Annotated in this window: 116 protein-coding genes and 1 riboswitch (2 of these 117 running past the window's edge); of the genes, 16 read left to right on the top strand and 100 right to left on the bottom strand. The window is 50.9% G+C overall.

Annotation, left to right across the window (positions count from 1 at the left end):
- Nucleotides 1-122, top strand: the 3' portion of a protein-coding gene (locus tag MHH82_RS18820; protein ID WP_036660913.1) for a PAS domain-containing sensor histidine kinase. 1,321 nt of this gene lie to the left of the window's left edge; only the last 122 of its 1,443 coding nucleotides appear in the window; the start codon falls outside the window, past its left edge; it ends in the stop codon at nucleotides 120-122.
- 24 nt (nucleotides 123-146) lie between these two features.
- The gene (locus tag MHH82_RS18825) at nucleotides 147-602 is read left to right on the top strand and encodes a hypothetical protein (RefSeq protein WP_036660914.1); all 456 of its coding nucleotides are present in this window, start codon (nucleotides 147-149) and stop codon (nucleotides 600-602) included.
- Nucleotides 603-629: 27 nt separating this feature from the next.
- Here MHH82_RS18825 and MHH82_RS18830 read toward each other — a convergent pair whose 3' ends face one another.
- From MHH82_RS18830 to MHH82_RS18850, 5 genes are all read right to left on the bottom strand, one after another.
- Complete coding sequence (locus MHH82_RS18830; protein WP_145038005.1) at nucleotides 630-1,262, bottom strand: YdcF family protein; 633 nt, start codon at nucleotides 1,260-1,262, stop codon at nucleotides 630-632.
- A 146-nt stretch (nucleotides 1,263-1,408) separates the two neighbouring features.
- Entirely contained in the window at nucleotides 1,409-3,955 is a 2,547-nt protein-coding gene (locus MHH82_RS18835) for a diguanylate cyclase domain-containing protein (protein WP_340967349.1), read from the bottom strand.
- A gap of 101 nt (nucleotides 3,956-4,056) precedes the next feature.
- Nucleotides 4,057-4,578, bottom strand: a complete 522-nt coding sequence (locus MHH82_RS18840; RefSeq protein ID WP_340967351.1) for a GNAT family N-acetyltransferase — start codon at nucleotides 4,576-4,578, stop codon at nucleotides 4,057-4,059.
- 174 nt (nucleotides 4,579-4,752) lie between these two features.
- Nucleotides 4,753-5,238 carry a DinB family protein gene (locus MHH82_RS18845; RefSeq protein WP_145037999.1) on the bottom strand — a complete coding sequence of 162 codons (486 nt, stop codon included), beginning with the start codon at nucleotides 5,236-5,238 and terminating at the stop codon, nucleotides 4,753-4,755.
- 128 nt (nucleotides 5,239-5,366) lie between these two features.
- Nucleotides 5,367-6,281, bottom strand: a complete 915-nt coding sequence (locus MHH82_RS18850; protein WP_340967354.1) for a LysR family transcriptional regulator — start codon at nucleotides 6,279-6,281, stop codon at nucleotides 5,367-5,369.
- Nucleotides 6,282-6,658: 377 nt separating this feature from the next.
- Here MHH82_RS18850 and MHH82_RS18855 point away from each other — a divergent pair, with 377 nt between their 5' ends.
- Complete coding sequence (locus MHH82_RS18855; protein WP_251496828.1) at nucleotides 6,659-7,879, top strand: peptidase; 1,221 nt, start codon at nucleotides 6,659-6,661, stop codon at nucleotides 7,877-7,879.
- 95 nt (nucleotides 7,880-7,974) lie between these two features.
- Here MHH82_RS18855 and MHH82_RS18860 read toward each other — a convergent pair whose 3' ends face one another.
- Nucleotides 7,975-8,694 carry a YebC/PmpR family DNA-binding transcriptional regulator gene (locus MHH82_RS18860; protein ID WP_009596040.1) on the bottom strand — a complete coding sequence of 240 codons (720 nt, stop codon included), beginning with the start codon at nucleotides 8,692-8,694 and terminating at the stop codon, nucleotides 7,975-7,977.
- A 337-nt stretch (nucleotides 8,695-9,031) separates the two neighbouring features.
- Between MHH82_RS18860 and MHH82_RS18865 the strand changes: the two genes are divergently transcribed.
- Nucleotides 9,032-10,240 carry an MFS transporter gene (locus tag MHH82_RS18865; RefSeq protein WP_083775418.1) on the top strand — a complete coding sequence of 403 codons (1,209 nt, stop codon included), beginning with the start codon at nucleotides 9,032-9,034 and terminating at the stop codon, nucleotides 10,238-10,240.
- A gap of 144 nt (nucleotides 10,241-10,384) precedes the next feature.
- Here the strand turns inward: MHH82_RS18865 and cysI are convergent, their stop codons facing one another.
- Both cysI and MHH82_RS18875 read right to left on the bottom strand, forming a co-directional pair.
- On the bottom strand, nucleotides 10,385-12,109 hold the full coding sequence (cysI, locus tag MHH82_RS18870; RefSeq protein ID WP_015735926.1) for an assimilatory sulfite reductase (NADPH) hemoprotein subunit: 1,725 nt from the start codon (nucleotides 12,107-12,109) through the stop codon (nucleotides 10,385-10,387).
- Nucleotides 12,110-12,145: 36 nt separating this feature from the next.
- Entirely contained in the window at nucleotides 12,146-13,984 is a 1,839-nt protein-coding gene (locus MHH82_RS18875) for an assimilatory sulfite reductase (NADPH) flavoprotein subunit (protein WP_251496831.1), read from the bottom strand.
- Between the two features lie 241 nt (nucleotides 13,985-14,225).
- Here MHH82_RS18875 and cdaS point away from each other — a divergent pair, with 241 nt between their 5' ends.
- Nucleotides 14,226-14,843, top strand: coding sequence for a sporulation-specific diadenylate cyclase CdaS (cdaS, locus tag MHH82_RS18880; protein WP_015735928.1), 618 nt, complete (start codon nucleotides 14,226-14,228; stop codon nucleotides 14,841-14,843).
- A gap of 158 nt (nucleotides 14,844-15,001) precedes the next feature.
- Here the strand turns inward: cdaS and bshB2 are convergent, their stop codons facing one another.
- The 9 genes from bshB2 to MHH82_RS18925 form a co-directional block, all read right to left on the bottom strand.
- Entirely contained in the window at nucleotides 15,002-15,658 is a 657-nt protein-coding gene (gene bshB2 / locus MHH82_RS18885) for a bacillithiol biosynthesis deacetylase BshB2 (protein WP_009596037.1), read from the bottom strand.
- Between the two features lie 22 nt (nucleotides 15,659-15,680).
- Entirely contained in the window at nucleotides 15,681-16,025 is a 345-nt protein-coding gene (locus tag MHH82_RS18890) for a YojF family protein (RefSeq protein WP_015735930.1), read from the bottom strand.
- Between the two features lie 103 nt (nucleotides 16,026-16,128).
- A complete protein-coding gene (locus MHH82_RS18895) occupies nucleotides 16,129-16,620 on the bottom strand; it encodes a DUF523 domain-containing protein (protein WP_036661055.1) in 492 nt (163 codons plus the stop codon).
- Between the two features lie 183 nt (nucleotides 16,621-16,803).
- Nucleotides 16,804-17,598, bottom strand: a complete 795-nt coding sequence (locus MHH82_RS18900) for a helix-turn-helix transcriptional regulator (protein ID WP_251496834.1) — start codon at nucleotides 17,596-17,598, stop codon at nucleotides 16,804-16,806.
- Between the two features lie 191 nt (nucleotides 17,599-17,789).
- Nucleotides 17,790-18,878, bottom strand: a complete 1,089-nt coding sequence (locus tag MHH82_RS18905; protein WP_251496837.1) for a Gfo/Idh/MocA family protein — start codon at nucleotides 18,876-18,878, stop codon at nucleotides 17,790-17,792.
- A gap of 14 nt (nucleotides 18,879-18,892) precedes the next feature.
- Entirely contained in the window at nucleotides 18,893-19,840 is a 948-nt protein-coding gene (locus MHH82_RS18910) for an AraC family transcriptional regulator (RefSeq protein WP_015735934.1), read from the bottom strand.
- 22 nt (nucleotides 19,841-19,862) lie between these two features.
- Nucleotides 19,863-20,864 (bottom strand): Gfo/Idh/MocA family protein, encoded by a 1,002-nt coding sequence (locus MHH82_RS18915; protein WP_015735935.1) that lies wholly within the window; start codon nucleotides 20,862-20,864, stop codon nucleotides 19,863-19,865.
- A 158-nt stretch (nucleotides 20,865-21,022) separates the two neighbouring features.
- Nucleotides 21,023-21,547 carry a YfiT family bacillithiol transferase gene (locus MHH82_RS18920; protein ID WP_251496839.1) on the bottom strand — a complete coding sequence of 175 codons (525 nt, stop codon included), beginning with the start codon at nucleotides 21,545-21,547 and terminating at the stop codon, nucleotides 21,023-21,025.
- Between the two features lie 169 nt (nucleotides 21,548-21,716).
- The gene (locus MHH82_RS18925) at nucleotides 21,717-22,697 is read right to left on the bottom strand and encodes an aldo/keto reductase (protein WP_340967365.1); all 981 of its coding nucleotides are present in this window, start codon (nucleotides 22,695-22,697) and stop codon (nucleotides 21,717-21,719) included.
- Nucleotides 22,698-22,807: 110 nt separating this feature from the next.
- Between MHH82_RS18925 and pdxR the strand changes: the two genes are divergently transcribed.
- Nucleotides 22,808-24,235 carry a MocR-like pyridoxine biosynthesis transcription factor PdxR gene (gene pdxR / locus MHH82_RS18930; RefSeq protein ID WP_145037983.1) on the top strand — a complete coding sequence of 476 codons (1,428 nt, stop codon included), beginning with the start codon at nucleotides 22,808-22,810 and terminating at the stop codon, nucleotides 24,233-24,235.
- Nucleotides 24,236-24,329: 94 nt separating this feature from the next.
- Here the strand turns inward: pdxR and MHH82_RS18935 are convergent, their stop codons facing one another.
- The 20 genes from MHH82_RS18935 to MHH82_RS19030 form a co-directional block, all read right to left on the bottom strand.
- Complete coding sequence (locus MHH82_RS18935; protein ID WP_340970040.1) at nucleotides 24,330-25,235, bottom strand: hypothetical protein; 906 nt, start codon at nucleotides 25,233-25,235, stop codon at nucleotides 24,330-24,332.
- On the bottom strand, nucleotides 25,235-25,600 hold the full coding sequence (locus MHH82_RS18940; protein ID WP_096774221.1) for a glyoxalase superfamily protein: 366 nt from the start codon (nucleotides 25,598-25,600) through the stop codon (nucleotides 25,235-25,237). The genes MHH82_RS18935 and MHH82_RS18940 overlap by 1 nt, the downstream gene beginning before the upstream one ends.
- A gap of 161 nt (nucleotides 25,601-25,761) precedes the next feature.
- Nucleotides 25,762-26,397, bottom strand: coding sequence for a DedA family protein (locus tag MHH82_RS18945; RefSeq protein ID WP_036661097.1), 636 nt, complete (start codon nucleotides 26,395-26,397; stop codon nucleotides 25,762-25,764).
- A gap of 17 nt (nucleotides 26,398-26,414) precedes the next feature.
- Entirely contained in the window at nucleotides 26,415-27,656 is a 1,242-nt protein-coding gene (locus MHH82_RS18950; protein WP_036661101.1) for an MGDG synthase family glycosyltransferase, read from the bottom strand.
- Between the two features lie 22 nt (nucleotides 27,657-27,678).
- A complete protein-coding gene (locus MHH82_RS18955) occupies nucleotides 27,679-28,215 on the bottom strand; it encodes a phosphatase PAP2 family protein (protein WP_015735943.1) in 537 nt (178 codons plus the stop codon).
- On the bottom strand, nucleotides 28,216-28,833 hold the full coding sequence (locus tag MHH82_RS18960; protein WP_036661104.1) for a YqaA family protein: 618 nt from the start codon (nucleotides 28,831-28,833) through the stop codon (nucleotides 28,216-28,218).
- Between the two features lie 331 nt (nucleotides 28,834-29,164).
- On the bottom strand, nucleotides 29,165-29,812 hold the full coding sequence (locus MHH82_RS18965; protein WP_015735945.1) for an HAD family hydrolase: 648 nt from the start codon (nucleotides 29,810-29,812) through the stop codon (nucleotides 29,165-29,167).
- A gap of 31 nt (nucleotides 29,813-29,843) precedes the next feature.
- Nucleotides 29,844-30,200, bottom strand: a complete 357-nt coding sequence (locus tag MHH82_RS18970) for a zinc ribbon domain-containing protein (RefSeq protein ID WP_261979313.1) — start codon at nucleotides 30,198-30,200, stop codon at nucleotides 29,844-29,846.
- 149 nt (nucleotides 30,201-30,349) lie between these two features.
- Nucleotides 30,350-31,048, bottom strand: a complete 699-nt coding sequence (locus MHH82_RS18975; RefSeq protein WP_340967376.1) for a YjjG family noncanonical pyrimidine nucleotidase — start codon at nucleotides 31,046-31,048, stop codon at nucleotides 30,350-30,352.
- Between the two features lie 64 nt (nucleotides 31,049-31,112).
- Nucleotides 31,113-31,382 carry a hypothetical protein gene (locus tag MHH82_RS18980; protein ID WP_090908551.1) on the bottom strand — a complete coding sequence of 90 codons (270 nt, stop codon included), beginning with the start codon at nucleotides 31,380-31,382 and terminating at the stop codon, nucleotides 31,113-31,115.
- Nucleotides 31,383-31,394: 12 nt separating this feature from the next.
- Entirely contained in the window at nucleotides 31,395-31,994 is a 600-nt protein-coding gene (locus MHH82_RS18985) for a GNAT family N-acetyltransferase (protein WP_145037975.1), read from the bottom strand.
- Nucleotides 31,995-31,998: 4 nt separating this feature from the next.
- Nucleotides 31,999-32,655, bottom strand: coding sequence for an HAD family hydrolase (locus tag MHH82_RS18990; RefSeq protein WP_340967381.1), 657 nt, complete (start codon nucleotides 32,653-32,655; stop codon nucleotides 31,999-32,001).
- Nucleotides 32,656-32,704: 49 nt separating this feature from the next.
- Nucleotides 32,705-33,184 (bottom strand): GNAT family N-acetyltransferase, encoded by a 480-nt coding sequence (locus MHH82_RS18995; protein WP_340967382.1) that lies wholly within the window; start codon nucleotides 33,182-33,184, stop codon nucleotides 32,705-32,707.
- Nucleotides 33,185-33,202: 18 nt separating this feature from the next.
- Nucleotides 33,203-33,901, bottom strand: coding sequence for a class I SAM-dependent DNA methyltransferase (locus MHH82_RS19000; protein ID WP_340967384.1), 699 nt, complete (start codon nucleotides 33,899-33,901; stop codon nucleotides 33,203-33,205).
- Between the two features lie 229 nt (nucleotides 33,902-34,130).
- Nucleotides 34,131-34,877, bottom strand: a complete 747-nt coding sequence (locus tag MHH82_RS19005) for a GNAT family N-acetyltransferase (protein WP_340967386.1) — start codon at nucleotides 34,875-34,877, stop codon at nucleotides 34,131-34,133.
- 74 nt (nucleotides 34,878-34,951) lie between these two features.
- A complete protein-coding gene (locus tag MHH82_RS19010; protein WP_340967388.1) occupies nucleotides 34,952-35,557 on the bottom strand; it encodes a GNAT family N-acetyltransferase in 606 nt (201 codons plus the stop codon).
- A 377-nt stretch (nucleotides 35,558-35,934) separates the two neighbouring features.
- Nucleotides 35,935-36,480, bottom strand: coding sequence for a GNAT family N-acetyltransferase (locus tag MHH82_RS19015; protein ID WP_036661139.1), 546 nt, complete (start codon nucleotides 36,478-36,480; stop codon nucleotides 35,935-35,937).
- A gap of 48 nt (nucleotides 36,481-36,528) precedes the next feature.
- Nucleotides 36,529-36,870 carry a DUF3139 domain-containing protein gene (locus MHH82_RS19020; protein ID WP_036661141.1) on the bottom strand — a complete coding sequence of 114 codons (342 nt, stop codon included), beginning with the start codon at nucleotides 36,868-36,870 and terminating at the stop codon, nucleotides 36,529-36,531.
- Nucleotides 36,867-37,541 carry a hypothetical protein gene (locus MHH82_RS19025; RefSeq protein WP_235201697.1) on the bottom strand — a complete coding sequence of 225 codons (675 nt, stop codon included), beginning with the start codon at nucleotides 37,539-37,541 and terminating at the stop codon, nucleotides 36,867-36,869. Before MHH82_RS19025 ends, MHH82_RS19020 begins: the two co-directional genes overlap by 4 nt.
- A 334-nt stretch (nucleotides 37,542-37,875) precedes the next feature.
- Nucleotides 37,876-38,277: a NusG domain II-containing protein gene (locus MHH82_RS19030; RefSeq protein ID WP_340967391.1), complete on the bottom strand. Its 402-nt coding sequence runs from the start codon at nucleotides 38,275-38,277 to the stop codon at nucleotides 37,876-37,878.
- Nucleotides 38,278-38,398: 121 nt separating this feature from the next.
- On the opposite strand from MHH82_RS19030, the gene MHH82_RS19035 reads away from it, so the two are divergent.
- On the top strand, nucleotides 38,399-38,806 hold the full coding sequence (locus MHH82_RS19035) for a helix-turn-helix domain-containing protein (RefSeq protein ID WP_036661147.1): 408 nt from the start codon (nucleotides 38,399-38,401) through the stop codon (nucleotides 38,804-38,806).
- Between the two features lie 40 nt (nucleotides 38,807-38,846).
- On the opposite strand, the gene MHH82_RS19040 is transcribed toward MHH82_RS19035, so the two are convergent.
- The 8 genes from MHH82_RS19040 to MHH82_RS19075 form a co-directional block, all read right to left on the bottom strand.
- Entirely contained in the window at nucleotides 38,847-39,317 is a 471-nt protein-coding gene (locus MHH82_RS19040; protein ID WP_036661151.1) for a hypothetical protein, read from the bottom strand.
- Nucleotides 39,318-39,331: 14 nt separating this feature from the next.
- On the bottom strand, nucleotides 39,332-39,871 hold the full coding sequence (locus MHH82_RS19045) for a thioredoxin fold domain-containing protein (RefSeq protein ID WP_251496861.1): 540 nt from the start codon (nucleotides 39,869-39,871) through the stop codon (nucleotides 39,332-39,334).
- Between the two features lie 11 nt (nucleotides 39,872-39,882).
- Nucleotides 39,883-40,410 (bottom strand): MauE/DoxX family redox-associated membrane protein, encoded by a 528-nt coding sequence (locus MHH82_RS19050; protein ID WP_340967396.1) that lies wholly within the window; start codon nucleotides 40,408-40,410, stop codon nucleotides 39,883-39,885.
- Nucleotides 40,411-40,437: 27 nt separating this feature from the next.
- Nucleotides 40,438-41,070 (bottom strand): hypothetical protein, encoded by a 633-nt coding sequence (locus MHH82_RS19055; protein ID WP_251498824.1) that lies wholly within the window; start codon nucleotides 41,068-41,070, stop codon nucleotides 40,438-40,440.
- A gap of 228 nt (nucleotides 41,071-41,298) precedes the next feature.
- Nucleotides 41,299-41,898 (bottom strand): GNAT family N-acetyltransferase, encoded by a 600-nt coding sequence (locus MHH82_RS19060; protein WP_340967398.1) that lies wholly within the window; start codon nucleotides 41,896-41,898, stop codon nucleotides 41,299-41,301.
- A 15-nt stretch (nucleotides 41,899-41,913) separates the two neighbouring features.
- A complete protein-coding gene (locus MHH82_RS19065) occupies nucleotides 41,914-42,594 on the bottom strand; it encodes a DUF6320 domain-containing protein (protein ID WP_340967400.1) in 681 nt (226 codons plus the stop codon).
- Nucleotides 42,591-43,862: an alcohol acetyltransferase gene (locus tag MHH82_RS19070; RefSeq protein ID WP_251496871.1), complete on the bottom strand. Its 1,272-nt coding sequence runs from the start codon at nucleotides 43,860-43,862 to the stop codon at nucleotides 42,591-42,593. Before MHH82_RS19070 ends, MHH82_RS19065 begins: the two co-directional genes overlap by 4 nt.
- A gap of 78 nt (nucleotides 43,863-43,940) precedes the next feature.
- On the bottom strand, nucleotides 43,941-44,585 hold the full coding sequence (locus MHH82_RS19075; protein WP_445661975.1) for a YkoP family protein: 645 nt from the start codon (nucleotides 44,583-44,585) through the stop codon (nucleotides 43,941-43,943).
- Between the two features lie 351 nt (nucleotides 44,586-44,936).
- Here MHH82_RS19075 and MHH82_RS19080 point away from each other — a divergent pair, with 351 nt between their 5' ends.
- Nucleotides 44,937-47,333 carry an Ig-like domain-containing protein gene (locus MHH82_RS19080; protein WP_340967405.1) on the top strand — a complete coding sequence of 799 codons (2,397 nt, stop codon included), beginning with the start codon at nucleotides 44,937-44,939 and terminating at the stop codon, nucleotides 47,331-47,333.
- A 415-nt stretch (nucleotides 47,334-47,748) separates the two neighbouring features.
- Here MHH82_RS19080 and MHH82_RS19085 read toward each other — a convergent pair whose 3' ends face one another.
- The 11 genes from MHH82_RS19085 to MHH82_RS19135 form a co-directional block, all read right to left on the bottom strand.
- Nucleotides 47,749-49,212 carry a chitinase gene (locus tag MHH82_RS19085; protein WP_340967407.1) on the bottom strand — a complete coding sequence of 488 codons (1,464 nt, stop codon included), beginning with the start codon at nucleotides 49,210-49,212 and terminating at the stop codon, nucleotides 47,749-47,751.
- 727 nt (nucleotides 49,213-49,939) lie between these two features.
- Complete coding sequence (locus MHH82_RS19090; protein ID WP_340967409.1) at nucleotides 49,940-50,425, bottom strand: hypothetical protein; 486 nt, start codon at nucleotides 50,423-50,425, stop codon at nucleotides 49,940-49,942.
- 4 nt (nucleotides 50,426-50,429) lie between these two features.
- Nucleotides 50,430-50,666: a hypothetical protein gene (locus MHH82_RS19095; protein WP_340967412.1), complete on the bottom strand. Its 237-nt coding sequence runs from the start codon at nucleotides 50,664-50,666 to the stop codon at nucleotides 50,430-50,432.
- Between the two features lie 249 nt (nucleotides 50,667-50,915).
- Nucleotides 50,916-51,488 carry an AAA family ATPase gene (locus tag MHH82_RS19100; protein ID WP_340967413.1) on the bottom strand — a complete coding sequence of 191 codons (573 nt, stop codon included), beginning with the start codon at nucleotides 51,486-51,488 and terminating at the stop codon, nucleotides 50,916-50,918.
- A gap of 36 nt (nucleotides 51,489-51,524) precedes the next feature.
- Nucleotides 51,525-52,397 carry a hypothetical protein gene (locus tag MHH82_RS19105; RefSeq protein WP_340967414.1) on the bottom strand — a complete coding sequence of 291 codons (873 nt, stop codon included), beginning with the start codon at nucleotides 52,395-52,397 and terminating at the stop codon, nucleotides 51,525-51,527.
- A gap of 66 nt (nucleotides 52,398-52,463) precedes the next feature.
- Nucleotides 52,464-53,060 (bottom strand): HAD-IA family hydrolase, encoded by a 597-nt coding sequence (locus MHH82_RS19110; protein ID WP_340967417.1) that lies wholly within the window; start codon nucleotides 53,058-53,060, stop codon nucleotides 52,464-52,466.
- Between the two features lie 162 nt (nucleotides 53,061-53,222).
- Nucleotides 53,223-53,987, bottom strand: coding sequence for an SDR family NAD(P)-dependent oxidoreductase (locus tag MHH82_RS19115; RefSeq protein WP_015735978.1), 765 nt, complete (start codon nucleotides 53,985-53,987; stop codon nucleotides 53,223-53,225).
- Between the two features lie 164 nt (nucleotides 53,988-54,151).
- Nucleotides 54,152-54,970 carry an SPL family radical SAM protein gene (locus MHH82_RS19120; protein WP_145037931.1) on the bottom strand — a complete coding sequence of 273 codons (819 nt, stop codon included), beginning with the start codon at nucleotides 54,968-54,970 and terminating at the stop codon, nucleotides 54,152-54,154.
- An 84-nt stretch (nucleotides 54,971-55,054) separates the two neighbouring features.
- Nucleotides 55,055-55,768 carry a 2OG-Fe(II) oxygenase gene (locus MHH82_RS19125; RefSeq protein ID WP_015735980.1) on the bottom strand — a complete coding sequence of 238 codons (714 nt, stop codon included), beginning with the start codon at nucleotides 55,766-55,768 and terminating at the stop codon, nucleotides 55,055-55,057.
- Entirely contained in the window at nucleotides 55,761-56,306 is a 546-nt protein-coding gene (locus MHH82_RS19130; protein WP_340967419.1) for a methylated-DNA--[protein]-cysteine S-methyltransferase, read from the bottom strand. The genes MHH82_RS19125 and MHH82_RS19130 overlap by 8 nt, the downstream gene beginning before the upstream one ends.
- Nucleotides 56,296-56,889 (bottom strand): bifunctional transcriptional activator/DNA repair enzyme AdaA, encoded by a 594-nt coding sequence (locus MHH82_RS19135; protein ID WP_340967421.1) that lies wholly within the window; start codon nucleotides 56,887-56,889, stop codon nucleotides 56,296-56,298. Before MHH82_RS19135 ends, MHH82_RS19130 begins: the two co-directional genes overlap by 11 nt.
- A gap of 147 nt (nucleotides 56,890-57,036) precedes the next feature.
- Between MHH82_RS19135 and MHH82_RS19140 the strand changes: the two genes are divergently transcribed.
- Complete coding sequence (locus MHH82_RS19140; RefSeq protein WP_340967423.1) at nucleotides 57,037-58,023, top strand: DNA-3-methyladenine glycosylase family protein; 987 nt, start codon at nucleotides 57,037-57,039, stop codon at nucleotides 58,021-58,023.
- Nucleotides 58,024-58,119: 96 nt separating this feature from the next.
- On the opposite strand, the gene MHH82_RS19145 is transcribed toward MHH82_RS19140, so the two are convergent.
- The 26 genes from MHH82_RS19145 to MHH82_RS19270 all read right to left on the bottom strand — a co-directional run bounded on the left by MHH82_RS19145 (nucleotide 58,120) and on the right by MHH82_RS19270 (nucleotide 87,683).
- Nucleotides 58,120-58,593, bottom strand: coding sequence for a hypothetical protein (locus tag MHH82_RS19145; protein WP_015735984.1), 474 nt, complete (start codon nucleotides 58,591-58,593; stop codon nucleotides 58,120-58,122).
- 229 nt (nucleotides 58,594-58,822) lie between these two features.
- Nucleotides 58,823-59,869, bottom strand: coding sequence for an ATP synthase beta subunit C-terminal domain-containing protein (locus tag MHH82_RS19150; protein WP_015735985.1), 1,047 nt, complete (start codon nucleotides 59,867-59,869; stop codon nucleotides 58,823-58,825).
- Complete coding sequence (locus MHH82_RS19155; protein WP_015735986.1) at nucleotides 59,857-60,645, bottom strand: alpha/beta fold hydrolase; 789 nt, start codon at nucleotides 60,643-60,645, stop codon at nucleotides 59,857-59,859. Before MHH82_RS19155 ends, MHH82_RS19150 begins: the two co-directional genes overlap by 13 nt.
- A 97-nt stretch (nucleotides 60,646-60,742) precedes the next feature.
- Nucleotides 60,743-61,699 carry an acetamidase/formamidase family protein gene (locus MHH82_RS19160; protein ID WP_041622220.1) on the bottom strand — a complete coding sequence of 319 codons (957 nt, stop codon included), beginning with the start codon at nucleotides 61,697-61,699 and terminating at the stop codon, nucleotides 60,743-60,745.
- A gap of 409 nt (nucleotides 61,700-62,108) precedes the next feature.
- Nucleotides 62,109-63,122: a LacI family DNA-binding transcriptional regulator gene (locus tag MHH82_RS19165; protein ID WP_015735988.1), complete on the bottom strand. Its 1,014-nt coding sequence runs from the start codon at nucleotides 63,120-63,122 to the stop codon at nucleotides 62,109-62,111.
- Between the two features lie 98 nt (nucleotides 63,123-63,220).
- Entirely contained in the window at nucleotides 63,221-64,303 is a 1,083-nt protein-coding gene (locus MHH82_RS19170; RefSeq protein WP_015735989.1) for a glycoside hydrolase family 172 protein, read from the bottom strand.
- 14 nt (nucleotides 64,304-64,317) lie between these two features.
- The gene (locus MHH82_RS19175; protein ID WP_340967429.1) at nucleotides 64,318-66,336 is read right to left on the bottom strand and encodes a hypothetical protein; all 2,019 of its coding nucleotides are present in this window, start codon (nucleotides 66,334-66,336) and stop codon (nucleotides 64,318-64,320) included.
- 159 nt (nucleotides 66,337-66,495) lie between these two features.
- A complete protein-coding gene (locus MHH82_RS19180) occupies nucleotides 66,496-68,721 on the bottom strand; it encodes a DUF6259 domain-containing protein (protein WP_340967431.1) in 2,226 nt (741 codons plus the stop codon).
- Nucleotides 68,722-68,750: 29 nt separating this feature from the next.
- Nucleotides 68,751-69,578: a carbohydrate ABC transporter permease gene (locus MHH82_RS19185; protein ID WP_015735992.1), complete on the bottom strand. Its 828-nt coding sequence runs from the start codon at nucleotides 69,576-69,578 to the stop codon at nucleotides 68,751-68,753.
- Between the two features lie 17 nt (nucleotides 69,579-69,595).
- A complete protein-coding gene (locus tag MHH82_RS19190) occupies nucleotides 69,596-70,483 on the bottom strand; it encodes a carbohydrate ABC transporter permease (RefSeq protein WP_015735993.1) in 888 nt (295 codons plus the stop codon).
- 84 nt (nucleotides 70,484-70,567) lie between these two features.
- Nucleotides 70,568-71,968 carry an ABC transporter substrate-binding protein gene (locus MHH82_RS19195; RefSeq protein ID WP_340967434.1) on the bottom strand — a complete coding sequence of 467 codons (1,401 nt, stop codon included), beginning with the start codon at nucleotides 71,966-71,968 and terminating at the stop codon, nucleotides 70,568-70,570.
- A 75-nt stretch (nucleotides 71,969-72,043) separates the two neighbouring features.
- A complete protein-coding gene (locus MHH82_RS19200) occupies nucleotides 72,044-73,159 on the bottom strand; it encodes a DUF4185 domain-containing protein (RefSeq protein ID WP_015735995.1) in 1,116 nt (371 codons plus the stop codon).
- Between the two features lie 54 nt (nucleotides 73,160-73,213).
- The gene (locus MHH82_RS19205) at nucleotides 73,214-74,323 is read right to left on the bottom strand and encodes a glycoside hydrolase family 172 protein (RefSeq protein ID WP_340967437.1); all 1,110 of its coding nucleotides are present in this window, start codon (nucleotides 74,321-74,323) and stop codon (nucleotides 73,214-73,216) included.
- 158 nt (nucleotides 74,324-74,481) lie between these two features.
- Nucleotides 74,482-76,182 (bottom strand): ribulokinase, encoded by a 1,701-nt coding sequence (locus MHH82_RS19210; protein WP_145037905.1) that lies wholly within the window; start codon nucleotides 76,180-76,182, stop codon nucleotides 74,482-74,484.
- Nucleotides 76,183-76,194: 12 nt separating this feature from the next.
- The gene (locus MHH82_RS19215; RefSeq protein WP_340967440.1) at nucleotides 76,195-77,991 is read right to left on the bottom strand and encodes an L-fucose isomerase; all 1,797 of its coding nucleotides are present in this window, start codon (nucleotides 77,989-77,991) and stop codon (nucleotides 76,195-76,197) included.
- A 41-nt stretch (nucleotides 77,992-78,032) separates the two neighbouring features.
- Nucleotides 78,033-79,040: a LacI family DNA-binding transcriptional regulator gene (locus MHH82_RS19220; RefSeq protein WP_251496935.1), complete on the bottom strand. Its 1,008-nt coding sequence runs from the start codon at nucleotides 79,038-79,040 to the stop codon at nucleotides 78,033-78,035.
- 232 nt (nucleotides 79,041-79,272) lie between these two features.
- The gene (locus MHH82_RS19225) at nucleotides 79,273-79,905 is read right to left on the bottom strand and encodes a ThuA domain-containing protein (protein ID WP_015736000.1); all 633 of its coding nucleotides are present in this window, start codon (nucleotides 79,903-79,905) and stop codon (nucleotides 79,273-79,275) included.
- A gap of 27 nt (nucleotides 79,906-79,932) precedes the next feature.
- Nucleotides 79,933-80,655, bottom strand: coding sequence for an SDR family NAD(P)-dependent oxidoreductase (locus tag MHH82_RS19230; protein WP_015736001.1), 723 nt, complete (start codon nucleotides 80,653-80,655; stop codon nucleotides 79,933-79,935).
- Nucleotides 80,656-80,816: 161 nt separating this feature from the next.
- Entirely contained in the window at nucleotides 80,817-81,683 is an 867-nt protein-coding gene (locus MHH82_RS19235) for an aminoglycoside phosphotransferase family protein (protein ID WP_340967445.1), read from the bottom strand.
- 76 nt (nucleotides 81,684-81,759) lie between these two features.
- Nucleotides 81,760-82,314: a hypothetical protein gene (locus tag MHH82_RS19240; protein ID WP_015736003.1), complete on the bottom strand. Its 555-nt coding sequence runs from the start codon at nucleotides 82,312-82,314 to the stop codon at nucleotides 81,760-81,762.
- Between the two features lie 174 nt (nucleotides 82,315-82,488).
- Nucleotides 82,489-82,908, bottom strand: coding sequence for a phosphoglycerate mutase family protein (locus MHH82_RS19245; RefSeq protein WP_340967449.1), 420 nt, complete (start codon nucleotides 82,906-82,908; stop codon nucleotides 82,489-82,491).
- A 245-nt stretch (nucleotides 82,909-83,153) separates the two neighbouring features.
- The gene (locus MHH82_RS19250; protein ID WP_015736005.1) at nucleotides 83,154-83,402 is read right to left on the bottom strand and encodes a hypothetical protein; all 249 of its coding nucleotides are present in this window, start codon (nucleotides 83,400-83,402) and stop codon (nucleotides 83,154-83,156) included.
- 178 nt (nucleotides 83,403-83,580) lie between these two features.
- Nucleotides 83,581-83,931, bottom strand: coding sequence for a VOC family protein (locus tag MHH82_RS19255; protein WP_015736006.1), 351 nt, complete (start codon nucleotides 83,929-83,931; stop codon nucleotides 83,581-83,583).
- 238 nt (nucleotides 83,932-84,169) lie between these two features.
- A complete protein-coding gene (locus MHH82_RS19260; protein WP_340967456.1) occupies nucleotides 84,170-84,577 on the bottom strand; it encodes a DUF6220 domain-containing protein in 408 nt (135 codons plus the stop codon).
- 14 nt (nucleotides 84,578-84,591) lie between these two features.
- Entirely contained in the window at nucleotides 84,592-85,314 is a 723-nt protein-coding gene (locus tag MHH82_RS19265; protein WP_036661190.1) for a VOC family protein, read from the bottom strand.
- Nucleotides 85,315-85,802: 488 nt separating this feature from the next.
- Nucleotides 85,803-87,683, bottom strand: coding sequence for a beta-L-arabinofuranosidase domain-containing protein (locus tag MHH82_RS19270; protein WP_340967459.1), 1,881 nt, complete (start codon nucleotides 87,681-87,683; stop codon nucleotides 85,803-85,805).
- Nucleotides 87,684-87,849: 166 nt separating this feature from the next.
- Between MHH82_RS19270 and MHH82_RS19275 the strand changes: the two genes are divergently transcribed.
- The gene (locus tag MHH82_RS19275; RefSeq protein WP_340967460.1) at nucleotides 87,850-88,740 is read left to right on the top strand and encodes a helix-turn-helix transcriptional regulator; all 891 of its coding nucleotides are present in this window, start codon (nucleotides 87,850-87,852) and stop codon (nucleotides 88,738-88,740) included.
- Between the two features lie 33 nt (nucleotides 88,741-88,773).
- On the opposite strand, the gene MHH82_RS19280 is transcribed toward MHH82_RS19275, so the two are convergent.
- From MHH82_RS19280 to MHH82_RS19290, 3 genes are all read right to left on the bottom strand, one after another.
- Nucleotides 88,774-89,568, bottom strand: coding sequence for an SDR family NAD(P)-dependent oxidoreductase (locus MHH82_RS19280; RefSeq protein WP_015736011.1), 795 nt, complete (start codon nucleotides 89,566-89,568; stop codon nucleotides 88,774-88,776).
- A gap of 118 nt (nucleotides 89,569-89,686) precedes the next feature.
- Nucleotides 89,687-90,532, bottom strand: a complete 846-nt coding sequence (locus tag MHH82_RS19285) for an aldo/keto reductase (RefSeq protein WP_145037891.1) — start codon at nucleotides 90,530-90,532, stop codon at nucleotides 89,687-89,689.
- Nucleotides 90,533-90,641: 109 nt separating this feature from the next.
- Nucleotides 90,642-91,859 (bottom strand): MFS transporter, encoded by a 1,218-nt coding sequence (locus MHH82_RS19290; protein WP_340967464.1) that lies wholly within the window; start codon nucleotides 91,857-91,859, stop codon nucleotides 90,642-90,644.
- A gap of 193 nt (nucleotides 91,860-92,052) precedes the next feature.
- Between MHH82_RS19290 and MHH82_RS19295 the strand changes: the two genes are divergently transcribed.
- Entirely contained in the window at nucleotides 92,053-92,463 is a 411-nt protein-coding gene (locus tag MHH82_RS19295; protein ID WP_015736014.1) for a winged helix-turn-helix transcriptional regulator, read from the top strand.
- 104 nt (nucleotides 92,464-92,567) lie between these two features.
- Here the strand turns inward: MHH82_RS19295 and MHH82_RS19300 are convergent, their stop codons facing one another.
- The 4 genes from MHH82_RS19300 to MHH82_RS19315 form a co-directional block, all read right to left on the bottom strand.
- On the bottom strand, nucleotides 92,568-93,566 hold the full coding sequence (locus tag MHH82_RS19300) for an ABC transporter substrate-binding protein (protein ID WP_340967466.1): 999 nt from the start codon (nucleotides 93,564-93,566) through the stop codon (nucleotides 92,568-92,570).
- A gap of 34 nt (nucleotides 93,567-93,600) precedes the next feature.
- Complete coding sequence (locus MHH82_RS19305; protein WP_340967467.1) at nucleotides 93,601-95,316, bottom strand: ABC transporter ATP-binding protein; 1,716 nt, start codon at nucleotides 95,314-95,316, stop codon at nucleotides 93,601-93,603.
- Between the two features lie 90 nt (nucleotides 95,317-95,406).
- Nucleotides 95,407-96,441, bottom strand: a complete 1,035-nt coding sequence (locus MHH82_RS19310) for a FecCD family ABC transporter permease (protein WP_340967469.1) — start codon at nucleotides 96,439-96,441, stop codon at nucleotides 95,407-95,409.
- Entirely contained in the window at nucleotides 96,442-97,497 is a 1,056-nt protein-coding gene (locus tag MHH82_RS19315) for a FecCD family ABC transporter permease (RefSeq protein WP_340970050.1), read from the bottom strand.
- A 228-nt stretch (nucleotides 97,498-97,725) separates the two neighbouring features.
- A riboswitch (Fluoride riboswitch) is annotated at nucleotides 97,726-97,786 on the top strand.
- Nucleotides 97,787-97,857: 71 nt separating this feature from the next.
- On the opposite strand from MHH82_RS19315, the gene MHH82_RS19320 reads away from it, so the two are divergent.
- On the top strand, nucleotides 97,858-99,183 hold the full coding sequence (locus tag MHH82_RS19320; protein ID WP_340967471.1) for a voltage-gated chloride channel family protein: 1,326 nt from the start codon (nucleotides 97,858-97,860) through the stop codon (nucleotides 99,181-99,183).
- Nucleotides 99,184-99,200: 17 nt separating this feature from the next.
- On the opposite strand, the gene MHH82_RS19325 is transcribed toward MHH82_RS19320, so the two are convergent.
- Genes MHH82_RS19325 through MHH82_RS19335 form a run of 3 tightly spaced genes read right to left on the bottom strand, consistent with a single transcriptional unit; the run spans nucleotide 99,201 to nucleotide 101,139 of the window.
- A complete protein-coding gene (locus MHH82_RS19325) occupies nucleotides 99,201-99,884 on the bottom strand; it encodes a hypothetical protein (protein ID WP_015736020.1) in 684 nt (227 codons plus the stop codon).
- A complete protein-coding gene (locus MHH82_RS19330; protein ID WP_340967475.1) occupies nucleotides 99,881-100,771 on the bottom strand; it encodes an ABC transporter ATP-binding protein in 891 nt (296 codons plus the stop codon). Before MHH82_RS19330 ends, MHH82_RS19325 begins: the two co-directional genes overlap by 4 nt.
- Complete coding sequence (locus MHH82_RS19335) at nucleotides 100,771-101,139, bottom strand: GntR family transcriptional regulator (protein ID WP_009591066.1); 369 nt, start codon at nucleotides 101,137-101,139, stop codon at nucleotides 100,771-100,773. Before MHH82_RS19335 ends, MHH82_RS19330 begins: the two co-directional genes overlap by 1 nt.
- Nucleotides 101,140-101,371: 232 nt before the next feature.
- Between MHH82_RS19335 and MHH82_RS19340 the strand changes: the two genes are divergently transcribed.
- The 3 genes from MHH82_RS19340 to MHH82_RS19350 all read left to right on the top strand — a co-directional run bounded on the left by MHH82_RS19340 (nucleotide 101,372) and on the right by MHH82_RS19350 (nucleotide 105,243).
- Nucleotides 101,372-102,505, top strand: coding sequence for a phosphodiester glycosidase family protein (locus tag MHH82_RS19340; protein ID WP_340967481.1), 1,134 nt, complete (start codon nucleotides 101,372-101,374; stop codon nucleotides 102,503-102,505).
- Nucleotides 102,506-102,683: 178 nt separating this feature from the next.
- The gene (locus MHH82_RS19345; protein ID WP_340967483.1) at nucleotides 102,684-104,822 is read left to right on the top strand and encodes a restriction endonuclease fold toxin; all 2,139 of its coding nucleotides are present in this window, start codon (nucleotides 102,684-102,686) and stop codon (nucleotides 104,820-104,822) included.
- 19 nt (nucleotides 104,823-104,841) lie between these two features.
- Complete coding sequence (locus MHH82_RS19350; RefSeq protein WP_009591043.1) at nucleotides 104,842-105,243, top strand: immunity 7 family protein; 402 nt, start codon at nucleotides 104,842-104,844, stop codon at nucleotides 105,241-105,243.
- Between the two features lie 168 nt (nucleotides 105,244-105,411).
- Here MHH82_RS19350 and MHH82_RS19355 read toward each other — a convergent pair whose 3' ends face one another.
- The 4 genes from MHH82_RS19355 to pxpB all read right to left on the bottom strand — a co-directional run bounded on the left by MHH82_RS19355 (nucleotide 105,412) and on the right by pxpB (nucleotide 108,607).
- A complete protein-coding gene (locus tag MHH82_RS19355) occupies nucleotides 105,412-106,050 on the bottom strand; it encodes a pyroglutamyl-peptidase I (protein WP_145037880.1) in 639 nt (212 codons plus the stop codon).
- 64 nt (nucleotides 106,051-106,114) lie between these two features.
- Nucleotides 106,115-106,876, bottom strand: a complete 762-nt coding sequence (locus MHH82_RS19360) for a LamB/YcsF family protein (RefSeq protein ID WP_340967488.1) — start codon at nucleotides 106,874-106,876, stop codon at nucleotides 106,115-106,117.
- A gap of 7 nt (nucleotides 106,877-106,883) precedes the next feature.
- Entirely contained in the window at nucleotides 106,884-107,891 is a 1,008-nt protein-coding gene (locus MHH82_RS19365; protein WP_145037876.1) for a 5-oxoprolinase subunit C family protein, read from the bottom strand.
- Nucleotides 107,888-108,607 (bottom strand): 5-oxoprolinase subunit PxpB, encoded by a 720-nt coding sequence (gene pxpB, locus MHH82_RS19370; RefSeq protein WP_145037874.1) that lies wholly within the window; start codon nucleotides 108,605-108,607, stop codon nucleotides 107,888-107,890. The genes MHH82_RS19365 and pxpB overlap by 4 nt, the downstream gene beginning before the upstream one ends.
- A 239-nt stretch (nucleotides 108,608-108,846) precedes the next feature.
- On the opposite strand from pxpB, the gene MHH82_RS19375 reads away from it, so the two are divergent.
- Nucleotides 108,847-109,023 (top strand): hypothetical protein, encoded by a 177-nt coding sequence (locus MHH82_RS19375; RefSeq protein WP_186326461.1) that lies wholly within the window; start codon nucleotides 108,847-108,849, stop codon nucleotides 109,021-109,023.
- 122 nt (nucleotides 109,024-109,145) lie between these two features.
- On the opposite strand, the gene MHH82_RS19380 is transcribed toward MHH82_RS19375, so the two are convergent.
- The 4 genes in view from MHH82_RS19380 to MHH82_RS19395 are tightly spaced (at most 18 nt apart) and all read right to left on the bottom strand, a layout consistent with a single transcriptional unit that may run on beyond the window.
- Nucleotides 109,146-110,357 (bottom strand): VWA domain-containing protein, encoded by a 1,212-nt coding sequence (locus MHH82_RS19380; RefSeq protein WP_251496979.1) that lies wholly within the window; start codon nucleotides 110,355-110,357, stop codon nucleotides 109,146-109,148.
- A 3-nt stretch (nucleotides 110,358-110,360) separates the two neighbouring features.
- Complete coding sequence (locus MHH82_RS19385; protein WP_251496982.1) at nucleotides 110,361-112,715, bottom strand: DUF5682 family protein; 2,355 nt, start codon at nucleotides 112,713-112,715, stop codon at nucleotides 110,361-110,363.
- A complete protein-coding gene (locus MHH82_RS19390) occupies nucleotides 112,712-113,815 on the bottom strand; it encodes an ATP-binding protein (protein WP_009591055.1) in 1,104 nt (367 codons plus the stop codon). The genes MHH82_RS19385 and MHH82_RS19390 overlap by 4 nt, the downstream gene beginning before the upstream one ends.
- Before the next feature lie 18 nt (nucleotides 113,816-113,833).
- Nucleotides 113,834-115,343, bottom strand: the 3' portion of a protein-coding gene (locus tag MHH82_RS19395) for a HEAT repeat domain-containing protein (protein ID WP_340967496.1). It continues 347 nt past the right edge of the window; 1,510 of the gene's 1,857 nt are visible here — the last part of the coding sequence; its start codon lies off the right edge, out of view — the gene reads right to left on this strand; it ends in the stop codon at nucleotides 113,834-113,836.

The raw sequence follows: 115,343 nt of genomic DNA on the forward strand, positions 1-115,343 counted from the left end.
CCGGCACGGGACTCGGTCTCATGATTACCAAGAATATTATTCATAATCACGGCGGTACGATGAACGTGGAGAGCACTCCTGATCATGGGACAACCTTTACGATCCATTTACCTGCATTATAATGCGTACAATCGGAGGACATAGGCATGGACATTCAAGATTCAAACTTACATAAACAATTTGCAATAAACTGCTTCAATCAGGTCTGGGATATCTTGGAGAAGAAGCAGCGGACGACGGAAGACGATGAGAACATGATTCACATGTGTCATGCTTCCTTTTGGCATTGGAGCCGGGTGGCGGATCATACAGAGCGCAACCTGTCTATCGGGTATTGGCAGCTCTCCCGAGTATACGCGGTAACGGGTCAGGGCGATCAAGCACTGCATTATGCCAAGCGCTGCATCACGATCGGGTCATCGGCTAACCTCGAACCCTTCTACATCGGTTACGGATACGAAGCGGAAGCCAGAGCCTATCTGGTTCTGAGGAACAAGGAGCATGCATTGGCATCCAAGCAAAAAGCGGCAAGTTATCTCGACAGGGTAACGGATAAGGAAAGCCATCAGATGCTTGCCAACGATCTCGGAAGTCTGGACTAACACGCAAACTGCGCATTATCGGATCTTTTATCGAAAGGGTTTAGTCAGATGATAACCGATATAATAAAAGACTTCTCTGCATAAAAAGGGGAGCTTGCTTCTTACGCTTTGGTAAGCGCTCCGTGACGCGGGTGAAGGATTGGCTTCGAGTCCCATATCTTCAGCCATCACCATCGCCCGCTTCATGTGCAGCGGATCGCTCACGATGAGATACGAGGACAGCCCTGCCGCATCGCCTATCTTGTCGGCATAATACAGGTTTTGCTCGGTGATCGCCGAAGTCGTCTCTACCAAGATGTCCCTCTCCGGAACGCCGTGTTCGATGGCATATTGTTTGGCAGCTTCCGATTCGGCCACTTCATCTCCCGATCCGCGTCCTCCTGTAAAAATGAGCTTATCTACGTATTGTTGATCATACAGCCATAACGCATGATCGATGCGCCCCTGAAACACAGGCGAAGGTTTCCCCTCCCATACTGCGGCACCCAGCACGATCGCTGCATCGGAGGGAATATTCACCGTTCGCCCTGCATATTTCCAAATCGTGTATCCCACATTAATCGAATAAACCAGCATGATGGCTATCAGTCCCAGCAAAACTCTCAACAAGACGCGCTTTCTTCTACTTCTTGCTTTCCGCGGCTGCATCAATCGGGTCATGCAACACCTCCAACTTCCACTCGTTCAACTCCAGCCTTCATTTTAGCATCATATGTACAGGGATATAATACAGCAAAGAAGCCTGCAGCTCCATAATGGAGCTGCAGGCTTTTGATTATCCAACTTCCTCTTGGTTCCAACGGACATCAATCCGTTTCATAACCATATAGCGTGACTCTGTTCTTCCCCTTGCTCTTGGCAATATGCATGGCTTTCTCCGTTTCGTCAGTCAAATGGGAAAGACTCAGCATGGAGGTAGGCGTTAGGCAAGCCGCTCCTACGCTTACCGTCATAAACCCGTCTTCCTCCGTGCGGTCTTTGGGGATGCTGAGCGCCAGGACGCCTTGACGTATCTTCTCAGCCAATTCATAGGTTCGGTCGGGATCGGTATCTTTGATCTTCAATATAAAGGTTCCGCCGCCGTAACGCGAAACGGCCGCTCCATAGTATTCACCTATGATTTTCAGTGCGTCGGCAATCCATTGCAAACATAAATCCCCGCCGTATAAACCATGAAGCGTGTTATACACCCGGAAATCATCGATATCGACCATCAACAAGGCCAGAGAAACCTGATTCTGAATGCATTCCTTCCAATCCGTCGCCAGTTCTTTTTCGAATGTTGCCGGATTGGGCAGTTCGGTCAACGGATCAGTTGTCACGTAGCTCTGAAGCTGGTTCAATACATCGGAATATACGCGATCGGGGCCTCCATCCGGTGTGCCCTCTCTCAAAATGACCATAATGGATGATTTGCGTCCCTGATGGATGGCTGCCAGCATATATTCAAGTTCGATTCCCTTTCCATCCAGCGTTTCGAACCAGCCGCTGCCGGAAACGAGCTGGGCTTGATTCTGATCCATCCGTTTGATTTGCTCTTTTAGACCCAGGCGGGAACTATCGCTAGCTAAGGTGTATATTTCAAGCTGGAGCAGTTCCTCGGGCCTCGTTGCGCCAAACAGCGTCTCGGCCCGCGAATTGCAATACACGATGGTTCCCGCCGTTGTCAGTGACAAGAAGGCTACGGGGGAGTGGCCCATAAGCTGCAAATACCGCTCCTCGTTCTCCCTGAATATGCGTGCATTCTGAATGGCCTGTTCTTTGGCTTGTCTTAATTGAACATCGGTTTGCTTGCGGACAATCGATTTCAATTGGGGGAGTACGCTTAATTCCTGAGACTTCCATGAGTATGAAGTGCCCTCCACCACCTGCCTCCATTTTTCGAACGATTTTCGAGGGGATAAGCGCATTCTATCCTCTTCTTGTATAACGGCTTTGGCCGGATCGCCAGCCCAATCCACGATTTCAACAACCTCCGGCCTGAACCACATGACATAGTTTTGTTGACCTGGCGACAGGGCGAGATACAATACGCCGGAAGCCACATCCTTGAATGCTTTGGCAGGCTCATACTCTGCGCTGAGTTTCGAGCTGTGGTACGTATAATCCTCTGCTTGGGCGGATAACCAGCCGGCTAGCTCCATGACTTGCTTCGAGGTCGGCGACGTGCCGTACAGCATTAAATTATCCTGGTAATAGACGGCGGCACCGGTAGCGCTCATTAAATCCAGCAGGCCCTGCTCTTCGGTCTCAAGCTGCTCAAGCACCTGATAGACATCGGTGTTGCCGATGAAAATTTCGGTAAAACGGGCGGATAAAATTCGAAGCCTGAGCTCGGTTTGGTAATCGTCGAGCTGCTGGCGTTGATACAGTTCGTTGGAGAAAAAGGATCCCAGAAAATTGCACAAGTTGCGGGTGCGGTGAGATACGTATTTTCGGCTGTAGTGATGGCAGGTGATTAATCCCCATAACTGGTTGTCATGGATAAGGGAGATCGTGGTTGTCGCGCCGACCCCCATATTATGAAGGTACTCAATATGAAGCGGCGACACGCTGCGAAGAACGGATAAACTGAGGTTCAGCGGCTTTCCGGTCAAAGGCTGCACGGTGGGGATAATCTCGACCGGCGTATAACCCACGTCAACAATCGTACGCAGCCAATTTCTCAAATACAGTTCACGGGCTTGCCGAGGAATATCCGATGCCGGATAATGATGGCCCAGGAAGGATTCCAGCCCTTGCTCTTTGGCTTCGGCAATCACTTTACCGTTCCATTGATCATCGAATTCATACAGCATCACACGGTCATAACCCAGAATGTCCTTCACGAGCTCGCAAGCCACTTGACTTGCTTCAACCCGATTCTCGGTTCTTTTCATCCGACTGAAAAACGTTTGTATCCATTCAAAATCATCCGTAAAGGGCACGGTATCTTCTGAAACCGGCTCCAGTTCCAGCAGAATCAGCCCTTCGCTTTCGTGAAGAATTCCGATAAACTCAATCGGCTCATTGGCAACCGAAATCGTAAGATTGATATATTGTAAGTCCGGTGTCGCTATTGCTTGAAGGTCTCGGCGAATCATAAGCTCAAATTGCGTTTTTCCGATAAACTCCTCAAGGCTCTGTCCCAAAAGGGACTCGGCGCTGATCCCGAGCAGCTGCTCCGTATTTCGGCTGCACTGCGCGATCCTGAAATCGTCGATAGGATTAATGGCAAGCAGTGCGCCATGGGGCTGAATGTATCCTGGAATGTGAATAGGTTCTTTTTCGCAATTGGTCAGGTCGATCGGTTCATCCGTTACATAATCGCCCTCCGTCAGTAACTTTCGATTAAGTGCATCCTGTTCAGTCATTGCTTATCAACTTCCCTTATTCACAGATTTAAAACCAAATGCCCAATGCATCTCATTGTTATAAAGAGATACATTGGGCACAGCATATTATAACAACAGGTCTATGAAATTGTACGCCATTCAGACTCTAGCATAGCATAGTAATACTCATCCCACCAAACTTCGCCTCGAGGGATACACTGCCTAAAGAAGCCTTCTCTCCTCATGCCAAGCTTCTCCATCACCTTATACGAAGGCGTGTTCTCTGGCTGGCATGTCGCGATGATCCGGTGTATTCCCAATGCTTCAAAGCCATACTGAAGCAAGGCTCCGGCGGCTTCCGTAGCATACCCCACACCGTGGTAGGCTGAATGAAAGACCCAGCCGATCTCGTAAGTATGTTCGCCAAAGCAGGGATGAAACACCATGTGTCCGATCACGCGTTGTTCCTTCTGCAGCGTCACGGCATAATGGTGCGCTTGCCCGCCCTTGTTCTGCTCCAGAAATTCCTTCACCGTCTCTTCCGTATGCACCGGCTCCGGCATGTAAAACATCACCAAGGGATCGGATGTATATTGAAGAACATCCTGCCAATCTCCTGGTTCAAATTCGCGAATCACTAATCTTTCGGTAACGATATGCATTTGCCCGACTCCTCTTCAAGTTATATTTCCGTGTCCTCTTTGCTCACACTTCAATACAGGGACAAATGCGATTCGCCGTTGATCCTTTTCTTTGTCTTTCCTGATAACGCCGGGTCACCTTCTTTCATGCTGCAGGCTGTTTATACTTTATTCGACTTTATGTATGAAACCCCTTCATAAATTGTCAAATTGCTGGATATTTTGTCTTGATATCGATTTGATTTTATCAAAATGCATGCCTTCATGATATAAGCAGAAGCTTAAGAATTCTTCTATCTTGGATAACTTTAAACCTTTGGATGTCGTGTAGGGAGACAAGACGGTATCTTGCAGATGTGTTGTGTACCTCTGTTCGATCCACTGGACTTGACCTTCAAGCCGTTCGATAAGTTCGCTCATGGAAGGCCATGAAGCGTTGATCTCCCTTGGTTTGGAGCCCGTCTGGAACAGCTCGGTATAATGCTCGGGGAGGTGCATGGTCTCGCCATTCACGCCGAACGTAAACCGTTCCAGCGTCAAATAGATATGTCCTGCATTCCACTTCACGTGGTTGTTCATTCCGCTCGGAATCCATTCCGCCATATCATCCGGGATATCCCTTACAAGATTCAAGGTTTGTGCACGTACAAATTCCAAATGTTCAAAAAGGTATGGTCGCATGTACCTCGCTCCTTCTCATCTGATCTAGCATCCGCTTAACCGAGTGTACCCTATATAATAAAAAAGGAATAATACCGATTACGCTTCGTTTCATAAAAAAAATGGATGAATCAGGCGCGAGCCGTTCATCATCCATGGATATCGTAGTGTCTTTCGCGGATATCCGCCTGGATATAGGAAATAAAAGAACGGATGTGTGCGGGTATCGCTTCTAGCTTTTTGGTACACACCCGTATGGGATGCGGGATCGTTACGCCTGTTACCTTTACCTTGCTAAGTTCGCCGGAAGCCAGCTCTGTCTTGATGGATAGAGCCGGGACCAGGGCAGCCCCGTAACCCGCTTTAACCGCCTCAATGGTTTCGTTCAACCCCTCGATCGTGATGGAGGAACGAAGTCCCCGGATGCCTGAGGCCTCAATCAGAGACATTAACTGTTTTCGTGTGTAACTCCCTTCCTCCCTCAGCACAAAAGGCTCCTCCATAAGCTCGAATCGAGTAACTTCTCTGCCGGCTAGGCGATGAATTGCGGGTACGGCAAAAATCAATTCGTCCTCCATAATCATAAAGGACTCAATGACCTCGTCTTCAATGGACCAACTGCCGCAAACGATCGAGATATGTACCGAATGATCCCGTAATCGCTGCAGCGCTGTGTTGGAATTCCCTTTCAGCAGCTCCACATCCATGCGCGGATTCTGTTGTTTATATCCAACCAGCCATCCGGGAAGCAAGGCGGTCTCCGGCAGCTCCGTCGCACATATCCGCAAACTTCCCTCCCGGCCAGATTTAATGGCTTGCATCATGTCTTCCATCTCGGCTTCCATCGAAAATAACCGCTGGGAGTGCGCGGCCAACGCTTCACCGGCTTCTGTCAATTGAATATTGCGCCCATTCGCCTCAATCAATTTCAAGCCGAGTTCCCGCTCCAGATTGCGGATTTGGGCGGTAACGGCCGGTTGGCTTAACATTAGATTGCCGGCCGATTTCGTAATGCTTCCCGTTTTGGACACATCATTAAATATGCGGAGTGCATGAAGATTCATAGATCCATCCCTCGATTCTTGAACGATTCACTGTGATAAAGAAGGTTTCCGATAAGGTTTGATCGGTTAACGACATCCCGACTGGTGTCAGCGAGTATTTCATTCTATCATGCGGATTACAATAACCATAGGCAAGCCGAAACTTTCGTTCGTCAGCTTGCACAAATCTGTCACGGGCTCCAAGTTCATACGTTTCATGCGACTGCCCCCGTCCTCTAGTTAAATAACGGAATCGTTCAGCATGTTTTTCCGCCCGTGCTGCAACATTTCTACAGATCTCCCGTCTATAGAGGTGCAGCAAGTACATTTTACCAATTCGCGCATGGCTTGGCTGTATCCTAGCCTTTAGGATAATCTACACTTGGAGGATACCTATCATGAACAAAATCTACAAAGTACTAACAACCGCTACAATTCTGGCGATGGCAGCACTGCCGGCAGCCGCTAATGCACAGGACGCCCCTCCTGCTTCAGTCCATTCGGGGCAAGGCAGCATCGTGAACCAGGCAAAGAAAAGCGTTCCTGGAACCATGGGTTACATAACGGAATACGTAAACGATGAAACGGGCAAATGGATTACGGTCACCGGCCGCGGTCTCGGTGCCACCGATCAACAAGAAATCAAGCTCTCCATTTCGAAGGACACTAAAATCATCGATGCCAAAGGAAACAAAGTCCAACTCCAAACGATTGTGGACAAGAACAAAGCAATTAAAGCCTTCTATGGCCCGAACATCACCAAGAGTCTGCCTGCTCAAGGCTCAGCGCTTACGATCATCGTTCAGGATAAAGACTTTGCGGGTATTGATGGAACCATCGCTGAGGTAACCAAGCAAGGCATTCTGGTGGAGGGTACCAATCTGTACAACGACAGTGAAGAGACTATCCTGCTTCATCTGGATCCAAAAGCGACAATCATCAATGCAGACGGCAGCACGCTCAATGCGGGTGGCCTGGAAGCCGGCATGAGCATTCGCGCTTTCTACGGACCTTATGTGGCGTTAAGCATGCCGCCTCAATCGTCAACCAACTACATTCGGGTTCAAGCCCAAGCAGAAGAGCCTGTACAAGAAGAAGCTGCCGGCACGAACGGAATCATTACGGACAAGGCAGATAACAAAATCACCGTCATGGGTCAGGCACTGGAGTCGGGCGGCGTCAATTACGTCATCCTTACCGTAGACGAAAATACGGAGATCGTCGATGCGAAGGGTAAACCGCTGACGGCTGAAGCTTTGAAAGCGGATCTCCGCATCGAGGCCTATTACAGCCAAGTGATGACCCTGATTTATCCTGCCCGGACTCACGCTGATAAGATCGTGGTTTCGGAAACGACCGCTCCCAAAATCGAAGGCACCGTTGCAGCATCCGACCGCACGACCAAAGACCAGCTGTATATCAATGTAGGCTCCGACCAATCAACGGAGAATGACGTCATTCTTAACGTTACCGAAGACACGCAAGTGATTGCGGGGCTCAGCACGGAATCGGAACTGAAACCGGGTACGAAGGTCGTAGCCTACCACTCGCCTATCATGACCAAGTCCATTCCAGCCATCACCTCGGCCGAAGTCATCATTGTTCAATCCGGCCAATAAGGGTTGATCCAAAATAATATGCTATGCAGCAAAAAACCATCGTACGCAGGACTCCTGAGTACGATGGTTTTTATTAGGATATCGATCCGTATCAACTATTCCTCAAACTCCACGTTGTGATAGACTTGCTGAACATCCTCAAGGTCTTCCAGTGCATCGATCAGCTTCTCGAACTGTGCCTGTCCTTCTTCCGGCAGGGACACAAAATTCTGTGCCAGCATCGTCAGCTCGGCAACGGTAAAGTCCGTTATGCCAGCAGCTTTGAATGCTTCCTGAACCGCATGGAACTGATCCGGTTCAGCGTAAACGATCACAGCTTCTTCCTCTTCCAAGATGTCGCGGACATCCAGGTCGGCTTCCAGCAGCAGATCCATGACTTCCTCTGCCGTCTTTCCTTCCACTCCGATGACGGCCGTTGGATCAAACATATAGGACACCGAACCGCTGACGCCCATATTGCCCCCGTTCTTGTTAAAGGCAGAGCGCACGGCAGGCGCCGTCCGATTGACGTTGTTTGTCAATGCATCGACGATGATCATCGATCCGTTCGGACCGAAGCCTTCATAACGAAGCTCTTCATAGTTCTCGTCCCCGCTGCCCTTGGCTTTATCCAGGGCGCGGTCAATGATCGCTTTCGGCACATTGTATGTTTTGGCACGCTCTAGTACAACCTTCAGCGCACGGTTGGATTCAGGATCCGGCTCGCCTTTTTTGGCGGCAACATAAATTTCCACACCGAATTTCGCGTATACGCGACTTGTATTAGCATCCTTGGATGCTTTCTTTTCCTTAATATTATTCCATTTACGGCCCATACGTTTCGACTCTCTTTCATCATTGAATCTGAAGCCGGTATTCAATAAATACCCCTGTCCATTATATCTCTATTAAGTCCCTTGAACAAGGTTAAGAGCGTAGATCCGGAAAATAGACACATACCCGTAATAATCATCAGGTTCGAAGGCACTTCAAGCGCATGAACCGATGCGGGAAGTGCCTTTTTGGCGATCGATTTATAGACAACACAAAATATATGTTGATTATTTATAGACAAAATATTATTATGTCTATGTATTAATCAACGAAATGCGCATTCGCTTTTTTTTACGATGTCCAGCCTCCACAATGCAGGTCACGAAAGGAGAATCATTCATGATGCTTAACAACCCGTATGTCCGAACCGTTGTGTTCTCACGCGTACTCTTGAACCTCGGCATTTGGGTCCGCAACTTCGCCATTCTGTTATACGTTACGGACATGACAGGCAATAATCCTGTGTATGTATCTCTCATATCCGTAGCCGAATTTGCCCCTATTTTCTTGTTTGCCTTCATCGGCGGTACTTTCGCTGACCGCTGGCGTCCTAAACGTACCATGGTCCGTTCGGATGTTTTGTCCGCGTTATCGGCATTTCTCGTGCTGATCGCCGTTCATAACGGGTCGTGGCAGGCATTGCTGGTACTCACGTTCTTCTCTGCCACCGTGTCACAATTTTCCCAGCCCTCGGCGATGAAGCTGTTCAAACAGCATGTGCCCGCTGAACAGCTGCAATCCGTAATGGCCATGTTTCAATCCATGGTTGCCTTCTTTACGGTCATCGGCCCGATCGCAGGCGCATTTGTATACCAGAAGTACGGCATTGAAATATCGCTGATCGCCACAGGCGCCCTATTTCTGGGTTCTGGCTTGATTCTGACTTTATTGCCTCGCGATATGCTGGAAGAGACACAATCCAAGCACCAGAATCTCCAGCAAGAACTTATCGAAGGCCTTCGTTATGTATGGAGTAATCAAACGCTCCGAACACTAGGTGCGACCTTCGCCGCCGCTGGCTTGGCATCGGGACTTATCCAGCCGCTCGCGATTTTTGTGACGATTGAGAACCTCGGGCAGGATAAATCATTCTTGCAATGGCTGTTAACCGTCAATGGGGCGGCGATGCTGGTCGGAGGGGGATTCGTCATGGCATTTGCCAAGAAAATAACCCCTCAAACCTTACTGGCTCTCGGACTGACCGTTAGTGCTATCGGAAACCTCGGTATCGGCTGGTCAACAAACATCATGTTTACGCTGCTGCTGCTGGTGCTTAACGGATTCTTCTACCCCGCCATCCACATTGGAATCAACACCCTGATCCTAAACAATGCGGAGGGGCCATATATTGGTCGGGTGGGCGGCGCGCTTACCCCGATCTTTATGGGCATGATGGTGCTGGGCATGTCGCTGGGAGGATTGCTCAAAGACCAGCTGTCCCTGTTCTTCGTCTATGCGGTCAGTGCACTCTTGCTCCTCACAGGATCGGCGTTGCTGATCCCATTATTTAAAAAGAAAACGAGCACGGCCGGCGTATTGGAGCAATGAGCAGCGAAAAAGAGCCGCCTCCCATTTCGAGAGGCGGCTCTTTGGTTTGAAATATGGGGCGAGACGGACAATGAGGTGCGATGAACGTAACAAACCGGAGTTCTTCTTTAAGAAGGGCTCCGGTTTGTTAATAACTTAGTAGAATTACGCGTGAAATTGTTGACCGTCCAATACTTCCTTCACGTAACCGGCGCGAATGACATAATCGCCCAAGCGCTCGCCGATCTCGCGTTCTTCTGCGTACTGCTTCATGATCTGGCGAAGGGAGTCCAGAATCTCAGCCTCCCCGATGTTCTCTTTATAAAGCTTGTTCAGCCGGTGTCCGGAGAATCCGCCGCCCAGGTACATATTGTATTTGCCCGGTGCCTTACCGATAAACGCGATTTCGGCCAGCATCGGTCTGGCACAGCCGTTCGGGCATCCTGTCATTCGAATGACGATGTCCTCTTCGCTCAGTCCGTTCTCTTCCAGGATCGGATCGATTTTATCCAATAGCGTCGGCAAATATCGCTCGGATTCGGCCATGGCCAATCCACAAGTCGGCAAGGCTACGCATGCCATGGAATTTCTGCGCAGCGCAGTATAATGATGGCCGTCCGTCAGCCCGTAACGCTTGATGAGTTCTTCAATCTTCTTCTTTTTGTGGCTGCTGATATTGGCAATGATCAGATTCTGATTGGCCGTCAATCGAAAATCGCCATTATGGATTTGGGCGATTTCGCGAAGACCCGTCATCAGCAGGTAATCGGCATCGTCTTTCACGCGCCCGTTCTGGATGAACAGCGTGAAATGCCATTTGCCGTTGCTGCCTTTTACCCAGCCGTAACGATCGCCGTTATGATCGAAATGGAACGGCTTTGCCTCCTCCAGCTTCCATCCCAGACGGCTGGTCAGCTCGTTAACGAACCAGTCGATTCCGCGGTCATCAATCGTATATTTGAAACGAGCATGCTTGCGCACTGCGCGGTCTCCGTAATCACGCTGAATCGTCACCGTTTTCTCGGCCAAGTCCACGATCTGCTCGGGTTTGCAGAATCCGATGACTTTCCCCACTTGAGGATAGGTGAGCGGATCACCGTGCGTCATTCCCATGCCGCCGCCTACCGAGACGTTAAAGCCTTTTAATTTGCCGTCCTCCACGATCGCTATGAAGCCGAGGTCCTGGGAATAAACATCGACATCGTTGGAAGGCGGCACGGCCATCCCAATCTTGAATTTCCGCGGCAGGTACACCGGGCCGTAGATCGGCTCCTGTTCCTCTCCATTCTGCGTGCTGTCCACGATCTTCTCGCCGTCAAGCCAAATCTCATGATACGCACGCGAACGCGGATCGAGATGACTGCTGAGCATGCGTGCCCATTCGTATACCTCCGAATGAATTTCGGATTGATCGGGGTTCGGATTGCACATGACATTACGGTTAACGTCACCGCAAGCGGCCAACGTGCTAAGCATGGCTTCATTGACTTCTTTAATGGTGCTCTTCATATTCCACTTCAATACACCGTGGAGCTGGAAGGATTGACGCGTTGTCAATCGAATCGTGCCGTTTGCATACTTCTGGGCTACGCGGTCCATCATCAGCCATTGCTCCGGCGTCACGACGCCGCCCGCGGCGCGTACGCGCAGCATGAACTGATAAGCGGGCTCCAGCTTTTGCTTGTGCCGTTCGTTTCGCAAGTCCCGGTCGTCCTGCATATAGCTGCCGTGGAATTTCATCAATCGGTTATCGTCTTCGGGAATCGATGCCGTAATGCGATCCTCCAATGTTTCTACAAGACTGCCCCGCAGATAATTGCTTCGACGCTTGATGTCCTCGACATCGCTATGCGGCGCACTATTCGGTGATACAAGGTTATTATCAGACATGTTCCTTTTCTCCTCTCGAAAACCACAGGGATGACCTCAATACACATCCCGCTGATAACGTTTCTGTTGCTGCATGAGCGTCAGATATTCCGCAGCTTCTTCCGGACTCATCCCGCCTTCTTGTTCAAGAATGGACCCCAGTGCGGAGTGCACGTCATGAGCCATCTTCTTCTCATCGCCGCATACATATACGCAAGCCCCTTCTTGGAGCCACTGGTACAGCTCCTTGCTGTTCTCCAGCATCCGGTGCTGCACGTACACTTTCTTGTCCGTATCCCGTGAGAAGGCAACATCCATGCGAGTCAACACCCCATCCTTCAACCAGCGCTGCCACTCGATCTGGTAGAGGAAGTCCGTCGTGAAATGCTGATCGCCGTAGAACAGCCACGATTTCCCTTCAGCTCCCGTCTCTTCCCGTTCCCCCAGGAAAGCCCGAAAAGGGGCCACGCCCGTGCCGGGTCCAATCATAATAATCGGGGTGTCCGGATTCTCGGGGAGTTTAAAGTTCGGGTTATGCTGAATGTATACCGGCAATGAATCACCAGCTTCCAGTCGTTCTGCCAATTGTACCGAGCACACCCCGTAGCGGTTACGGCCATGTGCTTCATAGCGGACCGTCCGAACGGTAACATGGACTTCATCCGGAAACGCTTTGGAGCTGCTTGCGATCGAGTACAGACGAGCCGGAATCTTGCGCAGAATGGATACAAAATCGCTTGCCGCCACTTGCTGCAGCCCATAATCCTGTACCAGATCCAGCAAATCCCGTTCCTCGATATAGGCACGAAGTTCCTGCTCATGTCCAGGCTCCAGCAGTTTCCGAAGCCCTTCGCTCCCCGACAGCTTAGCCGCCTGTTCAATCAGAGGTTTCGTGAGAACCGTGATTTCATAATGACGGAGCAAGGCATCCCGCAGCTTCCGCGCTTCGCCACTTTTGTTCACAACGACCGCTTCGTCTGCATTCCATCCCATGCCAGCGATGAGATCATCTACCAGCTGCGGATGATTTTCCGGATAGATGCCTAAACTGTCGCCAGGCTCATACTGCAGATTCGATCCTTCAAGCGATATTTCGATATGACGGGTTTCCCGGTCAGACCCTCTTCCGTTCAAATTCAAATTTTCGAGGATCTCGGCTTGAAACGGATTACTTCTCGAATATTCCGATTCCGTACTGTCGGTCAGGGCTACCGCGCTTACATGTTCAACAGCGGACGATCCCGCTCCGGCCTCATTCAACGATAGGAGGACCTGATTCATCCATTCCGCGGCCGATTCATCAAAATCCACGTCGCAGTCTACTCTTGGCGTCAGCCGCTTACCGCCCAGTTCCTCGAGGCGCTTGTCGAAATCTTTACCCGTTTGGCAGAAAAATTCATACGAGGTATCCCCCAGCGCCAGTACGGAATATTGAAGATTCTCCACCTGAGGCGCCCGCTTGCCATGCAGGAACTCATAGAATGGAATCGCGTTATCCGGCGGTTCGCCCTCTCCGTGCGTACTTACAATAATGAGGAGATTCTGTAATTTTTTCAGGTTGTTCGGCTTGAAATCGCTCATCGAGGACATGGTGACCTGCAATCCGACTTCTTCAAGCTTCTTCGATAACTTTTTCGATAATCCATGACCGTTGCCCGTCTGGGACCCATATAGGACGGTGACTTCTTTAGGAGCTGACACGACCGGTGCCGATACGGCCGCCGCCGCACTCGCTTGCGGTGAAGCAGCAACTGCCGCGGCGGCTGCCGTTCCCTGCAAAGCCGCGATAAAGCCGCTCAGCCACGTCCGCTGGGATTCCGTCAGTGTAGGCAGTAAGCGATTCAGCAATTCCACTTGTTCCTGATTAAAAGGACTGTTCGTTACTTGAAGTTCCAACAATATCCACCTCTCAAAAGCGCACATTATTAATTCCTACTATTGCGATACAATTAATTTTATTGCTCCTCTGAACCTATCACAGCTTAGGGGACCGGTCAATTACAATGTTCTTATAGCATTTATCAGTTTTCCTGATAAATCGGTTTTCCCGACGTTTACTGGATAAACGCAAGCCGAATTATGGAATATCGCCATCCCCGAATGGTAATGATACCAATGATAAGGAGGAAGACATCGGATGCACAATCAAGACTGCAATTTTACGCCGCTGAAACGCAAATTAAAGGAACAGCTCTCGGATATCACGGGCCATCTGCAGCAGGTTATCGTCAATTTGGATCAAGACGGCTCCTGCCTGCTAGGGGAGCTGGACTCGATACGAACCAAGTTCATGGAAGCCGAATCGATTTCATCAACGTATTATCTCAATTGTTTTCTCTTCCCCTTCACCAGCAAATATCAAGAAATCGCGAAATCTGTATACCATCTCAGCCAAAAAAATCTGGGTGCGTTGATTGTTATTCAACGCGAGGACGGCCTGGATTCCTTAATAACGCCCGGCATTCCCTTGTCGGCAGAAATCACGAGCCCCCTGCTTGAATCCATATTCGTTCCGGGCAGTCCGCTCCACGATGGAGCTGTGCTCGTGCGCAAAGATATGATTATTTCGGCTGCGAACGTGCTCCCGTTAACCGCCAAAACCTATGGGGATCGCAAGCTCGGAACCCGTCACCGTGCAGCCATAGGCCTGTCCGAGATCAGTGATGCCTTGGTCCTCGTTGTATCGGAAGAGACCGGAAGAACCTCCTTCTGCATGGAGGGCACAATGTATCCTTTATCCATCAGCAGCCCCTAGCGCATTGGCTGTTGATTCATTCTGCTTCCTAATATAGCAAATGAAGAGTAACCCTTCCTGACCGAAGCCGGCATATCTCATTAGACTAAACCTTGAAAAAAAGAGCCGCAGATGCTGAGTCTGCGGCTCTTTTTGTGGATCCAACCGATGGTGGAGCTTTATGCAAAGGTATAGGTCCAGAATCGCTCCGTTCCGAAGCGCTGCTCCACTTCCTTGGCCTTCATCTGTTTCTTGCCAAGCAGCTCGGCTGCTTGGAATTGAGAGCGATGAGCTTGAATGGAGTTCAGCTTCTGCACCATAAACATGGATACGTCTTGGTAGACATCCGGTTTACCCAGTTCCTGTTCACAGTTGTTGGAGAAAGCCAGACATTGGACCACGGGTCTTTCTTCGGCAGGCATCCGACCAATCGTTCGAATGACGGCAGCGCCTGTTGCATCATGATCGGGATGTACGCTGTATCCAGGGTAGAACGTGAACACCAGCGATGGCTTGATCTCCTGAAGCAGAGAAGCAATCACGCCGTCCAGTTTGTCCTGATCCTCGAACTCAATCGTTTTATCATGGAAACCAAGCAATCTCAGATCCTGTATGCCGATGGCTTTGCAGGATTCTTCCAGCTCCGCTTTGCGTATCGTTGGAAGCGTAATGCGATTCGCGAAGGGAGGAATGCCCATATTGCGGCCCATTTCCCCCAGCGTTAAACACGCGTAGGTTACATGTGCGCCTTCAATAATATATTTAGCCAGCGTTCCGGACAAACCAAAAGCCTCGTCATCCGGATGCGGCAATACGACCAGTATGTTTTGCTCCATCGATCCTCGTCTCCTCTCTCTATTAAAAAGGTTCCCGGCTCAGCTGCAAAGCGACAACCAGTTTCCCCTGACTGTCATGACCCGCCATGATGAGCCGTTCGGTGTCCGTCTGCTCGAAGTGGGTGAGTCCTTCCGTATATACCCAGCCTTGGCCCATCTTCAATCCGACCCGGTAAGGTCCGTTGCCGGATATGGAACCATGACTGTAACGAATGGTTGCGTTCGTTATAAAATTAGCCGCCGGGTGTTTGGAGCTGTCATAATGGGCAGCATAGGCGCCTGTCGTCATCTCAAGATGAATATATAAATCCTGATCCTTCAATTTATCAATCATTTGCTGTACTTCAGTTTGATTTATGAGTTCCATATTTCCCTCCAATATAAAGAATCACTACGCCATAAGCAGTCGATATGATAATTCTATCATAATTAATGAGCAGGACGAAAACCCTCAAAACCGATGAACAAGATTATCTCTCGGCAAAGAGAGTTGCGTATTCCGGCTGTGCCGCATAAACGCTTAGTTCGTGCTCAGATATAACCGTATAGCCTTCCCGACGCAGAAGAGCCGTAGTCACGCCATAACCGGCCTGTTTCACATTGTCAAATTCTCCGTTATAAATCATGGCACTTCCGCAGGAAGGACTTCCCTCTTTCAGGACGATCAGCAAGGCTCCAAGCTCTTGTGCCATTCGAAGAGCCTGGTATGCACCTTGGATATACATCTCGGTCACGTCTCTGCCCGATAGCTCCACCACTCTGGCATTACCCGCCAGTACATCATCCCCGTTCCCTCCAACGATCTCCGCAGGTTCTCGAGGGATGGTGAATCCACCCAGCAGTTCGGGACATACGGTTACGGCTTTCTTCGCTTCTACAAGCAGCTGAATATTCGTATCCATGCTGTCAGTCGCATTATAGCGAACTTTCATACCGGCTAAACAAGAGCTTACAACAATCACAGATGCCACCTCAAATCTTTCGTTCATACAAACTTACAATCGAAGCCGTTCGCCCTCATTCAAGTATCATGAATCTGAACTCAAATGTCAACGAAATGCAATGAAGAGCTGCCGTGGTGTTCGGAAGCCCTTAATGCCAAAAGTGTATCCATTTTACGAACCAAACCACTTCTCCATCATGACTCATCTCACCATAGGAGCAACCCTCTTTAGGAAATGATTCATTAATATCGGCAAGGAAATCAGAATCGGCGGATCGTCCAGCCGGGGAACGTGGAGCGTAACATGAAGATGCGGCGTCCTGGCGTACGGCTTTACGATAACGGGCTCCTTTGAACGGGTACGCAGCGTAGTGGACTGAGGAAGCAGGAAATCGACCGCCTGCATGCCCCATGGTACCGAAGTAGCCATCAAATAATAAGTGCCGGGTCTGACGTCGGTAAAACGAAAGGAGCCGACGGATGAAAGCAAAGTACCGTATAGGGGAAACCCTTCGGGGATCGGCTTGGCAAACAGTCCGATCAAAATCACGCCCTGAAAGGGAGCCGCGGCCTCGATCGTGCCTTCAACCGTCAAATCGGGATTATCTACCGGCATGGACTCGCGCCAGCTGTTCAGCTTCTGCAGGGCTAACAGATGCTCGTCGGCCTCCTCCTTCGAGTTCCGGAATTGCGAAGGGGTCACCCCCACCCTCTCCGTGAAGCGTGTCGTAAACGTTCCCAGACTCTGCTGGCCGATCTCCATGGCGATATCCCGTATGCTTAAATGCGTATGTAACAGCAAATTCTTTGCCTTCTCCAGGCGAAGCGATGAAACATAATATAACGGAGGCAGCCCGATTCGATCCTTGAATATACGCGAGAAGTGATATGGACTGTACCCTATGTAATCCGCAAGCGCTGATAACGGGAGAGGCTCGTAAATATTCTTGTGAATATAAGCGATTACTTCATCGATTTCAGCATATCGATCAGTCATCAGGTCTGCACCATCTTTCATACCGGATATGTTATGTATGGATTCCAATTCATCTCTCTCGAAGAACAATTGTTCGCATTCATACTATCATATCCATCTAAAAAATGGAAGCATTTGCAATGCTATATTCACGAATTAAATAATTAAAATTGCAACTAAAAAGCCGCGCTGGTTGCACGGCTTTCATCATCTTAATCCATATTCGGAATATGGATTTCCACTTCTTTTTTGCTTTGGGAGGATCGCAGAATACCGTCCAGTATCGCTTGATTGCGAAGCACCTGCTCACCCGGAATCGGCGCCGGCTTGCCTTCGCGCACCGCGCTAACGAAATCCTTGATTTTCTCCTGGAATACATTCAGCTCATGGCTGATCAGCGGTATTGCGCTTTCGGTATGATGGCCCTGGATATCGTGGAACAAGGAAATCGATCCTACCTTCCCGTCCCATACACCGCTCCAAGGGCCTGAGCCTGCAGGCGTAATCTTCATGCCCGCATCCGTGCCAAGGAACATCGTTGCCCCGAGCGTATCCATATGCATAGCCCAGGATGTTTTAAAGTTAAGCACAAGGTCGCCTTCAAACCGAATGATGGCTACCCCGAAATCCTCTACGTTAAACGCTCCGGCTTCCGCATGGTATTTGGGATTCGTCCCGAAATAATTCGACGTATAAGCGGATACCGTTAATGGCTTGGGATATCCCAGGGCGTTCAGCGCCATGTCCAGGGAATAGCATCCGATGTCCGCCATAGCGCCTGCCCCGGCGATTTCCTGGCGAACAAACGTGCCGCCTGGCATTCCCCGTCGGCGGCCGCCCCCGGTTTCCACATAGTACACTTTTCCAAGCTCGCCGTTCTGGATCAAATTCTTAATGATGCCCATGTTCGGGTCATATCGCGGCTGGAAGCCTACATTAAGCATATTCCCGGTCTTCTTCGAGATTTGAACCATCTCGATCGCTTCATCCAAAGTGACCGACATCGGTTTTTCAAGCATAACGTGTTTGCCCGCCGACAGCGCATCGATCGTCGTACGGTAATGAGCGACGTTCGGCGTACAGATGCTTACGCCGTCCAGGTCAAGATCCAACAATCTGCGGTGGTCATCGAATCCGATGGCTCCCTGCAATCCCCAGCGCTCAATAAACTGATCGGCTCTGCCGGGTAAAATATCAGCTACGGCAACAATTTGCACATCGTCAATTTGTTTATAGTACTTTGCATGCTCCCCCGCAATGCCGCCGCTTCCAATAACTCCAATTCGAATGGTTTTGCCCATGGCTGATACTCCCCCTACAATTTCACATTCATGGCTCGGTATGTTGTTGGCGTATATCCGTATCTCTTTCGGAAAACGGTATGCAGATAACTGCCGCTGGAGAAGCCTTCGTGAATGGCGATTTTGTCAATCGACCAATTGGTATCGATCAGCTTCCTGCACACGGCTTCCAGGCGGACATGCTCCAAGATCTCGCTGAAGGACTGACCTTCCGCTTGCTCCTTGAATATCCGCTGCAGCTGTCTTGAGCTGATATGCAGCTTCTCTGCGACGTCATCCAGCACAACCTCCCCCGAAGAATTCGCATGGATATACTCCAACGCCAATTGATAACGGTAAGCCTTCATATCGCGCGAAGGCAGCTCCGCTTCCGATGGCTCGGATTCATATGCGCGCACAGCGCGCAGCAATATCTGAATAAGGCATTGCTTGATCGTTGTGTACAGACCCGAATATTTCTCCTGCGAAGCCTGATAAGCCTCAAGAAAATAAGGCATCGCTCGATGGATGTCCATCGTCGGCTTCATCGGCAATTCTCTCAGCTTCTCCATGCAGTCATCGGCTTCCGCCATTTCCCAAGGATCCGAAACAGGCAGTGCCGGGCTCTCAGGCTCGGAAATCTCATCGCGGGGAATGATGTCGACGTGCAGGCATAATTCGTCCATCGGTTCCGCGGTATCCGCTTCCTGATAATGAAGCACGTTCGGACCCGTTAAATAGAACATCCCTTCCCGCAGCGCATACGGCTCATCCTCCATAATAACGGTCCCCTTGCCGCGGGGTATGAAATGAAATTCATACTCCGCATGCTTATGGAAGGAGACAATCTTCCCGGGCGGGAAGGTGGTGAGATGAAACCGAAGGACCCGGATCTCGTAACGTCCCCAATAGACCCTAAGATCAAGCCGCTCCAAGGCATCCTGCCGCTCTTTCATCATTTCGTATGGAAAATGGTTATTCATCCCGGTGCATCATCCCTGTATCTTATGCTTGAAGTTCATCCAATCTTACAGCACGATGCTCCTTGGCCGAACGATTGGCTGCCTCCATCAATTTGGTCAATTCAACCGCATATGCGATATTTTCTTCGGCAACGGTATCTTCTTGAATATGAGAAATCCATTGTTCAAAGGCACTTGCGCGATTCGCCGGTACCGGCAGCTCGACCCAAGCATCCTTGTACTCTTCTTTTTTCGTTGAACGAATCAGAAGCTTGCTATCCGGCGTACCGTACAGGATGGTTCCATCCGTACCATGAATCTCGATCGTGAACGGAGAGAAGTTGTTAACGAATCCGGCTTCCACCACGCCGACGGCACCCGCCGCCGTAGAGAGCGTGGCAACGGCGTTGTCTTCTACCTCTTTGCCCGTTATGTATCCGAAATTCGCTTGGACGTCAATGGCTTCCTCGCCAAGGAACAGGCGCGTCAAATACATCGGATGGCAGCCCAGATCGATCAGGGCACCCCCGCGGCACTCCTCCAGGCTGTAGAAATGCTCAGGCAGCCAACCGGCGGTTGCGCCATTATGGGACAAGCGAACGCGAACGAGCGTCACGGTTCCCAGCAATTCCTGCTCCAATACCTCACGGATCGCCAGCGTATAACCGTCATTCAGCCGCGGTAGCGATACCGTGAATTTGACCTGATTCTCCTTCACGGCTTTAATGATATCATTGACCTCCTGAAGGGTTGCAGCAATTACTTTTTCCGTGAAAATATGCTTGCCTGCCGCTGCGGCCTTCAACATGACTTCTCTGTGCATGGATGTCGGAGCATCCACGATCACGGCATCAATATCGTCGCTTTGCAGCATGTCATCCAGCGATTCATGAAAACGCACGCCTTGCTTCTCGGCGGCTTCTCTTCCCCGCTCCGGATTCTCATCCCATACCGCTACGATCTGAGCATCGGGATGCTCCTGCGCTTGTTTCGTATAATCCCATGCGTGCACATGCCAATAACTAATTTTTCCGATTCTGATCATTCCAGTCACCTCAGTATCTAATATTAAGACATCATGCCATTAATCTATCACACGTACCGCCTGATTCACAGTGTAAAATTGCGACAATCAAGTTAGAAATCACGACATGGCCGCACACAAAGAACCCCGTCGTATGACGGAGTTCGATGTGATTTCGACTAAATTCCCAATCGTTCTCTGGCTGACGTGATGTGGGCAATGTGGTGATTCCCATGCCATGCATACATGCCTGCGGCGTATTCCAAACTCGTTGTTCGCTGGTTTTCGGGATGGTAGAACGTTCTCAGATAGTCCCCATCCTTCATATTCTCCAATAATGCGACCCATCTGGCATGTAATCCGTCGATCAATGCAAGCGGAGCCTCAATGTCTTGTGTCAATGAATCGTGCAGGGCAGCCCATTTCTGTTCGTCATACGGTTTAATCGTCGGGTTCTCTTCCGTCAACGCAAGTTTAAACCGGATATAGCTGTTCATATGACTGTCAGCAAGATGGTGAACAACCTGGCGGATCGTCCAGCCGCCCTCGCGATAAGCCGTATCCAGTTGTTCGTGGCTTAACCCTTGGACCGCTGCCCTCAGCTTCTCCGGCATTCCCTTAATCTCTCGGACCCAGACCTTCCTGTGCTTAGGCGACGTGCTGCCTCCCCAGTCAAACTGTCCTATCGGATACCTCAAATCCATGTTCCCTCTCTCCCTTCCATTATGTTTGAGATCATTCCATGTCATGATTTTAGCATCTCCGCCGAAAAATAATAGTGTCTGCACTCCTGATGGATGCTGCTTGTTTCCCGTCGAAAAGGCCCTCGGCATCTGCCAAGGGCTTCTCTCCTGCTACATAACTGGAATGTGACTACATGGAGCCCAGTATTCCTTCGATTTCGTTCATCTGCCCAGCCGTTAAAGGTCCAAAAGCAACGGCTCCTATTAGTTCTTCCGCTTGCCTTCTCGTTTTGAAACCCGGTATCGGAATCGCCGCACGGCTTCTTCCCCAAATCCATGCTAACGCTCCTTGCACTAAAGTACGGTCTTCACTCGTTAAAATCTCCCGCACCGCTTCAAGTTTAGCGAGGAACGACGGTACGGCTTTCCCCTCCTTGAAATAGGCGACCCAGTCGTGACCGCTTCCTCGCACATCTTGATCACTGAATCGGGTGTCCTGATTAAATTTCCCGCTTAACAGCCCCATTGCCAAGGGCGTATTATTGATGCTCGCCAAACCATGACGTTCGCAAAGGGCAAGCATCTCCTTATCGTCACTGAGAACATTCAGCACGTGCTGAATGGCTGCCGCTTCGGATCGCTCTGCAAATAACTCGGCATTGGCCGTATCCCAGGTACTCCAGCCATATGTACGGATCAGCCCTTCTTGACGAAGACCGTTTAAGGCATCTATCACCGTTTCCACCTCATCCAGTCGTAATCCGCCTACATGAATCTGATAGAGATCGATATAATCCGTATCGAGTCGCTGAAGAGACCGCTCACAAGCGTAGCGGATATAATCCGGCGTAACATTATAACGCGTAAAAACTTCCTTCGTTGTTTCATCATAGGTATATCCGAATTTGGTGGCTATCACGGCTTCGTGCCGCTTTCCTTTTAATGCGCGGCCAAGCACCCGTTCGCTATGCCCGGTACCATAAACGTCTGCCGTATCAAAAAAGTTAACGCCCCTCTCCAGGGCCGCATGAATCCCTGCAACGGATTCACGTTCGTCCATCTCACCCCATCCGTCGGACAAGCCGTCCAACGTAAAATTCCCGCCCATTGCCCAGCAGCCTAAGCCGAGCGGGCTTACCGGGATTTGCGATCTGCCTAACGTTCTATCCATGATAGTTCCTCCCTTTTCGAATTGGTTCGCCTTCATTATAATTAGGAAAATGGTTTGTGATGAGATCCAATGATGGTGAATTTGGAGGAACCAATTAAAGGAGGGATACGGTGTACGGCATTTATATCGACCGTGAATCGAAACGATCCGTTACCCATCAGGTATGCCAGCAGCTGCGAAGGCTGATCGAATCGGGACAGCTGGCAGCGGGAGCACGGCTGCTTCCGACCCGGGTTCTGGCCAAAGAGTGGGGCATTGCGCGCAATGTAGTCATCGAGGTATATGAGCAGCTGACGGCTGAGGGATATTTGGAAGGGCGCGTAGGATCAGGCACCTATGTAGCGGGCGGGATAATACCTTCTCCCCGTCCACGAAACGAGCCATCTGTCGGCGAGCAGCCGATCCATAAAGTTACATCGACTGAACATTCGCACATGATCGATTTTGCCGCCGGCATTCCCGATCAGAAGATGTTTCCAAGGCACATCTGGGCCAAGTACTTGAAACAAGCCGCTGAGGACTCCGTGAATGCAAACCATGGTTACGGTCACATCAAAGGTGATAAGATGCTGCGCTCTGCCATTTGCGACTATGTATTCCGGTCCAAGGGCATCCAATGCTCATCCGATCAAATCGTGATCGTGTCCGGCGCTTCCGAAGGGTTGCTCCTCCTTGCCAAATCGTTAGCTTCCAGGTTTCATTCCATCTATATCGAAGACCCCACGATCGATATTACCCGCGATATTTTTCAGATGATGAACTATCGGCTTGTGCCGGTTGAGGTGGATCACAGCGGCATGCGCATCGACGCCATGACGAGTTTCGCACCAGGTCATCTGGTTTTATTAACGCCGTCACATCAGTTTCCTTCCGGCAGCGTACTATCCATACAGCGCAGACATCAGGCCATCCGGATGCTGGAGGAAGCCGACTCCTTCGTGATCGAAGATGATTATGACAGCGAATTCCGGCTTCGAGGAATCCCGGTACCTCCTCTGCAGACGCTCTCGCCTTCGAGAGTCATTCACGTGGGAACATTCAGTAAAACCTTAACGCCGAGCCTCCGGATCGGATTCATGATCGTCCCGCCTGATCTAACCGATGCCATAACCGAGATGAAAGATAAACTGAATATACATACCCCAACCGTCATTCAACAAGCGCTAAGCCAATTCATTCTGGACGGCCATCTGGAACGGCATATCCATAAGATGAAAAAAGTGTACAAGAAACGCCGCAATGTATTAACGGAGCGGCTCCATCACTTGTTCGGGCAGGATATTTCCATTGTCGGCGATGATGCGGGGATGCATCTTCAGGTGATATTCGGTCGTCAAGCTTACGCTCTCCTCCCATGGAACGATACGGTCTCATACGGGTTTCGCGTCGAGCCTGCTTCTAATTACAGAATCTCGCCATCGCGTCCTCCGGGTTCGACAGGGATCGTATTGGGATATGGAAACCTTTCGACGGAAGAGATCGAAGAAGGCTTAAGCAGGCTTTACGCATTTGCTTCCCATTGCAGGGATTCATCTTGATTTGCGGGCATATCTTCCCTTCTCCAAACAACAATGGCTCGGTTCGCTTTACGGCGAACCGAGCCATATCTGTTTCATCCTCAGGATCTTGCCATCATATCCCTTCAATCCGGTCAAAATTACGCAGCGTCCGAAGCGCATTCAGTGTCATAACGCCCTTCCATTCTTCCTTGGCCGACGGCCATACCTCTTCGAATTGGTACCAGCTCCAATTCGGCTCCCAGGCACCATCTTCGCCCTGGTTCTCTATAAGCAAGTCCAGCTCCGCCGGAAGAAGCGCTCGATATTTTGGAAAGTAAGGAGAGTTCGGCGTGTCCATAATGCTCAGCGGTGTTGCCCCGTATCCCTCCCGGCTGCCGGGGTCCAGGCTAATGCAGTTGTCCATGAAAGCCTCCAAAGCCTCCCTGATCTCGGATGCCTGTTCCTTTGGCAATCGCTCTTTCAAGCGCAAGTAACAAAACAGTTCATGCATTTCTTTTAAATCGCTGGTTCGATTCAGGTAGTCCAGAGCATAACGAACCAAGAAATCCAGCGATTCCAGAGGATACAGCTCCCGTTCATCGATAAAATAAGCGATGATGTCTGCATTGGGATTGCCCCAATGGTCCTTAAAAGCGCCGTATTGCCACCAAATCGCTCTAGGTGACTGCTCCGCATCTTCGGGGATAATGTCCCATCCTGAGCGTTCAGGCACATACGTATGCTCGAGATACTGTAACGCGGATATAACCCGTTCGTTCCGCTCGGGATGATTCGGATGTAACCGAAGAATCTCCAGCGCTCTGGTCGTCGCCAGGGCAGATGACTCCTTGCAGCGAAGGTCAGGCTCAAGACCATGACCGAATCCGCCATCCTCGTTCTGGTAGCTGGAGAGCTCAATCAGCACATCCGTAAACGACCCGTTCTCGAATTCATATCGGAACAAGGCCCGTTCAAGGTTTCTGGCCCGCTGCAGCATATACTGCCTTGCTTGTTCCCATCGTATCTCGTTTAGCTTCATCACTCGGGTTCCATCTCCTCGTAGAAAGTGATTCGATTGCCGAACGGATCCGTTACACGTACCTCTTTGCTGTTCCATGGGGCGATCTCGATTCCGGGTCTCTGATACGGATAGTTCTGGTTTGACAGCTGTTCGTGAAAAGCTTCAATTCCTGCGATCTCCACGCGAATGGCTGCTCCAGGGGAGCAGTCACCGTAATGCTCCGTTAAATGGATCAATAACGAACCTTTGGATATTTGCATGTAAAGCGGCGCCGAATCGTCAAACCGGTGCTCCCAGTCCAAGGTGAAACCAAGATACTGCATGTAGAATTCCCTTGCCTTCGTTTCGTCGAACACCCTGAATAAAGGTATGATTTTGCTCATGCCAGCCCCTCCCGCACCTCATCATTCCTATACATTATGTATGTGCTGCTGTTGACTTATTATAGATCGTATCACAAATCAATCACGTCTCAGCTCGTCCCTATCTTATATAAACTAAACCCGAGCAAACCAATGATCCTTCGCCGGGTCAAGGATCCATTCTATTCATTCCTTGTCACTTTGGTTAGTTTCTTGGCCTTCTCGCGTTTCACGCGGCTCCAAACCAGCAGAACGAGAAACGAACCTGCCAGACAGAGAAAGATGACTTTCAAATAATGCTCCACCACATTCAGAATGTACTGCCACTGCTCCCCGAATATAAAACCTATGCTGAAGAAGGCCAATACCCATGCAGCCACTCCCGTGTATCCGTATATCCAAACCGTCCGGTAGGGAACCCGAATCATGCCGATGAAATACCCGATAAACTGCCTGACTCCGGGAATGAAAAAACAGACGATGAGCAGCTTGTTCCCATACTTGCTGTAATACGCCTGTGTTTTCTCCACAAGGGACGGCTTGATGAACAGCCATTTTCCATAGCGTTCAATCAGCGGCATCCCTAACCGGTAGCCGAGGATATAGGTAATGGTCAGCCCCATGGCCGCTCCTATAAAAGCAGATCCCATGGCCGGAACCATGTCGATGACCCCCTTATAGGTCAGGAACCCGGTATAAGTCAGGGTAGTGTTTCCTGGAGGAATTGGAAGAGCAATAAAATCAAGAGGGAGCCCAATCAATAACACCAGATAACCATATTGTTCAAACAACCGCTCAACCAATTCAAACAAATTCATGGGAAAACTCCTTCGTCTTACCGATAACTGTCATGGTAGTGGTGCAGGGCTTCATTCACATAAACTTCCCTGTTCAGCACCTCGTAGGGCACCGGGTTCTTTTCTTCGGCCCATTCTCGCGAAGGGCGGTAACGCCGTTGAATCTCTATCAATCGGGTCAGAACCGATAGCGCCGAATCTTTGTGCGTGTTAATGGCCGCTTTTCGCTTCATCTCTTGCAGCAAGGACGAATCCGTCATTAGCGTCATGAATTGATGCTGCAGTTCTCCCGCCATAGCTTGACGCGCCACGCCAATGCCAACCAGGTAGTCGGCATTATCCTGCTCTTGGCCAGGCAAGGGTTTAACCAACAGCATGGGACGTTCCATCGTTAATGCTTCGGAAATCGTGAGACCTCCCGGCTTCGTCACCATCAAGTCGGCCATCGCCATCAATTCATGCATACGATCCACATAACCCATGACGGTGATTTGCGGATGCTCCGCAAACTCTTCCAGCAGCGATTGATATAATTTCATATTGCGTCCGCACACGACCATAAACCGAACATCCTGCGGGTATGCCCTGGATTTCAAGAGCTCGATAATTTCTTTATCGATCATCCCTTCTCCGCCGCCCATGATCAGCACGACCTGCTCGGATGGTTTCAAGCCATAATAATCGCGCAGCCGTTCCTCATCCACCGGTTGACTGTAGAGCGGGTTGACGGGTATTCCGGTCACCGAGATTTTTTCGCTCGGCACGCCTTTGCGCTCCAATGCAACCTGGACCACATCGGAACCCACCATGTAATAATCCGTATGCGAATGGATCCAATAACTGTGATCCGTATGATCCGTCATGACGGTGGCCGTGGGCACGTCCGTGTAACCCATTGCTTTCAACAGCGACATGCCTGCCGCTGCCGGCGGAAACGTACTGACTACGATAGCCGGCTTTTCGATCTCCAGCATTGCGCTCAGTTTTTGAAGACTGAAGGTACTGAAGCGTTTCAGCATCTGAATGAGCGTGTTTTCCTCGCGCGTTTTTTGGAACAAATAACCGTAAACGGATGGAAAATGCTTCATCCACTGCACAAAGAAAAACTGTCCGGCCACATGCAGCCGCGGATGGGTTAACTCCATGTAATCAATGACTTTAACGCGCAGATGAGGGTATTTTCTTTTTGCTGATTCCACAATGGCCTTTGATGCCTGGTTATGACCCTCTCCCAGACTTCCGGTTAATATGATGATTTTTTGCTCATATATGGATCTCATTGATATTACTCCTTATCTAACGTTATGTGTTTCCCAAGACATGCATCAGGTAAACGACCAGCCATCCCGATCCGAATCCGATCAGGCTTCCCGCCAGACAATCGGTCGGGTAATGATATCCCCAATAGATACGGGATAGACCGACCAGCGCAGCCAGCATGATCAGCAGTATCGTCGGCAGCGGCGAAACCAGAAACAGCAGCGGGGTAATGACTGCAAAAATCGCCGTCGTATGACCGGAAGGGAAGGAGTAATCCTTCAGCGGGAAATTTCCGATCTTTACCTGCTCCAAAACCCGGAAGGGACGATCTCTTCTGACGATTCTCTTGATGAGGACCACGATCAGATGGCTAACGGTTAACGCAATGGCACTCTGATATGCCGTGATATCCCAAGCTTCGAATGCTGCCCAGGCGATAAGCAACGCGCTCAGAATGGTGAAGGTGGCTCCGCCGAGATGGGTGATGCCGCCGAACAACCGGTCAAAGGCTCGGTTGCTGATCGTCTGGTTGCACCAGACGAATACCCGGTGATCAAAACTTTGCAGTCGCTTTATCATTCATTCTTCACCTGCCGTTACGTCAATTGAATCTTTTGGCCCCTTCACGACGGGGACCTCCGAACGTTTATTCCTGCGCTTCTTGATAAGCCGCACCGTCAGCCAAATGCCCCCGATCAGAGCGCCTACGGATAACAAAATAATCGTAAGCACGCTGTCCACCATATTCTCGGCAGCACGGCCATATACGTAGAACAGCACACCCACCGTGTAGAACTTCACGGCGCGTCCGAGCGCTGCATAGCTGATAAGCTTCCATAAAGGATAGTTCATGCAGCCGGATAGAATGGTGAATATTTTGAAGGGAATCGGCGTAAACGCACCGACCAGGATAGCGGCTTCGCCATGCTTGGTGAACAAAGCGGTGGCGGAATCATACCATTTTTTCTTCATGATCTTGGTTAACACCAAATGACCTGAAGCCTTGCCGATTCCATATCCGATGGGCGTTCCGATCAAGCACCCGACAAACCCGATCGTGGCGAGCCAGATCGCACGGTCCGGACTCAAGGCACTTAAGGACAACTGCGAGAACAGTGCCGGAATCGGAAAAATGATCGCGTCGATCATGGCATGAATGAATAATCCGATATCGCCTAAATTACGTAAAAAATCCATCAAGCCTAATCTCCTCTGCTTGGCTGACCCTTGGACAGCCCGTGTATCGTGCGATATCGTTGCTTACATTCGAATTTGAAATCATCGGTTCACATTCCTCTCCCGTATCATGTTAATGCAAGGATATCACGAATGGAGGAGGATGCCTTCCGTCTTCAGACGATAATGAACCTAGACTTAGGTCTAGATCCTAATAGTAGATATAATAGAGTAGATATAGTATAAACGAGTTTTATGATCAATAAGTTGGGTTTATAACCGTTTGAACCAAAAACAAAAAAACAGCTCAGCCGCAATATGCGGCCAAACTGCCAGGATCCAAGACCAAGTCCTATTCAAATTGGCAAATCCTCAGAACGTCCCCGATGGAATCCACGACATGATCGGCTTGCGACAAATCCTGATTTCCCGAATTCGGGTTCACGAAGCCGATGCATGTCATGCCGGCCGCCTTCGCTGCAGCAACGCCATGCCGGGCATCCTCCAGCACCATGCAGTGCTCGGGCTCCACGCCTAACAATTCAGCCGCTTTGAGGTACACATCCGGCGCCGGTTTTCCTTTTTCCACTTCTTCACCGCTCACGACGCATTCGAATTGATCCAGGAGATCGAACTTGCGCAAGACGGCCGTAATAAATACGGGAGGCGAGGATGATGCAATCGCAGCAGGGATACGACGTGCTTTAAGTTCAGCCAGAAGCTCCCGAATGCCGGCAATCGGCTCCATTTCCCGAGAGGTGAGCATCTCGATTTTATTGGACAATTGGTATTCGATAATCTCCGATACGGATTGCGCAAGCCGATGCTCATGTTTAATGGCTGCCCACATCTCCGGATTGGTCATGCCTACATACTTCTCCAATTGTTCATGGGTTATCGAGGATCCGTAGTAGTTCATCACCTGGATATCCACTTCAAAGTGCAGCGGTTCGCTGTCAATAATGACCCCGTCCATGTCAAAAATAAATGCCTGTATCATGTTCATGCTCCTTTGCTGAATGTTCTGTTAGTTAACCCCAGATGAGATCGAGCACCGTTCCCAGCACTCCGGATTGATGTCCGCGGAGGACATCGGGATTGAATACCTCGACGAAACCGCACCGCGTACAGGATACGAAGAGATAATGATGATAGTCGATATCGAATATTTTGCTTATGCCCGTACCGCTCATGCTGACTTCCTGCGAGCTGCATTCACGGTGACCGCAGCGGCGGCAGTGGAACTTGCTGGCCATTAATTCCTCAATGCTTAGGTAATCCATTTCGGCTGCTGTATTATACTGGCCGGTAGTCTGTTCATTCGTCTCTGTGCTCAGATGCTCCGGCAATACCTCATGCTTGCATTCCGGACATGTACTATCAATCAACGTTACCTCCTGTGCGCACCACGGACACTGAACCACTTCTGCACCTTCCTCCCTTTTTACACGGAACCTATGGGAAAACCCTCAGCATAATAGTAAACGTCTAGAAAGGATCATGGTGCTCCATCTTCATCGATCTTGCCAAATCACGGTCATTCGGATGAAATGATGTCGTGGAGTTCCTCCAATGTATGTATTTCATACTTGGGGTGAATGGACGTCGGGTTAGCCTTGCGCTGCGGGTTATACCAGCAGGTATCTATCCCGTAACGGATGCCTCCTTGTATATCGGAAGTTAACGAATCGCCAACAATGAGCACCTCGCTTTTATCGGGGTGGTTTAACTTATTAAAGGCGTAATCGAATATTCCTTCGTGCGGCTTTTGAGATCCTGCATCCTCCGAAACCACGATACATTCAAAGGAATCGCACAGCGCCGATCGGCTGATACGATTAAACTGCACTTCCTTGATTCCGTTCGTGATGATGGCCATGCGTTGGCCGCGCTCGGACAGTTGACTGCACAGCTTCTCTGCCCCTTCCATGAGAAAGGAGCCCTGTCCTAAATACTTTATGTAGATATTGCTAAAGGCTTCAGCGTCCAAAGCGCAATTGATACTATGTTCCTCCAGGAGTCTTTCGAACCGGGCCGTACGCAATTCGCCCTGCGTCACGATCCCCTGCTCGAAATCGTTCCACAACTGCTGGTTAATGCGCCTGTAACTGTCTACGATCGCATTCGTGCATTCCTGATGGATCTCGCCAAAAACGCCGGCTAACGCAAACGCCTCCGATTGGGCATAGTCGTATAGCGTATCGTCCGCATCAAATAAAATAACGTTGTATCGCAAGGCTGGGCCTCCTCTCTTGCTGCTTAACTTCAACCATTACCCTTTCGCTACCCAGCATAACATTTTATTCATCCGGATTCATCGAACCATTGTCGGATGTCGAAGTTAATCTGGATTGTCGGTTCAATTCCTGGATCCTCTGCCTTTGTTGATGATCTAGTCGGTCTCTGTTACTCTTCACCAACTCCGTCAGACGCATGAAAATTAACAATAATATCGTAATGATTACGCCTGCTGAGAACACCATCATTGCCCATTCGTCCACGCCTAACAGCGTGATCAAAAGCAATTCCGTCACAATGAAGATCCCCGCTCCAAGGGCAAGCTGTTTCATTGGGCCTCCCTATTACTCATCGCATAATTTATAGTGATGATACCGCTCCTGCTCAAGTTCGATCTCGCCGATATAGGCAAATCCGCACTTTTGGATTACTTTATTGGAAGCATGATGATGAACGACGGCGATTGCGTTGAGTTCTCGCTCCCTTGTATTCCGGAACAAATAACGGATTAACGCCCGCACGGCTTGGGTGGCATATCCCTTATTGTAATACCGATTGGAGATTCCGTACATGATCTCTCGGTTAGGCGGGGGCAGCTCTTCCTTAGGACCGGTATTGCACCAGCCGATGCATTCCCCTGTTTCTTTCAAGACGATGGCTAACCGCAGACGCAGCTGCCCCACATCCCCGCCGTCTTGAACGGCATGCAGGAACCGCCGATTCTCCGGCATTTCATAGTCGGTTAACCATTCTCGCCGCTGTTCCCTTGATACATCCCAGCCAGGCAGGTACTGTCTGATCTCCGGTTCGTGCGTGATCTTGCAGATCGCATCCAGATCTTCCAACAAATATTCCCGAAGGAAGATGTCCTCACATTCAATCGTAAAGGGCTTACTCTGGATTTCGATAGTTGTCTTGCTGTTCAATATAACCCCTGCTTTCATTCGCTCAATGATTCCTGGTCATGATCCATGTTATCAACTGATCGGGCCGTGTAAAAATATTGTCGGGTTCCACCGCAAATTGTGCATTCTGAACGGTATCAAACCAATGCGCCCCGATGGTTAATACCTGAGCTGATTTGCCAGCCGCAATGTCGGCATCGCTGTCCCCGACAAAAACCACGTCCGATGTCCTCAGACCCAACAGCTGAACGGCTTTGAATATCCCTTCCGGGTCGGGTTTGGAACGTTCAACCTCGTCTCCCGTAATGGTAGCGGCAAAATACCCGTCCAGTTTCAGGTTTCTTAAACATATATCCAGGCATCTTCTGCTCTTGCCCGTGATAATAACCATGGGTATACGTAAATCCGACAGCTTCACAATTAGATCCTGTACGGCTTCCGATACCTGCACATGCTCTGGAAAATCCTGCTCAAAAACTTCGTAATAATATTCTACGGCTTCATCAACATGGGCCGGATTCGAAAGATGATTGGCAATGATCTCTTCCTCCGTTGGCCCAAACGTCTGAACGATTTCGGCATCGGTCAACCGCTTGCCTTCGTATTTCAAGAAGACCGCCCGGAATGCTTTAAACGAAAGCGGCAGCGTATCTGCTAAAGTACCATCGAAATCAAACAGCACCGCCTGTATGGTGTTCATTCTAATGCTCCCCTTTCACCTCAGAATCCGACTGAACAACACGACTTGCTCAGACCAAATCCAGCCTCATCTGAATGGTAATCATTTTTCGATCGTCATCTAACGCCGTGATGCGGACATCGAACGGCTCGAACCCCAACTTATGATAAAAAACAAGCCCTCTGGAATTGGTATTATGACAGCTTAGATAAAAACGTTCCATTTCGTATTTTTCTTTGGCGATGTCCATCATGGTACGCAACAGCTTCTGCGCTGCACCGAGTCCACGGTGCGACGGTGCAACAACGACATTGCCAAGCCACAACGATCCATCCGCATCTTCATAAAAATTCGCGTAGGCGACGACCTGCCCGGTGGATTCTTCAACGATAACCGTGGGATCAAAGCGGTTCTCAAGCAAACTCAGGATTTGATCCGGCGTCAAAGGGAATTCCGATCTCGGGCTCATGTAAAACAGTTCTTCCCGCGTTTGAGGAAAACTGCAAATCGCTTGCAAATCCTCGTCCCTCAGCGGCCTATGCGCATACATATCTTGAGGTCCTCCTTACTAAGCTATTCGGGCAATATACATGCCTCTTCCGATCAAGCCTTGCGTATCGTGTTCCACATCCAGTCCCGCTTCCCGAAATGCCCCGATCATCTCTTCCACGGTAAACAGACCCATACGATGCTCCTCCGTGTAATGCTCGATTCCAACCTCGCTGCCAAACAAATACGAAAAATTCATGATCGAAACATTACCTGCGCGATCCGAATGGGACATTCTGCTCATGTGGATCCCATGGCGCTCGGTCGTGATCGTGTCCACTCTTCCGGTTGTCCAAACGTCCGGCGTAAGCCATGGCTCAACCAGAATAACACCATCCTCGTTCAGATGTTCCCTAAACTGCACAAGGGTTAGAACCAACAGCTCCGGCGTCTTCACATACCCGATGGAGCTGAACAGACACATAATCACGTCATACTTCCGGCCGAGTCGAAAACGGGTCATATCAGCCACCGAATAATCCCCCTTGGGATTCTTCGACTTCGCTATAGCTACGAATTCGGGGTTCAAATCGATTCCATCGATTGCATAGTGCTGCTTCAAGAAAACAGCGTGTTCCGCCGTTCCGCAGGCTACATCCAGAATGGTATGGTAATCCTTGCTTTGTCTTTCGATATATTCCCGGACCTGCCGCGCCTCCTGCTCATAGTCCTTGAAGCTGTAGATCACGTCATAATACTTCGAAGATAAGTCGAACATGATTTCACCAACTTTCTGTATCCTTCATGAGTACGTTAGAAAAAGGGAAAACGCGATTTATGACTGCGAACAGCTCATTTGACTAAAAAGACCCAACTTAGACAGCTTCATCTAGGGCCGGGTCCTCTGTGGCAGGCATCTTCCATGATTATACAACTGTTCATTCGATTGGGTAACCCCTGGATCCGTTAAGCTCAGATTCACGGTACAAACGCTACGGATGCTGCCTTTATCCTTCGATACGCTTATGTCTATACCAATAGGAATAGATCTCCCTGTACTGAATACGATCGTACAACCGGTTAGCAGCAACATTGTTCTGGACCACTTGTATATAGCTGCTTGCGGCTCCATTCTTCTTGGCCCAATGCAGAATATGTAAGAGTAACTGCTTTCCGAACCCGCGATTTCGGCATGCCGGAGCTGTGGCGAGATCAAATATGCCGACGACGCCTTGCTCTATTGCCCCGATCCCGCATGCCACAGGTTCACCAAGATCATATAGGATGAAGAATCCGTATTGAATCACGGAATAGTTGAACAGCTTTCTTTTTACAGCCTTATACTTCTCGGATATTCCAGTTATCTCGGTCAGCACGCTCAGCCATTCATCCGTCAGCCGTTCTTCGATCTTAACCTCCTTATGCGTTGGAGGCTCCAGATGATCCAGATGATCCATCACCCTCAGACTGGTAGGATCAAGTATGGAATAACCCCTGGAATCCAACATACGGTCCAGCCCCTGCGGATTGAACGGGGTGATTTTAAATACGACGTCAAGCCCAGCCTTAACATATAATCGCTCGCATTCATGAATTTGGGCGTCTAGGTCTATCGAAGGGTTCGTGTATAAGGCATTAATCGAGTTGGATCTCTTCGTATAACCGTCTGCAAAACGTAACAGCCACCCATGGTGCGTCAAGGTTTGAAGCGCCGGCCAAGCGTTTAAGGTAAGTTCTTCGATTCTCTTTAGCACGTATACCACTCCTACCGTATGATAGGAATTAATATACATCTATGTGTATTTTTATGCAAGTTAAATGATCTTCTTCATGTATCCTGCACGCCACTCGATTCTGCTAATTCCTTGGATCTATCGGCGATACTAAACACAATGGGAACGTCCGTCATCCTTCTTCTCCATATCATATGGTCGACTCCGCGCCCCCAGTGATCTTGAAGGACGTAATCGGGTTCACCTAGTTTCTTCTTCCATACTTTCTGAGCACGCGTATATCCGCTATCCAAACAAAATTCCGTTATCCCCTTATTGAGCAGCGTAAGATACATGATATGAAGCATCAGACTGCCGATTCCCTGTTGCTGATAATCAGGATGCACAAATACCGTTCCGATTTCAACCACGTCACGCAGTACTCCATTGGAACTTTTCCGTATCAATGCATTGGACGGGCCAAACTCGATGCTGCTTACAACACTGTTGTCTATAAGTCCGATCAGAAAATACCTCTGCTCTCCGTTCGTTGCAATATCCGCGTTCAAGCACCTCTTTTTGGTCTCAATCTCCTGCTCGACGTCCTCCGATAAATCTGCCAAGCCTTCTTTGGCAAACGTATCGGTAATCACGACTCTGAAAAAATGCTCCATCGCTTTCGTATCACTAGGATTCGGCCGCCTAATCTCTACATGAAACATGAGGAGTCCTCCTCCTATCGTCAATTACAAATAGACTCACCATTTTTGGGTGTGTTCGATAACATGGGCTTTTATTTCATCCTTTTGTTGATCCGTTAGCTGAACGGGTGTCCCGGAATGATATTACGATAGCGAAGGGAAGTTTATGAAGACCAGGGTGTACGATCAAAGTCATAAACGATGGAAGAATATACCCAACGAGGATTCCAGCAGCCAAGAAAAGCAATCGCAAAATGGACCATGGGCCATGGCATTTTTCATACACCTCCGATCATCATTTATGGGTAATTCCTGTACTCGACCATTCGCTTACTCCAAAAATACAAAAACTCAGCCCCTTCGTACATGGAATCTCAGGTCACTCTCTTCCACATGATCTACTCCATACGCTCGTTACGGAGCACCATGTGAAGGTGGTCTTCCCATACACCGTTTATCTTCAGGTATTTGATCGCCAGACCTTCCTCATAGAAGCCCAGTCGTTTCACTACGTTCATCGAGGCTTTGTTTCTCGGCATAATGTTGGCTTCCAAACGGTGCAGCTCCAGCGTATCAAAGCAATAGCCGACCACGGCGCTCAGGGCTTCGGTCATATACCCTTTTCCCGTATGAGATTGTGCCAGCTTATACCCGACATGAGCCGATTGAAAAACACCCCGCACGATATTGCTGATCGCAATCGAGCCGATCATCTCATCGTTTTGATGCAGCCACACTTTAAGCAGGGAACCGTCAGCGATGCTTCGACTTTCCGCTGCCAGAATCTCAGCCTGTTTCTCCAGGGTATAAAACTCCGCTTCCCTGGCAGGCTCCCAAATCTTCCAAAACTCATCGTTCCTGACGATAAAATCCAACACATCCGCTGCCCGTTCCCGATCCACGGTTTTCAACTGCAGACGTGAAGTTTGTAGCGTTATGGACATGCGATGCTCCCCCCTGAACAGCTTTAAACTAAAAATTGCAACACCATATCAATCCCTTGGGATATCATGCTTTAGCATGGATCGTGTAATTCCACGGGCTTCCCCCTCAGGCGTCAATCGGTATTCAAACTGCATAATCGTGTCATGGGCAAAATAAATATACTCTACCTCAGGCTCGTCTTTAAATACCACGACGGCATAAAAAGGAGGCAGCTTAACGCCCCAGATGCCTTGGACCGACTGGATTTCATCCTGCGTATAATGTTCTTCTTCAAGCAGGTAGGTCTCCACCTTCTTGGCATAGATTATTTTGTTGGCTTGCACATACACAAAGGGAGACAAGAGCACAAACACCAGCAAAACCAACAATGCGATTTTGATTTTCTTCATTGGATTCCCTGTTGTTTGCATAGCATAAAATGACGCCTGACCTCTTCGTAGTTCTCCCGAACACTTCGGCTCCCGTCCACGAACATCACCTTGAATCCGCGGTCCAAGGCATCCTTGGCCACGTATCTCGCAAAACCGATATCCCGGTCCATCCAGTTTCGAAACGCGGCGCCGGGATCATCGCATGATACCAAAATTTCGTGGATCCATTCCCGTTTGGCATAATGCTCCTTCTGGAATGCCGGAACCGGGACGATCCATATCGCATGATGGGGGCTGGGTACCAGGTGCTCGACTTTTTCCGGCAATAGAGCCGCACCTTCAACGATGATGGGGCTCGTGTCCGGCAGGGCCGAAACATCATCCATAATCATGCCAAATTCCTCGCGGTAAAACTCCAATTCTTCCTCAACCTGCTGCTCCACCGGCCGCGACCACAATGCATTCCAGGACATATCCTTCAATCGGGACATGGTGGGGTGCTCCGACGGATGGCATATGCTCACATGCTTCTCGTTGAATAGATCGCATTGATAATAGGTGCAGCTGTAATCCTTCGCCAATTTTTCAGCAATCGTCGACTTGCCCGAGCAGGGGGAGCCTCCGATCCAGTATACATGGGAGTAGTCTTTTTTCTCGGTCAGCATCGTATCACGCCCCTCTGTCGCCATCACTTCTTAACTCGTTTCGAATGTCCAGCAACACGTTCCAAATTGCCCTCAAATATACCACAACGAACAAAAAGCCCACAACTAGTATCAGTGCGACCATATCCATGTTAACTCCCCACCTTTACTCTGCGACTGGGCATCCCGTCGACCTAAGATCTACGGATCTTATGCTCAGGAAGCACGTGGTTACGCAACTTTATCCCTTCATTTATTATAACTGTCTTTTCTGCGACAAAGTTACGCTATCATACCAGATGTCCTAAACAACAAAAAGAACCGGTTCAAAACCCGGTTCTTTCATTTAAGCCTATGATACTTACTCCTCTCCCTGAGCCTAGCTCACCACGGCATCCAGTTCGGACTCGTTCCGTTCATGCTCAGGTACCAGCACCTCTACCACGACTCTGGTCGGCACGCAAATAATCTGTTGATAAGGTTCCGAGATAAAACCCATGTCCAGCGCGATTCGCCTCGGAGCATCCGAATATATCATCTTGATCCCATAGTCATATACTTTCAATGTATTGTGTCCAAACTTGGTCTTAATGTCGATGATGCGTTCGTCCCCGTTCAGCGGGACGGTTTCGTATTCTTTGCCATTCACCGTGATCAGCGCCTGAAGCTGACCCTGCTGATATTCCACGTGGCTATGCTTCCACCATTGCAGCCCCGTGAAGGATCCAAGGATCAGGATGATGGCGAACAAAATCATATCTCCGCGTCTTATTCTGGACAAGGTGCTCCCTCCCGACGTGCAAAGTCTTCGGTACCCAAGTATGAACGATGCTCGAAGCCATGGAAATGAGTTTTGTCACATTCGCTACCCAGGTTAAACGGCTGCCCGGTTTTATGAATTGATGGCGTATGTGTTCCAGCAAAATATTCAGGACGGCCAATCGCCGACCTTGGCACAAACCGTTGAAAACGTTCTTCACTATGTAGACGAGCATTACATGGATCCTGATTTGACGGTAAAACAGCTGGCGCACATGGCCCGATTATCGACCTGGCGTTTCACGCCTATATTCCAGGAACTCACAGGGAAGAAACCATTGCATTACGTAACCGATTTGCGTATTAACCGTGCCAAAGAACTTCTGCTACGGAAAAATGAGCCGCTGCGATCCATCGCCCAAGAAGTGGGATACATGGATGAGTACTGCTTCAGTCGCCGTTTCCGCCAGATCACGGGGATGTCGCCTTATCGACAGGGCTGTACCACGCACGTGGTTTTCAGCCGACGGAACTTGTCCGTACGGTTCTGAGCGACGGGATGGGTTATCTATGCATGCCACATTCTTTCGATCAATACATTTCCGTTGATCGGCATGCACAGATTACATACCGCCCATAGACTCTGGCCCCCTGGTAACACCAGTCCCGTCCGACATAAGGATGTACGTATTGCGAGATGCAATCCTGACACTTGGCCCGATGTCCCACCGGATCGCTTGTATACCACCACCCGGAAGGATAAGGACATAAGCCCTTGCAATCGTTGATCACCGTCTTTGGCGTGCAAATGATATAATCGGACGGGCAGGAGGCATCTGCGCCGCAGCCCGTGCAATATTGTCCGTGCGGCGGTCTGCAGGGCCCCGCGGTAAAAGCGTGTTTAAGGATATCGTCATCGTTGGGCCGTACCAACACTTTGGCGAGCGCCTCGGCCGTCCTTTGCGCGAATTTATTCAGGAGCGTCTTGCGGTTCATTTTCCGGGTAACCCGGCTGATCAGCACCTGCGTCTCTTCGTCCTTGCTCTCCGGCTTACTCCACATGCTCTCACCTCGTCTTAGGAAACATTTGATGCTTTCGCATACGCTTCAAGCTGCTCCCGGCTGTTGACCAGACCCTTATGCCTGATGATGCCGTTTGTATCCACCGCGTAAGCGTAAGGCGTGACCTGGACATCCAAGTGATTTGCGAACTCCGAGCTTACGATCAGCACCTCATCGTCATATGCTATTTTGCGGACATAATCCGAAGCCAAATCCGCGGACGAAAATAACAGCAGGATCGGTTTCACGTTATTCATCATGGCGATCCGCTGAAAATCCGGCAGGATTTCGGCGCATTCCTTGCACGTCGGGGATCCGAACAGCATGAGGGATGGCGTGCCAATCAGCTCGCTGGTGGACCACTCGGCTCCTTGCAAGGTTGTCGTTGTGGCTCCGGGCATTTTGTGGCCGACCGGGATACCGGACTGATTCACTCCTCTTGCTGTGCCCATCACCATAATCCCGAGCTGCCGGAACAGGACCAAGTTCAGAATCACCAAAGGCACGACCAAAATCCACAGTATGGCATATGAGATCCAGAAGAACGTGTTCATCGCGGCCTCCCCTACCTTCTTTTTATCTTTGAAATATGCGGTGCGGCAATTTCGCGGTATATTCGGATCGCGTGTAAGGCATCCGGAACCCCTACAACAACAAACAGCGCAAGCAGTAATATCATGCCTTCCATAAGCAGACCCGTAACTGTGAACGACTGATGAAACGCAAGCCGGCCGGTATAGCTGCAAACCAATCCCGCGAAACCCATCGCCAGATTAAACCCTATCAACGGAAACCCCAGCCTGGAGCTAATCTGTGGCCCGAAGCAGCCGCAGTCCACCCTTCCTTTTTTACGAATAAAATAAGCCACGCCCAGTCCTTGAATGAAATAGAGCAAGGAAATGCCCAGGAAGCTGATCAACGACGGAAAGCTGTAAACCAAGGTCACCGTCAAAATTTGCAGAAGAATGAGCAGCACATGCAGCCCGGCTCCCCCGGGGAATGGATCCGGATCACCGAAGGCACGGCCCCAGGCATAACTTGCCACCGACAATAGCATGGGAAGCGTAACGAATATCGCGAGAACATCGTACATGGACCTGTATGCTCCTTTTTGGCATCATCAGCTGATGATGCAGATGATGGCTCCCATGATCAGCAGCATGGAAGCCGTCAGCCGCACCGCCGTCAGCAGCGTGAAGCTGTATACTCTTCTTTTAAGCATGCGGTATACGATGGACCGCATCAGCGGAAGGCTGAACACGGTGCCTCGAACCATTCCAAACGTCGCGCCTGCCAGCAGGCTCAACCACCAGGGAGCCGCAAACAAGGAAACCACGATGTAGGCATGATAGAGGACTCCCACTTGCAGCGTGATGAAACCCAAGCCCAAAATCAGGCCCCATAACGCCGCGGATCGGTACCCTGCAGCCTTGATCCATTCCGAGGGAACGATAAAATTGCCGGAGGGCAGGATCCCCGTTTTTTGAATCAACTCCAAGACCAGAAACACGACCAACAGCATAACGATGACGTAGTTTTGATATAAGCCCGCGGGGGTTAATTTCAGCACATAATTGATGCCGCCGACCGCAAGCCCCGTTACGGCGCCGCCAAGGGTACAGGTCACGATATAGACCAGCGCATAGTTGAATTTACTGACCTTCGTGCTGTCCAGGCTGCCTAGCACGTTTAGTCCGCAGGTAGTATCCACGCTAGCCATTGCGGCACCGACCGCAAACATAAAAAGCAGCATCGTCAACAAGCCATGCCACCTCCCCACAATCCCGTTACATGAATCCTTAACACTTCATCTTATGAGCGATAGCCTGTCGATTATTTGCACGAATCTCCGATGGCTTGGGCATGTTTGCCTTGGCTATCTTTTCCAGAAAAAAGAAACCGACCATGGATGATCTCCGTGGACGGTTTTTCTGTAAGATATTCACTTTTTCTAAATAAAACCAAAACATAACACGCTTGTCTAACCGCGTGGAGCCGATTTGGTCCACTCCATATAAATCCGGTCTTTGAAGCCTTTCTCATCCGAGTCCTCGGATATACGCTTAAACTCCCGAAATCCTAATTTCTGATATAATCGAAGCGCGGTTTGGTTGCTGTCCGTCACTTCCAGAACGTAACGCCTGTATGGCAGCTCCGACATGACGTGTTTCATCAAAGCGGTTGATACGCCTTTGCCGCGTGCTTTTTCGGTTGTGGCCACGCATTCGATATATCCGGTCTCGTCATCATAGGGCAATGCCGGGTTGAATTCGTTCTTCATGACGTTATATGCAAGCTCTCCCGTCTTGGCTCCAAAAGCATCCTGAAGCGGGGCTAACGCGACCGGCATGGCCCGCTGCCCATTATGGGAACAAGCCAAGATTCCGACAATGATTCCCTGGACCTCTGCCACATAAAACACCTCCGGGCTGAACAACGTCCGGAAGGCGTTCTCCAGCATGTTCCGGTCTCGGGTGAAATAAGACAACTCCTTATAATACCCGTTAACAAACACCTCGGCCACTTCGCCGCGAACATCGCGTTCGTAATCGGCCATGCTTCTAACCGTGATCGCGCACATCGTGATTACCTCCTGTCAAAAATGTAGTCTGCGCTTCATTTCCTTGCGGAATCCCTTGTCTGCAATCAAGCACATCCCGCCGAATGTCAGCAAGGCGTACACCGCCGCAGCTACGGCTGTCCATAATACGTGCGACATGCCAACGGCATACAGCAATAAGGGAACGATACCAAGAAGGATCAGTGTTAATAAGTAACCTGCGAACTCCCGCCAGCCCATTTTTCGCGAACAGCATATAACGGTAATAAGTAAGGTTGCCGCCATCATCAGGAACGGAATGACATAACCGGTCGACCAGTAAGACGTTCCCGACGCCACGTTGATCCACAGCAGCATACCGGACAGCCCGAGCAGCTGAACGATAATTTTGCCGCCGAGATGCGACCCGGACATCAAGGTATGCCTGATGGACAGCCACGCATACAACACGCAGGGTATGAGAGTTAAACTCCACCATACCTCGCGATTTCCAAGTAGGTTAATCAGGACGGATATCCCCATGACGGATACCGCAAGAAAGGTAAGCCACTTGGACACAAGACTGCTGCTCGCATGCTGCTCCTCGGCAGACTCGTAGACGGGATACCATGAATTTCTTACGAGGTGATTCTCATCTTTACCTTGCACATTCCTTCGGCATAAGGGACACGCTTGATGCGCCGGATCTACGGATACGCCACAGCTTTCGCATCTCATGCGCCCATCCCCCAATCATTGCTGACAATCGTAATGTCCAATTCGGTCAGGCTGGCAAGCTGGCGAAAAAAGCGCATGATCACATCGCTTTCGACGATATTTCGGGCAAACGTGATGGTGAGCTGATCGTTGATCGAACTGACGGCACAGTTCATGGGACTTTTGGCTGTGGGATACATCGTGGTTTCCATCGCCTCGATATGGGATGCCATGCTAGCTGGAATGTCGACTCGACCTAGGTTGGTAAGCGTAAGCGTTTTGGCTTCTTCCCCGAAATGGTCAAAGCCGTAACGGATTGCCAGATCCTTTAATTTCAGCGGCGTGAAGCGGGAAAACAGGTTTTTTTCGTACTTCATGCTGCCGGCCATCGCTTGGCTTAAATAAGACTTGGTCGTTTTCTCTTTCATCTGTGCATGAACGATTTCGAGCACCTGCTCGAATGTCATGCCTTCCTTTAGTTTTACGCCAATGTTGATGACCGCAAAAAAGTTGCGGAGGCTGCTGGAAGGGAACATTTTTCGCAGGTTCACCGGCATGCTGATCACGACCGGCCGGTTATCATTATTGAAAGGCAGTGTGGTATCGTAAACCGCCATAATCAAAATTGCCGTCAGGTAAGCGGTAAGGGTTGCTCCCTTCTGCTTGGCGGCCGCATTCAGCCGCGATGCGTGAACCATCCCGTGTATGACGTTGTGTCCATAAGGCGAGAAACGGGTGCCCGGAATTTGAAGTGCATCCGGCATCCTGGCGTCGGGAGTGGCCGAAGTATAATGCGCTTGAAAGCTATCTTGAGCTTCAGCATATCGGGCAAATGAAGCGGGCGGCAGAATCAGGCCTTCCTTGTCCTCCACGTCCTCGCCGAGCAGAGATAAATACTGGAATACCAAGGTTTTGAGGAACTCCAATGCCCCTCCTCCGTCCGTTAAAGCATGAAAAATTTCCACGCTGATCTTACAGCCGTAATACTGAACCCTCACCAAGCTTCCGTTCTCATGCGAAAGAGTGACGGGGGCACAGGGATAGGCGGATTCCGGCTCCACCATCAAGCGTGTCTCCTTCTCCCGCAGAAATTTCCAGAACAGTCCATTTCTTAGCTCAACATTCAATAGTGGAAATCTCTTAATTACGCTATCGAGCGCCTCTTGCAAAACCGATGGTTTCACCCGGCTTGTCAGCATCATCGACAGCCGGTAGGTGGATGAATTCTCCCTCCCCGCAACCGCGGGGAACAGCTTTCCCGCGTGGTCAAGTTTATACCATTCTTCCATGTACGTTCTCCCCGTTTCTACATGTTCTCCCGTTTAAACAGCATACCGGTCTACTATATGGATACATCGCCCTTATACTCAACCTTCGATCGCAGCCGATGCGAAGATCGCGCTCCCCTCTTCATGTGGCTGTCTCCGATCTCCCATCGAAAATCGCTTCCTTAAAGAGGATCGGGTATGTATCAACTTCATCGGTACGAGCAATTCGGTTCTTCGATCGATGCGGCTCTTCCCCTCCGGGTGCATCACGGACAACAGCATGCGCAGATAGGAAGTGGTCAGCTTCTGAAACAGATCCGGTTTCATTGCTTGATGCTCAAAACCAAGCCCATGCGTTAATCCCCGGTGAAGCAGCGTAATCCCGACCAATGCGTTAACCTCGCTGAACTCGGACTGGCTTTCATAAGCCCGGCTAATCTGCTGCATGGATTTTCTTCCAAGTCTCGCAATCTTCAGGGCCGCGCGGTCGGGCCCTTCTGCTCGAATGAGCTTCAGAATCGTCTCATTATCCAAATGAAGTTCGCCTACCAGATCCCCATCCTGAATGACCGTGGAATCCTCGCAGACGATGCGCTCCCCCCGATGCTTCTTGATCATGACCGTGCATATGCCAAAGCGCGAGATATGCGAGCTGCGGAATCTGGAAATAAAGCTGAAGAAGCGTTCCCATATCATCCATGTGCTCTGCATGATGGTTTTAAGTGATTTTTGCAGCAGATCCAACACCCCATTTTTTGATGAATATTACATTCCATCATTAGTCAGGAAAAAATCGTTACTCACATCTTAATGGAGATCTGCGCAGGTTCACACCGCCTCAGGTATAGAGTTTTACTCGGTCTCCAGGCGGAGGTGCATTTAAAACTGCTCTTGTCGATTGAATGAACGCCCATTCGAGCACAACAAAAATAACCTGAAACATGCCAGGCATCGGTTCTAATCGATTTTTTTCGTAATATTTAAAAAGTAAGCGCTTTAAATTTGCGCAGCATGGTATTTTTAGGCTCTTCCGATCATGATGGCTGCCGTTGAGTCCATTTGGTTTACATCAAAACTGACAAGGATGTGGCTAAGATGATGCTTTCACATTTACGAAGGTGCGGGCTTTTGTTTCTGGCGGCCGTTCTGTTTACTACACTCTGCGTTCCATTACCGCAGGTTAAAGCGGCAGCGTTCATTACGATTGACTCCCATCAGGACGGGCAAGCACTGCAGCCGGGCGTAACGGAGTTATTCGGAACCTATTCCGGGGTGTATGAGCTTCAACTCATCGTGAACGGCGAGTTCGTAACGGATGTTCAGATGGAGGATCCAAACGGAGATGACAGCGGGAACTGGTCCTATAAACTCGACACAAGCCGACTTGACGGCCCCGTCGAAATGGTCCTGAAAGGCAATGACGCGATAACGCGTTATGGCATCTGGTCTCCTTGGATTCACTTGAACATCGATAATCCTGCAGCTGATACACCGGAAGTGGAGATTACCAGCCCAACCGAGTCTACGCTGCAGCGCAACAAAATGAAAATCAACATATCCGCAGAAGGGAAGAATCCGATAGCGCTGGTTGAGCTCCGCATCGACGGCGGCGACTGGCTGCAGGTTCCCCCTGCCAAGAACGGATATTCATATACATTGGATTTACGACAATCCCCTCGCCAGGTTCACAGTCTGGAGGCTAGGGCAACCGATACACGCGGCAATACAGGTTATAGTCTGACGGTCTATGCAAGAAACGGGGGACAGACATCGGCTCAACAAAATCAGGATTTTGCAGCGGTTACGAATACCGTTTATATGGCGGATGATCATATCAACCCACATCTCGCTAATGTAATGGGTGATGATTACAATCCCTCGGCGACGAATCCTGAGACGGTGACCAGCAGCACGTATGACCCGGAACCGCTGCCGGATCAGGATCGTGCGATCTGGATCTGGGAAAATGCCTCCTATCCCCTGGTCCTGAATCCGAATTCCCGAGCCGTTCTCTCTTCCATGGCGAAGGATGTTACGACTTTTCATCAACGTCCCATCACGACGCTCTATTTGGCTGTAGGGCAATATAACGGAGCAAAAATGCTGGAGGATTACCGGAGCGAAGTCCAACAGTTCGTCGAGTGGGCTCACGCCGAGGGTTTTTATGTTCAAGCCTTAATCGCCGGGGGGACCGTGCCGCCTTACTTCGGAGCCTACAGCCGATATCATACTCACGCCGTGCGAGAGTTTGAGCAAATCCTGAATTACAACCTGGCTTCCGGCGAATCCGCTCGCTTCGACGGCGTGAACGTGGATACGGAGCCGTATATCCTGCCGGACTTCAAAACCGCAAAGCCCTCCGTCCAGATTCAGTATCTGGATATGCTGCAGCTGCTCATGGAACGCAAACAAGCATCGGGACTCACCTTGTCGGTTGGCGCAGCGATTCCGAGATGGTATGACACTTCGGCCGATGCGAGCAATATCCCGTGGAACGGGCAAACCAAATGGCTGTCTGAACACATTCAGGATACCGCCGATTACATCTCGATCATGAATTACCGCGATCAGGCGGATGGCAGTGCAGGCATTATCGCGCAAGCGCTGAATGAGCTGGCCTACGCCAATCTGATCGGCAAGCCGAAGTCGGTTGTGATCGGTGTCGAGACCAAAGACATCGCGGATGGCGGGGACCCCGAAACCATCAGCTTCCATGAAGAAGGACGAATTTATATGGAGTCGGAGTTAAACAAGGTGTACGACGCTGTTCAGAATGACCCGGCGTTTGGAGGCATTGCCCTCCACCATTACTCCTCGATCTTGGATTTTCCAAGCGAATGGGGACCTGGCGGCTATACCTGGCAGCCTCCTGCCGACCATGAACCGCCAAGCGCGGTCAGCGGAGCGGCAGCTATCGCATTTGATTATCAACGGATCAATATAACCTACGATATGGCTATGGATAACAGTGCCGTAAATGCATATCGGATCTATCGGGGAACCGAAGCCGGCTTTGAGATTGGACCCGCTACTTACGCCGGAACCTCGAAAGGACTTTCTTATAAAGATACAGGGTTGCTGCCGGACACCACCTATTATTACAAAATCACTGCAGTCGATATCAGCGGCAATGAAGGAGCTCCCAGTTTGGCTGCATCCGCACCGACGATGCCGTCTGCGATGAAACCGATGGTGATCGACCAGATGAACATCACTTACACCTCCGGCATCGCCAAAGTCACTTTTAAGATGGTCGATATGGAGACAAGAATGCCTATTGCGGCCAAGATCAGCGGACGATTCACCCATATGGCAGGCAAATACGTTACGGCCGCGACGAGTGCAGAAGGCATATTCCAATCGCAGTCCGAACTCGTCTCCGTATCCCGCGGCGAGATCGGCTTCCTGCCGAGGCGAATCATGGCGGACTCCTACTACTGGGCAAGTGCTTATGACCAACTCCCGTATCCAACGGTGATATGGGAGCCGTGAAACTCAGCTTGTATTTCAAAGCTATATTCAGATAGAAGATGCGCCCTGGCTTTAGGCCGGGGCGTATTGCTGTTATTGCACTGTCTGCATCAAAGAATGACCGTTCTCCCTCAAATATTGCTGGGTAAACGGTCGCTTCATTTCTTTACTAGGCAATGCAGCACTACGCATGCGGATCATCCTTCCAATCCCTGTTGCCCCCAGATTTCTTATGATCCTATTATATGGTTGAAATCCGGAGACAAAGGGACCTCTCTGCTTCTCCAGCATGATTCCGCCTGCTCCGTTGAGGCTAGATATCCATACAGAAACCTCTCTGTGATCATGATGGTTTGAGACCACCACTCATCTAGGAGAGGTTCCTTATTTTATATACAAAATACAATCTACTTAAGTTGTACAAATATCATGCGTGTTAAGGAAGGGTGTTTAGGAATGGTCTCACCGTTTTGGCAAGCGCGTAATTCGTGGTCGCGTCCCAGTTAATGGACCAAGTCATCGCTCCTCGTATATCGGGATATTTAGCAACGGGCTTATAACTACCACAGCTGTTTCCGGTTGCTAGACAATTGAGGGCATTATTTACGACCGTTGGAGAAACATATCCACCTCCGGCAGCTGAAGAGGTAGCAGGTACTCCTATTCCCAATTGGGAAGGTGATACCCACTGCAGCGTTAAGTCCGAAAGAGCCGTCAGGAAATCAACCGTGCCTTGGGAATAGCATTTCCCGTCACGTCCTAACATGCATCCAGAATTATAATACTGGACGTTAATTACGGTTGTCATATCCTTCAGATTGTTATATAGCTGCATGTAAGAAGTGTTTGGATTCTGCATGTCTATCGTTTGGGGAGCCATCGTCAGAACAAAATCATTCCCTACTTTTTGTTTCAGTTGGCGGATCGCATTGGTTAAATTAGGTACATTCATGCCATGCTCCAGATCAATGTCTAACCCATCAAGCCCATATTGAGTCATGATTCCGTACATGCTGTTCACAAAGTTCGCTACATTCGGGGAAGGATTATTCAAATTGATGTTCCCTAATTCCCCTCCAATGGATATGATGACCTTCTTACCTTGAGCGCGTTTAGCCTGAATATCCGCGATTAGTTCGGCACTGGTGTACCCGCCAAGAGCTGCGGATAGTGCGGAATCAACGTTGAAAGTGACACCACCAGGGTTAGCAGGATCCATCTCGGCAAACGCTAAAACAATGATGTCGTACTGATCCGGTATATCTCTCACTTTCAATTTGCTGGCGCCATTGACAAAGTTCTGCCAGTACCCTGTCAATATATGCTTCGTCGGCTGGGGACCTCCACCCGTTCCTTCTGAAGTGGTTGCATTGACGATCGCACTGGCAGGAGAAAGATTCCCGGCAGCATCCTTTGCAATGACCTTAAAAGAATATGTCGTGTTCGGTGAGAGACCCGTTATTGTCGCTGTCGTTCCTGTAACAGAGATGGCGAGGGATGTTCCTCGGTATACATCATATCCTGCCACACCTACATTGTCCGTAGATGCTTGCCAGGATAAAGTAACGGTTGAAGAGGTGATTGCGCTTACAATTACATTCGTAGGAGATGTCGGAGCTACTGTATCATTACCTCCACCACCTTGAACAAACTGCCACAATGCAGGAACATTGGGTGGTTCCCATCCGGGTAATGAGGTATGCGATTGAATCGCTTTATACGCCTTCCCGTCGTACGTCACGTTGTCGTTAACGACATAAGAAACATGGGGTGCCCAAGCGCCCCGTTCTGCTGCAGAAACTTCAAGGGGAAAAAAGTTCATAATCATAGACATGACGACCATGAAAGGCAATATCATCACTCTCGATTTGTCCAGCAATCTGGATAAATCCCTTTTCATCCATTAATCCCTCCTCAATCATTGATAATTAAACGTTAGCCTATCTTGATGTAAGCCGGCATCACCTCCTTGATGAAAATGATCTTGTTAATTTTTAAAACCATGTCGATGCATTGTTCATACTCAATTTTGATTCTTTTACGTATGTCGTAAGTTGATGAATATGTAAAAATTTACTTTATATGTTAATCATTATCAATAGCTCGAAAGGATCAATTTGTGTATGCAAGAAGATTCTCGATAAAAAAAGAAATGGCTTAGCCATTTCTTTGATCGTTTTCGACTCGCTCAACCATAGCAAAACAAGAGCCCAACGGATTGTTTTGTATTCTAATAATGTTCTCACCTGTTGATAGTCCTCATTTCACAATACAGACTTTAACAGGTCATATGTCATAACCATTAGAAACATCACGAGCTTCTATTATTAGAAGTCATTATCGCCTGGCGCAACTGAGCAGCCTTATAACACCGTAGACACTAAACTTATGTCTGATGATTCTATTTGTTCAGCAATAGAACTACAGTATTCAGTAATTTTCATTGATATTATTCATTGTGCATTTTCATTCTTATCAAGCTCCAAAAATAGATAAACTGCCGCCGGTACTTTACCGGCGGCAGTTTATAGCCTAGGTATTATTCTCACTGCCTACTATATGGTAGCTTAACCAGTGGAACAGCGGTTGTTTTGTCCATAAAAATCATTTGGTTCTCTCAGTAGAAGTCATTGCTCATAAAGAGTGATTGAAAGACCTAATTCCCCCATAAGTCCTTCACTATACTCAACAATAATATTTCTGTTTGGAAAAAGCTCTTTTGCTCTTCTCATCCAGTTGTATACCAAGATGTCTCCAAACTGTTTCAAAATTTTATCATTGTCCATAGACTCGCAGTCTTTTCCCAAGAAAAAGTCACCAAAACTCCAGCTATTTACCCATTGTTCAATGTGTTTTTTATTAGAGTTAAATTGTGACTCTAATTTTAGTAGCTTATCTAATGCTTTATCCCCTTGAGCCTCGTAGAAATCAGCGATAAACACATATCCATTAACTTCAATAATATTTGGACATAGAACATATGCCACTGAAATAAAATCCTCAATGTAATTACTGTTCGCTGAATGGTTAAATAGTGTAATTCCTCTTTGTTCTTTAAACTCATTAAATATCTGTTCGTTTACGATGCTTTGATATAAATTCACACTGTTCATATTATCACCATCCAAATATATCTTTAATAAATTTTGGAACAGTGCCATCTAACTTATAAGAATAGTAGAACTTTTTACCAGTTGGATTGACGTTGATTTTAAATGCCTTAACTCTATCGCTACTAAAATCATAAATTAGATTCCTTTGTCCATCATACACAAAAACATGTTCGCGATTTGCAGTAGTATAGTAGCTATTTGGAGCACCTGTTTCTGGGCGATTACTCCCTAATGAATTCACCTTTAATACTCCATTGCTCATTCGCATTCCAGATCGCGACGGATGGTCATATAATCATCCGCACGTTGACTCGCAAACCAATTATTATTTTGTTTGAGCCTCCTCTGTACCTGCAACGCTTCTTCGATGGATAGCGAGGATAGATTTTGAAAGGGCCCTGTTGTCGCATCATAATAATGATACAGATATAAATCCATGGCGACTGTCCTTTCTTCGTCAACCTGTGTTATGGTTTGTTCCAAACTTTAATTATCGCTGTTCATAATCAAGTATCTTCTTCTCACGATCTATGTAGGCATATACATTAGCGATTTCCTCTTCATAGTTCTCTCGAATTTCAAAATAAGGGACATTCGATGCCGCACACTTTTCACGGAATACATCATGCTCATGAGTATACTCGGCAACAGTTCTCTCTTCAGGATACATTCGCGCTTCGATAGCATTGCGGTGTTGAACGATGTTGGATTGGAAATTCTGCCGGATGTACGTGGTGGAGAATCCTAAGAACACGGAAATGATGTGTTCCGAATAGGGCGGCCGAAAATCTTGCAGATGATGAGGCAGTATGTAACAGCCTTCGATGATTAGATTTTGCTTGTTTTCGATGTTTGTCATAATGATCCCTTTGATGATCGGCCATAATTGTGCACGGATATGCTCGGCTGAATCCACCGGCGTGAAACCGCAGTTCATGTCGGCTCTGTACAAGCCCATTTTCAAATGATCGATGGACAGATAAGGCACGTGATACTTTTCAAGTAATTGTTGAGCCATATATGTCTTTCCGGTGCAGCTGTTTCCGCTGATTAATATGATCATTTACATGGCGTCCTCCCTGCATGCTTGATGCTTCGTTCAAATCTCTGGAATGATTTCATGAAGTGTGCTACTCATCAAAAAATCGTAAGACTTCGTTGTTAATTCAAGTATTCTCGACTCATAAATGCAGCCCATCGCTCTAAGTTCATTTATTAAAAACTCATTTAGGTCGTACGTGTGAGTCAACAAGATGCCCGCTTCTTGAAGATCTGCTATGCAAGCCAGTTTATTCTCTAAGCAAGCTTCTTGAAAAAACTCCCGCACTTTATTGTTCAATACATCATATTTATCATATTCCTCTACATTAAAGGTTGGTCCTAACTCACCCGCAGTCATTCGTTTTACGCCGATTCCGTTTATGGTTTGCACAACTTCTTTGGAACGCTCCCTCAGCATGTTCTGACGGTAAGAAACCGGTTCTATCTTTTGGATTCCCCACTCATGAATAAGTTTGGCTTCTACGGCTGATAAATGAGGGTGCGTTTCAACAGCACTCGGTTCTTGACTTGGTTCATTAACCGTGGAAAACATATTTATCATACATCTATAGGTTAAAAATAAACCCAGGTAATCCCTTATGTTTCTCGCAATTAGAGTGACATGAAACTCCTCTGATGGTAAAGCTTGGACAAACACGACAGGGGCATCCTCGAGATCAGTCACCGATCCAAAATCGGTCAAAAATCCGAAATGCTCGCCTCCAAAAGCGGTAAAGGCAAATGGAATTACATCCAACGGATGGCCGCTGTATGCAAATTCGGCGTCTTGATTGTTAAGATCATAATCCATATAGATTTCCAGAATATCGTCCAGTTCCACCTCGAGATCATGTACGATTTGCTCATTCATTTCTTTCAACTTGAGCAGCGTTGCGGGTATAGGGTACTTTTGATTCCCTCGTCCAAACATTTAGAATTCCTCACTTTTCATTGACTACATTTCCGATAACATTTTTTCCAGTGGTTCTCGCCTGTCTTACAAGACGTTTGTCACCAACATAGGTCCCACTTGTTCTATCCATTTATGCTCTTGATCGGCCAGCAAGGTTTTCCATCCAAGGTCGATAGCCGGTTTCAGGTTCTTTTCCTGATCATCAACATAAACAACCGTCAGTTCTGAACGTTCGAATTGTTTCACAACATGTTTATAAATTTGCAGATCAGGTTTCCTCAAACCGACTTGATTCGAAATGGTAATGCTCCTAGCATAAGGTTCTACTTTTTCTAATATCGGCTCCAGCCATTCCTTGCAATGATTGCTTAGTACATGGATATCCGCGATTTCGCTCCATTGCGCCAAGTGATTTAATCCAGGAAGCGGTTGCAACGATTGAGTTATTAACTCCCTGGCTTCCTCTTTGTTGATCTGCTTTATTCGCAGGCTCATCCATCCCCAAAACTCATCTTCCTTCATCTTTCCTGTCCATAAGTCTCTACGAACCTCATCAAATTGTACCCTGATATCTTGAAACGAGATTTCGGAGCCCTCCGCTAATGTAAGCCAAAAAGCAGATGAAAAATTACTCACCAATACGCCAGCTAAATCCAATACCAGTTGTGGTTTTGCCGTCATTGTCTCGTCTCCTTTTATATCTTACTGAATTCCTGAGATATATGTATTCGTGTTTACGAGGGACCGTCCGCTTAACACCTCCACGAACTTCGCCTTCCCTTAATCGCAATGCGAATCCGAATTTCGTGGACGTTTCCCACTCACAAACCATGTGTCGAACCGCTAAATCCCCACCATCACATTGCCGCCACATACCGGAATATAAGCCCCTGTAATAAATGATGACAAATCCGAAGCCAGGAATGCCACGGCATTGGCAATCTCCTGGTCCGTTCCGCGGCGATTCAGCGGCACGGAGGCTTCGTAGGAGGCGCTATGCTCGGTACCGTTCTCCCGATCGCGGTCGCTGATCGTCCAGCCGGGCGCGACTTGATTGACGGTGATCCCATGCTCGCCGATTTCTTTGGCGAGTACGCGGTATACGCCGTCCATGCCGCGCTTGCCTGCTACGTAGGCGGATTGACTCGGGAAGTTCTGGATCGAACATTCGGTGTTGATGCCGATGAAGCGGCCGCTCTTTCGCTCGATCATGGCCGGCACGAAGGCTTTTGCTAGGTAGACGCTTTGCATGACGCAGGATTGGAACTGGCTCTCGTAATCTTCCGGCGCTTGCTCCAAGACAGACGTCCACTGATAGGATTCCACGGCATTCGCAACGATGATATGAGGCAGCATGCCAAAGTGTTCAAGCACTGCATCCCGCATGGCATTCACGGATGCTTGATCCGTCACGTCGGCTTGCACCGTGAACGCGCGTCTGCCCATCGACTCCACCTCGCGCTGAAGCTCTTCCGCCTTGGCCAAGCTTCCCCGATAATGGATAACCACATCGGCGCCGCATTCCGCCAAGGTTCGGACCATGACCCGGCCCAATTGGCCCGCAGCACCGGTGATTAACGCAATTTGATCCGTCAAATTCAACTTCATTGTTCATTCGCTCCTCTACGTTTGACTGGTTATTTTCGCCTATCATACCATAATCATCTACTGCTGGGCATGATAAAAAGACCGGAAGCTACCTCCCGGTCCTCGCCTCTTTCATTTAACATCCAAACAGCAAGCGCTCATCTGCTAGACGAGCTATCTACCGTTTAAGGTTCAAAACCCTTCTGACTGACAAATAGCTGCTCTTCCGGAAACGCCCTGCTGAATCGATCGTACACCACCTGATAGGCGGCGGGATCATACCATTCTTCCAGACCAAGCTCCTCATACAACGCCTGAACGGGCAGCCGTTTCGTACGTTTGCCTCCGCTGCCGTCCCCCATGAAATAATCGTCGATGCACACGCGATTGACGAGCGGTTTGAGGATCTGAGGAAATGCCTCCGTGCTTGGAAGGACGGGAGCAACCGCTGCTTGCGTCGGTATTCCTGCGTTTCTCAGCAGCTCAAGGGTTTTCAATCTGGCTTGGATCGGCGGAGCGGAAGGCGTAAAATGCTTGCGAATATCCTCTCGATCGGTCTCGACCGTCATGCTTACCCGCACGCGCGCTCCTAACTGCTGCAGCAAATCGATATCCCGTCGGACCAACGGACTGCGAGTCTGCACCAGCAGGAAATCCGGCGGCTCGCTTACCATGGCCTCCAGCAAGGCACGGGTCACTTCTTCCTTGGCCTCAATCGGCTGATAGGGATCGGTACTGGATGACATGAAGATCGTGACGGGCCCCTTGGACTTGGCACGCTTCAGTTCTTTACGCAGAATGGCAGCAGATTCGAGCTTAACGTCAACCCAACTCCCCCATTCCTGATTTCGGAATATCGAAACCGGCATTTGCCGGACGTAGCAGTAGGAGCAAGCGAAGGTACAGCCTGTATACGGATTCAAGGTATGGCTGTATCCATTCAGGAAGCCGGTTCCTTTATTGAGCAGGGTCTTCGGCGTTTTATAAAGCACTTCATGTTTCACCTGGGACACCTCATTCCTATACTTTCTTCTATTATACGACTTCCCTCCTCTCATAACGAATGAGTGAATGCGCACCCAGCTCCTTTACTTCGCGTCATGAAAAATAATTCCCAAGCTGTATCTTGTCCCCGACGTGACCGTGCTGACGCCATGCCGGAGCGTAGTCCGGTAATATCCCCTTGTTCCCTGCACCGGACGATGGTTGGTCGGAAAGATCAGTCCCGCTCCCTGATCCAAGGCGATCGCATGTCCCCGGCTCTGTGCCCGCGGCCGCTGCTCCACCAGCAGAAACTCCCCGCCCGTGTAATCGACTTCCTTATCATTCAGGACAAAGACCGCTTGGAACGGAAAGAACTCATCCCCGTACAAATCCTGATGCAGGCAATTATATCCGCCTTGTTCATATTTTAAAATCAGCGGCGTTGACCGCTCCTGACCTTGAGCATGACACATCCCCAGAAACTCATCCAGACTTGCCGGATACTTCTCTTCATGCCCTAGCCGGTTCAACCAGCGGTTCGCCGTCAGCGCAAGTTCAGGATACAAGCCTTCCCGAAGCTGCTGCAGCGTTTCGGGAAGCGGCGCCTGATAATATTTGTACTCCCCCAGTCCGAACCGGTGCCTGGCCATTTGGATCGTGCTGCGAAAACGCTGCTCTTCCGTATACGTGCCTATGATCTCTGCGCATTCCTCGGGCAAGAGCAGCTTGGGAATGACCGCATATCCCTGTTCATCCAAAGCTGCCTGTACGGCAGGCCAATCCAGATTCTTTATGCGCTGCAGCAAAGGATTAGGCATACTCCTTCGTCTCCCTCACGGAGACGTTCATTCGCTCCAATTGCAGCAATCTTGTTTTCATTTCAAGTCCCCCGCGATATCCCGTCAATGCGCCGCTTTTGCCGATTACCCGATGACAAGGCACGGTGATAAGCAGCGGGTTCGCCCCGATAGCTGTACCAACAGCACGCATAGCCGCCGGCTTGCCGATCTGATGCGCAATGTCAGAATACGTGAAGGTTTGTCCATACGGGATCTGGCACAGTGCATTCCATACCGCCATCTGGAAATCGGTACCCTTGTAATCCATTGCGAACTCAAACCGTTCCCGTTTCCCCTGTAAATAGTCCGCCAGCTCGGCGGCATATGGCTGCATGCCCTCATCATTCTGGAATAGTTCACAGCCAGGAAATTTCGCGTTCACCCATTCCTCCAGCTCTTTAAACGGTTTATCCGGTGATCCGATGTAGCATAAACCTTGCGGCGTGGCCGCGATATATATGTTCCAGTCCTCATGCCGCAATCGTGTCCAGCTAATGATCGAATGATTAGAATTCATGATTATGCACCTCCGCACTCGTATTGTTCATATATTGCCCTCGATAGCTTAGGGGGGTCATTCCCGTCTTCTTCTTAAACAGCGTGATAAAATAAGCCGTGTTCTCGATGCCCACTTGATGGCCGACATCCGAAATAGCCAGGCTGGTATTCGCAAGAAGCTCTTTGGCCTTGCCGATCCGGTAATCCTGAATGTATTCCATCGGAGTCTGCCCTTTGACCCGCTTAAAAATCCGGTGCAGATGGTACGGACTGCCGTGGCTTACATCCGCCAAGACATCCAGCGTCAAATGATCCGTATAATGCGCATCGATATACTCGGCAACGAGTTCGATCCATTCGTGGTCCGGCAGGCGCTCGCCGGTCGGCTTGCACCTTTTGCATGGCCGGAAGCGTTCGGCCCTCGCTTCATCCGCGGTTCGAAACACGCGCACATTTTCAAACTTCGGGGGCCTGGATTTGCAGGATGGCCTGCAGAAGATTTTCGTCGTCTGCACCGCGTAGAAAAATTGGCCGTCACTGTCCTTGTCATTGTCGATAATGGCTTTCCACTGGGCTTCGGTCGGTTGTATCCGGTTTGCCACGTTTCCTCACCTCCGCTAACATTATAACCACAGGAAGATCCGGTTGTACGCTTTTTGGAATATAAGAGCAAGATAACAAAATTATGAGGTCCGCGTTTATGGTACAACTAGTATAGAGTAGATCAGGAACGAAAGGAAACGATGATCATGCATGAACAGGACCACAATCGCGGCGACAAGCCGTATACCATGGAACAACAACAACGGCTTCCCAAGGACAGCTGGGAGGATCATATCCATACGCTAAAGCTATTCGTGCCGAAGGAATTCAGCTTTCAGGAGAACCTCAATTATTTGCAAAGATCGCCGAATGAATGTCTCTTTACGATTCGGAACGACAGCATCTACCGGGCGATCGCGCTTGAAGATGACGTTGCCGTGATCGAAGTCAGCGCCAGGAATCAAGAGCACGCGATTCTGGTTCGATTTTTGGGGAATACCACCCCGACCGAACCAAGCAAGCGGGCGGAGGTAGCCATTTATGTCCGGGACTGGTTCGATCTAAACACCGATTTAGTGCCGTTCTATTCGATGGCCGAGACCGATCCCCTGCTCAGTCAAGCCGTCCAGTCCTTCTACGGGCTTCGCAACATGGGCATTCCGGATCTGTTCGAGGCTTTATGCTGGGGCATTCTGGGACAGCAGATTAACCTGGCTTACGCGTATACGCTAAAAAGGCGTTTCGTCGAGGCCTTCGGCAGACGTTTCGAGTGTGAAGGCGAGGTTTACTTGATGTTTCCAAGGCCTGAGGACATCGCGCCGCTGCGTGTTGAAGATCTTGGTGGACTTCGGATGACCGTGAAAAAATGCGAGTATCTCCTCGGAGTAGCTGGGCTTATGACGGATGGAAAATTAACGAAAGAACTGCTGCTGGAAGCTGGCAGCTTAAAGAAAGCGGAGAAACAACTGGTCGGCATCCGCGGCATCGGGCCGTGGACGGCCAATTATGTGCTGATGCGCTGTTTGCGAATGCCGGCGGCTTTTCCCATCGATGATGTGGGACTGCATAATGCCATCAAACATCTGCTAGGCCTAGAGGCGAAGCCGACGAAGAGGGAGATTCTGGAGCTGTCCGCAGGATGGGCGAACTGGGAATCCTACGCCACTTTTTATCTGTGGAGGTTTCTCTACTAACAAGTCCACACAAAATAAAGAGGACGTCTCCCTCTTCTGCCATACAACAGACAGCTGGGAGACCTCCCCTATGATCACTTCATGGATCGGAGACTGCTATTCAATGAAATACAGTTTACCGTCAACCTCAAGCGAAATGGCAGATTGCGAAAGATCATCCTTGAGCTTCTTCGCATAGTCCACCACTTGATTGAGCGAATCCTTGTCGAGTTTCTCGGCAAAAGCGTACACGATGGTTACTTTTTCCTTGATCAAGGTTTTGTTGTTATCCACCCAAGCCCCTTCGCCCGGTATTGCCGTTGCCCCGCCAAACCAGCCGGACAGCTTCGTCAACGCTTGATCGACAAACTTCTGGTGAGCCGCATCCGTGATGGGAATATCCCCCTTTACGGTGGAAGGCACGTAAATCTTCACGACGTGATCCAAGTGGAACTGATTGTTCAGGGCGCTCTGCGTAATGGCCGTTGCCGTCGGATTGCCCTCTGCGCTAAAAGACTGCTGAACCGGTACTACGATAAGCGTTAACAATAATGCCGCTGCAAATGCGATTAGCCAACCTTTTCTTTTCATGTCCATTTCTCCCTTATGTATATATAGTTTCGTGTCCGTACGGAGTCAGCAGAGTTTCAGTTGTTAAATACACTTCTTGCCATCTGTACGGTACAAACTAGCACATATTATATACTGACCTTTGCGTATCAGCTATGGGACGTACGGATTATATTATGCAAAATCATGTAAAAAAGCCGATATTCCCGATGAACAAACTTAGGGAATTCAGCTTTGGTCAACTAACTTCTTATTTTATTGTCCCGATCCAGGATAAACTCTCCACCGTTCGATGATCCATGCTGCCGTTCAATATGGCTTGCACGTCATGCAGCGCCTCTTGCAAGTGGACACGCTCGCCTGGCAGTCCGGTATAAGCTTCAGCAACGTAAAAAGGCTGCGTTAGATAAGCTTCGAGCCGTTCTCCCCGCTCATAAACCTCCATTTCGGATGACGGAATGGCCTCCAATCCTCGTACTTGAACCAGCGAACGCAGCTCCCGATAGCGGCGAAGCAGCTTCTGGGCCCGCTGTTGGACCGCTAAGTGAGCCTGATCCAGATGAACGCCTTCTAATACGGAAGAGGTGGAATATAAGGGGTTCACGGCAGGAAACAGATGTCTTGCCGCCAGATCGGCATCGAAATACCACAGCGTCTCCAGTGGCCCATAAGGCATGTCTTCATCAACAACCGCACCTTTGAGGTCCACAAGAAAAGTCGTGATCTGCTGCATGCCTTCCTGTTGAAAACGTTCCTGAAGATCATAGATTTTGCCGGTTAAGACATGCTCCCGATCCGCGGCAAACACAATTTCTTTATCGGTATTCGCATGCGATACGATAGAATAGATTTCTTCTATTGAAGAAGCAACCCGCTCTACGTCATTCAGCATATCCTGCAGCTCCGGGTAGTTCCCTTCCGGCTTCAGGAGAATCGTCATATACCCTTCCTGCTTGAAGTGATGAAACAACTCCCCGAGCAGCACCAGCTGCCCCATACCGGGACGAGCTACCAGCCCGACGGTACCGCCTTTTGCCAGAGGAGCGAATAGATCAAGAGGCTTAATGCCCGTTTCGATCATCTCCACGCTTTCCCCGCGCAGGATCAGTTCGTCAAGGCTGCATTTCGCCAAGGCTGCCAGCGCGGCAATGGTGCGAACTTCCGCCCGGCCTACGGGTATTTTTCCCGTACATAGATTGGAAACCGTGGCGGGCCGCAATCCAACGGATTTGGCCGCGCTGGTGAGGTTCGGAACCCTTTGTCGTAATAGTGATACATTCAGCTTCAGATTGTCCAAGTCCGTACACCCTTTTTGTGATAGTTTATTGATTTCTTCTTAATCTCTCTCAGAAAAGAGTCTGCGGTGCGAACAAACTCGTCCGCATCCGGTTCGAAAATATTATGATCATGCTGCTCGAATTCCACGATTCGTGCCTGAGGCAGCGATAGCTTATATTGTTCCACTGCTTCTAATGATAACCCGGGATTAGGTTTTACGCCACGTATAATGAGAACAGGGCATGTGAATCGGGACAGGTCGCTCCAAAATTCTACCTTCGCGGAATCCTTCTGCAGGGCATGCAGGGCCGATGGTTTCATCCGGTCGAATAGCTTCTTCCCTCTCCAAGGCGGCAGCGTTGCAAAGAAATCCTCCCATCCCGCTGGCAGCTGGGTATGTATCGCCGGATAGTCTCCGATGATCAGACCTTCAATGCGTTTCGGGTTCCGAATGGCATAACCTAATTGATAGGCTACCCCTCGTGAGTACCCCATGAGTACGAACTGTTCCAGTTCAAGATGGTGAATGGCCGCATCCAGATCGCTGATATGATTCTCAAGCGTGTATCCCGAATCAGGAGAATCACTTTGGCCACGGCCTCGGAGCGTAATGACAACGATATGCCTGGGCGACAGCGTTACCATTTTTTCCATAATGTCGATATAATCCTCGGCCGACTCGGAAAGGCCCGGGATGATAACCAGTGAGCTTTGTTCATTCCTAAGTTCCCGATGTACCTCCGTCACATGAATATGTACCCCATGGTTATTGACCATCGTTTCGTATAACTGCATGCATGAGCCCTCCTATAAAATCGACATTTAAAATATGAAGTTTAATCATCGGGATATCTCCCTTTTCAGTCGCTGAGCCAACACTTGGTGCATTCTTTCACCTCAACGCGCCAAAAGGCAAAAATGCATGCACACCCTTCAGGATATTCACGATCTGGGTTACTCTCAGATCCACCGTCAAGGTGGCGTATGCGTACGCCTCCGTTCTCGAAATGGAATAAAGCTCTGTCATGAGATCCAGCATCCCGCTCAAGGCCATCCACATCGCTTCGTCCAGGTCCTCGTGGAATCCCATCGTTAGCCAACCGATACTCGTCTTTGCTCTGGGCATCTTAATGGGCATGTCGTCACGGACATGAAAGGTTAGGCTCACCTTCTCCATGGGACATTCCAAAGCGGGACCGCTAACTTCGCCGTCGCCTTGAGCCGCATGTCCATCCCCTGTTGAGAACAGCCCGCCATCTACCGGAATCGGCAGATACAAGGTGCTCCCGGCGGTTAATTCTTTGCAATCGAGATTTCCTCCATAAGGGCGCGGCACAAAAGTCGTATGCTGACCTTCTTCCTCCGGCGGCATGCCCATAATCCCCATGAATGGCTTCAGTCCGACGCTATACTTGAAATTTTCGAACTGACTCCTGCCAGTCATTGTTTTGGCATCCAATTCAAAGTCCAATGTCATTTCCTGGGTATCGGTCATGCCCAGCTTCTCGTTCCAATAGCTTGGAAACCCTCCGGCAGAGGTCCAACCCCACGGCCCGGGAACGACCTCGTTGATCTGAACCTCCAAGGTATGCCCCGGTTGAGCCCCTTGGATATGCACGGGACCCAATAAGGCATGCCCGAACTGCTTCTCCACCCGCTCCGGCGCACGCTCCGTAAACTTCGTTCTCGGCGCTCCCGGAGCAGAGCGCTTCGCAAGTCCCCATCCCGCATCCAAGGTTCGATACACCACGGTATCCCCGGACTGAATATACAGGGCCGGTTCCAGCTCCTTGCTAAAAAATCCGTGAAGCGTGTGAATATCCGGTTGAAGACTATGGATTGTTGACATCCGTTTCTCTCCCTTCACAACAACCATGATTCGATTGGACTTTTTCAATGCGAACCTCCTTGTTACTTTATAGAGTATTTTAAATTACTTTAATAGTCAATCAAAATTTACCCTGAAGAGTAATAATTATTACCCTTACAGCGAACACCTCCGCTTCTCAGTTCGCTATGATCCTAAAAATCCTTGATCCACAACAAAGTCCCCAACCCGATCACGCAAGCGCGAAGGTTGGGGACTTCCCCACCAAAGATAATTTCCTTACAACAAAAAAAAGAACCGTTCTCTTGGCAGTTGTACTGCTAGGAACGGTTCAACACCATATTCAACGCAAGCATGCTAGTTCATGATGGAGCCTTTATCATGACGTCCATGTTCATTCGGAAACATCCCATTATACTCCATCCTCGCTTCATATCTTTACGCTGGAATCGCGCACGACCATCTGCGGCATCAATTTCACGGCCCGCTCCTCCCTCGGAATTCCCATTATGCGATCCATCAGGATCTGGGCCGCTTTGCGGCCGATTTCCTCCTGCTGCAAAGCAACGGACGTCAACTTGGGATATACGCGGGAGGCAATGTCCAGATTATCCATGCCCACAACGGCAACGTCATGGGGAATTTTTAATCCGGCTTCTTCGCAAGCTTTCATGACGCCGATCGCCATTAGATCGTTCGCGGCAACGATGCCCTCCGGGTGGTCGGGCCCTTGCAGCCACGCTTTCGCCATCGCGTAACCGCCGCTTTCCGTATAGTCGGATTCGGCGATAAAACGAGGAATCAAGGGGATTCCTGCCTCCAGCATGGCATCCCGATACCCGCAGAACCGCTCATGGCCGGTCTGCTCGCTGAGATTACCGCCGACATAGGCGATGCTGCGCAGGCCTTGCTTGATCAGATGCTCCGTGCTTTGCTTGATTCCGTCATACGTATCCACATATACGTAATCGAAGCGGTCGCTGCCATCCGGCGACACGTATTTATTCGTCAGCACGACCGGAGCCTGCAGCGCATTGATAGCCCCGATATTTTCTTCTCCAAAATCGAAAGACACCATGATCATGCCGTCGGCGACGTTTTCCCGAAGCGTCTGGATCGCCTTCATCTCCTCCTGGAGCCTGTGCTTGGTGTAGAACAGAATCATCAGGTAATCATGCTCCTCCAGCACCTGATTGATGCCGTTGATCATATCGAAATAGAAAGGGTTGCATATATCCGGAACGGCAAAAATGATTTTATTGGTTTGCCTCATTTTCAGCATCTTCGCTGCATGATCGGGCGCATAGTTCATTTCTTGCGCAGCCGCCAGAATTTTGCTCTTCGTCTTGGGACTGCAGTAACCTCTCCCCGACAAGGCTCTGGACACCGTGGAAGGAGATACGCCTACCCGATCTGCAATGGTATAAATTGTATGTTTGTCCATCCTATCCTCCATTAACGACCATGAAACCGACAAGCAGATGCAACAGGGTCCATGGCTTCACACTATCACCATACCGGAAGCTAAGCAATAGCGCCTGCTTATATAACCTCCCGCTCATCGTTATCCGGGAGTTCCGGGAATGGCGCATGGGGCTCCGCCTGATACCAGAAGGCCGTCGATGCAATATCGCTCTGCTGCGGCAGGTATCTGCCTCCTGACCTCCAGCCGAGATCCTGGATCGTGACGCGAAGATCGCTTTGGAAGCGGATCGGATCCATGACATGCCATCGATACATGCCGAAGCGCTGCTGGCTACGATATAATCCGTCCGGCTTCAGCACTTGGTGCATCCCCAGATAAGGCGTCGAGTAGGTTCGGTACGTACCGATCGGCTGTTCCCAGTTCCAAGCTCCGCCGAAATAATCCTCCGTTCCCGTACCGCAGATGGTCGGGTAATCCTGGTCCCCGTCCATATAAAACTTGATCTCCCCTTCGCCCCACCAGCCGCTGTTGTTCACCTGCCAGGCTAGGTAAGTCCCTACATAGTGCCCCTGTCCCTTCACGCCATCCAGGATCGTGTAAACGTCCTTATAAGGAACGGGATTCGTTCTCCGCCACTGTGCATGGAAATAAGCCTCGTCTTCGGGGATGTCCGTCAGGGTATAGTCGATTTGGTAGTAAAGGACCGCCTTTTCCGGCGCGCGATTCTCCATCGTCAATCGGGCTTGCTTGCGAAAAGGCATCTGCCAGTAGCTGTTCATGCCGCCGGCCGGATTGACAGCAACCGGAATCGAATTGACATCGCTTCGTTCACCCCACCCGTTACAGAACAAATCACCTACCGGAACCTCAACCGAAGGGTCCTGCTCTTCGTCCCAATACATGCGGATAATCATATTGCGCCACAGCGACGGATGACAGGTCAGCCAAATATGCTGAATGGCCCCAGGGCCTTGAATGTCACCCATAGTAAAGGTTTCTCCCGGCATAATCTCCACGGAAGGAGACACTTTCCAGCCCGCGCCCAGATCCCTGGAAGCCGCTGCACCCGTGCCGTCCGTCGCCATGCCCCCTTTTCCTTTCTCGCCGGTAAAATTCTCCGCGCTGATGGATCTCGTCTGCGCATTAGACAGCTTGGATAAGTTTCCGAGATGCATGTTGAGCCCGTTAAAGTTCATCATCCGTAATCGCTCCTTTAATGTGTGATATCGTATCCGTACCGGTCTTTCAACGTCTGACCCAGATGGGCCTTGATCCGCAGGTAAGCTTCGGCGGCCGCGCCGTTCCCCCAATCAAAAATGGTGAAAGTCCCCATGCCCCGCCCGTCCTCACCTACATCGCCGTCATGACCGTAATTCTCCATCATGAAGCCGTAATCCTTCTCGTTAAAGAAAGGATACGCCCGTTCCCACTGCTGTTTTGTTTTTATATTCTCGGGGCAATACATCATGGCAAAAGAGGCCTGCAATGCGGCAACACCGCGTTCAATATATTCCGGCTGGTCCAATTCCACGCCATATTGAAGGATCAGCTCGGCAAACAGGCTTTGCCTCGCATCATTCCACTCCCCGTCGCAGTTCATGACGCCGAATCCGCCCAATACGTCAACATACAGATAGGGAGGCTGCCAGGAGGCTTGCGTCATCAGCATTTCATCCAGCACACGTGTGCCGAATGTCAGATATCGCATCTCGCCGGTCGTCTTGTACATCTGAAATAAGGCCTCCGCCGTCCAGAACATGGAGAAATTGCACTGCTTGAACATGTTATTCCTAACCACCTTGCAGCCGGGGAGCTCTTCGCGGCCATAGGAGCAGCAGGACCAATACGTCTCGAAATCCTCCCATCTGCCGGACGGCACGATCTCGTTGACGACAACCTCCAGCGCCCTTACTGCCGTTTCCAGATATGTGGGATCCGGCCGCATGTCGTGCAGCTTCAGCAAAAACGTGACGGAGAGCGAAGTCTCCGGAGACTCTCGAAGAATATCCAGCGGCGCTAACGTCTCTTGGTCAAGCCAGGCCGGAAAATAGCCTTTCTCGTCCTGAAGAGCCAGAAGCGCATCCGCATAGCGTACGGCGTATTCCATGAGCCTTGGATCCGGCTCGATTTCATCATGCCAGCGAAGCATGAGCAGCGCCGTCCAGCTCATGTCCAGCACATGGTAAGGCGCTTCCGCGATCGAACCCCAAGGATCGGCCGGATTGCGATTGGAATTCCCCCAGAAGGCATGGTCCCAACTACCGGACCGGTTAACTTCCTGTCCCTCCACCATCACCCGCTTCATCTCCGTCGCAATAACGGCGGGAAAGAACCCGCTTCGCTGCGGAGCAGCAAGAGCCAGCTCTTTCATGAGCCTGGCCTTGCGAACCAGTTCCGGATCATCCTGTTTCTTACCGTAACGATAGATGCCTTGCGCCGAACGAAGGGAGCTGAACCACGCTTGGTTCCAGATCGATCGGCTTTCCCGTTCGTTCGGAACGCCAGGATAATTCGGGCTTTGACTCACGTCGGCAATGAATACGGGAGCCCCGACCCTCAGTCCGTTCCATTCGAATTCCTGCCACACCGTGTCTTTCCAATGGCGAAAAGCCCAGTCGTACGCGTGTTTTACATAGTGTTCGAGAGGAGCTCTGTCATCGATGCCCTGACGGAGTCGGGAGTGACCCCATCGCTCCCATAAAAATTGCAGCACTGGCCGCCAGGGGTTCAATGCAGCTTGATCATCCTCCAACGTCATGAGGTAGAAGCCGATGCAGAACGTTCCGGGCGAATAAGCAGCACCCTCCACCTTCTCAAACAGCACGTGATCACTCACACGGGTCCGGCTCATTCCCAAGACGAATTGGTTGTTCGGAGCATCCAGACCCAAGTACCAACGAGCGTCCGCATCCTTCGCGATCAGATCCAGATCCGGTATCAGTATGAGCAGTCTGGTGCCGTCATGAGCAATGAGGGCAGGCGACCGAAAGCAGTGCTGATCCATCACATGCCGGGAAGTCGGCGTTATATGAGGAGCCCAGTGAAAATACGGCTGGAACGCAGGCTCCAGGCGCAGCTGCCAATCATCCTGTCGTGTCTCCTGATCCAGCTCAAATGTCATTATGCAGTGATAAGTGCCTTTATCGATTTGTTTAAGACTCAGCTTGGGAGCTGCACTCCCTAATTGGTCATAATCCCACCGCTTTACATAAGCGTCCGGTAATTGTGCCATAAGTCCTCCATTCTGCTCGTATTCCGGCAAGAAATCCCCCGCCAGCGACACGTCGTCCATTCTTTAACAGGCTGAAATCGTCAATCTGATCCAATTGTCGACGTTGCCGCCCCAATTTCTATCATCGTCCGCCTTAGAAAACCGCGTCATTGTGCCAAGTTAAGGCGAAGTCAATTCCAACATCGCTATGCTTCGTGCCGGAAGCTTAAGCAAACGCAATCCGCCTTGTTCCATGGTGCAATCAATGGCCGGCTCTCCCGCTTTCGTGTACAGCTGCCCGGTCACGGTCGTCTTTCCGTAGTCTTCCGGACGGAGCTCGAAGCGTATCGTCTGCTCCTCTCCGGTCACATTCGCAAAGAACAAGCCGACATCCCTTTGATCATTCTGCCATGCCGAGTGGATAACGGCGTCGGTCAGCAGTTCTCCCGAGTTGTTATATTCCGGCGTATCCTTGCCGTGGTTGTAATGAAACCACTTCATCGGCGTCATAGGAACGTCGAAGGAGAGCGGCCGAAGCATCGTGCCATACGACCAATACGGCTTCGCGGCACCGATTCGCAGCCGTGCATACAGAGCCAAGTAATCAGCCCTGTTCGCCGAGAAGGCATACCCGCGCGGTTCAAACGGATAATAATGCTCCTCCGCGGTATTTTCGTTGCCGTCCAGCGCCTCCATCGGACTGTACTCGTAATTCAATTCGTACAGGCCGCCCCAGAGATACGTGCGTGCTACCGTAAAATAGTAAAGCTCCCCGATTTCCTCGGTCAGCTTGCCCCAGCCGTCCAATCTCAGCGCGCCGTACTCGTGATATACGTAAGTGAACATCGGGATGAGATAGGCCGCACCTGTTTTGAGCAGCTCCCGGATCGGCCATCCTTCGAGCGGCGCCGCCGGCTGCCCCCCTGCCCGGGTTTGATAGTAGTCGATCAGATCCAGCATCGTTTCATTCATCATCTCGGTACCCATGGGGATATAGCGTCCGGCTGTTTCGCACATGGCCGCCTTCGTATCCGCATAGTTCCGCCGGTAGGCCTCCTCAATGATGCTGCCGGCTCCGACCGGATGACCGTGGCTGTCATCCATGCAGATCTTCAGAATGTTGTTGGCGGAGATATCGTAGTAGATCGAATCGATGTCATCGCTCTGCTGCAGTGCCGTATCCCGTCTCACATGAAAATCGTGGGTGTACGGATGCGCCGGACAAAGGAACGGAAAGCGGTAAGCATCCACGCTTTTTTTCAGCTCGGGAAACTTCTGCTCGGCTGCTCTGCCAAGCTCTCCGTCGGCTCCGTCAAAATGATAAAGGTAATCGAATTCGAACGGAGCGAAGCGATGGCCCAGCTTTCGAATCAGAGCGATGTTTTCCGGGTTGAAGCGGGTCGGAAACCAATCATCATATCCCCCCGGCACGCCGCTGCCGAAGGTTTGCGGCCGATGCGTCCAATCGGGGCCCAGGATGTGGAGCATCGGCGTTCCGATGCTGTCATGGTATTTTTGTATCCATGCCGTACGATCCGATCCCGCATTGATACCGAAGGTTACCGCGCCCATATCCTCATGCAGCCATGGACTGCCTTCCTTCGCAGCCCTCTCCGAAAGATTGCCGCGTCTACACCACTTCTGTTGCACGGCCCAGCACTTGTAACGGTCAGCGGCTTCGTACCAGCCGCTTCCTGACAGAATCGACACTTGCACCGGATAATGCGGCTTGATCCCCTTGCCGGGTCCCATATCACTGCAGCCGTGGATCACGGAGGCTTCCAGCAAGCCGTTCCCGTTCTTGAAGAAATTGAGCCATTTCGGATGGCCCTCGCCGTCCAGGGCAGCGAGTTGCAGCCCGCCCCTGTCTTTGCCGTAATAGGCAAAAAACTGCATCGTTGCCCCGGAGAAGCTCTCCGGATACGGCATGAAACGAAATCCGATTCCGTCCGTTTCAAATACCTTCATCGGGTTGTTGACCTCAAAGCCGGTTGCAAAGGAATGGGCGATATAATCCTCCTCGCCGTGCTCCGTGATCGAGGTCAAATTCGGAATAACCGGATATTCCAGGCTCAGCAATCGGGTCCCCGAATGGTTCTCTGCTGCGCATCGGAATTCAATGCAATCCGCTTCTTCTGCGAGCTTTACGGAAGCCGTGACGATCATACCTTCCTGCGTGTCCCAGCTCAACCGAACCTGATCTGTCCCGTCTTCCGTATTTTCCCTGCTCCATCCGAAGTTCTGAAAGGAGCTGCTGAAACCCGCGTCCGTCTCCAAGCGAAATGGATCCGCCGTGCCCGTATCCGCGATAAGCCCGATTCCTCTAACGTTATCGCGAATGCCTCGAACCGTGCCGTCAACCTCGCTGATTTCCAGCCGGATATACCTGTTCTCAAGTATAATCATGCTCCACCTCCACCTGTTGGCTTAGAATGTTACTTCAAACCGGAGATTTTGATTCCTGAAATGATGTGCTTCTGGAAGAAGAGGAACAAGATAATGGTCGGCAGGCAGGAAAGCGCCGATCCGGCCATCAGCATGCCCATTTCGGTTGCCCGTTCGGAACGGAAGGTGTATAAATATTGCATGATTTGAAAGAGCTCCGGGTTGGTGATCGTCATCGTCGGCCATACGAAGGAGTTCCAATAGGCCAAATAGGAGCCTATGCCCACGATGACGAAGACCGGAAACGACATCGGAATGAAGATATGCGTAAAAATCTTGATCCTTCCCGCTCCGTCAATCAGCGCCGCCTCTTCCAGCGCCATCGGAATATTCAGGTAGAATTGGCGGATGAAGAACATATGACCCGCGGAAGCAATGCCGGGCAATACGAGCACCGCCAGCGTATCGAGCATTCCCATCTCATTCACCACAATGAAGGAGGTCAGCAGAATGGCCATGCCTGGAATGAACATGGTGACGATGACATAAACCCACAACATCGACTTGAACCGGAATTCCAGCCTGGCGAAGACGTAAGCCGCGGTGGCGTTCACGGCCAAGCTCAGCGCCGCGAAGAGAACGGCGCCTCCGAATGTGACCAGCATCGATTGAATGAAGGTCGCGTCGCTCAGAATATCCGTGTAATTCTGAACCATCCATTTCTTCGGGAAGAAACGGAACGGCGTTGCAAGCACCTCCGCCTTATCTTTGAAACCGGCAATGATGACCCAGAGCAGCGGGAACAGCGCCATGATCGTCACCAGTCCGGTCAAGAGCGTCATCAATGTTTTTTGGACCCCGTTTAACGATTTCATCATGTTATCCTCCTGCCTTCTTATCCGTCGATCGCTTTTTCCGAATTCAGTACTCTGAAGATAATGGCCGAAATACTGCCAAGGACCACAAACAACAGCAGCGATGCCGCAATGGAGTTGCCGACCATGACGTCGTTTCGGAAGTGGTTCAGGATGTAGAGGTTCGGCGTCGTGGTCTCGCTGAGCGGGCCGCCGCCCGTCATGACGAGGGACAGCTCGAACTGGGAGATTTGCGCCGTAAATCCGGTTACGAGCAGATACAGGATCACATTGCGCATGAGCGGAATCGTGATGTACCACATGCGAACGAAGGTGCCCGCCCCCTCGAGTTCGGCAGCCTCATAGTAACTTTTTGGGATATCGTGGAGGCCTGCCAGCATGATGAGCGTCGTGAGTCCGAAGCCCAGCCACACGGCTGGAGCCGCGATGCTCGGCAGCGCCGTTGCCACGTCGGCAAGCCAGGCTTTCGGCTCCGATCCGAACAGCCCGATGATGTAATTGGCCAGGCCTCCGGCATAATCGAAGATGAAGACAAAGATGACCGACGCCACGATTCCGGAAATAATGGTGGGAATGTAGACGGAAGTCTTAACAACGCTTGCGAAACCGGAGCCCAGATTCTTAATGATGTTCGCGAACAGAAACGAGAGAATCAGCATCGTCGGAACGACCATCAGCGCGAACTTAAGCCCTACCCAGATGGATTGGAGAAAGAGGTCATCGGTCAGCACCATATAGAAATTCTGCAAGCCCACAAAGGTGGAATCCTGATAGAAACTCCAATTATAGAAGCTCACCCGCAGTGCATAGAAGAACGGAATGATGACAAAGACGGTCAGCAGGATGACGATGGGAGCGAGCAGCATGTAAGCCACGCCGTTGTCCTGCCGATAATTTTTCTTGAACATGTAGCGTCACCACCATTGGCCAAGGATGAAGCAGCCATCCGAAAATAACATTTCGAAAACCGGATTTCCGGACGGCTGCCAACACTATTTTTTCGGATTCGTACCGGCAAGTTTATTCTTCGCGATGAAATCGTTAATGTCTTTCTCTGCCTTCGCCAGCGCCTTATCCACCGAAGTACCCTTCATGGCGGACTCGATGGACGTGGCGAGCGCGAAGCTGATGTCCCACGGATAGACCGGCTCAGCCTGCGAATGCGGAATGATCCGCTCGGATACGAGTGCACGCCATTCATCCTTGGATGCATCCGGATCGGATTTCATCGCTTCGTCCACGGATTTGCGCGGGGAGAACTTGGAGAACTGGGACGTCTTGAAAAAATCGATCATGATGTTCGGGTCGCCTGCGAGCAAATAGGAGATGAAATCGGCCGATTCCTGCGGATGCTCGGATTTGCCGTCCACCGCCAACGACCAGCCGCCGAGCGTTGCCGTCGGCTTCGTCAAATCGCCGTCCATCGATGCCATCGGCGCAATCCCTACCTTATCCACCAAGTCTTTATAGGTGTTGCGAAGCTGACCGATCGCCCAGGAACCGCAAATCTGGATGGCGATCTTGCCTTCGCCGAAAGGCTTGATGTCCGCATATCCGGCCAACGCCTGCTTCGGCATGACACCGGACTGGTACGCTTTTTGGTAAAAGTCCAAAACGGCCTTGTAACCGTCATTGTTCACGTCCGCTTGGGACCAGTCCTCCGTAACCGCCAGATGACCTGCCCCGTTATACTGCAGCCCCCAGCTCGACCAGCCCAGATCCGGCGCAGTTTGCGCAATCGATAAGCCGAACACGCCTTTCTTGGTCAGCTTCTGGGCCGCATCCAGAAGCTCAGCCCATGTTTTCGGCGGCTGATTGGGGTCAAGCCCGGCTTCCTGGAACATATCCTTCCGATAGAACATCACGGCAGACGGCTCAACCAGCTTCGGATAAGCATAGTACTGACCGTTAACGGATACGAAGTCCTTCATGTTGTCGTACAAATCATCGAAGGCTGAAGGCTCCATTAAATCGTTCAGGGCCATCAGTTGACCCGTTTTTGCCGCATTGGCCACATTGCCGTAGTTGATCGTTCGGATGTCCGGTGCCTTGCCTGCGGCCTGCGCTGCTTTCATCTTCTGGTCCCAGGCGTCGGCCGGAACGATGGTCAGCTTCACTTCAACCTCGCTCTGGGATTTATTGAACTCGGCGACCCATTTCTTGAACCAGGCATCGGTGGTATCCTCGAATTTTTGCGCCCAGAAATCGATCACAACCTTGCCGCTGGCTTCATTTCCGTTGTTTGCGCTTTCATTTTCCGGTGGATTGCTTAAAGCTCCTCCTCCGGGACCGCCAGATCGTCCGCCGCAGCCCGTAACGAGCATCGCCAGAACAAGAACAACGGAGAACAGAACAGGCCAGGATTTGAAGCCGATGGTTTTTTTCTGCATCATGAACCCTCCTTATAATGGATCAAACTATTTAAACGCTGGTCCGCATTTAAACCGATCATTCTTGGAATCCGCGCCTCACTTTTCGAGCGAAGCCTTAAACCAGAAAACATTGTAGGGATCCCATAAAGACAATGTGAAATAGATCGTCTGCCCGTCATTCTCCGTATACCGATCGTTCATATAGGGCCCGTATAGCCCCGGATAATCCTCGGCTCGGACCAAATCCAGGGGCTCGCCCCATGGCCCCCAAGGCGTCATGCCTTCACGTAAGACAACCCCTTGGCCTTCCTTCAAATAGGTCATCAGCCAGCGTTCCAGATAAGAATTCCACACTACGGACAGCTCGCCGACGGTGTCATCCACCACATACCTGGCATCCTTCATATCCGCGCTCCACCTGGGACTGCCGTCATCGTTCAATCCGCTGTAATATCGGTACTCGGACATATTCTCGATGTGCTCCTCGCCCACCTTCATAAGCTGAACGCCGCCAAAGCGGCCCGAAGGAATCCCCCAAAAATAAATATCCGAACCGCCTGCTTCATTCTCCACCTTATAGGGGCTAACCTGGATGAAATTGCTGTCTCCCGGCCAACGGACCCGGTCCTGCAGCTCCCAGGTTTCACCGTTATCGGTCGATTTGGCCACGCTGCTGTAATTGGCGTCCCACTTCCCCGGATCGCCCCAATGGTTGACCGACATGTAGTACAAATACAAGGCGCCGCCTGCCGCAATGCCATGGGTCGGAATTTTCGTCATTTCTTCGTAATCGATTTTGGCGGAAGGCAGCAGTTCCTTCGCCGTGCCGAATTCATCCGTGATCATTCCCTCGAATGCGATACCGTCAGCCGGATGAGCGTCCGTTGTATAGGCTATCGTATTGGAGCGCCAATAGCTTCCCCCTCCGCCTGTCTGATCAGGCGCCCTCTCGCCGAACGTATCCCCGAACACGAAGTAAGTTCGTTCCCCGTCATTCATCATGGAACCCAGATCGGTGCCGTACACGGCGTATTGATCGGTACGATTGGGGGAGGATTCCCCGGTTAATTGCGAAACCTGCTCCACGCCGGTCATGCCTTTTAATAAAAAGCTTTTGTCTGTCGCATCAAGCAGAGGATTCACCTTGCTGCCCCCCGCGCAGCCGCTTAACAGCAAAATGATGCCTGCGAAGAGGGCATTTTTCCATTTCAAGCTCATCTCCCCTTTCCGATCTGATTGTGGATTCCCATATTCCACCCGCGAAAATCAGGGATTGTTATGACCGAATATCTGATTCAAACTTGCAGGATTGAGCGGCTTCGTATCCGGCATAGGCAAGCGTTTATCCACCTTTGGCAGCTTCGGGAAGGAACGATGGGGTTCCGCCTGGTACCAGTACGCCGTCGAGGAAACATCGTCGCTCCGATGATTGTTATGACCGTGCTCGATCGTGACCTTAATGCTGCTATCGAACATGATCGGATCCAGGATATGATACCGGTACGTGGAGATTTTTCCGCTCCAGTTCGGGCCGCCGCCCAAAATGATGCCATGATACGGGGTACACACCTCCTGCTGCGGACACCAGGCCGTATTGAAATAATCCTCCATGCCCGTGCCGTGCAGAGTCGGAGGCCATGGCTCCCCATCGATGAAGATCATGTCGTCTCCTTCGCCGTACCAGTTCCATTCCCGCGTATCGCGGAGGTTATGGACATTGAAGTTGCAGCCGATGTAATGGCCCTTCCCAACCGCGTTCAAAATGACATAGTTGCCGCTGCCCGTCGTATTCTTGCCGCCGAATTCGTAGAAGGCGTTATCCACCCCGCGATCCGCGATCCCGTCGGTCGGATTTTCCCGGTGCCACTGGGCATGGAATCGCAGCTCCTCCTCAGGCAGCTTATCGTACGATTCATAGTCCACATAGAAATAAAATTTAATCGGATGCTCCGCTTCGCTCTCGATCGTTATACGAGCGCCATTCCCATACGGCATGCGGAAAAAGCTGTTGAATGCTTTGCCATCCTCGGGACTCATCATCAACGCCGCTGACGTATAATTTTTGGTGAGGCCGTGCCCCATTCCGAAAAAATCGCCAATCGGCGCTTCCACGCTGGGCTCGGTCTCCTGGTCCCAGTACATGCGGAGTACGACTTTGCGCGGCAGATACACTTCCTCGGCAGGGGCGTCGGTCGCCATGGTCATCCAAATATGGGTGATGGCACCCGCTCCCGGAATGCTGCAAATTTCGGTCAGGTCGCCCGGCTGGATGGAGAAGTAATCCTTATTCCCTCCCGAACGGTCGTAGCTGGATTCCCTTTTTCTTTTTCCGGATCGCTTGCGGCTGAGTGTAAATAACGCTGTTTGATTGTCCATGGATGATCGCTCCTTATAAGTTGATGGCGTTGGTAAAAAGCGCTTCTTAAACGATTTGCCAACAATGTGACATCGATTGCAGAATGGGTGGATAAGGAATGCAGGCCATGCTACCAACACGACAGCCTGCATTCCTTATGTGAGTCATAACCCGTTGTCTATCCTCGGGCCGAATCCGTTGATTCTTCAGAGTTAAAACTGCTTCTTAACGCTTTCAGCCGTTTCAACACCCCATTTTCTTCCCTGCCCAAATAATCATGAAGTCCTTTATACTCCTTGTATAACTGGTCATACATTCGGACGTTAGCTTCAATCGGCTTGAATGTTTCTTCCCGAACGCGGGCCATCGCCTCCGAAGCTTCCACGATGCTGCCATATCCTCCCTGATCTTTGCCTGCCGCAACCGCACCGAACATGGCTGCGCCAAAAGCGGCCGTCTGGACGGTATCCGCGATCTTGATCTCTTTGCCGGTAACGTCGGCATAAATCTGCATCAGCAGCCGGTTGCGCTGCGGCAATCCGCCGCAAGCATAAAGCTCCTGAACTTCAATGCCGCTATCGGTAAACGCCTCGATAATAGCCCGGGTACCAAAGGCTGTGGCTTCGAGCAGGGCCCGATAAATCTCTTCCGGCTTGGTCTGCAAGGTGAAACCAAGCATGACGCCGCTAAGATCGGCATCCATCAGCACGGAACGGCTTCCGTTCCACCAGTCCAGGGCAAGCAGTCCGCTTTGTCCAGGCGCGTATCGGGCCGCTTCCTTCTCGAGCCACTCATGAATGCCAAGCCGCTCTTCTGCAGCCTTAAGCCTAACGTATTCCGGAACTGCCTCATCCACATACCAGGCGAATATATCGCCAACGGCCGATTGTCCTGCCTCATACCCGTAATAACCGGGAATGATCCCATCCTCGACGACGCCGCAAATACCTTCGCCGGTCACTTCTTTGTCGCTTAAAATCAAGTGACAAGTAGAGGTTCCCATAGCGAGTACCAGCTTCCCCGGAGTTACGACGCTGACGGCCGGTACCATCGCATGGGCATCGATGTTGGCTACGGCTACCGCGGTTCCCGGCAGAAGCCCCGTCATCGCCGCCATACTTTCGGTTAATCCGCCTGCTTTCGAACCCAGGGGCTTGATCGCTCCTCTCAGCTTCGTCTCGACGAGATTTCCGAACCTCGGATCGAGCGAATGCAGGAACGCCTTGGACGGATAACCCTCCCGTTTATGCCAATTGGCTTTATAACCGGCGGTGCAGCTGCTTCGCGCGAGCTGGCCGGTCAATTGCATGACCACCCAATCGGCAGCTTCCATGAACAACACGGACTGTTCATATAATTCGGGAGCTTCCCTCAGAATCTGCAAAGACTTTGCAAGCATCCACTCGGAGGACAGTTTTCCTCCATAACGCGCAAGAAATTTCTCGCCCCGCGAAGCTGCGGCTGCATTGATCAGGTTTGCTTCTTCCTGCGCCGCATGATGCTTCCACAGCTTCACCCAACTGTGCGGATGGTCCCTCCATTCCTCCGTCATACAGAGCGGGGTGCCGCCTGCATCCAGCGGCATCATCGTACATGCCGTAAAATCGATGCCAATGCCGATGACTTGATCAGCCGATATCGCTGCATCCGACAGCACGCGGGGGATCGATTGCCGAAGAACCTCCAAGTAATCCTCCGGATGCTGCAGCGCCCAATCCGGCTCCAGCTTCAAACCCGAATGGACCAGCTCCTCGTCCATGACTCCATGCGCGTAAGGCGTCACATGCGTCGCTACTTCTTGGCCCGTCGTGATATCGACAAGCAGGGCCCTGCCCGATTCCGTACCGAAATCAACCCCGATGGTGTATAACTGCTTCATATCATCTGCCTCCTATTTGTACAAAGGACCATAAGCTGCGCATGCCCGGTAATCGGCAGAAACCGGCTCCAGCCCGCCGAAAGCGGTCCAAGCGCTTGGCCGGAAGATCCGTTCCTCCGGCACGTTGTGCATGCATACCGGAATGCGGAGCATCGACGCCAATGTAATCAAATCTCCGCCGATATGGCCGTAACTCATGGCGGCATGGTTGGATCCCCAATTACTCATAACGGTGTAAACATCCTTGAACAGTCCCTCGCCGGTAAGGTTCGGGACGAACCAGGTCGTCGGCCAAGTGGGGTCGCTTCGCTGGTCCAATACATCGTGCACGGCCTCCGGGAGCTCCACGGTTATTCCCTCCGCGATGTGAAGGACCGGTCCGACACCCGCGACCATATTGATTCTGGCGATCGTTGCCGGCATGCCTCCCCGCGTCGTGAAGTCCGTGGAGAATCCCCCGCCGCGGAAGAAATCAATAGCCGGACACCACTTGACTGCATCCAGACAATCCTGGACTTCCTCCTGCGTGATATCCCAGAACGGCTTCATGGCCGGCTTGCCGTCTTTCGATTGCCTTCCCGTTCCGTCTAGTGCTGCCGGTCCTGAATTGATCAGGTGGATCACGCCGTTGGCCGCAACGCCCTCCAGCTCGTATCCCGTCACTCGCTTCACGGCATCCGGACTCCAGTATGTACGAACGTCTGCAAACACCTGGGCCGCATTCGTCAGGAGATGACCGAACAGCATCGTGATTCCATTCAGATTGTCATTCTCCGTTGCGACGATATACGGCTCCCTCAGACCGTTCCAATCAAAAGAGGAATTCAATATCGCCTCCATAAAATCCCCCGTCGGAAAGTAATCCGTCCAGGCACGCTGTCCTTGGAATCCTGCAGCCAGTGCATGTCGGCCGAGCGCTTCTTCTCCATATCCCATGGCCGCCAGCTTCGGATTGCCCACCATCAAATCGCGTGCAATCAGCGCCATCTTCGCGACGGTTTCCCAATCCTGTTCCTTCTGTTCTTCGGACCGCTTTAAATGCTCCGGATTAACGTCCGTTCCCGGCTTGCAATTCTGTTTAATCCAGGCCAGTGCCCGCTCATATTCGTCATGATCGTAAATTTCCAGCTCGATCCGCCTTACGAATTCGGTCATATCCACATATTCGTTGCGCATCCCCAGATACCTCTGAAAAAAGTTTTCGTCGACAATGCAGCCCGCGATGCCCATGGATACGGTGCCCATCGATAAGTAGGAGGTCCCCTTCATGGTCGCTACGGCAAGGCCTGCCTTGGCAAATTGCAGAAGCTTCTCCTGAACATCCGCCGTTATTTCGGTATCCCCGATATCCTGAACATCGCGTCCATAGATGGAGAAGGCCGGCAGACCCTTCTGATTATGCGCTCCCAGCGCCGCCGCCAGATATACGGCCCCGGGACGTTCCGTCCCGTTGAAACCCCAAATTGCTTTTGGCCTGGTCGGGTGGGTATCCATCGTTTCCGTCGGATAGCACCAGGATGGTGTCACCGAAATGGTAAGACCTACATTCTCCCTGGCAAATTTCTCTTCGGTTCGTGCGGCCTCAGCTACCCCTCCGATACAGGTGTCGGCAATCACGCATTCCACTGGAAACCCATTGCTGTGCCTTAGCCGTTCGGTGAGCAAGCGAGCGGTTCGTTTCGCCATATCCATGGTGACATCCTCTAACGATTCCCGGATACCACCCCGCCGGCCATCCACGATAGGGCGAATGCCGATTTTAGGCAATTCGTTCTGCAATCGATTGCAGATATTTGATTGATTATGCATCTCCATCATCCTCTCTGTTTTTAGAGCGGCGGCATGTACGATCAGTTCAACTGTTTGACTTCATTGCTGTATATTTCATAAGCCGGTGGATCCTGCCGGGCTTCTTCACGTATTCGGCTTAGAAGGATTTCTCCGGCCTTGATTCCCATATCGTAGGGATGCTGCTCCATGTAGTAGAGTCCCGATTCCTTGAGTAAAGGCCCGGCTTCCACCTCGCCGAAAGAAGCAACTGCCATGTCGGCAGGAATTTTCAGGCCGCTGCGTACAATCTCGAGCAGGACGCCCAGGCTCATGCGGTTATTCAGGGAAATGATGGCGGTTGGCCTGCGTTCCGCGTTCAGAAATTGCTGAACTGCCCGGATTCCGTCCTCCGTGGAAAAATCTCCGTTATACACCATGGGGCCCTCGTTCAGCCCAAATGCCTTCATCGCGTTCATGACGCCTTCAAGACGTTCCCTCCCCGTGCTTGATCTCGTTGGCCCGTTAACTACGCCGATAGCCGTATGTCCTTCCTCCAGGAGCTTCCGGGTTAGACGCGAGGCTCCCTCGGTATTGTCCTCGGCTACCAGATCGAGCATCGATCCTGTTTCCGGCGAGTCCAGCTTCCTGTCCACGAGCACGATCGGCATGTTGGAATCCGCGATCTGCTTGATCGCCGGGTCGTTCCCGCCCGACGTTGCCAATACGACGGCATCCACGCGCTTTTCCTGCAGAAGCTTTAGCAATCGCCTCTCCTTCTCCGGGTTTTCGTCCGAGCTGCAAAATATTAACTGAAAGCCTTCTTTGCCTACAATATCCTCAACGCCTCGGGATATGCCCATGAAATAGGGGTTAGAAATATCGGGCACGATCACGCCGATCATGTAAGTCCGGTCCTGCTTCAGGCTGCGTGCGATGGCGCTTGGACGATAATTCAACCGGTTCACGGCCGCCATCACCCGCTCTTTAATTTCATCGCTTACGTAATCGCTGTTGTTAAGCACTCTTGAAACGGTTGCCGTTGATACTTCTGCTGCCGCTGCTACTTGTTTAATCGTTGCTTTTGCCAATCATCGTTCACCTCAAAATATCATCCTGATTCCTGTATGTAATCGATTACGTAAACGATTACATACACAGATTACAAGAAGGGACATGCTGCTGTCAACCCTCTTTTTAGAATTTTCCGGAAATACAGATCCGGGCGGAACGAATCGTTTGGCAGCAGGAACTATTCCGCGCAAATTAAAAATCACCGCCTTCGAGAGCGGTGATGAAATGCCTATAATGCGTGCCGATTTTCTAGTCTACGCACTTTCGGGCAGCCCACAGCCCGCTCTCCCGAATCAGATGACGCACGGATTCTATCCGAAAAGACGGCAAATGATGACCTGGCATCAGATATACCACCCGGCCGGAGCCGTATGGATGTGCCCACGCCGCAGGCCAGCGCTGGCCGTCATGCTCGTATTCCGCAAAGACGACCGTTGTTTCATGCGGACTCAATTCGAACCGATAGGGTTCTTCATCGATCGTAAAATCGGTTAAGCTCTCCACGATCGGATGGCTCCCCGATTGATATCGAACGGGCAGCGACGTATATGCCGGATGTCCCGTAAATCGCCCGCCGATTAACTTTTCCAGCTCCGTGCTCCGCTGCAGCGAGATGCCGTTGTGGATAACTAACAGCCCCCCGCCGTTGCGCACATAGGATATAAGCGCTTGTACCTGATTTTCGGGCATCTCCCCATCCGAAAACTCTGCGTACGATATGAACAGATCATATCCCTCCAGCTTATCTTTTTGCAGTACGGCGTAATCATCCGTGCATTCCACGTCCATCGCAGGTTCGAAAATGGTTTGCAGTTCGCGGTCAATTTGCTTAAACGGATGATATTTCGCTCCCTCGTATTGTCCCAGCGCAATCGCTTTCATAGATTTGCAGTCTCCTCTCCCGCCCTTTTACCAGGGCCACACTTGTCCTTCATAATCCAGAAAAATCGGCTGTTCGCCAACGTATGCCTTATGGTCCATCACAAGTTTCATGATGCGATCGGCAGACACGTCCGGCGGCACGGCCGCTTCTTGATTCAGTTCGCCGCTCATGTAGGATTGCAGCCATCCGGGATAGAACACCATGACCTGGCCTCCATCGGCTGACAGATGCTGATGCAGTATCGAGGATTGCATATTGAGCGCGGATTTCGACATGCAGTAGCCGTACATCTCCTTGCGTTTATTTCTGCTAACGCTGCCGGCTTCGGATGAGATATTGACCACGAGCTTGTTATTTCCTTGAAGCAGCAGTTCGATAAGAGCATGACTTACCCGAAGAGGTCCAAGGGTATTGACGTTGTAGATTTGGGCCATGTCGGCAAAATCCAGTTCGCCCTGAATGTTCGCCAGATCGGACCGTTTCGTGATGCCGGCATTGTTTATGAGCAGATCCAAATGCGGCGCCTTATCCCGGATCAGCTTGGCTGCCTGCTGCACGCTGGCATCGTCGCCGATATCAAGCGGAATCAGCTCCAACTGGTCCGGATAATCCTCCAGCAATCGATCCAGCGCGTCCCAATCCTCCATATAGCGTCCGGCAAACACGGTGTATCCGTTTTCAAGAAGCCATTTCGCCAAGCTCAATCCCAACCCCCGATCGGCTCCCGTGACGCAAGCGATTGTTTCCAATGGGCAACAACTCTCCTTTATCCATTAAATGCGGTGCAACCGACATACGGGAGTTTCCCCAAATGCCATTCCTGCGTAATCTCTTCTAATGCTCTTTAGCAACCGTTTAAGCATAACCTGATACTGCTACACATTTAGCTTGATTTTCATCTAGGAGTGCTTTAGAGCAATTGGTCGTTTAAATATTCGTTTTTGGACAATATGGACCTAAACCTTGAGATGGTACGATGACCGATAGGTACATCATTCGCCTTAAACAGCATGATTCCTCTCAGACAGGCTATGGCTTCAAACAATTCAAGGTCATGTTCATCATAACGATACTCGGCACAACATACGGCACGATAGATGGAGGCTTGCTTTTCGCTTGCAAATACCCACATTACGATAATCGACCAAGCAACATCATATCTGGGATCCCCCCATTGGGCGTTCGTCCAATCGATTACCGTCAGCTTGTCTTTAGTCTCAAGAATATTGCCCAGGTGGTAATCGCCATGGATCAAACTAGATTGTTTCATATCCGCACGCTGAAGAAGTTCTTCCAGAAGAACCCGGATATCGGGGTGGTTCTCGATGCGGGGAAAGAAATAATCAATGAACTCATATCGGGGTAATCGGTCACCAATAAAATCTTCAAGCGGGAGCTTATGTATATCCGCTAAAATCTTCACCAGCTTCGTTAGTTTACGCTGATCGACCGTTTGCACGGGCGTTCCGTCATAACTGGTCAGCAATGTTGAATCGCCATTTCGGTTCGTTCCCCAGCCCACAGGCTCAGAGACTGAACTTCCATGCGTGAATAATGCATTCAAAATCTGATATTGAGCATGTACATTCGGCTTGGACGCTTTGTTCCATACTTTCAGTACGTAGTCTGCCGTTGGCGCGGCGATTTTCATTACCTCTGCCTCCAGCCCCGAATCCAAGGAGACTGTTTGAAATGAACCTTCATGCTCGAGCAAAACTTCAAGGGTATTGCTTTTCTCCACCCAATTGATTTCCCGCAATGGGTTTCCGATGTTCATCACAGCCTTTCAGAGGATGTCTCTATGGTTTAACACGGATAGAAGATCAATTGCATGACCAATGTAACCCCCAGGCTTACCCTCCAGTGCGATATATTGGCTCGGAATCTTCGCTGTGCAGCGACTCGATGATCGTAAAGATATTGGAGTACGTTACCTTGATATTGGTCTCATTCATTGCATCGTTATGTAAGCCATAATCCCAGTATTGAGCCTTCTTGCCGTAGAAACCTGTTACGTACGTATCCGGTGAAAGATCCGGAACCTCGTTATAGGACAATTCTTTAACGGTGAAGGGGACGTGGGACTTCTTGGACTCGATAAAGAAAAAGGGTATGTCCGCCTTTTGGTAAATTTCCGTATACTTAGGCTCGGATGCTTTAGCCAAATGTTCTTTCGTTATGAAAATGGCGTCAAGGTCTGAGGAAAAGTACGGATCCTCTAACTGCTCAAACGTAATGTCCCGAAAATCCACATGCTCCTTCTCCCCTACTTGCGGTGTATCTCCAATTACACCAATAACGAGGCTTCGGCCCTCATAAAGGGGCGTAGCGATTGAATCCCGTTGAGCATTTCCGCTTACCAGAACAACAAAACCAAGCAATAGGACCACTATTATTTTTTTCTTCATGAAGATCTCCTTTGACAAAAGTACCAACAGCTTACAAGTTCATTCGGTATACCCCAGCCTCCCCGAGAAAATCTTTCCTGGTCAATCCTTTTTCTCCAAGCAATATCCGATAATTCGTTATCGTACCATCATGTGAAATAAAGAATATTTTTTTATAACTTTCCCCGATCCACTCTAACAACCGCGCAGCATATCCTTCGAAAATATTCTGTTCGATCCTATTGATCCCTTCTTTCCAGCAATCCAAATTGAAATCAAGAATTTCAGTATCTCCATACAGATCGGTAATTCCGTTTTAGAAAGGATGTGATCGCAAGCTAAAAAAGGAAGTTCGGGGTTCTGAGGAAACATTCTCGGACCAACCAATGGAGAAATAATGAAGTCCATGCCATTTTTTATAATCGTTGCCGTCTCAATTGTACGTTTAGTGGGACTTACAAGAACTAAATCATCAGGATCCATTTTAATTTCATTTCGTAGCTGCGTTACTTGAAATTTGCCGTACTCTGTAAGACTAGGATGGAGCGTATTCAACCGATTTGGATAATCGTTGAGATGTTCTCCATGACCGTGCCGAATAAATGTGAAATCCATATCCGCCCTCCTAAGATCAAATCCCATATTAGGTATTCTATGATTTAACTGAGTAATCCTGCCCGTTAGCTAATGAACTATGTGCAGTGAAATATAACTAAATGCTTATCTAATCGGTTCATGAATTGCGGAGAGTTTAAAAAAGGCAGCCGATCACAAATGATCAGCTGCCTTCTAATTTGGATAGGAGCAATCGATTCCCGTTAACTTAGATCAATGGATCACATTTGTAGTCTTAGTGCAGCCTACCCATTATTCCGCGAATCTCCCTTTGCTTCATTATGCTGCGGAATTAATTCATATAAAGCACGAACGTCACAACCGATGGAATCGGCGATCGATATGGCAATTTTGAGTGGCATCACTCTTTTGTTCTCCATAAAGTCGTATACTCGTTCCGGTTTAATAAGCAAGTCTTTTGCCAACCATTCCGCTGACTTCCCGGATTCCACCAATCGTTCATTCAGTAAGCAACGTCCTAGTTCAAATTTCAAGAAATTATGACCTCCCACATAAGATTTACTTAACCTTAAGCGTTGTCCGTTGCCAGCTTGAATATACTTCATAAATGGGCCCGTAACGATGAAGTTCTCCATACGTCTGCCCCATTTGTTGGACGAGTTCCATTGCCGGGCTATCGCTGCCCATGCAACAATTTGCTCCATTTATTATTTATAGATGGATAAGGATATTGATAAGTTTCCCGAATGGGTCCCTAACAAAAAAACGCCGAACCCCCCATGGCTCCTCGGTTGGTCCATACTCAATTGGAATTCCTGCTTCTTTTATCCGAGTTAACGCCTCATCAAGATCATCAACCTCAATTGACAGATCAGGCACAGGTGCTCCGGAGCCTCCCTCTGATAGGAAACTAACCTGAGTGCCCATTTTCTCATGCGAACCGTATGTTGCAATAAATCCCATATCCATTAGTTGATCAAGTCCAAGTACTTCCCCGTAAAAATACGAAGCTTTGGAAATGTCCTGCGTCGCAACATTTGTAACAATTCGTTTGACCTTCATTTTTCATCCTCCTAAAGTTTTGATATCAAATTTTTACTCAACAATGGTCCCGTTCGAGGAACAACCTCATCCTTCTGCTCTCAGAATACCATAGTTTTACTTTTATACAATTATATATAAATTCGTTTTCACTCTATTCATAAAGACGATTGGGAAACAGGTATATATACGTGGCTTCGTGTTTCCAGCTTATGCTTTATCATTGTTTATGGCAAATTTATAGGCTTCTTTCTCTCATCTATCCTTTCGTAATCTCCCTCATAATCAACAACGCGTTCAAGAATAAGCCCAGCGAGATGACGGGATGTGCCGCTGCCGCAAATCCGATTTTTTCCGAAAAGACAGCCGTCGCGAAGATCAAAAGGATTAGGCCGATCAGCACCAAACTCTTAACTTTCATGCCCTTGGGCAGTCTCGCCGGAAAAGACAATATAAACAACAATACGGGGATAGGCGCGAAGTACATGGCGAAATTACCATGCATCCCCCATTGAGACGAATCCACGAACAGCGCGAATCCAGCCAAGAACACCTGTAGCGCGATGCAGATCGCAAAAAGCACGTTCAATATACTAAAACCTAGCCGCGCATATTGAGCGGCTGCCGGCAGCGAAGAGCGGGTTGCGGTTATTTCTTGTACTTCCATCGTTAACTCCTCCCTTAGACAAACCTTTCGGACACCGCACGAATGGTGTATGGGTACGGATCCAATTGAAACTCCCCTTCTTGGAAATCGAGAATCGTCATTCCGATAGGATGAACTTCCGGAATCTTCATCGAAGGATACCAGCCGATGGCCATATCCCCCAGGATGAACATTCCGTACTCGTCACCGAGCATCTGAAACGTCTTTCCGTCCCCGATATAACGCGTGACGTTAAATCGAGAATCTAGGCGCTGAACGGCCTCGGATACGCTTCCGCGGAGCGGAAAGCCGATCTCGCTGACATTCAGAATGGATTCATGATCGAAAGGCTCTGATAAGGCATTATCCATTCGATGCCGCGCGATGAACTCCACCAGATTCCCCGAAGGATCCTCGAAATAGAAGGCATGCGCATCCGTTCCTTCGAAATAGGCGATATCTTCGTTTGCCTGGATTCCAGCGAACGGAAGCGGTGCAGCGGAAAGCACCTGACAGCCTTTGGCCAGGATCCAGCTTTTCGCTTCGCGAATTTGGTTCTCGGGGATGTTCATTGCCAAATGGTAGGACGGCCGTACCCCTTCCTCCTCCTCTCGAACGAAAGTCAACCTCGTTTCACCGGCAACGATCGTGATGGAATGTTCCGTGATATCTGCTAGAGCAAATCCAAGTCTTTCAGTGTAGAACTCCTTCAGTTCGGCTAACCGGGCGGTTCTCAGTTCCAATTCGATGATTCTCATCTCACTACCTCCTCCAGATATTTGAGTTTATCAGGTCTCTCGCTAAATAAAGAGCCGAGGTCAGTCCGGCAATACCTCCACCCACAATGGCCACATCATGCTTTGCATTCAATCGAAGAAACCTCCTTCATGCGTTGTCATTAAACAAGACAGGAAGGAGGCCGATTATGTGACAAAATGAAAACAGCGATCTAAAAATAGCCCGTATAGTGCAGCCCACAATTGTCGTCTATCTTGATTCGATTCTCCGCGCTGAGTGTAAAGGCTATTTTTAGGCCCGGCCCGCAATGGATACATATCCCGCATTCATGAATACCTGCGGTGCTTACCGCTTGTTCGCATTCTTCATGCACTACGGAACAAGGGTTGCGACATCTTTCAGAGGTAATCGCAATATTTCTGCTCATTCCTTTTGGTGATTTGGACATAGATTCGTACAACAAAAAAACCGCGATATCCGCGGTTTTCGAATGTGTTAACATACCTGCTTAATTCTTAGCGATTCTGGTCCGATCCCCGATCAGAGGGAATTCTCCGATCCGAAGCTTCGCGCTTCCGTACGGAACCAACTCCAATTCCGTAACGGGCTGGCCGTCCGTGTTCGGATGCAGCGGTGGGTTTCCGGCGTTGTTGCCTTCCATTTTCCAATCCCGGATCAGCTGGCCCTTCACCTTCACCCGTACAGGCGCATCGGCAGCCAGGAACGGTTGACGGACCACCTCCCGCTCCAGCACCTCGAACGACGTATCGGCCATCAGTCCGTATTTCCATGGGGAAGCAGGATAGAGCTCCCAATCGTGGAACATCTCGCGCTGCCGGATCATCTGCCAGTTCTCCTTCACAGGCAGCACGTACACCAGCGGTCCTCTTGTAATGCTGGTTGCATACATGCTGCGTGACTCGGTCTTCACTTCCATAGGCAGATACAGTTCCAGCAGATCGCCGCTCTGCCAGGTCTGCACGATCTCGGCATAACCGGACTCTGCCTGAATTGGCATTTCGCGCCCGTTCAAGGTAATGACGGGATGGTCGCACCAGGCCGGGATGCGCAGCGATATCCGGAATGATTCCGCGCGTTCAAGCGACAGATGGATTTGAATGCGATCCTTGAATGGATATTCGCCGGTGACCGCAATCTCAGCGGACACGCCCTGGCGGCCAACCGTTGTTCTAACCGTGCAGGGAGCATAGGAAACGGCAACTACCCCGTCCTCCTGGTCCTTCATCCACAGGTGCGAGGCCAGCTTGGGCCAGCCCTGATGCATATTGGCCGTGCAGCACCCGAAATTCGGCTCCAGGCCGAATACGTTGGCATCGGGACTGTTGCTCCAAGCCCGCGGAGCGACGTTGCAGATCATTTGGTTGACCTGCTGATCATACTGATGCGAGGTCCAATCCGCAGAGATGGCGGCAGGCAGCGCATTAAACGCGACCTTCTCCAAAATATCCCCGAAGCGTCCCTCCCCGAAAATGCGCGTCAGCTGCTCCATCGAAAACATATACTCGACGACGGCACACAATTCAACCCCTTGGCTCGGATGGGTGCCGGACAACCACTCGTCTCCCGAGAACATGCCGTGCGCTTGCCCGTGGTACGTCATCAAGGAATCGATGCCCCGGTGCACGCTTTCCCGCTCCACCGGATTTCCGTGTAATTCATACAGCACGCCCGGCGTTTTGATGCCCATCGCCACGTTCACGACATGGGTTGTCCAATCCCACTCTTCAACCTTGCGCCAGAACGGAAAATCATGAAAAATACCGCTCCAGTCCGTGGTTTGTTCCGCGATCGTATCCGCAAGCTGCAGCAGGAAAGGCTGCGCCGTTCGTTTATGCAGCCACGCGATGCACAGCAGCATCTCGGCCCCCCTGGTTTTGGCCCAGCCCCGCAGCGGCTGTTCCTCAATGACCGAATGGACGTAAGTAAAGAACTTGGTCAGAAACGGAATGATGCGTTCGTCGCCCGTTGCTTCCTCATGCTGCATCATCACTTTCAGCATGATCATATAATGCCACCAATCCTGATCCTTATCGATATCCTGATTCACGGAGGTGATGCGCGCCGGACCGAACATGCCGTTCTCCTGCTGGCTGGCAAGCGACCACTCGACCCATCGATTCGCTTTAGCGATCAAAGACTCGTCCTCCAGCAAATAAGCTAAAGGAAGCAAACCGTCAACATAATACGGTCCCCGCTCCCAGCTCTCTCCCTGGCCGCCAAGCCATCCGTTGTCTGCTCCGACGTCCTTCCACTGTTCCTCCAGATGTCCCGTAAACCCGCTTGCTTGAATCTCCAGCTGATCCTTAAGCCAGCCGGCCGGCTTAATCGCTCTAAGCGGCAAACTATTAAAAGCCGTCTGATGCAGCATCGACTTCCACGCTCCTTGTTCTGTCTTATAGGTGCTTACTCAGGTAGAAATATATCATCTCAACCGGCGTTTCCCTATACACAGAAACAACATCTTTTTATCCGATTACAACATCATGATGGATTGAATCCGGAGCAACAAAACGATTATCATGGAGAAAAGCCAGTTGGAGAAGGAGGACCGGCCGGAGATGATTTTCCAGTTTACGGCTCCGCCATTGCCGCATTATATGATTTGCGGAGAAGATACCTACCAGGAGGGAGATCGACATCCGGATCGGTATAACATCGGTGTCTTTGATCTGCTTCTCGTGACCAGAGGGGAGTTATTCCTGGAAGAGAACGGAGTATCTTACAGCGTAAAGGCAGGGTATCACCTGATTCTAAGACCCGATGCCGCACACCGTACGTACCTGCCCTGTCAGGAGGAAACCCATTTTTATTGGCTGCATTTTCAGACGGTCGCACCGTGGATTGAAGCGGAGGAACGGATCCCGTTTGCCTTATCGCAATCGGATCACCCTTATGTGCAATTTGATAATTTCTCTTTCTATATTCTCAAGTACGGAGAACTGTCTTCGAAAGCGCAGGCCGGACGTCTGATTGAACAACTGCAGCTGCTCCAGCAATCGCCATCTTCCGCGGCACGCTGGAAACAGCAACAGCTGATGCATGAGCTGCTGCTGTTGTTCCAAGCCGAAGAAGAAGGAATCCAGCAGCAGCATCCCCATTATGCCATTGCCGAACGAACGGCCAACTATTTAAGAGCACATTACAAAGAGCCGGTCAGCTACCAGCAATTGTCCGATGCCATGCACTTTCACCAGAATTATATTTCCATTTGCATGAAAAAAACGTTCGGCTGCACGCCCCTGGAGTTTCTGACGCGGCATCGGATCGAGCAAGCAAAACGCTTGCTGATCCACACCAACGAGCCGATCGGACGCATAGCCGAGGAATCCGGGTTCGGCTCGTTTCCGTATTTCATTCGCTGCTTTGTTCGTTATACCGGGTTTAAACCCAACTCTTTCAGGCTAAAGTACCGTTCATCCCGATAGCATGCCATCGAATGCGTTAGGCTTTTGGCTTGCTCAGAATACGCTTCGTACCAAGCCGCCGTCAATCCGGAGTGCCGAACCGTTGATCGCGGAGGATTTGGGACTGCTCAGGTAGGCGACGAAATCGGCAATTTCCTCCGGACGAATCAGCCGCTGAATAATGGAAGTCGGCCGATTTTCCTTCATAAACCGCTGTTCGGCTTCTTCGATGGTAAGATTCTCATCGGGATACAGCGTATCCAGCATCGTTTCGACGCCTTCCGTAAGGGTGGAGCCGGGCATAACGGTATTCACCGTGACGCGGGTTCCTGTCGTCAATTCGGCCAAGCTCCGGGAAAGGGACAGCTGCATCGTCTTCGTTGCGCTGTAATGCGCCATCTCCTGGGACGGCATGACGGCTGCTTCGCTCGCGATAAAAATAATTCGGCCTTCATTGCGGCTGATCATGTTCTGCAAATAGTGTCTGGTTAAACGGACGCCGCTCATAATATTCGTCTCGAAGAACCTGAACCATTCCGCATCCGATATATCGAAAAATTCGGCAGGCTCGAAGATGCCTAAATTGTTGATTAGAATATCAACGACCGGGGCGGCTTCCCTGACCTGATGGCAGCCCTCCTCGGTTCCGAGATCCGCCACGGCATAACGCAGCTCGGCATCCGGATGGACGGCGCGAATGTCATGGATCGTCTGCTTCACCTTATCCTCGTGTCTTCCATTGATAATGACGGACGCTCCTTCGGCTGCCAGCGACATGGCGATCGCTTTGCCGATGCCCGATGTCGAGCCTGTGACCAATGCAACTTTACCCTGTAAATCCAAGTTCATGATCCTCGCTCCTTTTCGTTATGTAGGAATGGACCCTCCCGATCCCCACCAGGGTGGAGAAGCTCAGGAGAGTCGCACTATTCATTACACTTATATGCTTGCGGTAAACGCCGATTTTTTAGAAATCAAAATTGTCCGGGTCCGGTCCCACACGGTGATCCTGATTCAAGCTGTCGATGCGCTGCATATCCTCCATGGACAATTCAAAATCAAATAGATCGGAGTTCTCGGTGATCCGATGCTCTTTGGTCGATTTCGGAATCGTCACCACACCGTTCTGTAGATCCCAACGAAGAATGATCTGTGCGATGGATTTATGATGCTTCTTCGCGATGATCTGAAGGTCCTCCTGATCCAGCAGCTGACCCTGCATTAAGGGAGACCAAGCTTCTAGCTGAATACCGTTCGCCTGGCAGTACGCCTGCAATTCTTTTTGCGTTAATCGGGGATGATATTCCACCTGGTTCACCATCGGTTTGATGTCGGTTTCCTTCATTAACTTCTCCAGATGATGGATTTGGAAATTGCTCACGCCGATGGCTTTTACGCGCCCTTGCTTGTACAACGTTTCGAGCGCCTTCCACGCCTCTATATATTTCCCTTCAACCGGCCAGTGTATAAGGTATAAGTCCAAATACTCCAATCCCAGCTTTCGCAAGCTTTCCTCATAAGCCTTCAAAGTCGATTCATAACCCAGGTCGGCATTCCACACCTTGGATGTGACGAACAGATCTTCTCTTTTTAATCCGGTAGCTGCCAAGCCTTCGCGAATGCCCTGTCCGACACCTTCTTCATTGCCGTATATGGCGGCGGTGTCCACGCTCCGATAGCCGTGCTGAATGGCCGTACGAACGGCATTCACCAGCTCCGGTCCTTCTTCAACTTTAAATACGCCTAGACCAAACCAAGGCATGTTGACGCCATTATATAAAGTGGTTGTATCTTGTAAGTGTTTTGCTGTCATGTTGATAAACCTCCGAAGTTTTTTTGGATACTGATAAATTGATGAACCTATTGTGCAGTATCTCCCATGATCCGCTCCGTCATCACCTCCCTTCATCCTAAATGTTGCTTCATGCCGCTGGCATATCCGGTTTATCCGATTTATTATCCGAATCCTTTCGTTCCAGCTTCAAGCTCCAGCCCGTGAGCACGACCGCACCGGCCACCATCAGGGCTCCGATCCATGCCGTATGAATCAGGCCCATGGAATTCGTGATCAAGCCGCCTAGAAATGCGCCGATGGCGATACCGGCATTAAATGCGGCAATGTTCAGCGCGGACGCCATATTCACGGCTCCGGGCGCAAAGCGCTCGGCCAGCATCACAACGTAAACCTGCAAACCCGGCACGTTCATGAACGCCAGGAATCCCATAAGAATAATCGTGATGAGTCCCGCCGTTTGAAACGGTGCGGTAAACGTAAGTGTAACCAGCACCAGGGCTTGGGCTATAAACATGTAGAGCAGGGCTTTCAGCGGGTTGCGATTGGCCGCCTTCCCGCCGATCACGTTACCGACTGCAATGGCTATCCCATAGACAAGCAGGATGACGGCCACCGTATTTTCGTTAAAGCCTGTTATATCCTGAAGCAATGGGGATAAATAAGTGAAGACAACAAAGGTCCCGCCATAACCGAGTGCCGTAATCAGGAGCATGAGCAGCAGTCTGCCGTTCGTCATCAATTTAGCCTGGTCGCGGAATGAAGTCCGTTCTCCCTTAGGCAGGTCCGAAGGGACCAGGATGCTGTTCGCAATCAGCGCAACGATGCCGACGGCAACAATCGCGACAAAAGCAAGCCTCCAGCCCAACTGCTGACCGATAAACGTTCCGAGCGGAACGCCGGTGACCGTGGCTACAGTAAGGCCCGTGAACATAATGGAGATCGCCGATGCCCTGCGGTTCTCAGGCACCACGCTTGCGGCAATAATCGAGCCGATCGACATGAATACGCCATGTGAAAAGGCCGACAGGACCCGTGCTGCAAGCAGGACGCCAATGGAAGCTGCGCTCGCTGCCAAGCTGTTACCGATAATAAAAATGATCATAATCCAGAGCAGCAAGGTTTTCCTGGACATTCTGGATGTGAGCGACGTGAGAATCGGCGCACCGAAGGTAACGCCCAGCGCATACATCGACACAGTTAATCCGGCTGTCGTCACGGAGATATTCATATCCTCCGCAATCAACGGCAGAAGCCCTACGCTGATGAATTCCGTTGTTCCAATGGCGAAGGCACTGACGGCAAGCGCTATTAGCGCAAGCAAACTTCTTTTTTTATCTATAGTCATGATGTTCCTATTTTCCCCCTATCCTATTCTCTTGCTTGTATATTGTAATAATATGACGTATGGTGTAATCCAGCTGGCAAATGCTATTATGATTCATATCATCACTTGTGTGAAGAACGTACTTTTTTGTAATGTAGGTACCTGACAGTACCCTAGGCACTTTTTAGTGCCTATCAAGAATAGGAGGCTCCATATGCAAACGAAGAAATACAATATAGCCGTCGAAGCAACATTGGAAGTAATCGGGGGCAAGTGGAAATGCGTGATCCTCTGCCATCTGACCCATGGCCGTAAACGGACCAACGAGTTGAAGCGCCTCATGCCGCACATCACCCAAAAAATGCTGACGCAGCAGCTGCGAGAGCTGGAGGAAGATGGCGTGATCAATCGCATTATTCATAATCAAGTGCCGCCTAAAGTGGAATATGAGCTCAGCGAGTACGGCAGAAGTTTGAGCGGAATTCTAGATATGCTCTGTGCATGGGGCGAAAAACATATTACGAAAGTATACGGGGACAAATTCAGCGTGCTTGAAGACAGCATCCTGAACGATAAGTTAAAAGTCTCAGACGAGCCCACAACCTCAGATGCACGCTTGACCTGATTTATAAGTATAAGCACTCCTGATACAACAGCAAGGGCAAGGTCCGTGATCACGGCCCTTGCCCTTTTCATATATTCCATCTCTATCGCATGTTCGAAAATTGATTATTTCGCATTCTCCTTCTCTTTTTGGCTGACGATCATTTCCGTCACTTCCTCGGCCTGAGCCAGGACCGCAATGGGATCAAACGGCCAGAATCGCTTGGCATCCAGATAAAACACGCGATCCTGCTTCACCGCTTCAATCGAAGTCCACACCTTATCCTTCTTATCCATCTCGGCCCCGTTGGACTCATCAAAGAAAATATAATCGCCTGCATAATCTTTGAGCACTTCCAAGGAAACCTCCTTGTAAGTCACGTTGGCATCAATCAATTCCTTTTGGATCGTTGCCGGAGGCGTTAGCTGGAGTTCCTTATAGATGGCCAAGCCCCCGCGATAAATGCCGTCACCGTACAGGTAGAAGGTTTTGCCGAATGCGCCGAAGATCGAGAACGTCTCACCTTCTTCCAACACACCGTTCACTTTTGTGCGCAGCGCTTCGATTTTTTCATCAAAACCGGCAAGCCATTCTTTTGCTTCTTCTTCCTTGCCAAGGATTGCGCCGAGTCCCTCTACTTCTTCGTGCACGCCTCGATAGGTTTCATAAGGAAGAATGACGGTCGGTGCGATTTTGGACAATTTCTCGTATAGCTCCGGGTCCGAATTCGCGCTGATAATCAGATCGGGGTTAAGTTCCACTATCTTCTCCGCAGAGCTTTCCCCGGTGTTCTCTATGCCATCGATCAGGTCCTGGATATGGACGTTCTCCAAATCCGTCGCGGTGGCGCCTACCGGCTTTTCTCCGAGCAGCAGCAGCGTCGGCAAGTAGGCATCCACTACAATTCGCTGAGGATCCGTCGGAATTTCGATGTCTCCGTTAACTGTCGGCACCTTTTTGGTGGTTGGGGCTGGGGCTTCAGTCTTCGGAGTATCCGTCCCTGTTGCTGTTTCGCCTGCGGAACCGGCTTGATTCGCCGTATTTCCATTTGCGCCGCATGCCGAGATGAAGATCGAGCATAAGACAAGGATGGTGAGCATGACGCGTAATTTTGACTTGAACATATTTTACATCCTCCTAAGTATGGTGTTGGTTGAATCAAGCCCCGAATTGAGCTCGATGCAAACGGCTGTATATGCCGTGCGTCGCGAGCAGATCCTCATGGGCTCCTTGTTCGGCGATGCCTTTGTCCGCAACGACCACGATGCGATCCGCATTCTTGATGGTTGCGAGCCGGTGGGCAATCACCAGCGTCGTTCGTCCTTCCGAGAGCTCGGCAAGCGCCTGTTGAATCGCCGCTTCGGTTTCCGCATCAAGCGCGGACGTCGCCTCGTCGAGAATGAGGATCGGCGGGTTCTTGAGGAACATCCGGGCTATCGACAGTCGCTGCTTCTGTCCGCCGGACAGCTTCACGCCCCGCTCGCCAATCAAGGTGTCCAGCCCATCCGGAAGCGAAGCAACCAGCTCTTCAAGCTGGGCACGGCCCACCGCTTTCATGATGTCGCTGTCGTCAGCATCTAACCTGCCATAAGCGATATTTTCGCGGATGCTGCCATCAAACAGGAACACGTCCTGCTGGACGATGCCAATATGGGAACGAAGGGATTGCAGCGTCATGTCGCGAATATCGATCCCGTCTATCGTTATCTTTCCGGCTTCCGTGTCATAGAAACGAGGCAGCAATGAGCACAACGTGGTCTTGCCCGCTCCGGACGGCCCTACAAGCGCGACGGTTTCGCCTGCGCGAATGGACAAATGGACATCCTCCAGGACGTGGTCTTTGTTCTCGTACCCGAAGGTTACGCCGTGAAAGGCAATGTCACCAACTACATGGCCGACCGGCTTGGCACCCGGCATATCCGCGACGTCGGGTTCGCTTTCCAGAAGCTCCAAATACCGCTTAAAGCCGGCGATTCCCTTCGGATACATCTCAATGACCGCATTGATTTGTTTAATCGGACCGAGGAACACGTTAGACAGCATGACAAAAGCGATAAATTCCCCGTTGGTCATCCGGCCCTCAATCACGAACCAGGTGCCGCATACCAGCACGAACAGCGAAATGAATTTCATCAGGATAAAGCTGATCGACGAGTTCCAGGCCATGATCCGGTAAGCAATCAGCTTTGTCACGCGAAAACGGTTGTTGTTCTCGGCGAAACGCGCGATTTCATGCTCCTCGTTCGAGAAGGCTTGAACCACGCGGATCCCGCTGACGTTGTTCTCCACGCGTGCATTGTAATCGGCAATATCGGAGAACATGCGCTTGAACGCCGCCGACATTTTCCCGCTGAAATAAAGCGATAAATAGATCATCAAAGGAACGATCACAAACGTCATCACGGCAAGCTGCCAGTTGATCCCGAGCATGATGCCCAGCGCTCCGGCAAGCGTCATGACGGCGATGAACAGGTCTTCCGGGCCATGGTGGGCAATCTCCCCGATATCCATCAGGTCGTTGGTCATTCTCGAGACGAGATGTCCCGTCTTGTTGTTGTCAAAAAAACGGAAGGATTGCTTCTGAACCCGATCGAACAGCTTTTTGCGCATATCCGTCTCAATGTTGATGCCGAGTTTATGACCCCAATACGTAACTACGTAATGCAGGAAAGAACTGACGACATAAATGCCGAGAAGCCCAAGGCAAGCGTATAAAATCCACTTCCAGTTCCCGCTTGGCAGCAAGTCGTCGATCACGCGGTTGACGGCTACCGGAAATATCAATTCCAACAAAGCGGCAAAGATAGCGCAGCAAAAATCCAATATGAATAGCCCTTTATAAGGCTTGTAATAGGAAAAAAATCGGCGCAGCATAAGGACCTCCTTAAATCCGTAATGGCGTTAAAAAATGTGCAAGCCCTTACCCTTCGCAAGTTTGCGCTAGATCCCAGCGATCTTGGGCAGCTAAGCTTTTGTCCTGGATAGCAGGTACAGGAAGTACGGAGCGCCAATCACGGCAACCACGATCCCGGTCGGAATCTCGGACGGTTGAATGATCCAGCGGCCCAAAGTGTCGGCAGTGATGACCAGCAAGGCTCCGACCAGCGCCGTTACCGGAAGCAGCATTTGATGCTTCGCACCGACCAAGCGCCTGGCCAGATGCGGCGCTATAAGCCCGACGAATCCGATGCCGCCGCTCACCGCGACGCAGGAGGCAGCCAATCCGACCGCCGCTGCCAGCAGCTTCAATTGCTCCCTTGTAACGGAGGCTCCCAGTCCGGTTGCCGTCGGCTCTCCTAGATTGAGAACGTTCATCACCTGCGCTTTGTACATCACGAAGGGCAGCAGCACAAGCATCCATGGGAGCAATGCCATGACGAACTTCCAACTCGAACCCCAGATGCTGCCGGCTAGCCAAGTGGCAACAAACTGATATTTTTCCGGGCTTAAACGCAGCGTCAGCACGATCATAGCCGCACTGATGCCGGCCGCTACGGCGATGCCCGTCAACAGAAGGCCCGTCGGCTTAAAGCCCTGATTCTTCTTGTAAGCCAGTACGCATATCAATGCGGCGGTTCCGCCCGCTCCAATCAAGGCAAGTACCGGCAGCAGAAAGACCGGGGCCGCGGCCGTGCTCGGAAAAAATGAAATGAACAGCATAACCATTAATCCGGCTCCCGCATTGATCCCCAAAATGCCGGGGTCCGCCAGCTCATTACGAGAAATGCCCTGCATAACGCAGCCGGATATCGCCAACCCGGCACCAATCAGAAGCGAAATGACGATCCGCGGCAAGCGGAATTCGAACAGCACCAGCTCCTGCTTGTCCGTCCCGCCGCCAAACAGGGTTTTTATGACCTCAAGCGGCGACAAGCGAATGACCCCCGTGTTCATGCTGATCAGAAATACCAGAATGATTAATGCACCCAGGACAGATAGCGTCATAATCTTGCGCTTCCTGCCTTTACGCTCGTGCATGGTATTGGTAACGGCATCCATCTACAGCTCCCTCCTTTCTTTGCGTGCCAAGTAAAGGAAGAAGGGCACACCGATCAGTGCGATGATCGAGCCCACAGGCGTCTCGTATGGGGGATTCACCATTCTTGCCGCCAGGTCGGCTATGACGACCAGCAAGCTTCCCAGTACGGCCGAGCAGGGAATGATGAGCCGGTAGTCGACGCCGACAAGCTTCCGGGTAAGGTGCGGAATCATCAGACCGACGAAGCCTACCGCACCGACAACCGAGACGGCAGCCCCCGCCAGCACCAGCACGATTACCGTTCCGCCCAGCTTGACAAGTCCCGTTCGCTGACCGAGTCCCTTGGCGATATCGTCGCCGAGGCTGAGCATGGTAATGGAACGCGACAATGCTATTGCACCCAATATAGCAGCAGCGATCCAAGGCAGCATAATTTTCAGATGAACCCACTTAATCCCCGCCGTACCGCCGGCATACCAGAACGCCATGTCCTGTCCGACCTGAAAATACAATGCGATGCCTTCGCTCAGCGCGCTTAGCAGAGCGCTCAGCGCCGCACCCGCCAGAACGAGACGAACCGGTGTGAGACCGCCTTTTGCCATGGAACTGACTCCGTACACGAGCACGGCACCCAGGCCAGCCCCCAGGAACGAGAACAGAATCAGGTACATATAAGGCAATCCCGGAAAAAATGCAAAGCAGATCGCAATGACAAATCCGGCTCCCGCATTTAATCCGAGCAGACCCGAATCAGCGAGCGGATTTCGGGTCATGCCCTGCATGATCGCACCCGATACGGCAAAGCAGGCACCCACCATCGCTCCGCCAAGGACCCTCGGCAGCCGAAGCTCCTGAATAATCTGATGCTCCGTCACATCGGGATTAAAGAAGAACACCGCTTCCCATACATTTCGCAGATCGATGTCGGCCGCGCCGAGCGATATGGATAAAGCTATGCCAAGCACCAATGCTGCCAAGCCCCCGGTAAGAATCAGGGTCGCAGCCCATGGGCGCCCTTTGATATTGGCGTGGGTCTTGGCATCCGTAATACTTGGATTGGACGTGTTTGATGACATCATGTTCCCCTCAATTTCATGATATTGATTATCATTATCATTGGTAACTATAAAATAGACACCTTTCTTCGTCCATGGACAATTTGAATTTCTCCTTGGAAAAAAGTCCATGTCCAAGTCAAGCACTTTTTTCCAGGTCAATCGCAGCAATCCGAATTAAGTGTTCGTTTAAACCCTGATTTGTTGTCTGTTGACATATAAGCCGCCGGTCCATTACAATAAATGCTAATTGAATGAGGCGATGGAGTTCGCCATAACCGCTTCCATAGCTAATGACTCCTACCAGAGGTCGCTTTCCTGGTAGGAGTCTGTTTGTGTATGGGGGGTTAGCGGCGAATTTATAGAAACGGGTGAGCTTGCATGAAGAAAAAATGGATTGAGAGCGCCGGGAAATGGTCATTGGCCATGTTATCCGGTTACTTCATCAAATGGGTCGTTCTGGGAAGCCTCGTGGGATTGATGACGGGCAGTGCCTCCGCCTTCTTTCTCTACAGTCTGGACTACGTGACCTCCCTTCGCTTGGGAAATCCATGGCTGTTATACCTTCTTCCCTTGGGAGGCGCCGCAGTCAGCTTCCTTTATTACAAGTTCGGCAAGAGCAGTGCCAAGGGAAATAATCTCATCCTGGAACAAATTCATGGCGGAACCGAAAGCATTCCATTGCGAATGGCGCCGTTGGTCCTGATCGGTACTTTAATTACCCATCTATTCGGCGGATCGGCAGGTCGTGAAGGCACTGCCGTTCAGATGGGAGGCAGCTTATCGGAGTGGCTCGGCAAACTTATCCGCGTAACGCCGTCGGATCGAAAAATACTGCTGATCTGCGGAATCAGCGGCGGTTTCGGATCGATCTTCGGCACGCCGCTGGCCGGCACGCTGTTCGGGCTTGAAGTCCTTGCCATCGGGCTGGTCTCGCATCAGGCTCTCCTGCCTGCATTCACTGCCAGTATGGTCGGAAATCTGACCGCTACCTCTTTATGGGGCGTCAGCCATTTGCATTATCCGATCGGAGATATTCCGGCATTGGGTTTTATGGTAATCATGAAAGTCGTCTTCGCCTCTATGCTATTCGGTCTGACAAGCCGGCTGTTCAGTGAGCTAACCCATTCGCTCAAGCGGTGGTACGGTTATGTTTTTCACAATCCGATGGTCAAAAGCGCTGCAGGAGGCGTCATCATCATTGGGCTGGTTTACCTGCTCGGAACCCGCGATTATCTGGGGCTGGGCATCCCGCTGATTGAAGCGGCCTTCGCTGGCGAAGTTTCGCCTTTTACTTTTCTGGGCAAAATTATCTTTACCTCGCTGACGCTCGGAGCAGGGTTCCAGGGAGGCGAAGTCACCCCGTTGTTTGCTATCGGGGCAACGCTGGGCAGCGCATTGTCGGAGTGGATCGGATTGCATGCCCCTTTCTTGGCTGCTTTAGGTTTCATCGCGGTATTTTGCGGAGCGACAAACACCCCGATTGCTTGCTTTATTATGGGAATCGAGCTGTTCGGCGGTGAAGGCGCGGTGTATATGTTTATGGCCTGCGTCATCAGCTACCTCTTTTCTGGTCACTCCGGCATATACACATCGCAACTTATAGGCACTTCCAAACACCCGCAGCTTTCGTACCCGCCGGGCACGACCCTTGCCGGATCGAAGGCGTTTAACAAACGCAAAGACAACAAAAAGACGTCCGAGTAATCGGACGTCTTTTGCCTTTACACCGAGCTTTTACGAATCGAGCGGTAGCTGACGAGTGCGAGGATAACCGAGATGGGAATGAGCCACAGGGACAATTCAAAGGCAGTGTGTCTGACAACCCAGTCAATCACTTGCCTCCACCAGCCGTAGTGGGTGACCAGAACGCTGGCCCCCGATAATAGAATGAAATAGGCCGCCATCATGACAAAGGTCTTAATGCCGCGATGACGAAGATAGAACACGCCGATTCCTATCCCGATAAAGGCAAATGTAAGAAGCAATATGAAATAAATGATGAATTGTTCGAATAACGTGCCGTCATTCAAATACGGCAGTTTGAAAAACGATAACCGGTCTCCCCAAGAACTCGTTAAGCTTTCTATTTCGGCTAATGCCAATAATATAATCGACGTTAGGACGCTGTACGCTACCACCATCAGAACAGAACCCAGATAGAAGTCCGTTCTTCGAATGCTGAATCCGAGGGAGAAGGGAAACAGCTGCAGCACCGATACCAGAGCCGCGATAAACACATAGATAAAGATTGTTGCCAAACCCCCGGCATAGATCGCTTCACCATTAACCAATACGCTAATAATGTAGTTGACCAGAAAGCTGAATGCCGTGATGGCCCAGGGCAAATAAAACCAGGATAGTTTCTGTCTCGAATAAATATGGATTACGCCAGGAATTCCGTTCATGGTTGGATCCCCACCTTTTCGTGCTTAGTTAAATATACGATCAATTGTTGAAGGGACACCGGGGTTGTTTCCAAGCCCAATTCCTCCGCCTCTTTTTGCAGCTTCGTTGTCGCGTTTCCCATCACCGTGACGGACAACATGGAAGCGAACGATTCCCGATGTATCACTTCATGCTCTTGGATAAACGATTCAACCGTTCCGGAAGGACCGACGATCTTAAACGCACGTCCGCGCAAGTCATCCGTAGCATCGTCAAGTAAGATTCGGCCGGAATCAATGACGATAATATGCTCCAGCAATCTGCTGACTTCATCGATCAAATGCGTGGACAGAATAATCGTGCGCGGATGATTCGTGTAATCCTCGATCAGATGATCATAGAACAGCTCTCTGGCCACGGCGTCCAGTCCAAGATAAGGTTCATCAAAGATCGTTACGGGCGCGCGGCTGGCGAGTCCGACGATGATGCCTACTGATGAGAGCATGCCGCGGGACAATCTCTTTACGAGTCGTTTCATAGGCAGCCGAAATACCTCGATCAGTTTATTCGCATATGCCGCATCCCAATTCGGATAAACGTTGGCGGCAATTCCCATAACGTCCTTGACCGTAAAGATATCCGGATATTTCTGGCCTTCCTTAATGAAGCATACCTGCCGGATCACCTTATGATTTTCGTATGGATGTTCTCCGAAAACGCGAATCTCCCCTTGGCTCGGGAACAGCTGCGCCGTTATCATCTGCATAATGGTCGTTTTGCCCGCTCCGTTCCTGCCCAGCAATCCATAGATCTTATTCGCCTCGATGGTAAAGCTTACATTATCGACAGCCGTCGCATCCTTGTATGCCTTGCTCAAATTCTTTACTTCGATCACGGTTTGGCTCATCAGTCTTGCTCCCCTCTGCGAATCATTTCCGACAATTGATCTTTGGTAATCCCAAGTTTGGCCGCTTCCTTAACCATGGCGACCACATACTGTTCATAAAACTCCGTCTTGCGTTTCTCCATCAGCAGTTCACGAGCTCCAGAAGCTACAAACATGCCAATCCCCCGTTTCTTGTACAAAATTCCTTGATCGACCAGCAGATTAACCCCTTTGGCAGCTGTAGCCGGATTGATCTGGTAAAAGGCTGCAAACTGATTCGTTGATGGAACCTGCGTTTCCTCAGGCAGTCGTGCTTCGATGATGTCGTCTTCAATTTTGTCGGCTATTTGCATGAATATCGGTCTGCTGTCATCAATCTGAAATGCCATTTACCTCACCAACTTTCGTTTATAACCTCGTTACATAATTGGTTAGTTACTTATGTAATTAACCATATAAGAGATGAGCTTCTTTGTCAATGGGTGATCGGAATTTTTTTACAACGCCATGCCATGAACATGGACTTTTGTCCTAAACAAATAGTCCCTGCAAGCCGATAAAATATAGGCACTAATACTACGCCCATTACAGATAAAGACACAAAGGAGCTTGAGAGGAAACATGAAAAGAATCATTGCAATCGTTGTACTGGCCATGCTGACGGTCATCACGCCGCTTTATGCCGCATCCGCCCCCAAAAATTTGGCCTACGTGGACAAGAACAGCCAGTCCTTCATCTCGGTCGGGGTACTCAAGACCTATGACGGTGTAAAGGTAGCTTATACAGCTGCAGAGAAGAAACTCAACATCACACGAGACGATACAGTCCTCACGCTATACCTGGGCAGTCGAAATGCTTATGTAAACGGCAAAAAGCTGCAAGCAAAAGCGGCCCCGTTCTCCGAGAACGGCTCCACATATGTACCGCTGCAATTTGTCAGCCAGCATCTTGGCCTTAAGCTGTCCTGGAGCAATAACAGATCCACCCTGAACATTACGGACGGCAGCGTGTCAAACACCCTCCCCGTTCTTTCGGGGAACATGATGACCGGTTCATCCAAGGCCGTGACGTCGGCCAGAAAAACATTTAAAGTGGGAGCGCGTTCCTTCAGCGCCCAGGTTGTCACCGTTTCGCTGCTCCATCCGAAGGTGGAGTTGGACGTTGTTTTGGCTGGCAATAAAGCAGGCAAAGTCGAAGACTTGCGGAGCATAGCGAAGCGCAGCAATGCCGTGGTTGCCATCAACGGGACGTTCTTTGACGCCTATACTTCGGGAGCGTACAAAGCACCGTACGGTTATTTGGTCAGCAAAGGCAATATTTTTCACAAGGCCTCGGGAGATAACCGGACGATCTTCACCTATGACAGCAACAATCTGGCGACGATGATGCCGGGACTCGACTTCAAATCCGTATATGAAACAGGCCGTATGGAAGGAGCACTTCAAGCGGGTCCGCGTCTGTTGACCAATGGCAAGATGACGCTGGACGTCAAGAAGGAAGGATTCAAGGATCCGAAGATACTGACGGGCGGCGGGGCGCGAAGCGCGCTCGGCATCACGAAGGACCACAAGCTGATTTTGTTGACGACAGGCGGCGCTACCATTCCCCAACTGGCGGAAATCATGAAGCAGGCAGGTGCCTACCAAGCGATGAATCTAGATGGCGGGGCCTCCAGCGGATTGTATTATAACGGCTCTTACTTAACGACGCCAGGCCGTCAGATCAGCAATGCCATCGTCGTAAAATATAAATAATGAACCCTCTCCTCTGGTTAACCGGATCTTCCGCCGGCCGCCAGAGGAGTTTTATTTTATGAGCAGCACTACCTCCGTCTCGAACCGCATATGCTGATCAAAGAAATGTTTCACTATAAGGACCATTTGTGTAAATATATAGCAAACTGTCTATCGGGAGCCATGGGGAAGTTCGTGGTTGATTCAGCGGGGGGTGAATTCCATTACATCGTCAATAGCGGGTATTCGGACGAGAGTCAGGGACACCATGGAGCGGATATACGGGGTCTTGAGGGAATGGATCGGAAAATATCCTATCCTTTCCAAGGTATATCACTTGTTTTCCTGGATTTCCTTGGCGGTGCTCGTTGTAAGTCTGGTTCTGATCGAAGAATCGCGTACCATGCTTGTTCAATATTTATGGTCCTTCTACGTGCTGCTGCAATTTTGGCTGTTAAGCCGGAGCAAAACGGTCGCCTGGAAGCAGGTCAGCTTATTTGTTCTCTCGGGCGTTCTCTTGGTCATTCCCTTGACCAACGGGACCATGCAGGGTCTGCATATGATATTCGGAGGACGGACGACCGACACATGGTCATTTGCCGTCATGACCCCCATCATCGAGGAAATTTACAAGCTGCTGCCGCTGGCAGTATATTTGTTTTTTTCAAGAAGAGCCACTTCATTGAGCCTCGGCGATTACGTATTATTGGGCGCTGCTCCCGGCATTGGCTTTCAATTTATGGAGGAGCTGTCTAGACGGCTGGTCCAAAGCAATTACGGAGTTTCTTTTCTTGGCGGCAAAACGCTGCATTGGGAGTTCTTCGATTGGTTTCCCGGCTACTTCGAGGAAAGCTTTATTCCTACCATGATGAATGTTACGCATCCTGTACATAGTGCCATGATCGCGCTCGGCATCGGCCTCGCTTTTCGTTTCTCCAAACGCCTCACTCGTTGGGCCTATGCTTTTCCGGCGATCCTGCTGCTCTGGGCTGTCCTGAATCACGCAGCCTGGAATGGCCAGAATCGGCTGCCGGATTGGATACTTACCCTTCATGAGTGGACCGGGGAGGGCTACCGAACCGAAGGATTCTTCCTGACCCTGCTTGTTATCGGCTTGTTCATCGACTACTGGGACCTGCACCGAATACGTGACCGACTGCCTGTGCTTAAAGGGGAAGCCCTCATCAACCCGATAACGGAGTTTTGGCAGATGACGCGGGCTTTGTTTACGGACCGGAAACGCCTGGGCTACTTGTTCGGTTTCTACCGCCAACGGCGCGAACTCGGATACTCGCTGCTGTACGGCAATCTCGAAGCCGCGGGCCAAAGGGATCAGGTTCAGGACAATGTAAGAACGTATTCAGCCGCTCTGGGAGCCATCGGAATCCTCATGCTAGCTGCCGGGATCCTATCCAGCGTTGGCGATTTCATGACGGCAGCGGACTCTTCCTGTTTTGCGTGCCTGTTCGACTCCCTCCAAAATTGGTGGGATCGCCTTAGCGGCTGGGAACAAGCGGGAATCATACTGGGCGCCTTTGCCCTGTCCCTGCTGTTTGTCAGCTTCTGGCCTGCACTCGGCATTGCCATGACAGGTGCCGGCATTGCGGCAGGGGGACACGAAATCGCTGGATACATCCGCGATCCGAAGAAGCTGCTTTCTCCTCAAAATGCGGCCGCTGCCGTGTTAGCCGTGATCCTCAGCCGGATCCCGGTCGGCAAAGGTCTCTCGTGGTTGTCCAATAAACTGGGCCCGCGGGCAAGAAAGTGGTTGGACTCGCTCACCGAAAAGTTCGGCTCGAAGACGCGCGATGAGCCGGATGGACCCCATGAACAACCAGGAGATAACCCGCGGAAGCCTGATGATGAACATGAGAATGCTAAGCCGGACGAAGACAAACCGAATCAAGATAAACCGGATAACGATAAGCCCGATGAAAATAAGCCGGATGAAGATAAGCCGGACGAATCAAACGACACCCCTCAAGAGGTACCGAGATATTCCGGAGAGCTGCAGAAGGTCAACAAGCCGGACGCAGCGGCCGATGCGCTGGCGGAGCGGCTCGGCGGAGAATCGAGGATGAAGTTTGATTCCGATCCCATCGGCCGGGAATTCGACGCAATTAGCGATGAATACGTCGCTCAGACCAAGCCTGCCCTCCAGCAGGTGAACAAAAAGGTACGCGATCAAATGAAAGCGACCTTCGAAGCTGCCGAGCAAACCGGCAGAAAGGTCTATTATCATTTTGAAGGGGAGCCTGCCCAATCGGTTATTGACAAACTGCATGAATACAGCCAAAGATATGGAATAGAAGTCCACATTGATACCGATCCATTATAACGACAAGGAGTGAGCATTCATGTATGAATTTCACGGCTGGGCTACCATTCAAGAGAGTCCTGCGGAAGCGGATGCCGGGCAGCTCGATATGATCATTCAGAAAATACAGCTTAAAATTACCGAATTCGCATGGGGCAGCGGCTTGTTATCCTTAAATGCGGCCAACGGCTCGTATTATCTTCATGTCGGCGGGTTTACCAACCGCAAGGGAGCCGAAGCTGCCGAGATTGTAGCGTTGTACCAATTGATCGGCGAGATTGCTCCCGGTTCATACGGTTTGCTGTACACCCGGGACGATGAGAACTTGGAAGGCTATGATAACGAGTTCCGTGTTCAAGTGCTGGCACGCGGACAATTACAGGAGCAGCGCGACGCGTTCCTCTCTCCTTGCGTGCCGGTGATCGAAGATGAAGTCGACTAACGACGATATCCGTAGGGTCCTTGCTTCGAATCTATGCGTTTCGTTGTCTTAAAAAATCCCGCATCCCTTCATGCCATGTTTCCATGGAAGAGGAGGTGCGGGATTTATGGTTTATCTGAATATGGTCTGGTTCGTTGTAACACTTGGCGAACGAGCTTTCAAAAAGGCTTAAGCACGTCCATTCAATTCATCGATCGTTGATTGAACGATGATCCGTAGGCCATTCAGCATCGTTTCATGCGATAGGGTCGGCAGGGACGGCTTCTCCACGGCCATCTCCGTCGAAGCCGGAAAATGCACGAAGCCGGCAATAGCAGGCCGTTGCTCGCGCCGGATTTCATTCAGAATCGCATACATCGTATTGTTGCAAATATACGTTCCGGCTGTATTGGATACCGCTGCCGGTATCCCTGCTTCCTTCAGCCGGTCGACCATCAAACGGATCGGAAGGGTTGAGAATAATCCGTCCGGTCCGTCAACGTCTATAGGCTCGTCTTGGGGCCGTGCACCCCGGTTATCCGTCATCGTCGATTCCGGCGGTATGTCCTTGATGTTAATTGCAATCCGTTCCGGCATAATGGCGGTCCGTCCCCCCGCCACACCGCAAGCGATGACCGCATCGGGTTCGCATGCCTTCATCTCCTGCAGCAGAATGTCCGCGCATTCGTCGTAATGCACGGGAAGAAGCAGCGTCCGGATCTCGGCGCCAGGAAAGTCCTCTTGCCGGATCTCCTCAACCAGTCTCTCCGTAGGATTGACGGAACTCCCGCCAAAGGGCTCAAAGCCTGAAATTAATATTTTTAGCATATGGCATATCTCCTGTACTCGTTATGTAAGCTGCCTGGGTCATTCGTAAATATTTTACTGATCATTACGATTGGATCGCTTGTACGTTGACGCCCTCGGCTTCAAGCCGGGATCGCAAGGTGGTGGCGAATAGCGATGCGTGCGCACCGTCTCCATGTATGCAAACGGTGTCCGCTGTTATCGGGATCAGCTTGCCGGTCAAGGATACCACCACGTTATCCTTAACCATCCTCACCACCTGCGCGACGGAAGCTTCGGGATCGGTGATGACGGCATCCGGCCGATTCCTCGGCGTGAGGGAGCCGTCGTCCTGGTACGTGCGATCCGCAAACACTTCACTGGCTGTTCGAAGCCCTGCTGCTTCCCCTGCCGCGATCAGCTCGCTGCCTGCCAATCCAAACAGAATGAGGGTCGGATCGATTTGTTTGATGGCGAAGGCAATCGCGTCTGCCAGGGGCCTGGAGGCTGCTGCCATGTTATAAAGGGCTCCATGCGGCTTTACATGCTGAAGCCCGGCTCCTTCCTGTATCGCAAAAGCCATCAAGGCCCCCACCTGATAGGTAACCATGTCATAAGCCTCAACGGGCGTAATGTCCATCCTTCTTCTTCCGAAACCGGCCAAATCGGGCAAGCCCGGATGCGCGCCGACGGCGGCGCCGCTCTGGACCGCCTGGCGCACCGTTGCCCGCATGACGGCCGGATCGCCTGCATGGAACCCGCAAGCGATGTTAGCCGAGGTGATGCTTCGAAGAAGCTCCTTATCGTTGCCCAGCTTGTAAGCTCCGTAGCTTTCTCCCATATCGCAGTTCAGGTCCACTCGAACCATGGCGAAATCACCACTCCTTTAATTTATGCTTGATCATCGCTTCCATCATTCGAAGCTCCCGAGCGCGGGCCGCGTATAACCGTTCCGCTTCCGCCAAGGAAATTTCCGCAAACCGGATGCTGCCGCCTGGCGGCAGCTGGGCGATCAGCGGAATATCGACCGAAGCAACCTGCGCGATTTTGGGATAGCCGCCAAGCGTCTGCCGATCCGCCATCAGAATAATCGGTTGGCCATCGGAGGGAACCTGTACCGTTCCCGGAGCAACCGGCTCGGATACGTATTCCTTCGCTTGCCTTAATGTCAGCGGCGGACCGGACAATCGGTAGCCCATACGGTCCGATTGCGGGGTGACGGTGAACCGTTCCCGGAACAGCGCCTGCTTGCTGTCGTCGTCAAAATCGTCGAATTGACGTCCGTACAGCACGCGTACCACCGCATCTTGCCCGGTGAAGTCATACCCTGGAGCAGAAACAGACCATTTCACGGTGAAAAAGCCGCCGCAATCATCAACATGAAGGTATCGTGTAGACAAGTTCACAGGAAGCCGGGAAGGATGAGCATGCAGCGTATCCCCCTGCATGAGCGCTCTTCCCTCATATCCGCCGATACCGGCCCTTAAATACGTGCTGCGGCTGCCCATGACCGGCGGGACATCAAATCCACCGGATACGGACATGTAAGCGCGGCACCCCGCTGCCGGCTGTTGAAAGCTCAGCACACGGCCCGCTTTGATCAGCACCGGGCGCCACATGGGCACCTTTACGCCATCGATTAGCGGCGATAAATCCCCGCCTGTTAAGGCAATCCAACGATCGTCGTGAAATTCAACGGCCAATCCTGACCATGTGATCTCCAGAACGGCATGTTCACCCTCATTGCCGACAAGTCGATTGGCAAGCCGATAGGCATAGCCGTCCATGGCTCCAGCCGTAATGATGCCGTATCTGCCGTAGCCCTGTCTCCCTATGTCCTGAAGAGTCACAAGCAGACCCGGCTTGATGACGGTCAAACTCATAGGCTCACTTCCCTTAACCGTTCGTATTCCTCGGCTTGAATCGGCCGGAACCGGATATATTGGCCGCTCTTCAACAGCGTTGGCGGCTCGGCGCCGGGACGAAACAAAGCCAGCGGCGTCCGGCCGATAATCTGCCAGCCGCCCGGCGTTTCGATCGGATAGATGCCGGTTTGCGTCCCGGCAATTCCAACGGAACCGGCCGGTATTTGCAGCCTGGGCGTCTTTCTCCTAGGGGTTGCGATTTGTTCCGGGATTCCTCCGACATACGGAAACCCGGGGGCGAAACCGATGGCGTAGATCAAGTAATCCTGCCCGGAATGAATCTTGACGACATCCATGGGCGACAGATCATTCTTCCGGGCAACCTCGTCCAGATCCGGTCCATATTCGCCTCCGTAACAAACCGGAATATCGACAACCTCGTAAGGCGTCCGGTTCTCGTCTGCCGTGTTCGCCTCCATCCGCTGTTCCAGCATCGAGCATACATATGCAAATACCGTATCGAATCCGGCAGGCTTTTCGATCTTATCAAAATCGTAGTAAACCGCGATGCTCGTAAACGACGGGATACATTCGATCCAGCCCATAAATGGCTCCCGTTCCAATCGCCTCGTCATGTCTGTGACCTGACGATGCACCCTCTCGCTCACGAAGTCCGCAAATTGAATGAGGACGGCCGAATCCCCAAGGGGGTAGAACGTATAGGACTTGCTCATCGTACATCCTCCGTTCTGTATGTACTGCCTGATCTCCGTCTATCCTGAAAGGACTATCCCTATGATAGCAGAGAAACAGGCATTCTTTGAATACGAAATTCTATTATCATCGATGAATCATGAGAAACGGGCAGCTCCGTGCCGAACATGCCGCTGGATGCTGTTGCTGCCCTTTTTGCATAAAATTTAGGCATCCTTGGCAAAATACAGAAGTCGTACTAGCATAAGGAGGTGCCACTATGAGCGAACAAAACCGTAACAGCAACGAACCGACAAAAGCGGAAGTCCAGACTACGAAATTGAACAAAATGCCGGTTCCAGGTGAATTTGACACCGAGTTCTCTGCCGAAGAAGCAGCCGAGGTGTTTGAACAGCAGCAGCCTAGCGCGAGTCAAAACACCGAAAACCAATCATAATAACATGCAGAAGACCTCATCGATGATCTGTTGTTTACGGGATCACGGTGAGGTCTTTTTAGTCGGTCATCTAACAAGCGAACCGGATTTGAGGATTAAACCACCCTGCCTAGGATCATCGTTTATATCCCTTTGGTGCCAATCCGTTTCGCGAGCTCCGCCAAATCCTGCCCTTTGAGGGCGCCCTCCACCAGCTGCGGAAGAAGCGCAGGGGTGCATGCGAAGCAAGGGGTGCCGTCCCGGGACAGCTGTTTGGCTACCTGCTCGTCATAAAAGGGTTTACCCTCGTCGGATAAAGCGAGAAGACACATCGTCTTGACCCCCGCTTCCCGCAATTCGCGCATGCGGCGGATCAGTCCGGCCTGATTGCCGCCTTCATACAGGTCTGAAATGATGATGAACAGCGTCTTTTTCGGCTCCTCGATAAACTGCTCGCAATAAGCGACCGATTTATGAATATCCGTCCCGCCGCCGAGCTGGATCCCGAACAGCATATCCACCGGGTCATGGGCACACTGTTCGGTCAGATCAACGACTTCCGTATCGAAAACCACCACGCGGGTGTCCAGCGAGGGAATGCTGGCAAATATGGATCCTACAACCGAAGCCCAGATCACGGATTCCGCCATGGAACCGCTTTGGTCGATATCCACGATGACGGTCCATTCTTTGCTCCGTTTGGCTCTGTCAAAATAGTAAAAACGCTCCGGCACGATCTGTTTGCGGTCCGCATCATAGTTTTTCAGATTGCGCTGTATCGTCCGCTTCCAGTCGATCCCGCTGAGGGAAGGGAGCGGCGTATGCTGCCTGCGGTTCAAGGCCCCGGTCACCGCCCGGCGGATATCCTCGTGAAGGCGCTGAACCAGCTCATCCACAACCGCCTTCACCAGCTGGCGTGCCGTATCCTTCGTTTTCTCGGGGATTTTCCCCTTTAGGGACAGCAGCGTGCCGACCAGCTGTATATCCGGCTTGACCGTAGCCAGCACCTCGGGCTCAAAAAGCAGCTGCTTCCATCCTTTTCGTTCCATGGCATCATTCTGGATGATGGACACCACGTCTTCCGGGAAAAAGGAGCGGACGTCACCCAGCCACTGGGCAAGCCGAGGGGCCGACTTCCCCTGTCCGGCTCCCCGCTGTCCCGAGGGCGCGCCGCCTGCATCCGTCCCGCCGTCCGTATTATCGTATATTGCAGCAAGCGCGCGGTCCATGATGCGTTCTTCTTCCGACAGCTGAATGCTCCCGTCGGGGCTGAAGCCCGCTAGCTGAGGCTCTGCCGACTGGCCCAGAATGAGCCGCCATCGCGATACTTGGTTGGATTCTTGCATACTGCTCATAGCCTAAAAATCCTCAAAATCAAAATCATTCAATTCGTCCAGCATTTTCGCTTCTTCCTCCTTCAAGTCACCGGTCAAAATCTCGGCGGCCTGCTCTGCGTTCACGCCCCAAAGTTCGCCAAGCAGCTCGGCTATCATCGTCTTTTCCTTGGGCGAGAAGCTGCTGAACGCCCTGCGCAGAAAAACAAGGGCGCGCGCGAACTCTTCATCATCCAGGGACAGGATGTATTCATTCAGCTGCTCCCACAAGCTTAACCGTGATAGCAGGGCATAACGGTTCCGCATCGATAAGCCCTCGAACCATCCCGCCCCCAAATCGGCCGGAATGCCGGGGGAGAGTCTGCGCGAAACTTCTTCGGCGCACTGCTGCGCGGAAATCGCGTTCCGCTCCATTAAGACCGCGCAGGCATACCCCGACAGACGGGCATTGAGGTCATCCCTTTCCGACAAATGCCGAAGCTCTTGCAGCCAAAGTTCCTCGTCTACCTGCTCGGCATGCTCCATCGCAACGCTGTTCAGCTCATTCATAGCGGTGATCATCGAGCCGGACACCTCATCGCTGCACTGGCTGCCATCAAGCAGGAACAAGCAAGCGCGCATAAACAGCTGCTGAAGCAGCGGCACTAACGGCTCCGTATCCATTCGCCGGACCCCGCCATAACGGATCATCACGGATAACGACCGGGAAGCGGCCGCAATCTGTACGACATCACGGCTGTCCACAGCCAGCTTCTGCAGGGTCTGCCTGCCTGCTTCCATCTGGTGAATCATCCCGCACTCATAGGCGATTCGGATAAGCGAAGAGGCTTCGGCAATCGAGCTGCAGTCCGCCAGCTTCTGTTGGAGCATATAAGCCGCAGCTACTTCTACCGTCTCTCCCAGCAGCGTGGACTCCACGACCTGGATTTCAACCTCAGGCGTCCATTTCACAACCCAGTGCTCCGCCCACGCCGCCTGCTCCTGCCCGCTCGGCCTCGCGCTGACGAAGTCAATCCCCAGCAGCTTCAAGCGGTGAAACAAGAAGGAACGGTTCAAATCCAGATAGGCGGATTCTTTCGAAGCAACCCTGCGGTTTTCGCGCAAATCCAGATTTACATCGTTGGCCACAACCGATTTATATTTCTCCAGCTTCAACCTTTTGAGCTGGCGGTTCAGGTCGTCCTGGATCGGCGTCTGGCTGACGCCTTCGGCCAGCTCGCCGATCGCCGTGCCGATATCCGTTCGGGCAAGCTCCTCTGCCACGACGGCAAGCTCACCACGCCCAAGCAGCGTCTGGGCCGCATCCCGCAAATCCCGCAAGGTGGGGATGCCGCCCCCATGGAGCGCGGCGAGCGACTCCGCCAGCCGGACGGCTTCGATCACTTCTGCCGTTGACCGGTGGGTCCCTTTCTTTCTCATCGAGCCCGCCACCAAGGATAAATACTGATGCGGCAATTCCGTTAGCGCGCCCTTCAGCATCCGTTCCCACATCATTTCAAAATAATGGGGAGCCGCATTTCCTGCGCCATAGCCGGAAATAGACGACAGTTTATAGTAAGAGTATGGCATCAGGGTCAGTTTGGTTGCCCGGGAAGGCAGCTGAGTTAATTCCTCGTCGCTCATCGGGTTAGACAGATCGCTAAGGGCAGGGGCATGGTATGCCCCGCAGACGACTACAATGCGTTCGGGCTCATGCCCCGCCGCAATCGCTTCAACAATCTGACGGCGCATGTAAGACTCCCGGACGGCATTGTAGGCGTACTCCACTGTATCCTCAAGCCGTTCTCTCTCCTCCGAAAGTTCTCGCATATGCCCGGAAAAAGCCGTTATGGATTGCCGGTAAGACCCCGCGTTTAAATTATGTTCATAACTCCGCTCCCAGTACATATCGTAATCGTATTCGCCAGCAAGCTCGGCTATCCGCTCATATACGGATTTTCCGGCCGGCAGGTTATCATTCGACGGCTCTGCTGCACCTGAAACGCTTCCCGGCTTCCCGGCTTCGGACTCTTCCCCGCCAGAACCGCCTACCGGGCTGCGGCGGAGCTCCTGAAGGCATACGGCAGAGGACGACGGCAGATCGATAAATGCGGCGTAGGCTCCGTGCTTCTGCGCCCATTTCATCGCCTGATATTCCGGAGAATATACCGCAAAAGGCCAAAGTACGGTTTGTACCGGCACTTCTTCGGTAAATGCCAATATGGCAACCGGCGGCTTTGTCGTGGCATGGGCCAGATGCCGGATTTCCCCGCTTGCGTCAGACGGTCCTTCAATGAGGACGGCGGTGGGATCAATCTCATCTAGAAAATCTACTAAATGCTTCGCACCGGCGGGTGACAAATGCCGAACGCCAAAAACATGGATGCCGGCGGCATTCACTTGTTTATCTCCTTACATGCTTGATATAAGCCCCGCCACTCGGCACCGCGCTTTTTCATCACGTTGTCGAGATATTCCTTCCACACGAGCCGGTCCTTATCATCATCCTTCACGATCGCGCCTTGAAGTCCTGCTGCCAAATCCTCGTCGGTGAGCTCCCCGCTGCCAAAGCTGGCTGCCAGCGCCATGCTGTTGGTCAGGAGCGAAATCGCTTCAGCCGTCGAGATTACCCCGGCAGGAGACTTCACTTTTTCCTTTTTATCCAGGGTCATGCCGCTGCGCAGCTCGCGAAAGATGGTAACTACCTTAAGCAGTGCTTCATCTGCAGGAGCAGCAGCCTGAAGATCGTAAGAGGAAGCAATCTCCGACACCCGTTTCTTCACGATTTCGATTTCGGTTTCCAGATCCGCAGGAGCCGGAAGCACGATGATGTTGAAACGGCGCTTCAGCGCGGTCGACATCTCATTGACCCCACGGTCTCTTGTATTCGCTGTAGCGATAATCGAGAAGCCTTTTCGGGCATTCATTTCTTTTCCGAGTTCAGGCACTGATATCGTCTTTTCGGACAAAATGGAGATGAGGGCATCCTGTACCTCCGAGGCGCAGCGGGAAATCTCTTCGAACCGGGCGATCCCGCCCGCTTCCATCGCCCGCATGATCGGGCTCTGCACCAGCGCTTCGGGGGTAGGGCCTTGGGCAAGCAGCATGGCGTAGTTCCAGGAATACCGCACGTGTTCTTCGCTTGTTCCAGCCGTGCCCTGTACGACCAATCCGGAATTTCCATAGATTGCTGCCGCCAGATTTTCGGACAGCCAGGATTTGGCTGTACCCGGTTCCCCGATCAATAACAGGGCGCGGTCGGTTACCAGGGTAGCGACCGCCATCTCGATGAGTCGTTGGTTTCCGATATATTTAGGCGTGATTTCCGTCTTGCCGGCCTTGCCGCCAACGATGAATTTGAGTACGGATTGAGGGGACATCTGCCATCCGGCAGGAATTTTCCCGGTATCCTCCTTGCGCAGCGCTTCCAGCTCATGACGAAACAGTATTTCCGCGGGCTGGCGCATGATATCTTCCAATTGCTCTTGACCTGCTCCCATGGTTCCACTCCTTAATATTTATTGTTCTTTCATCTTGCGAAGGATATATCGAAGCTGATCCTCGGCGTTGTCTTTGTAGTTGCCCAGCACCGCATGGACGCGGTCATGATAATCGGCAGGCAACCGGCACAGCTGCGAGAATATAAAAGGCTCAATCATGTAGCAGTCCTGATTGCGCTTATCCTCAAGAGCGGCCACAACAGCTTCAAACAGCTCTTCATCCTTTATGCCGGTACGAACAAGACCCATAATAATCAGATTGGCAAACCGGTTGCGGAATTCCGGCGAATTCTGCAGCTTTGCCAGCAAATACGATTCGGCTTCCCGATGTCCCCGGCGGGCGAACGCGCTGACCAGCGCCAGCTCATCCTGCTCGATCAACAGCTCCAGCCATCTGTCATCCCAGCTCGCCAGCAGCTGCTCTTGCGGGAGCATCTCCACGTAATACGTGTAGCTCTCCTTGCCCGCAAACGGCATTACTTCCTCATAAAGCTTATACTGCCTGCGGATTACCAGATCTGATAGGGTATCCAAAAGCTTTTTCCGCTCCTTGGCCGCGTTGCTGAGCGGGGACGAGGCGAAGCCTTGTAACAGAACGTCCTTGTATTGCTCATATACGCGGTCAGGCGGGAGCACGCGCGCGGCTTTTTGGAAGACCTCGCGGACATAAGAGCCGCTGTGTCTATATTGCTCTATATCATTCTCCGCATTTTGGCGCAGCAGTTCCCTGGCTTCCCCGGAATCCACGCGATTCATGTAGATGACCGCTTCATTCATCAGATAGGTCCAGCCCAAAGACTTGATGTATAAGGCATACTGCTGAAGCACGTTCCGGTACAGCTCTTCGAGCTCCGGATTTTGTTTGCCGTGCAGGGCCCACAAGCAGCGTTTCACCTTGATCCAGCTCTCCTCCAGCTTTTGCTTGTCGTCCAGGGATTCGGAAGCCGATTGAAGCTCGGCCGACAAGTCTCGTACAAGCCAATCCGTCAACAGGGCGGAACGGCATCTGCCTAAGGCAGGATTCACCAACTCTTTGTCTTTTCCTTGAGCGGCTTCATACAACCGCTCCACGGCTTGATCGGAACCGTTCTCGGCCAGCGCGCCATAGGCCGCTTCGCGAATGACCTTCTTTTTGCTCCTGCTCCATTCCATCAGATCCGCTTCAAACTCTTCGTACCGCGCAAGCAGTTTGATGGCCATGCACCGTACCTCGTCGCTGCCGATCTCGGCCGCTTGGCGGATCAGCTCCAGCGCTTCCTTCCCGCCTGTTGCCGCCATCACCTTCAGCTTGCGTGATTCCGGCCTTCCGCCAGCCGGATTAAAGCTTTCCATCAGAAACGGAACGATTTCCGGGCCGTATGCCGGCAGTATCTCATTGGCCGCAAGCTCGCCAATCTCGACGTATGGGTCATTCAACGCTTCGATTGCAAGGTATACCAGGCGGAAATCCCGGAACACCCCTTCCTTCCACGCTTCTTCTATGATCTCGTAACGGCCGCTGCCCGTCGTGGTCAGGGCGGTCTGTACT

It is taken from the genome of Bacillus sp. FSL K6-6540 (assembly GCF_038007545.1).

Coding starts and splice junctions, on each gene's coding strand:
- MHH82_RS18825 (WP_036660914.1), top strand. CDS start 147: ATGGACATTCAAGATTCAAACTTACATAAACAATTTGCAATAAACTGC.
- MHH82_RS18830 (WP_145038005.1), bottom strand. CDS start 1,262: ATGACCCGATTGATGCAGCCGCGGAAAGCAAGAAGTAGAAGAAAGCGC.
- MHH82_RS18835 (WP_340967349.1), bottom strand. CDS start 3,955: ATGACTGAACAGGATGCACTTAATCGAAAGTTACTGACGGAGGGCGAT.
- MHH82_RS18840 (WP_340967351.1), bottom strand. CDS start 4,578: ATGCATATCGTTACCGAAAGATTAGTGATTCGCGAATTTGAACCAGGA.
- MHH82_RS18845 (WP_145037999.1), bottom strand. CDS start 5,238: ATGCGACCATACCTTTTTGAACATTTGGAATTTGTACGTGCACAAACC.
- MHH82_RS18850 (WP_340967354.1), bottom strand. CDS start 6,281: ATGAATCTTCATGCACTCCGCATATTTAATGATGTGTCCAAAACGGGA.
- MHH82_RS18855 (WP_251496828.1), top strand. CDS start 6,659: ATGAACAAAATCTACAAAGTACTAACAACCGCTACAATTCTGGCGATG.
- MHH82_RS18860 (WP_009596040.1), bottom strand. CDS start 8,694: ATGGGCCGTAAATGGAATAATATTAAGGAAAAGAAAGCATCCAAGGAT.
- MHH82_RS18865 (WP_083775418.1), top strand. CDS start 9,032: ATGATGCTTAACAACCCGTATGTCCGAACCGTTGTGTTCTCACGCGTA.
- cysI (WP_015735926.1), bottom strand. CDS start 12,109: ATGTCTGATAATAACCTTGTATCACCGAATAGTGCGCCGCATAGCGAT.
- cdaS (WP_015735928.1), top strand. CDS start 14,226: ATGCACAATCAAGACTGCAATTTTACGCCGCTGAAACGCAAATTAAAG.
- bshB2 (WP_009596037.1), bottom strand. CDS start 15,658: ATGGAGCAAAACATACTGGTCGTATTGCCGCATCCGGATGACGAGGCT.
- MHH82_RS18890 (WP_015735930.1), bottom strand. CDS start 16,025: ATGGAACTCATAAATCAAACTGAAGTACAGCAAATGATTGATAAATTG.
- MHH82_RS18900 (WP_251496834.1), bottom strand. CDS start 17,598: ATGACTGATCGATATGCTGAAATCGATGAAGTAATCGCTTATATTCAC.
- MHH82_RS18905 (WP_251496837.1), bottom strand. CDS start 18,878: ATGGGCAAAACCATTCGAATTGGAGTTATTGGAAGCGGCGGCATTGCG.
- MHH82_RS18910 (WP_015735934.1), bottom strand. CDS start 19,840: ATGAATAACCATTTTCCATACGAAATGATGAAAGAGCGGCAGGATGCC.
- MHH82_RS18915 (WP_015735935.1), bottom strand. CDS start 20,864: ATGATCAGAATCGGAAAAATTAGTTATTGGCATGTGCACGCATGGGAT.
- MHH82_RS18920 (WP_251496839.1), bottom strand. CDS start 21,547: ATGGATTTGAGGTATCCGATAGGACAGTTTGACTGGGGAGGCAGCACG.
- MHH82_RS18925 (WP_340967365.1), bottom strand. CDS start 22,697: ATGGATAGAACGTTAGGCAGATCGCAAATCCCGGTAAGCCCGCTCGGC.
- MHH82_RS18935 (WP_340970040.1), bottom strand. CDS start 25,235: ATGAAGCTAAACGAGATACGATGGGAACAAGCAAGGCAGTATATGCTG.
- MHH82_RS18940 (WP_096774221.1), bottom strand. CDS start 25,600: ATGAGCAAAATCATACCTTTATTCAGGGTGTTCGACGAAACGAAGGCA.
- MHH82_RS18945 (WP_036661097.1), bottom strand. CDS start 26,397: ATGAATTTGTTTGAATTGGTTGAGCGGTTGTTTGAACAATATGGTTAT.
- MHH82_RS18950 (WP_036661101.1), bottom strand. CDS start 27,656: ATGAGATCCATATATGAGCAAAAAATCATCATATTAACCGGAAGTCTG.
- MHH82_RS18955 (WP_015735943.1), bottom strand. CDS start 28,215: ATGATAAAGCGACTGCAAAGTTTTGATCACCGGGTATTCGTCTGGTGC.
- MHH82_RS18960 (WP_036661104.1), bottom strand. CDS start 28,833: ATGGATTTTTTACGTAATTTAGGCGATATCGGATTATTCATTCATGCC.
- MHH82_RS18965 (WP_015735945.1), bottom strand. CDS start 29,812: ATGATACAGGCATTTATTTTTGACATGGACGGGGTCATTATTGACAGC.
- MHH82_RS18980 (WP_090908551.1), bottom strand. CDS start 31,382: ATGAAACAGCTTGCCCTTGGAGCGGGGATCTTCATTGTGACGGAATTG.
- MHH82_RS18985 (WP_145037975.1), bottom strand. CDS start 31,994: ATGAAAGCAGGGGTTATATTGAACAGCAAGACAACTATCGAAATCCAG.
- MHH82_RS18990 (WP_340967381.1), bottom strand. CDS start 32,655: ATGAACACCATACAGGCGGTGCTGTTTGATTTCGATGGTACTTTAGCA.
- MHH82_RS18995 (WP_340967382.1), bottom strand. CDS start 33,184: ATGTATGCGCATAGGCCGCTGAGGGACGAGGATTTGCAAGCGATTTGC.
- MHH82_RS19000 (WP_340967384.1), bottom strand. CDS start 33,901: ATGTTCGACTTATCTTCGAAGTATTATGACGTGATCTACAGCTTCAAG.
- MHH82_RS19010 (WP_340967388.1), bottom strand. CDS start 35,557: ATGTTTCATGTAGAGATTAGGCGGCCGAATCCTAGTGATACGAAAGCG.
- MHH82_RS19015 (WP_036661139.1), bottom strand. CDS start 36,480: ATGTCCATAACGCTACAAACTTCACGTCTGCAGTTGAAAACCGTGGAT.
- MHH82_RS19020 (WP_036661141.1), bottom strand. CDS start 36,870: ATGAAGAAAATCAAAATCGCATTGTTGGTTTTGCTGGTGTTTGTGCTC.
- MHH82_RS19025 (WP_235201697.1), bottom strand. CDS start 37,541: ATGGCGACAGAGGGGCGTGATACGATGCTGACCGAGAAAAAAGACTAC.
- MHH82_RS19035 (WP_036661147.1), top strand. CDS start 38,399: ATGGCGTATGTGTTCCAGCAAAATATTCAGGACGGCCAATCGCCGACC.
- MHH82_RS19040 (WP_036661151.1), bottom strand. CDS start 39,317: ATGTGGAGTAAGCCGGAGAGCAAGGACGAAGAGACGCAGGTGCTGATC.
- MHH82_RS19045 (WP_251496861.1), bottom strand. CDS start 39,871: ATGAACACGTTCTTCTGGATCTCATATGCCATACTGTGGATTTTGGTC.
- MHH82_RS19050 (WP_340967396.1), bottom strand. CDS start 40,410: ATGTACGATGTTCTCGCGATATTCGTTACGCTTCCCATGCTATTGTCG.
- MHH82_RS19055 (WP_251498824.1), bottom strand. CDS start 41,070: ATGCTGCTTTTTATGTTTGCGGTCGGTGCCGCAATGGCTAGCGTGGAT.
- MHH82_RS19060 (WP_340967398.1), bottom strand. CDS start 41,898: ATGTGCGCGATCACGGTTAGAAGCATGGCCGATTACGAACGCGATGTT.
- MHH82_RS19065 (WP_340967400.1), bottom strand. CDS start 42,594: ATGAGATGCGAAAGCTGTGGCGTATCCGTAGATCCGGCGCATCAAGCG.
- MHH82_RS19070 (WP_251496871.1), bottom strand. CDS start 43,862: ATGGAAGAATGGTATAAACTTGACCACGCGGGAAAGCTGTTCCCCGCG.
- MHH82_RS19080 (WP_340967405.1), top strand. CDS start 44,937: ATGATGCTTTCACATTTACGAAGGTGCGGGCTTTTGTTTCTGGCGGCC.
- MHH82_RS19085 (WP_340967407.1), bottom strand. CDS start 49,212: ATGAAAAGGGATTTATCCAGATTGCTGGACAAATCGAGAGTGATGATA.
- MHH82_RS19090 (WP_340967409.1), bottom strand. CDS start 50,425: ATGAACAGTGTGAATTTATATCAAAGCATCGTAAACGAACAGATATTT.
- MHH82_RS19100 (WP_340967413.1), bottom strand. CDS start 51,488: ATGATCATATTAATCAGCGGAAACAGCTGCACCGGAAAGACATATATG.
- MHH82_RS19105 (WP_340967414.1), bottom strand. CDS start 52,397: ATGTTTGGACGAGGGAATCAAAAGTACCCTATACCCGCAACGCTGCTC.
- MHH82_RS19110 (WP_340967417.1), bottom strand. CDS start 53,060: ATGACGGCAAAACCACAACTGGTATTGGATTTAGCTGGCGTATTGGTG.
- MHH82_RS19115 (WP_015735978.1), bottom strand. CDS start 53,987: ATGAAGTTGAATTTGACGGATCAAATTGCGTTAATCACCGGTGCTGCG.
- MHH82_RS19125 (WP_015735980.1), bottom strand. CDS start 55,768: ATGCCTAATCCTTTGCTGCAGCGCATAAAGAATCTGGATTGGCCTGCC.
- MHH82_RS19130 (WP_340967419.1), bottom strand. CDS start 56,306: ATGAATTCTAATCATTCGATCATTAGCTGGACACGATTGCGGCATGAG.
- MHH82_RS19140 (WP_340967423.1), top strand. CDS start 57,037: ATGCATGAACAGGACCACAATCGCGGCGACAAGCCGTATACCATGGAA.
- MHH82_RS19145 (WP_015735984.1), bottom strand. CDS start 58,593: ATGAAAAGAAAAGGTTGGCTAATCGCATTTGCAGCGGCATTATTGTTA.
- MHH82_RS19155 (WP_015735986.1), bottom strand. CDS start 60,645: ATGCAGTTATACGAAACGATGGTCAATAACCATGGGGTACATATTCAT.
- MHH82_RS19160 (WP_041622220.1), bottom strand. CDS start 61,699: ATGTCAACAATCCATAGTCTTCAACCGGATATTCACACGCTTCACGGA.
- MHH82_RS19165 (WP_015735988.1), bottom strand. CDS start 63,122: ATGGACAAACATACAATTTATACCATTGCAGATCGGGTAGGCGTATCT.
- MHH82_RS19170 (WP_015735989.1), bottom strand. CDS start 64,303: ATGATGAACTTTAACGGGCTCAACATGCATCTCGGAAACTTATCCAAG.
- MHH82_RS19175 (WP_340967429.1), bottom strand. CDS start 66,336: ATGGCACAATTACCGGACGCTTATGTAAAGCGGTGGGATTATGACCAA.
- MHH82_RS19180 (WP_340967431.1), bottom strand. CDS start 68,721: ATGATTATACTTGAGAACAGGTATATCCGGCTGGAAATCAGCGAGGTT.
- MHH82_RS19185 (WP_015735992.1), bottom strand. CDS start 69,578: ATGATGAAATCGTTAAACGGGGTCCAAAAAACATTGATGACGCTCTTG.
- MHH82_RS19190 (WP_015735993.1), bottom strand. CDS start 70,483: ATGTTCAAGAAAAATTATCGGCAGGACAACGGCGTGGCTTACATGCTG.
- MHH82_RS19195 (WP_340967434.1), bottom strand. CDS start 71,968: ATGATGCAGAAAAAAACCATCGGCTTCAAATCCTGGCCTGTTCTGTTC.
- MHH82_RS19205 (WP_340967437.1), bottom strand. CDS start 74,323: ATGGACAATCAAACAGCGTTATTTACACTCAGCCGCAAGCGATCCGGA.
- MHH82_RS19210 (WP_145037905.1), bottom strand. CDS start 76,182: ATGAAGCAGTTATACACCATCGGGGTTGATTTCGGTACGGAATCGGGC.
- MHH82_RS19215 (WP_340967440.1), bottom strand. CDS start 77,991: ATGCATAATCAATCAAATATCTGCAATCGATTGCAGAACGAATTGCCT.
- MHH82_RS19225 (WP_015736000.1), bottom strand. CDS start 79,905: ATGAAAGCGATTGCGCTGGGACAATACGAGGGAGCGAAATATCATCCG.
- MHH82_RS19235 (WP_340967445.1), bottom strand. CDS start 81,683: ATGAACATCGGAAACCCATTGCGGGAAATCAATTGGGTGGAGAAAAGC.
- MHH82_RS19240 (WP_015736003.1), bottom strand. CDS start 82,314: ATGAAGAAAAAAATAATAGTGGTCCTATTGCTTGGTTTTGTTGTTCTG.
- MHH82_RS19245 (WP_340967449.1), bottom strand. CDS start 82,908: ATGGATTTCACATTTATTCGGCACGGTCATGGAGAACATCTCAACGAT.
- MHH82_RS19255 (WP_015736006.1), bottom strand. CDS start 83,931: ATGAAGGTCAAACGAATTGTTACAAATGTTGCGACGCAGGACATTTCC.
- MHH82_RS19260 (WP_340967456.1), bottom strand. CDS start 84,577: ATGGAAGTACAAGAAATAACCGCAACCCGCTCTTCGCTGCCGGCAGCC.
- MHH82_RS19265 (WP_036661190.1), bottom strand. CDS start 85,314: ATGAGAATCATCGAATTGGAACTGAGAACCGCCCGGTTAGCCGAACTG.
- MHH82_RS19270 (WP_340967459.1), bottom strand. CDS start 87,683: ATGCTGCATCAGACGGCTTTTAATAGTTTGCCGCTTAGAGCGATTAAG.
- MHH82_RS19280 (WP_015736011.1), bottom strand. CDS start 89,568: ATGAACTTGGATTTACAGGGTAAAGTTGCATTGGTCACAGGCTCGACA.
- MHH82_RS19285 (WP_145037891.1), bottom strand. CDS start 90,532: ATGACAGCAAAACACTTACAAGATACAACCACTTTATATAATGGCGTC.
- MHH82_RS19290 (WP_340967464.1), bottom strand. CDS start 91,859: ATGACTATAGATAAAAAAAGAAGTTTGCTTGCGCTAATAGCGCTTGCC.
- MHH82_RS19295 (WP_015736014.1), top strand. CDS start 92,053: ATGCAAACGAAGAAATACAATATAGCCGTCGAAGCAACATTGGAAGTA.
- MHH82_RS19300 (WP_340967466.1), bottom strand. CDS start 93,566: ATGTTCAAGTCAAAATTACGCGTCATGCTCACCATCCTTGTCTTATGC.
- MHH82_RS19305 (WP_340967467.1), bottom strand. CDS start 95,316: ATGCTGCGCCGATTTTTTTCCTATTACAAGCCTTATAAAGGGCTATTC.
- MHH82_RS19310 (WP_340967469.1), bottom strand. CDS start 96,441: ATGGATGCCGTTACCAATACCATGCACGAGCGTAAAGGCAGGAAGCGC.
- MHH82_RS19315 (WP_340970050.1), bottom strand. CDS start 97,497: ATGTCATCAAACACGTCCAATCCAAGTATTACGGATGCCAAGACCCAC.
- MHH82_RS19320 (WP_340967471.1), top strand. CDS start 97,858: ATGAAGAAAAAATGGATTGAGAGCGCCGGGAAATGGTCATTGGCCATG.
- MHH82_RS19325 (WP_015736020.1), bottom strand. CDS start 99,884: ATGAACGGAATTCCTGGCGTAATCCATATTTATTCGAGACAGAAACTA.
- MHH82_RS19330 (WP_340967475.1), bottom strand. CDS start 100,771: ATGAGCCAAACCGTGATCGAAGTAAAGAATTTGAGCAAGGCATACAAG.
- MHH82_RS19335 (WP_009591066.1), bottom strand. CDS start 101,139: ATGGCATTTCAGATTGATGACAGCAGACCGATATTCATGCAAATAGCC.
- MHH82_RS19340 (WP_340967481.1), top strand. CDS start 101,372: ATGAAAAGAATCATTGCAATCGTTGTACTGGCCATGCTGACGGTCATC.
- MHH82_RS19350 (WP_009591043.1), top strand. CDS start 104,842: ATGTATGAATTTCACGGCTGGGCTACCATTCAAGAGAGTCCTGCGGAA.
- MHH82_RS19355 (WP_145037880.1), bottom strand. CDS start 106,050: ATGCTAAAAATATTAATTTCAGGCTTTGAGCCCTTTGGCGGGAGTTCC.
- MHH82_RS19360 (WP_340967488.1), bottom strand. CDS start 106,876: ATGGTTCGAGTGGACCTGAACTGCGATATGGGAGAAAGCTACGGAGCT.
- MHH82_RS19365 (WP_145037876.1), bottom strand. CDS start 107,891: ATGAGTTTGACCGTCATCAAGCCGGGTCTGCTTGTGACTCTTCAGGAC.
- pxpB (WP_145037874.1), bottom strand. CDS start 108,607: ATGAGCAAGTCCTATACGTTCTACCCCCTTGGGGATTCGGCCGTCCTC.
- MHH82_RS19375 (WP_186326461.1), top strand. CDS start 108,847: ATGAGCGAACAAAACCGTAACAGCAACGAACCGACAAAAGCGGAAGTC.
- MHH82_RS19380 (WP_251496979.1), bottom strand. CDS start 110,357: ATGAGCAGTATGCAAGAATCCAACCAAGTATCGCGATGGCGGCTCATT.
- MHH82_RS19390 (WP_009591055.1), bottom strand. CDS start 113,815: ATGGGAGCAGGTCAAGAGCAATTGGAAGATATCATGCGCCAGCCCGCG.